Annotated in this window: 95 protein-coding genes and 2 pseudogenes (2 of these 97 running past the window's edge); 36 read left to right on the top strand and 61 right to left on the bottom strand. The window is 64.2% G+C overall.

From position 1 onward, the window contains the following. Positions 1 to 147, bottom strand: the beginning of a protein-coding gene (locus GWK50_RS02145; RefSeq protein ID WP_162015081.1) for a hypothetical protein. It extends 333 nt beyond the left edge of the window; 147 of the gene's 480 nt are visible here — the first part of the coding sequence; the start codon lies at positions 145 to 147; its stop codon lies off the left edge, out of view. A 214-nt stretch (positions 148 to 361) separates the two neighbouring features. Between GWK50_RS02145 and GWK50_RS02150 the strand changes: the two genes are divergently transcribed. Both GWK50_RS02150 and GWK50_RS02155 read left to right on the top strand, forming a co-directional pair. Further along, positions 362 to 1213 (top strand): hypothetical protein, encoded by an 852-nt coding sequence (locus GWK50_RS02150; RefSeq protein ID WP_162015082.1) that lies wholly within the window; start codon positions 362 to 364, stop codon positions 1211 to 1213. A 59-nt stretch (positions 1214 to 1272) separates the two neighbouring features. Beyond that, on the top strand, positions 1273 to 3204 hold the full coding sequence (locus GWK50_RS02155) for an MFS transporter (RefSeq protein WP_162015083.1): 1932 nt from the start codon (positions 1273 to 1275) through the stop codon (positions 3202 to 3204). A gap of 5 nt (positions 3205 to 3209) precedes the next feature. Here the strand turns inward: GWK50_RS02155 and GWK50_RS02160 are convergent, their stop codons facing one another. Beyond that, complete coding sequence (locus GWK50_RS02160) at positions 3210 to 4382, bottom strand: saccharopine dehydrogenase NADP-binding domain-containing protein (protein ID WP_162015084.1); 1173 nt, start codon at positions 4380 to 4382, stop codon at positions 3210 to 3212. A gap of 257 nt (positions 4383 to 4639) precedes the next feature. On the opposite strand from GWK50_RS02160, the gene GWK50_RS02165 reads away from it, so the two are divergent. The 5 genes from GWK50_RS02165 (at position 4640) to GWK50_RS02185 (ending at position 8036) form a co-directional block, all read left to right on the top strand. Further along, positions 4640 to 5116, top strand: coding sequence for a YiaA/YiaB family inner membrane protein (locus GWK50_RS02165; RefSeq protein WP_162015085.1), 477 nt, complete (start codon positions 4640 to 4642; stop codon positions 5114 to 5116). A 26-nt stretch (positions 5117 to 5142) separates the two neighbouring features. Further along, entirely contained in the window at positions 5143 to 5604 is a 462-nt protein-coding gene (locus GWK50_RS02170) for a hypothetical protein (protein WP_162015086.1), read from the top strand. An 11-nt stretch (positions 5605 to 5615) separates the two neighbouring features. After that, the gene (locus GWK50_RS02175) at positions 5616 to 6431 is read left to right on the top strand and encodes a DUF2145 domain-containing protein (protein WP_162015087.1); all 816 of its coding nucleotides are present in this window, start codon (positions 5616 to 5618) and stop codon (positions 6429 to 6431) included. A gap of 77 nt (positions 6432 to 6508) precedes the next feature. Continuing rightward, complete coding sequence (locus GWK50_RS02180; RefSeq protein ID WP_162015088.1) at positions 6509 to 7567, top strand: zinc ribbon domain-containing protein; 1059 nt, start codon at positions 6509 to 6511, stop codon at positions 7565 to 7567. A gap of 76 nt (positions 7568 to 7643) precedes the next feature. Beyond that, complete coding sequence (locus GWK50_RS02185; protein ID WP_162015089.1) at positions 7644 to 8036, top strand: DUF3597 domain-containing protein; 393 nt, start codon at positions 7644 to 7646, stop codon at positions 8034 to 8036. Positions 8037 to 8096: 60 nt separating this feature from the next. On the opposite strand, the gene GWK50_RS02190 is transcribed toward GWK50_RS02185, so the two are convergent. The 3 genes from GWK50_RS02190 to tgt are packed head-to-tail and all read right to left on the bottom strand — an operon-like array spanning position 8097 to position 11207. Further along, positions 8097 to 8786, bottom strand: coding sequence for a glutathione S-transferase (locus GWK50_RS02190; protein WP_162015090.1), 690 nt, complete (start codon positions 8784 to 8786; stop codon positions 8097 to 8099). A 19-nt stretch (positions 8787 to 8805) separates the two neighbouring features. Then, the gene (locus tag GWK50_RS02195; protein WP_162015091.1) at positions 8806 to 9978 is read right to left on the bottom strand and encodes an ATP-binding protein; all 1173 of its coding nucleotides are present in this window, start codon (positions 9976 to 9978) and stop codon (positions 8806 to 8808) included. Between the two features lie 56 nt (positions 9979 to 10034). Further along, positions 10035 to 11207 (bottom strand): tRNA guanosine(34) transglycosylase Tgt, encoded by a 1173-nt coding sequence (tgt, locus tag GWK50_RS02200; protein WP_162015092.1) that lies wholly within the window; start codon positions 11205 to 11207, stop codon positions 10035 to 10037. 89 nt (positions 11208 to 11296) lie between these two features. On the opposite strand from tgt, the gene GWK50_RS02205 reads away from it, so the two are divergent. Continuing rightward, positions 11297 to 11779, top strand: a complete 483-nt coding sequence (locus GWK50_RS02205; RefSeq protein WP_162015093.1) for a universal stress protein — start codon at positions 11297 to 11299, stop codon at positions 11777 to 11779. 25 nt (positions 11780 to 11804) lie between these two features. On the opposite strand, the gene GWK50_RS02210 is transcribed toward GWK50_RS02205, so the two are convergent. The 3 genes from GWK50_RS02210 to GWK50_RS02220 all read right to left on the bottom strand — a co-directional run bounded on the left by GWK50_RS02210 (position 11805) and on the right by GWK50_RS02220 (position 15715). Beyond that, positions 11805 to 12191: a hypothetical protein gene (locus GWK50_RS02210; protein WP_162015094.1), complete on the bottom strand. Its 387-nt coding sequence runs from the start codon at positions 12189 to 12191 to the stop codon at positions 11805 to 11807. A gap of 200 nt (positions 12192 to 12391) precedes the next feature. Beyond that, positions 12392 to 13564, bottom strand: coding sequence for a phospholipase A (locus GWK50_RS02215; protein ID WP_162015095.1), 1173 nt, complete (start codon positions 13562 to 13564; stop codon positions 12392 to 12394). 78 nt (positions 13565 to 13642) lie between these two features. Next, a complete protein-coding gene (locus GWK50_RS02220; protein ID WP_162015096.1) occupies positions 13643 to 15715 on the bottom strand; it encodes a UvrD-helicase domain-containing protein in 2073 nt (690 codons plus the stop codon). A 91-nt stretch (positions 15716 to 15806) separates the two neighbouring features. Between GWK50_RS02220 and GWK50_RS02225 the strand changes: the two genes are divergently transcribed. From GWK50_RS02225 to GWK50_RS02245, 5 genes are all read left to right on the top strand, one after another. Beyond that, positions 15807 to 16769 carry an AEC family transporter gene (locus GWK50_RS02225; RefSeq protein WP_162015097.1) on the top strand — a complete coding sequence of 321 codons (963 nt, stop codon included), beginning with the start codon at positions 15807 to 15809 and terminating at the stop codon, positions 16767 to 16769. 110 nt (positions 16770 to 16879) lie between these two features. Next, the gene (gene katG, locus GWK50_RS02230; RefSeq protein WP_162015098.1) at positions 16880 to 19111 is read left to right on the top strand and encodes a catalase/peroxidase HPI; all 2232 of its coding nucleotides are present in this window, start codon (positions 16880 to 16882) and stop codon (positions 19109 to 19111) included. Between the two features lie 197 nt (positions 19112 to 19308). Beyond that, on the top strand, positions 19309 to 21342 hold the full coding sequence (locus GWK50_RS02235) for an ATP-binding protein (RefSeq protein ID WP_162015099.1): 2034 nt from the start codon (positions 19309 to 19311) through the stop codon (positions 21340 to 21342). Next, positions 21339 to 21713, top strand: coding sequence for a response regulator (locus GWK50_RS02240; RefSeq protein WP_162015100.1), 375 nt, complete (start codon positions 21339 to 21341; stop codon positions 21711 to 21713). The genes GWK50_RS02235 and GWK50_RS02240 overlap by 4 nt, the downstream gene beginning before the upstream one ends. Continuing rightward, a complete protein-coding gene (locus GWK50_RS02245; RefSeq protein ID WP_162015101.1) occupies positions 21710 to 22201 on the top strand; it encodes a chemotaxis protein CheX in 492 nt (163 codons plus the stop codon). The genes GWK50_RS02240 and GWK50_RS02245 overlap by 4 nt, the downstream gene beginning before the upstream one ends. A gap of 112 nt (positions 22202 to 22313) precedes the next feature. Here the strand turns inward: GWK50_RS02245 and priA are convergent, their stop codons facing one another. The 3 genes from priA to GWK50_RS02260 form a co-directional block, all read right to left on the bottom strand. Continuing rightward, a complete protein-coding gene (priA, locus tag GWK50_RS02250; protein WP_162017982.1) occupies positions 22314 to 24401 on the bottom strand; it encodes a primosomal protein N' in 2088 nt (695 codons plus the stop codon). Between the two features lie 645 nt (positions 24402 to 25046). After that, a complete protein-coding gene (gene hemE / locus GWK50_RS02255) occupies positions 25047 to 26165 on the bottom strand; it encodes a uroporphyrinogen decarboxylase (protein WP_162015102.1) in 1119 nt (372 codons plus the stop codon). Positions 26166 to 26214: 49 nt separating this feature from the next. Continuing rightward, positions 26215 to 27144, bottom strand: a complete 930-nt coding sequence (locus GWK50_RS02260) for a LysR family transcriptional regulator (protein WP_162017983.1) — start codon at positions 27142 to 27144, stop codon at positions 26215 to 26217. A gap of 155 nt (positions 27145 to 27299) precedes the next feature. On the opposite strand from GWK50_RS02260, the gene GWK50_RS02265 reads away from it, so the two are divergent. Next, positions 27300 to 28280 (top strand): TerC family protein, encoded by a 981-nt coding sequence (locus tag GWK50_RS02265; protein WP_162015103.1) that lies wholly within the window; start codon positions 27300 to 27302, stop codon positions 28278 to 28280. Positions 28281 to 28319: 39 nt separating this feature from the next. On the opposite strand, the gene abc-f is transcribed toward GWK50_RS02265, so the two are convergent. The 5 genes and pseudogenes from abc-f to GWK50_RS02290 form a co-directional block, all read right to left on the bottom strand. Continuing rightward, on the bottom strand, positions 28320 to 30230 hold the full coding sequence (gene abc-f, locus GWK50_RS02270) for a ribosomal protection-like ABC-F family protein (protein ID WP_162015104.1): 1911 nt from the start codon (positions 30228 to 30230) through the stop codon (positions 28320 to 28322). 76 nt (positions 30231 to 30306) lie between these two features. Next, positions 30307 to 30914, bottom strand: a pseudogene (locus GWK50_RS02275) (PLP-dependent transferase). A gap of 53 nt (positions 30915 to 30967) precedes the next feature. Next, positions 30968 to 31483: a CoA-binding protein gene (locus tag GWK50_RS02280; protein WP_162017984.1), complete on the bottom strand. Its 516-nt coding sequence runs from the start codon at positions 31481 to 31483 to the stop codon at positions 30968 to 30970. 357 nt (positions 31484 to 31840) lie between these two features. Beyond that, positions 31841 to 32833 (bottom strand): porin, encoded by a 993-nt coding sequence (locus GWK50_RS02285; RefSeq protein WP_162015105.1) that lies wholly within the window; start codon positions 32831 to 32833, stop codon positions 31841 to 31843. Positions 32834 to 32975: 142 nt separating this feature from the next. Then, on the bottom strand, positions 32976 to 35069 hold the full coding sequence (locus GWK50_RS02290) for a thioredoxin family protein (protein WP_242455264.1): 2094 nt from the start codon (positions 35067 to 35069) through the stop codon (positions 32976 to 32978). A 271-nt stretch (positions 35070 to 35340) separates the two neighbouring features. Here GWK50_RS02290 and GWK50_RS02295 point away from each other — a divergent pair, with 271 nt between their 5' ends. From GWK50_RS02295 to GWK50_RS02305, 3 genes are read left to right on the top strand one after another with little or no spacing between them, the layout of a single operon-like run. Continuing rightward, on the top strand, positions 35341 to 35853 hold the full coding sequence (locus GWK50_RS02295; protein ID WP_162015107.1) for a DUF1569 domain-containing protein: 513 nt from the start codon (positions 35341 to 35343) through the stop codon (positions 35851 to 35853). Beyond that, positions 35853 to 36194 carry a hypothetical protein gene (locus tag GWK50_RS02300; protein ID WP_162015108.1) on the top strand — a complete coding sequence of 114 codons (342 nt, stop codon included), beginning with the start codon at positions 35853 to 35855 and terminating at the stop codon, positions 36192 to 36194. Before GWK50_RS02295 ends, GWK50_RS02300 begins: the two co-directional genes overlap by 1 nt. A 15-nt stretch (positions 36195 to 36209) precedes the next feature. Next, the gene (locus GWK50_RS02305) at positions 36210 to 37052 is read left to right on the top strand and encodes a creatininase family protein (protein ID WP_162015109.1); all 843 of its coding nucleotides are present in this window, start codon (positions 36210 to 36212) and stop codon (positions 37050 to 37052) included. Between the two features lie 25 nt (positions 37053 to 37077). Here the strand turns inward: GWK50_RS02305 and GWK50_RS02310 are convergent, their stop codons facing one another. The 11 genes from GWK50_RS02310 to GWK50_RS02360 all read right to left on the bottom strand — a co-directional run bounded on the left by GWK50_RS02310 (position 37078) and on the right by GWK50_RS02360 (position 47687). Continuing rightward, positions 37078 to 37749 (bottom strand): response regulator, encoded by a 672-nt coding sequence (locus GWK50_RS02310; protein ID WP_162015110.1) that lies wholly within the window; start codon positions 37747 to 37749, stop codon positions 37078 to 37080. Further along, positions 37730 to 39220, bottom strand: coding sequence for a HAMP domain-containing sensor histidine kinase (locus GWK50_RS02315; protein ID WP_162015111.1), 1491 nt, complete (start codon positions 39218 to 39220; stop codon positions 37730 to 37732). The genes GWK50_RS02310 and GWK50_RS02315 overlap by 20 nt, the downstream gene beginning before the upstream one ends. A gap of 39 nt (positions 39221 to 39259) precedes the next feature. Next, positions 39260 to 40483, bottom strand: coding sequence for a serine hydrolase domain-containing protein (locus GWK50_RS02320; RefSeq protein ID WP_162015112.1), 1224 nt, complete (start codon positions 40481 to 40483; stop codon positions 39260 to 39262). A gap of 102 nt (positions 40484 to 40585) precedes the next feature. After that, positions 40586 to 41257: a histidine phosphatase family protein gene (locus tag GWK50_RS02325; RefSeq protein WP_162015113.1), complete on the bottom strand. Its 672-nt coding sequence runs from the start codon at positions 41255 to 41257 to the stop codon at positions 40586 to 40588. Positions 41258 to 41325: 68 nt separating this feature from the next. Further along, positions 41326 to 42291, bottom strand: coding sequence for a threonine dehydratase (locus GWK50_RS02330; protein ID WP_162015114.1), 966 nt, complete (start codon positions 42289 to 42291; stop codon positions 41326 to 41328). A gap of 8 nt (positions 42292 to 42299) precedes the next feature. After that, the gene (locus GWK50_RS02335; protein WP_242455265.1) at positions 42300 to 42992 is read right to left on the bottom strand and encodes a VOC family protein; all 693 of its coding nucleotides are present in this window, start codon (positions 42990 to 42992) and stop codon (positions 42300 to 42302) included. After that, positions 42989 to 43852 (bottom strand): PhzF family phenazine biosynthesis protein, encoded by an 864-nt coding sequence (locus GWK50_RS02340; protein WP_162015115.1) that lies wholly within the window; start codon positions 43850 to 43852, stop codon positions 42989 to 42991. Before GWK50_RS02340 ends, GWK50_RS02335 begins: the two co-directional genes overlap by 4 nt. 51 nt (positions 43853 to 43903) lie before the next feature. Then, positions 43904 to 44767 carry a PhzF family phenazine biosynthesis protein gene (locus tag GWK50_RS02345; protein ID WP_162015116.1) on the bottom strand — a complete coding sequence of 288 codons (864 nt, stop codon included), beginning with the start codon at positions 44765 to 44767 and terminating at the stop codon, positions 43904 to 43906. 40 nt (positions 44768 to 44807) lie between these two features. After that, the gene (locus GWK50_RS02350; RefSeq protein ID WP_162015117.1) at positions 44808 to 45992 is read right to left on the bottom strand and encodes a PLP-dependent aminotransferase family protein; all 1185 of its coding nucleotides are present in this window, start codon (positions 45990 to 45992) and stop codon (positions 44808 to 44810) included. Positions 45993 to 46098: 106 nt separating this feature from the next. Then, positions 46099 to 47055: a DMT family transporter gene (locus tag GWK50_RS02355; protein ID WP_162015118.1), complete on the bottom strand. Its 957-nt coding sequence runs from the start codon at positions 47053 to 47055 to the stop codon at positions 46099 to 46101. A 32-nt stretch (positions 47056 to 47087) separates the two neighbouring features. Next, entirely contained in the window at positions 47088 to 47687 is a 600-nt protein-coding gene (locus GWK50_RS02360; RefSeq protein ID WP_162015119.1) for a LysE family translocator, read from the bottom strand. Positions 47688 to 47802: 115 nt separating this feature from the next. Between GWK50_RS02360 and GWK50_RS02365 the strand changes: the two genes are divergently transcribed. Further along, positions 47803 to 49266: a PLP-dependent aminotransferase family protein gene (locus GWK50_RS02365; protein WP_162015120.1), complete on the top strand. Its 1464-nt coding sequence runs from the start codon at positions 47803 to 47805 to the stop codon at positions 49264 to 49266. Positions 49267 to 49307: 41 nt separating this feature from the next. Here the strand turns inward: GWK50_RS02365 and GWK50_RS02370 are convergent, their stop codons facing one another. The 12 genes from GWK50_RS02370 to flgB all read right to left on the bottom strand — a co-directional run bounded on the left by GWK50_RS02370 (position 49308) and on the right by flgB (position 61169). After that, positions 49308 to 50543 carry an HDOD domain-containing protein gene (locus GWK50_RS02370; protein ID WP_162017986.1) on the bottom strand — a complete coding sequence of 412 codons (1236 nt, stop codon included), beginning with the start codon at positions 50541 to 50543 and terminating at the stop codon, positions 49308 to 49310. Continuing rightward, positions 50543 to 51796, bottom strand: coding sequence for a flagellar hook-associated protein FlgL (gene flgL / locus GWK50_RS02375; RefSeq protein ID WP_162015121.1), 1254 nt, complete (start codon positions 51794 to 51796; stop codon positions 50543 to 50545). The genes GWK50_RS02370 and flgL overlap by 1 nt, the downstream gene beginning before the upstream one ends. A 20-nt stretch (positions 51797 to 51816) precedes the next feature. Continuing rightward, positions 51817 to 53769 (bottom strand): flagellar hook-associated protein FlgK, encoded by a 1953-nt coding sequence (gene flgK / locus GWK50_RS02380; RefSeq protein WP_162015122.1) that lies wholly within the window; start codon positions 53767 to 53769, stop codon positions 51817 to 51819. A 15-nt stretch (positions 53770 to 53784) separates the two neighbouring features. Next, positions 53785 to 54699, bottom strand: coding sequence for a flagellar assembly peptidoglycan hydrolase FlgJ (gene flgJ, locus GWK50_RS02385; protein ID WP_162015123.1), 915 nt, complete (start codon positions 54697 to 54699; stop codon positions 53785 to 53787). A 1-nt stretch (position 54700) separates the two neighbouring features. Beyond that, complete coding sequence (locus tag GWK50_RS02390) at positions 54701 to 55843, bottom strand: flagellar basal body P-ring protein FlgI (protein WP_162015124.1); 1143 nt, start codon at positions 55841 to 55843, stop codon at positions 54701 to 54703. A 186-nt stretch (positions 55844 to 56029) separates the two neighbouring features. Further along, on the bottom strand, positions 56030 to 56728 hold the full coding sequence (locus tag GWK50_RS02395; RefSeq protein ID WP_162015125.1) for a flagellar basal body L-ring protein FlgH: 699 nt from the start codon (positions 56726 to 56728) through the stop codon (positions 56030 to 56032). Between the two features lie 27 nt (positions 56729 to 56755). Further along, the gene (gene flgG / locus GWK50_RS02400) at positions 56756 to 57538 is read right to left on the bottom strand and encodes a flagellar basal-body rod protein FlgG (RefSeq protein ID WP_162015126.1); all 783 of its coding nucleotides are present in this window, start codon (positions 57536 to 57538) and stop codon (positions 56756 to 56758) included. A 25-nt stretch (positions 57539 to 57563) separates the two neighbouring features. Beyond that, positions 57564 to 58304: a flagellar basal-body rod protein FlgF gene (gene flgF / locus GWK50_RS02405; RefSeq protein WP_162015127.1), complete on the bottom strand. Its 741-nt coding sequence runs from the start codon at positions 58302 to 58304 to the stop codon at positions 57564 to 57566. A 31-nt stretch (positions 58305 to 58335) separates the two neighbouring features. Beyond that, a complete protein-coding gene (gene flgE / locus GWK50_RS02410; RefSeq protein ID WP_162015128.1) occupies positions 58336 to 59610 on the bottom strand; it encodes a flagellar hook protein FlgE in 1275 nt (424 codons plus the stop codon). A 22-nt stretch (positions 59611 to 59632) separates the two neighbouring features. Continuing rightward, positions 59633 to 60298, bottom strand: coding sequence for a flagellar hook capping FlgD N-terminal domain-containing protein (locus GWK50_RS02415; RefSeq protein WP_162015129.1), 666 nt, complete (start codon positions 60296 to 60298; stop codon positions 59633 to 59635). Between the two features lie 16 nt (positions 60299 to 60314). After that, complete coding sequence (gene flgC / locus GWK50_RS02420) at positions 60315 to 60719, bottom strand: flagellar basal body rod protein FlgC (protein ID WP_162015130.1); 405 nt, start codon at positions 60717 to 60719, stop codon at positions 60315 to 60317. Positions 60720 to 60743: 24 nt separating this feature from the next. After that, complete coding sequence (gene flgB / locus GWK50_RS02425) at positions 60744 to 61169, bottom strand: flagellar basal body rod protein FlgB (protein ID WP_162015131.1); 426 nt, start codon at positions 61167 to 61169, stop codon at positions 60744 to 60746. A gap of 338 nt (positions 61170 to 61507) precedes the next feature. Here flgB and flgA point away from each other — a divergent pair, with 338 nt between their 5' ends. The 3 genes from flgA to GWK50_RS02440 all read left to right on the top strand — a co-directional run bounded on the left by flgA (position 61508) and on the right by GWK50_RS02440 (position 63055). Continuing rightward, entirely contained in the window at positions 61508 to 62179 is a 672-nt protein-coding gene (gene flgA / locus GWK50_RS02430) for a flagellar basal body P-ring formation chaperone FlgA (RefSeq protein WP_242455442.1), read from the top strand. A 92-nt stretch (positions 62180 to 62271) separates the two neighbouring features. Next, positions 62272 to 62610 carry a flagellar biosynthesis anti-sigma factor FlgM gene (flgM, locus tag GWK50_RS02435; protein ID WP_162015133.1) on the top strand — a complete coding sequence of 113 codons (339 nt, stop codon included), beginning with the start codon at positions 62272 to 62274 and terminating at the stop codon, positions 62608 to 62610. Positions 62611 to 62707: 97 nt separating this feature from the next. After that, complete coding sequence (locus GWK50_RS02440; protein WP_162015134.1) at positions 62708 to 63055, top strand: hypothetical protein; 348 nt, start codon at positions 62708 to 62710, stop codon at positions 63053 to 63055. 40 nt (positions 63056 to 63095) lie between these two features. Here the strand turns inward: GWK50_RS02440 and pgi are convergent, their stop codons facing one another. From pgi to tal, 3 genes are all read right to left on the bottom strand, one after another. Then, positions 63096 to 64673, bottom strand: coding sequence for a glucose-6-phosphate isomerase (pgi, locus tag GWK50_RS02445; RefSeq protein WP_162015135.1), 1578 nt, complete (start codon positions 64671 to 64673; stop codon positions 63096 to 63098). Positions 64674 to 64686: 13 nt separating this feature from the next. Further along, on the bottom strand, positions 64687 to 65805 hold the full coding sequence (locus tag GWK50_RS02450; RefSeq protein WP_162015136.1) for a beta-ketoacyl-ACP synthase III: 1119 nt from the start codon (positions 65803 to 65805) through the stop codon (positions 64687 to 64689). Between the two features lie 84 nt (positions 65806 to 65889). Beyond that, entirely contained in the window at positions 65890 to 66837 is a 948-nt protein-coding gene (gene tal / locus GWK50_RS02455; protein WP_162015137.1) for a transaldolase, read from the bottom strand. 131 nt (positions 66838 to 66968) lie between these two features. Here tal and GWK50_RS02460 point away from each other — a divergent pair, with 131 nt between their 5' ends. Next, positions 66969 to 67814 carry an SIS domain-containing protein gene (locus tag GWK50_RS02460; protein ID WP_162015138.1) on the top strand — a complete coding sequence of 282 codons (846 nt, stop codon included), beginning with the start codon at positions 66969 to 66971 and terminating at the stop codon, positions 67812 to 67814. Here the strand turns inward: GWK50_RS02460 and GWK50_RS02465 are convergent. Next, positions 67805 to 68791, bottom strand: coding sequence for a LysR substrate-binding domain-containing protein (locus tag GWK50_RS02465; protein ID WP_162015139.1), 987 nt, complete (start codon positions 68789 to 68791; stop codon positions 67805 to 67807). The two genes, GWK50_RS02460 and GWK50_RS02465, sit on opposite strands and share 10 nt — an antisense overlap. Positions 68792 to 68896: 105 nt before the next feature. Here GWK50_RS02465 and GWK50_RS02470 point away from each other — a divergent pair, with 105 nt between their 5' ends. The 3 genes from GWK50_RS02470 to GWK50_RS02480 all read left to right on the top strand — a co-directional run bounded on the left by GWK50_RS02470 (position 68897) and on the right by GWK50_RS02480 (position 71987). Continuing rightward, positions 68897 to 69400, top strand: coding sequence for a DUF2917 domain-containing protein (locus GWK50_RS02470; RefSeq protein ID WP_162015140.1), 504 nt, complete (start codon positions 68897 to 68899; stop codon positions 69398 to 69400). A 323-nt stretch (positions 69401 to 69723) separates the two neighbouring features. After that, positions 69724 to 71157 (top strand): bifunctional UDP-N-acetylglucosamine diphosphorylase/glucosamine-1-phosphate N-acetyltransferase GlmU, encoded by a 1434-nt coding sequence (gene glmU / locus GWK50_RS02475; protein WP_162015141.1) that lies wholly within the window; start codon positions 69724 to 69726, stop codon positions 71155 to 71157. Next, the gene (locus GWK50_RS02480; protein ID WP_162015142.1) at positions 71154 to 71987 is read left to right on the top strand and encodes an ATP-binding protein; all 834 of its coding nucleotides are present in this window, start codon (positions 71154 to 71156) and stop codon (positions 71985 to 71987) included. The genes glmU and GWK50_RS02480 overlap by 4 nt, the downstream gene beginning before the upstream one ends. 19 nt (positions 71988 to 72006) lie before the next feature. Here the strand turns inward: GWK50_RS02480 and GWK50_RS02485 are convergent, their stop codons facing one another. Next, positions 72007 to 72498, bottom strand: a complete 492-nt coding sequence (locus GWK50_RS02485; protein ID WP_162015143.1) for an Lrp/AsnC family transcriptional regulator — start codon at positions 72496 to 72498, stop codon at positions 72007 to 72009. A gap of 140 nt (positions 72499 to 72638) precedes the next feature. Between GWK50_RS02485 and glmS the strand changes: the two genes are divergently transcribed. Next, positions 72639 to 74561: a glutamine--fructose-6-phosphate transaminase (isomerizing) gene (glmS, locus tag GWK50_RS02490; protein WP_162015144.1), complete on the top strand. Its 1923-nt coding sequence runs from the start codon at positions 72639 to 72641 to the stop codon at positions 74559 to 74561. A gap of 465 nt (positions 74562 to 75026) precedes the next feature. On the opposite strand, the gene GWK50_RS02495 is transcribed toward glmS, so the two are convergent. After that, positions 75027 to 77924, bottom strand: a complete 2898-nt coding sequence (locus GWK50_RS02495) for a DNA methyltransferase (protein ID WP_162015145.1) — start codon at positions 77922 to 77924, stop codon at positions 75027 to 75029. An 841-nt stretch (positions 77925 to 78765) separates the two neighbouring features. Between GWK50_RS02495 and GWK50_RS02500 the strand changes: the two genes are divergently transcribed. Next, positions 78766 to 79770: a hypothetical protein gene (locus GWK50_RS02500; RefSeq protein WP_143225958.1), complete on the top strand. Its 1005-nt coding sequence runs from the start codon at positions 78766 to 78768 to the stop codon at positions 79768 to 79770. 366 nt (positions 79771 to 80136) lie between these two features. Here the strand turns inward: GWK50_RS02500 and GWK50_RS02505 are convergent, their stop codons facing one another. From GWK50_RS02505 to GWK50_RS02540, 8 genes are all read right to left on the bottom strand, one after another. Next, a complete protein-coding gene (locus tag GWK50_RS02505; protein WP_162015146.1) occupies positions 80137 to 83532 on the bottom strand; it encodes a helicase-related protein in 3396 nt (1131 codons plus the stop codon). Then, on the bottom strand, positions 83529 to 85592 hold the full coding sequence (locus GWK50_RS02510) for a hypothetical protein (RefSeq protein ID WP_162015147.1): 2064 nt from the start codon (positions 85590 to 85592) through the stop codon (positions 83529 to 83531). Before GWK50_RS02510 ends, GWK50_RS02505 begins: the two co-directional genes overlap by 4 nt. Next, positions 85592 to 86845 carry a hypothetical protein gene (locus GWK50_RS02515; RefSeq protein WP_162015148.1) on the bottom strand — a complete coding sequence of 418 codons (1254 nt, stop codon included), beginning with the start codon at positions 86843 to 86845 and terminating at the stop codon, positions 85592 to 85594. Before GWK50_RS02515 ends, GWK50_RS02510 begins: the two co-directional genes overlap by 1 nt. Further along, complete coding sequence (locus tag GWK50_RS02520) at positions 86842 to 87828, bottom strand: WYL domain-containing protein (protein WP_162015149.1); 987 nt, start codon at positions 87826 to 87828, stop codon at positions 86842 to 86844. The genes GWK50_RS02515 and GWK50_RS02520 overlap by 4 nt, the downstream gene beginning before the upstream one ends. 1 nt (position 87829) lies before the next feature. After that, positions 87830 to 89365: a DUF2779 domain-containing protein gene (locus GWK50_RS02525; protein ID WP_242455266.1), complete on the bottom strand. Its 1536-nt coding sequence runs from the start codon at positions 89363 to 89365 to the stop codon at positions 87830 to 87832. A 10-nt stretch (positions 89366 to 89375) separates the two neighbouring features. Beyond that, positions 89376 to 91514, bottom strand: a complete 2139-nt coding sequence (locus GWK50_RS02530) for an ATP-binding protein (RefSeq protein ID WP_162015150.1) — start codon at positions 91512 to 91514, stop codon at positions 89376 to 89378. 361 nt (positions 91515 to 91875) lie between these two features. Further along, on the bottom strand, positions 91876 to 94272 hold the full coding sequence (locus GWK50_RS02535) for a DNA polymerase II (protein ID WP_162017988.1): 2397 nt from the start codon (positions 94270 to 94272) through the stop codon (positions 91876 to 91878). A 680-nt stretch (positions 94273 to 94952) separates the two neighbouring features. Beyond that, a complete protein-coding gene (locus GWK50_RS02540; protein ID WP_008904224.1) occupies positions 94953 to 95612 on the bottom strand; it encodes an NUDIX domain-containing protein in 660 nt (219 codons plus the stop codon). A gap of 60 nt (positions 95613 to 95672) precedes the next feature. Between GWK50_RS02540 and GWK50_RS02545 the strand changes: the two genes are divergently transcribed. The 3 genes from GWK50_RS02545 to GWK50_RS02555 all read left to right on the top strand — a co-directional run bounded on the left by GWK50_RS02545 (position 95673) and on the right by GWK50_RS02555 (position 98530). Then, positions 95673 to 96617, top strand: coding sequence for a metallophosphoesterase (locus GWK50_RS02545; protein WP_008904223.1), 945 nt, complete (start codon positions 95673 to 95675; stop codon positions 96615 to 96617). Beyond that, complete coding sequence (locus tag GWK50_RS02550) at positions 96610 to 97173, top strand: hypothetical protein (RefSeq protein ID WP_008904222.1); 564 nt, start codon at positions 96610 to 96612, stop codon at positions 97171 to 97173. The genes GWK50_RS02545 and GWK50_RS02550 overlap by 8 nt, the downstream gene beginning before the upstream one ends. A gap of 373 nt (positions 97174 to 97546) precedes the next feature. Then, entirely contained in the window at positions 97547 to 98530 is a 984-nt protein-coding gene (locus tag GWK50_RS02555) for an ADP-ribosylglycohydrolase family protein (RefSeq protein WP_085942525.1), read from the top strand. Positions 98531 to 99929: 1399 nt separating this feature from the next. Here the strand turns inward: GWK50_RS02555 and GWK50_RS02565 are convergent. The 4 genes from GWK50_RS02565 to umuD form a co-directional block, all read right to left on the bottom strand. Continuing rightward, complete coding sequence (locus tag GWK50_RS02565; protein ID WP_162015151.1) at positions 99930 to 100718, bottom strand: DUF2971 domain-containing protein; 789 nt, start codon at positions 100716 to 100718, stop codon at positions 99930 to 99932. Positions 100719 to 101031: 313 nt separating this feature from the next. Next, positions 101032 to 102396: a Y-family DNA polymerase gene (locus tag GWK50_RS02570; RefSeq protein WP_162015152.1), complete on the bottom strand. Its 1365-nt coding sequence runs from the start codon at positions 102394 to 102396 to the stop codon at positions 101032 to 101034. A 20-nt stretch (positions 102397 to 102416) separates the two neighbouring features. Continuing rightward, on the bottom strand, positions 102417 to 103310 hold the full coding sequence (gene cho / locus GWK50_RS02575) for an excinuclease Cho (protein WP_162015153.1): 894 nt from the start codon (positions 103308 to 103310) through the stop codon (positions 102417 to 102419). A 14-nt stretch (positions 103311 to 103324) separates the two neighbouring features. Beyond that, positions 103325 to 103768 (bottom strand): translesion error-prone DNA polymerase V autoproteolytic subunit, encoded by a 444-nt coding sequence (umuD, locus tag GWK50_RS02580; protein ID WP_162015154.1) that lies wholly within the window; start codon positions 103766 to 103768, stop codon positions 103325 to 103327. A gap of 237 nt (positions 103769 to 104005) precedes the next feature. On the opposite strand from umuD, the gene GWK50_RS02585 reads away from it, so the two are divergent. Continuing rightward, positions 104006 to 104647 (top strand): SOS response-associated peptidase, encoded by a 642-nt coding sequence (locus tag GWK50_RS02585; protein ID WP_162015155.1) that lies wholly within the window; start codon positions 104006 to 104008, stop codon positions 104645 to 104647. 59 nt (positions 104648 to 104706) lie between these two features. Continuing rightward, positions 104707 to 105519, top strand: coding sequence for a DNA/RNA non-specific endonuclease (locus tag GWK50_RS02590; RefSeq protein WP_162015156.1), 813 nt, complete (start codon positions 104707 to 104709; stop codon positions 105517 to 105519). A 77-nt stretch (positions 105520 to 105596) separates the two neighbouring features. On the opposite strand, the pseudogene GWK50_RS02595 reads toward GWK50_RS02590, so the two are convergent. Further along, positions 105597 to 105809, bottom strand: a pseudogene (locus tag GWK50_RS02595) (MFS transporter); the annotation flags it as partial. A gap of 9 nt (positions 105810 to 105818) precedes the next feature. Then, positions 105819 to 106379: a hypothetical protein gene (locus tag GWK50_RS19615; RefSeq protein WP_197905080.1), complete on the bottom strand. Its 561-nt coding sequence runs from the start codon at positions 106377 to 106379 to the stop codon at positions 105819 to 105821. Between the two features lie 810 nt (positions 106380 to 107189). Here GWK50_RS19615 and GWK50_RS02600 point away from each other — a divergent pair. The 4 genes from GWK50_RS02600 to GWK50_RS02615 all read left to right on the top strand — a co-directional run bounded on the left by GWK50_RS02600 (position 107190) and on the right by GWK50_RS02615 (position 112365). Then, entirely contained in the window at positions 107190 to 107624 is a 435-nt protein-coding gene (locus tag GWK50_RS02600; RefSeq protein WP_162015157.1) for a helix-turn-helix transcriptional regulator, read from the top strand. Between the two features lie 310 nt (positions 107625 to 107934). Next, positions 107935 to 108837 carry a TnsA endonuclease N-terminal domain-containing protein gene (locus GWK50_RS02605; protein ID WP_162015158.1) on the top strand — a complete coding sequence of 301 codons (903 nt, stop codon included), beginning with the start codon at positions 107935 to 107937 and terminating at the stop codon, positions 108835 to 108837. Then, positions 108837 to 111086, top strand: a complete 2250-nt coding sequence (locus GWK50_RS02610) for a transposase family protein (protein ID WP_242455267.1) — start codon at positions 108837 to 108839, stop codon at positions 111084 to 111086. Before GWK50_RS02605 ends, GWK50_RS02610 begins: the two co-directional genes overlap by 1 nt. Then, positions 111079 to 112365: an AAA family ATPase gene (locus GWK50_RS02615; protein WP_242455268.1), complete on the top strand. Its 1287-nt coding sequence runs from the start codon at positions 111079 to 111081 to the stop codon at positions 112363 to 112365. The genes GWK50_RS02610 and GWK50_RS02615 overlap by 8 nt, the downstream gene beginning before the upstream one ends. On the opposite strand, the gene GWK50_RS02620 is transcribed toward GWK50_RS02615, so the two are convergent. Next, complete coding sequence (locus GWK50_RS02620) at positions 112335 to 113723, bottom strand: TniQ family protein (protein ID WP_162015160.1); 1389 nt, start codon at positions 113721 to 113723, stop codon at positions 112335 to 112337. The genes GWK50_RS02615 and GWK50_RS02620 overlap by 31 nt on opposite strands. A 19-nt stretch (positions 113724 to 113742) precedes the next feature. Beyond that, positions 113743 to 113976: the 3' portion of a hypothetical protein gene (locus GWK50_RS02625; RefSeq protein WP_162015161.1), read on the bottom strand. 96 nt of this gene lie beyond the right edge of the window; 234 of the gene's 330 nt are visible here — the last part of the coding sequence; its start codon lies off the right edge, out of view — the gene reads right to left on this strand; its stop codon occupies positions 113743 to 113745.

Raw genomic sequence — 113976 nt, forward strand, 5'->3', positions numbered from 1 at the left:
GGCGAGCAACTGTCCCTCGGTTGGGCAGGCGTTGACCTGGCGCATTTGTTCCTGTGTCGGGCAGGAGAGGGTTTGCGCTTGGGAGGCGAAGGCGGCCAGCAGCAAAGCCAGCGGGCCGAGGCGGCGGAGATTTCGGAAGGTGTGCATGGGGCGACTGTACGGATTTCCGGGGCCGCGCTGCCTTGACCCATATCAAGCGACGCCCAGCGGTGCGCGGGTTCGGGTGGTGGACGCCGCAGCATCGGTATCAAAAATGGATACCGATGGTGGGTCTGGTGGCGTCTGTGGCAACTTTTGGGCCGTGCGGCTGGCTTCGACCAGGAGACTGCGCCCATCGCAACCACTTGACCAGGAGGGCCCCATGCGCACCCCCACCATTCTTCCCGCCGCACACCGGCGCCGTATGTCCCCCGCCGAAGTCGGCCTGCTGTGCGCCGGGCTGGTGCTTCTGGCTCTGGCCCTGTGGGGGCCGGTGCTGCATGCCAGCCCGCACCAGCATGCCTTTGCCGATCAGCGCACGCTGTGGGGCATCCCTTGCGCGCTGGATGTGCTGAGCAACCTGCCGTTTGCCTTGGCGGGTGCCTGGGGGCTGGTGCTCCTGGGCCGTGTGCGGTCGGGGGTGCTGGATGGCGCCACGCGTGCCACGGCCCGCTTGTTCTGCATGGGTCTGGTGCTGACGGCGGCAGGTTCGTCGTGGTACCACTGGCAGCCCGACGATGCCGGGCTGTTGTGGGACCGCCTGGGCATGACGGTGGCGTTTGCCGGCATGCTGGGGCTGGCTGCAGCCCAGCGGGTGAGCTCCCGTGCTGGGGGCACCACCGCGATGGTGGTGCTGGCCGCCGGGCCGCTGGCCGTGCTGTGGTGGGCCCATACCGGCAACCTGCTGCCCTGGGCCGTGGTGCAACTGGGCGGCATGTTGCTGGTGCTGGCCTTGGCCTGCCTGCCGCAGCGTGCCGGCGCATGGGTGGTGCCCCTGGGGGCAGTGATCGCCTGGTACGGCGCGGCCAAGCTGCTGGAGCTGTCCGACCACGCCGTGTACGAAGCCACAGGCCAGTGGTTGGCAGGCCACAGCCTCAAGCACCTGGCGGCTGCCGGGGCGGCCTGGCCGGTGCTGCGCGCGTTGCATTCGGTTACGGCCAGGGGGCATGCTCCGGCCATGGTCGGCGGGCACAATGGCGCCCCATGCCCGCGTGTCGCCTGCAGCCCGCACTGACAGCGCCCCGCCCGCCACAACAAGAAGCCAAGAAGAAGCCCAGAAGCACGGAGAGACGCATGAGCACACCCGCACCCCAAGCCCATGGCAGCGGCCATGAGGATCCGAACCAGTTCGCCCTGCTGCGCCAGCGGCGCTTCGCGCCCTTCTTCTGGACGCAGTTCTCCGGCGCCGCGAACGACAACCTGTTCAAGTTCGCCTTCACGGTGATGGTGACCTACCAGATCAACGTGGCCTGGCTGCAGCCGGCCATGGCGGGCCTGGTGATCGGCGCGCTGTTCATCCTGCCCTTCCTGCTGTTTTCGGCCACCAGCGGGCAACTGGCCGACAAGTACGACAAGAAGGTGCTGATCCGCTTCGTCAAGCGCCTGGAGATGGCCATCATGGCGCTGGCCGCCTGGGGCTTTTTCTCGCACAACGTGCCGGTGCTGCTGGGCTGCACCTTCCTCATGGGGCTGCACTCCACGCTGTTCGGGCCGGTCAAGTTCGCCTACCTGCCGCAGGTGCTCAACGAGCGCGAGCTGACCGGCGGCAACGGCATGGTGGAGATGGGCACCTTCGTGGCCATCCTGCTGGGCAACGTGGCGGGCGGGCTGATCATCGCCGTGCCCGAGATCGGCGCGCACCATGTGGGCTTTGCCTGCGTGGGCGCAGCCATCGTGGGGCGGGTGCTGGCCGAGTTCATTCCCTCGCTGCCCGCCACCGATCCGGGGCTCAAGGTCAACTGGAACCCGGTGAGCGAGACCTGGCGCAACCTCAAGCTGGCGCACCAGAACATCGTGGTGTTCCGCTCGCTGCTGGGCATCAGCTGGATGTGGTTCTTCGGCGCCGTGTTCCTGAGCCAGTTCCCCAGCCTCGCCAAGGAGGTGCTGCACGGCAACGAGCAGGTGGCTTCGCTGCTGCTGGTGGTGTTCTCGGTGGGCATCGGCATCGGCTCGCTCTTGTGCGAGGTGCTCTCGCGCCGCCATGTGGAGATCGGCCTGGTGCCGCTGGGCGCCATCGGCATGAGCGTGTTCTCCATCGACCTGTACTTTGCCTCGCGCAGTCTGCCCCCCGCCGAGATCATGGGTCTGGGCGCCTTCCTGGAGCAGGGCGCGCACTGGCGCGTGATGCTGGACCTGGCGCTGCTGTCGCTGTTTGCGGGCCTGTACAGCGTGCCCATGTACGCACTGATCCAGATGCGCGCCCAGCCCACGCACCGCGCGCGCATCATCGCGGCCAACAACATCCTCAACGCGCTGTTCATGATCGCCAGCTCGCTGATCGCCGGCGCGCTGCTGGGCGCGGGCTTCACCGTGCCGCAGATCTTCCTTTTCACCGGCCTGGCCAACGCCGTGGTGGCGTTCTACATCTTCCTGCTCGTGCCCGAATACCTGCTGCGCTTCGTGGCCTGGGTGCTCTCGCGCTTTGTGTACCGTTTCAAGGTGCAGGGCGATGAGTACCTGCCCGCGCAAGGCTCCGCCGTGCTGGCCTGCAACCATGTGAGCTTTGTCGATGCCGTGCTGCTCATGGCCGCCAGCCCGCGCCCCATCTACTTTGTGATGGACCACCGCATCTTCCGCATCCCGGTGCTGGGCTGGCTGTTCAAGCTGGCCAAGGCCATCCCGGTGGCGCCCTACAAGGAAGACCCGCAAACCTACGAGGCCGCCTTCGAGCGTGCCGCCCAGGTGCTGCGCGAGGGCGACCTGCTGGCCATCTTCCCCGAGGGCGGCATCACCCGCGACGGGCAGTTGCAGCCCTTCAAGGGCGGCATCGTCAAGATCCTGGACCGTGCCCGTGCCGACGGCCTGGACGTGCCCGTGATCCCCATGGCGCTGACCAACCTGTGGGGCTCGTACTTCAGCCGCATCGAGCAGGGCGGCGCCATGGTGCGCCCGTTCCGGCGCGGCCTGTTCAACCGCGTGGGGCTGAACGTGGGCGCGCCCGTGCCGCCCGCACAGGCGCAGCCCGAGGCCCTGCAGGCGCGCGTGGCCGGTCTGCTGCAGGCGTGAGGCGTCTATTCGACGCTGAACGTCAGCCCAGCATTCGCCTGCAGCCGATCGATCAGCGCCTGGCCCAGCGCCGGGGCGGTGGTCCAGATGCCGCCGGGCGTGCCGCGGTTCTCCAGCAGGCACACGGCGGCCTCGGCGATCATCTTGGAGGTCGAGCCGTAGCCGGGGTCGCGGTCGCCCGTCACCGCCACGCTCAGGCGGTGGCCCTGGGCATCTTCGCCGAGGAACAGCACGTCGTAGTGCCCGGCTTCGCGTTCTTCACGCGAGGGTCCTTCGCCAGGTTTGGGGCCGCTGTCCGAACCCAGCGATTTGTCGGCCGCCACGGCGTTGGCAAAAGCCTCGCCCTTGGCGCCTGGGCCGGTGACCAGCATCTCGTCGTACACAAAGTCCGCGCCATAGGCATGGCCCAGCAGGAAGTTGGAGCGGTGCACGTTGCGCGTGTTGATGGCCGCCATGACGAACGGTGCCACCCAGACACCTTCGCCCAGGGCCTCGTCCACCATGGGCTTGGCGCCCGAGGGCTGGCGCGGGCCGGTGAAGCCGGGTGTGAGCGCGAACGGGTCGCGCAGCAGGTCGAGCACGCCGGGCTCGCTGGCGGCAGCGGCCAGCGTGGCCTTGAGGCTCGCGGCCGTGCCGCCCGAGAAGGTGCCCTTCATCTTGCGCACGCGGCCGCGCACGCGGTGGGCGGGCTGGCCGAAACGCGCCTTCATTTCGGTTTGCAGCAGGAACACGCCCAGGTCGAACGGGATCGAGTCGAAGCCGCACGAGAACACGATGCGCGCGCCGCTGGCCTTCGCCTGGGCCTCGTGCGCGTCGATCATGCGGCGCATCCAGGCAGGTTCGCCGCACAGGTCCACGTAGTCCACGCCGGCCTTGGCGCAGGCGGCCACGAGTTCGTTGCCGTAGAGCTGGTAGGGGCCCACGGTGGTCAGCACCAGGCGGGTGCTGTCCAGCAGCGCCTGCAGGCTGGCGGCATCGGTGGTGTCGGTCACGACGAGCGGGGTGTCGGCCGGAGCGCCGAGTTCGTCGCGCACGGCGGCGAGCTTCTCGGCGCTGCGTCCGCCCATGGCCCAGCGCATGCCGCTGCCCGCGGGGTAGCGCTGCAGCAGGTATTCGACGACGAGGCGGCCGGTGAAGCCGGTGGCGCCGTGGACGACGAGGTCAAAGGGTTTGGTCATGGCATGTCTCTTTCTCGGTTGTTTGCGCGGCAGGGGCGCGAACGGCGATTGTGAAAGAGGCGTGTCGTGCACGGGTGTCGCGTACGCGCCGGCCGCTGCCGACACAGGGTTTTTGTGCGGCATACGGGCTCAAAGTATCGAAAAGCGATACTTCGAGGGTTGAGTGGGAGCGCTTTGTCATCCAGGCACGGACAGCGCAGCGCCGCACCGGCACCATGCGGCCCATGTTCAACCACGGCCCCAGTGCCCAGACCGCCATGTCCTCTGCTCCCATCGTCGTCCAGCGTGATACCCGTGCCTGGCAGCTCCAGGTCTGGGTTTCCTTCGGCATTGCCGTGTTCCTCTGCGCCGTCGGTCTGGCCTGGCTGCCGGGCGAGCCACTGGAGCAGGTGTTCATGGTGATGGGCTATGTCTTCTGCCTGTCCACCGTGTTCGCGCTGGCCAAGTTCGTGCGCGACAACGCTGGCAGTCGGCGCGATGCGGGAGATACCCCGCTGTGGAAGCTGGTCGTCTGGGGTGGCTTTGCCGTCGCCATGGGCCTGACCGGCTGGGGACTGCTGGGCATGGACATCAACGTGACCTACAAAGCCTTTCTCGGCGTGAGCTGGCTGTACCTGGTGACCACCGCGTTCACGCTGGCCAAGATGCTGCGCGACCGCCACGAGGCCGACCTGCTCGAAGCGCGTCTGCAGGGCCGCCGCGAGGCCACCCGCGCCGCCGCCAGTGCCGAATGATGTGTACGAACCCAAAGGAGTGAACCATGACTGCATTGCTGAACAAAACCCTGGCCCGCCTGTGGCTGGCGGCATGCCTGGCCGGTGCCCTGGTGTCGGCCCCGGCGCGTGCCCAGAGCGAGGCCTCGGCCGCACTCTCGTTGCTGCCCGTGGCCTCGGTGGTGGGCACGGCCTCGGTGGGCGCTGCGGCGTCCGGCGCGGTGGTCGCCTTGCCTGCCGCGCTGTCGGTGGCCGGGGCGGTGCTCACCGTGAAATCCATCGAGGCCTCGGCCGTGGGCACGGTATATGTGCTGGAGCGGGCCTCCGACGGTGCGCGCGTCAGCGTCGAGCTGGCGGGGCGCGGCGTGGCGGCCTCCGCTTACGGTGTGGGCACGGTAGTGACTTGCAGCGTGATCGGCACCGGCGTGGTGCTGTCGGTGGCGGGCGAGGTGCTGGCCTTCGTGCCCAACGCCCTGGGCCGCGCCCTGCTGCACAACGAACGCCTGTGAGGAACAGCGCCATGGCACGTTGCACCGTTCCCCTCACCGCGCTGACCCTGGCGGCGCTGTTGCTGGCCGCCGCGCCGGCCCATGCGGGCCGCTCCTGCGAGGCGCGCAAGCCCACGCCCCAGCTCATCGAACGCGGCATGCAACTGGCGCAGCAGACGGCAGCCGCGCTCGACGCCGAGCATGCGCGCAGCGGCGCCCGCGTGGTGGTGCTGGGCCGCGCCGGGCAGGACCTGGGCAAGTATGGCCTGCGCTACTCCCACCTGGGCTGGGCCTACAAGACGCCCGAGGGGCCCTGGCGCGTGGTGCACAAGCTCAACGAATGCGGCAGCGCCGTGGGCCACCTGTACCGCCAGGGGCTGGGCGAGTTCTTCCTTGACGACCTGTGGCGCTACGAGGCCGTCTGGGCCGTGCCCACGCCGGAGGTGCAGCAGCGCCTGCTGCCGGTGCTGGAAGACAGCGCCCGCGCCCGCGCGCTGCAGCACGCGCCCTACAGCATGGTCAGCTACGCCTGGGGGCGCAAGTACCAGCAGTCCAACCAGTGGGCGCTGGAGACCCTGGCCCTGGCCATGGAGCCCGACAGCGTGCGCACGCGCGACCAGGCCCAGGCCTGGCTGCAGTTCAAGGGCTACCAACCCAGCGTGCTGAAGATCGGCGCGCTCACGCGCCTGGGCGGGCGCATGGGCTCGGCCAACATCGCGTTCGACGACCACCCGAGCGAGCAGCGCTTCGCCGACCGCATCGAAACCGTCACCGTCGATTCGGTGCTGGCCTGGCTGCCGCGGGCGCAACTGGCATCCAAGCCCGTGGTGTTTTCCGTGAAATATTGAATCAAATCGGGCGCTAACGCTTGACGGTAAAGCGCTATCAGCTATCAAATTGGTAGTGCATCAACGAGAGGGGAATCATGAGCAAAGCATTGCGACTGTCTGAAAAATGGTTCCGTCGCGGCCTGTGGCTGGTGGCGGTGGTGTTTGCGGGTTTCCTGATCGGCCTGGGCGGCACCATCGTGGGCGACCTGCCCAAGGTAGAGACGCCGCTGCAGGTGGATGACTTTCTGGACCGTGCCGAGGCCGAGAAGCTGCGCGCGCAAATCCGGGACCAGCGCCAGGCCGAGCAGGATGCGCAGACCGCGCTGGAGCAAGCGCAACTGCAGCGCAGCAAGGCGCGCAGCGAAAGCCAGGCGGCGCGCGAGACCTTCAACAACTGGCTGGCCGCGCGCAGCGTGACGCAGCGGGTGGAGCACGACCCGGAGGTAATGGCGCGCACCAAGGTGCTGGATGGGCTGAAGCAGACCGAACAGCGCACGCAGCAGGCGGTCGAGGCGCAGCAGCAGGCCTTGCTCGATGCCCGCCAGGCCGCCACGGCCGCGCAGCGGCAGCTCAGCCGCATGGAATCCAGCGCTTATGAGAAGCTGGGTGTGGAGCGCCGCAAGGTGGAGCTGCGCGTCTTTCTGTACCGCCTGGCGCTCACACTCCCGCTGCTGGTGGTGGCAGGCTGGCTGTTCGTGAAGAAGCGCAAGGGTACCTACTGGCCCTTTGTCTGGGGCTTCATCTTTTTCGCGCTGTTCGCCTTCTTCGTCGAACTGGTGCCCTACCTGCCCAGCTATGGCGGCTATGTGCGCTATGTGGTGGGCATAGCCATCACGGTGCTGGTGGGGCGCTACGCCATCCTGGCGCTCAACCGCTACCTGGAGCGCCAGAAGCAGGCCGAATCCATGCCCGACCAGGAGCGCCGCAAGGAGCTGGGCTACGACGTGGCCCTGGCGCGCCTGGCCAAGAATGTGTGCCCAGGTTGCGAGCGGCTGGTGGACCTGAAAAACGAGAAGATCGACTTCTGCCCGCACTGCGGCATCGGTCTGTTCGATCGCTGTGGCCATTGCAGCACGCGCAAGAGTGCCTTTGCCCGTTTCTGCCATGCCTGCGGCACGGGGGCCCAGTCGGGCAGGCCTGCCACAGAGGTGTGATAGAACCCCACCGGACACCCTGCAGGCCTGCAGCGTGTCCGGTTCTGTTCCACCCTGCTACAGGAGGTAATACCCCATGGGTTTTTTCGCCAAGATTTTTTCCAAGATTTTCCCCTCGGCCAAGGCCGAAGAAATAGTGGCGGCGCCGCCTGCTGCAGCGTCTGGTGCTGCCCCTGCGGCATCCCCCGTGCCCGCAGGCCCGGCTTCCATCCCGCTGGGGGAAGTGGCCCCCATTCTGGACGCCATGCCCGGAGCCAAGGGGCTGAACTGGCGTACCTCCATCGTGGACCTGCTCAAGTTGCTGGGGCTGGACAGCAGCCTGTCGGCCCGCAAGGAACTGGCGGCCGAACTGGGCTACTCTGGCAACGATGAGCCTGGTTCTGCTGCCTGGAACATCTGGCTGCACAAGCAGGTGATGAGCCGCATTGCCGCCCACGGCGGCACGCTGCCCCCCGAGCTGCTGGACTGACAACCCGCTCCGCACGGCGGCCCCGGCTCCGGCGCAGGGGCTGTCTTCCCGCTGGGCTGTTCAGCCCCCCATCACCACCGGCCCACCCTTGGCCAGCGCGCGCTGGTAGGCCGGGCGCTGCTGCATGCGCTCGCGGTAGGCCAGCAGGTGGGGGTGGTGCGATGCAGCGTCGGTGCGCGCGAGGGCGGCCTCCACGGCAAAGCTCATCTGGAAGTCCGCCATGCTCAGGTGCTCGCCCGCAAACCAGGCGTGCTGCGCGAGGTGGCCCTCCATGAAGTCCAGTGCGGTGCTCAGGTTGGGGTCGATGAGTTTTTTCTGCACCTGATCGCACAGCGTGCGCGCAATGGGGCGCACAAAAAAGGGCATGGGTTGCGTGGGGATGGTGAGGAACACCAGCTTCATCACCAGCCAGTTCATCAGAGATCCTTCGGCGTAGTGCATCCAGAAGCGGCACTGGCGGTGCTCGGGCGTGCCGGGCTGGGGCACCAGGTGCGCCAGATCGGCCGGAGCGCCGCAGGCAAAGCGTTCCGCCAGGTATTCGATGATGGCGCCCGATTCTGCGATCACGTCGTCTCCGTCGGTGATGACCGGCGACTTGCCCAGAGGGTGTACGGCCTTGAGTGAGGCGGGCGCCAGCTTGGTGCGCGGGTCGCGCCGGTACAGCCGCAGGTCATAGGGCACGCCCAGTTCTTCCAGCAGCCACAGGACGCGCTGCGAGCGCGAGGTTTCGAGGTGGTGTACGGTCAGCATGCGTGCCATGGTAGCGGGATTATGGATAGGCCCTCATGGCAAGTTCGTGGCACAACGTGGCCAGCGGCATAGCCTGCACGCCATGGCCCAGGGGGAAGGGTTCGTCGCCGGGGTAGATGACCAGTTTGCGCGTGGGTTGCAGGTCTTCGCAGGCGCTGTGGAAACCGCGTTCGACCTTGGGCGCGAGGCTGCGCTTGACTTCGATGGCCCAGCATTCGCCGCTGGGCCAGTTCAAGAGCAAATCGACCTCAGCGCCGCCGCTGGTGCGGTAGAAGTGGGCGCTGGCGCTGGTTCCTGCGGCGGTGATGAGATTCTCCAGCACAAAGCTCTCCCAGCTCGCGCCCACGACGGGGTGGCCCAGCAGCGCCTCTTCGTCGGGCAGGCCCAGCAGTGCGTGCAGCAAGCCGCTGTCACGCACATAGAGTTTGGGCGATTTGGTCAGGCGTTTGCCCAGGTTGGCGTGCCAGGGTTCCAGTCGCCGCACCAAAAACATCTCGACCAGCAGATCCAGGTAGCGGTTGACGGTGCGCATGTCCAGGGCGAGGCTGCGTGCCAGCACCGAGGCGTTGACCAATGCCCCTTGCTGATGGGCCAACATGCCCCACAGGCGGCGCAATGCCTCGGAGCCTACGCGCCCGCCAAACAGTGGGATGTCGCGCTCCACATAGGTGCGAATGAAATCTTGCCGCCAGCGCAGGCTGGCGGCAGGGGTGCGGGCGAGATAGCTTTCAGGGAATCCGCCCCGTACCCACAGGCGCGTGTGCTCGGCCTCTGGCAGTTCCTGGACGTTGAAAGGAGTCAGCTCGCGGTAGGCGATACGCCCCGCCAGGCTCTCGCCGGCTTGCTGCAGCAGATCGAGTGAGGCGGAACCCAGCAGCAGGTACAGGCCACTGCGTCGGCCGCTGCGCCGTGCCCGGTCAATCAGTCCGCGTAGCACTGGGAACAGGCCAGGAACGCGGTGCACTTCATCCAATACGACCAGCCTGTCCAGACGCTCTGCCAAGTAGAGCTCCGGCGATGCGAGTTTGGCGCGATCCAGCTCTGATTCCAGATCAAGATACACGTTGTCGGACTGCTGGGCCAGTTCGTGCGCAACGGTGGTTTTGCCCGCCTGGCGGGGCCCCAGAAGGGCTACAGCAGGGGTGCTGGCCAGGTCTTCGCGCAGACTGGCCATGATTTTTCGCTCAAACATTCTTGCATTTTATGCATGTACATGTCGAAAATGCAAGGATAAGCGTAACCGCAAAATTAAACTCCCCGCGCCCGATCTGCCTTGAACTGCGCCCGAAATTCGCCAAAGCGCCCGGCGTCCAGCGCCTCGCGCACTTCGCGCATCAGGTTCAGGTAGTAGTGCAGGTTGTGCACGGTGGTGAGCATGGGGCCCAGCATCTCGCCGCAGCGGTCCAGGTGGTGCAGGTAGGCGCGCGAAAAGCCGCCGCGCCCGCCAGCGTCCCAGGCTACGGCGTCCTTGCCCGCGCAGGCGTGGCAGGTGCAGCTGGTATCGAGCGGCTGGTGGTCGGCCTTGTGGCGCGCGTTGCGGATCTTCAGGTCGCCGTAGCGCGTGAAGATGGTGCCGTTGCGTGCGTTGCGCGTGGGCATCACGCAATCGAACATGTCCACGCCTTGGGCCACGCCTTCCACCAGGTCTTCGGGCGTGCCCACGCCCATCAGGTAGCGTGGCTTGTGGGCGGGCAGGCGGTGCGGCGTGTGCGCCATGATGTCCAGCATCTCGTCCTTGGGCTCGCCCACGCTGACACCGCCCACGGCGTAGCCGGGGAAGTCCATGGCCACCAGGGCTTCGAGCGATTCCTGGCGCAGGTTCTTGTACATACCGCCCTGAACGATGCCGAACAGTGCGTTTGGATTGCCCAGGCGCTGGAACTCGTCCTTGGAGCGCTGGGCCCAGCGCAGGCTCATTTCCATGGACTTGCGCGCTTCGTGCTCGGTGGTCTTGTGGCCGTTGGTTTCGTAGGGCGTGCACTCGTCGAGCTGCATCACGATGTCGGAGTTGAGCACCGTCTGGATCTGCATGCTCACCTCGGGCGACATGAAGAGCTTGTCGCCGTTGACGGGCGAGGAAAAGTGCACGCCCTCTTCGGTGATCTTGCGCATGGGCCCCAGGCTCCAGACCTGGAAACCGCCCGAGTCGGTGAGGATGGGCTTGTGCCATTGCTCGAAGGCGTGCAGGCCGCCAAAGCTCTGCATCACGTCCAGCCCAGGGCGCATCCACAGGTGGAAGGTGTTGCCCAGAATGATTTGCGCGCCCATGTCGTGCAGGCTCTGGGGCATGACACCCTTGACCGTGCCGTAGGTGCCCACGGGCATGAAGATGGGCGTTTGCACCACGCCATGGTTGAGCGTGAGGCGGCCGCGACGGGCGTGGCTGCCCGTGTCGGTGGTGAGGAGTTCAAACTGCAGCATGGGCGCGATTGTCCCAGATGGACGCGGTCGTGCGGTGCACACGTCCGGGCCCGCTACACTGGATCAAGCACATCACAAAAGGAATTGCCATGCCCCGAATCCTTATCGCCGTTGACGGCTCGGAACTCGCGCTCGATGCCGTGCACCACGCGGTGCAGTTGACCCGTGACGGCCTGCAGGCCGACTTCGTGCTGGCCAATGTGCAGGAGCCGGCCTCGCTGTACGAGCTGGTGGTTTCGCGCGACCCCGACCTGATCGCCGCCGCCAGCATCGAGGCCGGCGAGCACCTGATGGCCTCGGCCCGCGCCCTGCTCGACGAGGCCGGCCTGGACTACGTGACCGAAGTGGGCGTGGGCGACCCGGCGCACACGCTGGTGGACATCGCCGAGAGCACGGGCTGCGACATGGTGGTGATCGGTGCGCGCGGTCAGGGGGCGCTGAGCAGCGCGCTGCTGGGTTCGGTGTCGCAGGAACTGGTGCATGCCAGCCCGGTGCCAGTGACCGTCGTCAAGCACGCTGAGGTGCTGGAGGAAGGCGAAGAGGGCGAAGAAGACGCTGAGCCATCCACCTGATGGGTGAGAGGCGCTGGCCGTGGTTTCAAGCGGCTTTGCGGAACGGCTCGCGCGGCGCCTGCAGCTTGCCGTGGGGCAGGGTGGACAGGCGCGAAAACATGCGGCGCACATAGCCACGCACCCACAGGCACTTGTTCAGCTCATCCACGGGCAGCGGGCCGGAGACGACCACGATGTCGTTGGCCACTTCCTGCGCGCCCGCAGCGCGCAGGCGGCGGCGCATGTTGCTGGCCCAGGACTGGATGCGCGTGGGGCTGCCGTGCTGGTGCACCTGGCCCGTGTGCATGTCGAACGCGATGGCCACGGTGTCGGTCTTGAGCTTGAAGCGCCGCTCGCCGGTGATGGCGCTGGGGGCCTCACGCATGTCATACAGGTAGTAGCTGCCTGCCTTGAGCTGGTATTGCAAGTCCATGGGTCGTCATCTCCGATGGCTGAATTGTCCGGTCTGTGGCCACCCGCAATGCGTTGGAATAAAGGCGGTAATGTGCCGCTTATCGCCGACACGCCGTCACGGGCCGCCGGGCGCGCTGCGGATTGTCGCGTGGGGACATGTCCGTCACAAGAAAACCGGCATGCGATTGCGTAACGGCTTGTGTCAGATCAGCTGATCCCTCAAAAGTCCACCAGGCTCAGGCCCAGGGTGAACACGGTGCGCTTGCGGTTGTAGTCCACCAGGCTGTCGCCGTAGCCGCTGAAGAGCTGGGTGTGCAGGCGCAGGTTGCTCTTGCCGCCGCCCAGCCCTGCGCCCAGGCTTTGCATCCATTCCAGCCGCACCGAGCCGCGCGAGGTGGACGAGAGCGAATGGCGCAGCGTCACGCCCAGGGTGTGGTCGCGGTTCAGGTTCCAGAAGGCGGACAGTTCGCCCCGGCCCACGTAGTCGCTGATACCGGGGTTGTCGTCGCTCTCGGCCTTTTCGGGGATGCGCTTCCAGATACGCGCATTCACGCTCCATTGGTTGCCCAGCTCCATGCCAGTCATCAGGTAGGTGCGGTTCCAGCTGCGCGACAGCGGCAGGCTCTGGCCGTTGGACTGGTGCACCACGCCGATGCCGCTGTAGCGCCAGCGCCAGCCCCAGGGGAGCTGCGCGTCGGTGGGATACACGTACATCACCTCGGGCGCGTGGTCGGTGGTGCGGAACGGGCGCGAGATGTGCGGGCTGAACAACTGCCAGTACGACTGCTGGGTGTAGCCAAACCACAGCGAATCCTTGTGCGTGGGGTGGTCCTGCGTGAGCAGGCTTTGCGCAATCTTGGTGCGCACCGAAAGCTGCAGGCGCGCTTCGGTGCTGCGGTAGGCCACGCTGGAGAGGGCGGTGTGCTCGGGCGCGGGGGAGCTGGGCTGGCGGTTCACGCTGTCGGAGGCCACCACCGAGGCGCTCAGCGGCCGGTAGCCCCGAAAGCGGAAGGTGCCGCAACTGCTGCCCATCTCCAGCTCCCAGAAGCGCGACAGCTCGGAATACTGCGTGTCGCGGCAGCCCTCGACCTGGGCCACCTCGATCATGCGCGTGGCAGGCAGGGTGGTGTCCACCGGGTCGGGCAGTCCGCTGGGGGGCTCCTGGGCAGCCGCTTGCGCACTGCTGGCGGCGGGGGCCTGCCAGGCCTGCTGGCCGGCCCAGGCATCAAAACAGGCCAGGCGCTGGGCGCTGTCGGCCAGCGCGGTGCAGCGCTGCCAGGCGGGGTGGGTGGGGTCTGCGGCGCTGCTGGCCTGGGCCAGTGGCGCGGCCAGCGCACCAGCCAGCACCACACCTGCGGCCTTCAAGGACGGAGAACGAGGGGATGGGAGCATGGCGGAAATTGAAGTAAAAATGGGCTGCAGCGCTTATTCTACAAGCGCAATCAGCTATAAAAACAGTAGCAAAATGCGTCAAACCACCGGGGGCTCGGCGCGTTCCTGGGCCTTGCGTGCGAACTCGGCGCGCAGGGCCTTGAGCTTTTCGCGCGGGTCTTCGCGCGCGGTGGTGGCCGACAGCGCCATCTCGGCGATGAAGCGGCTGGGCTGGGCCGCCACCATCTCGCGGCCCTTCTTGCGTTTTTTCGTCCAGCTCACGGCCAGCGTGCGCTGCGCGCGCGTGATGCCCACGTACATCAGGCGGCGCTCTTCCTGCAGGCGGGCGATGGTGTCGTCGCTCAGCTTTTGCTGGCGCCCGTCGTCGTCATCCAACTTGAAGGGCAGCATGCCCTCGGTCACGCCCGCCAGGATCACATGCGGCCACTCCAGGCCCTTGGAGGCGTGCAGTGTGGAGAGCGTCACCACGTCCTGGTCCTTCTCGCGCTCGGACAGGGTGGACAGCAGCGCGATGTTCTGCGCCACCTCCAGCAGGCTTTTGGTTTCCATCTGCGTGGTGGCGCCCGCCGTGTCGTCGATCTGGCCGCCCGCGCGCTGCGCCATCCAGTCGCAGAACTCCAGCACGTTGCTCCAGCGCGCGGCCGCCAACTTCTCGCTGTCCTCGCCGTCGTAGAGGTGCTTTTCGTAGCCGATCTCCTGCAGCCATTCGGTCAGAAAGGCGCGCGCCGCCTCGGCCCCCCGGGTCTGGCGCGCGCGGTACTCCAGGTCGTTGATGTAGCGGCCAAACTCGTGCAGGCCGTCCAGCGCACGCCGGGGCAGGGTGGCGGGCAGCATGGGGGAAAACAGCGCGGCAAACAGGCTGGTGTGGTGGGCCGTGGCAAAGGCGCCGAGCTGCCCCAGCGTGGTGTGGCCGATGCCGCGCTTGGGCGCGGTGATGGCACGCAGAAACGCCGGGTCGTCGTCGCTGTTGATCCAAAGCCGGAACCAGGCGCACAGGTCGCGGATTTCAGCACGGTCAAAAAAGCTCGTTCCGCCCGACACCTTGTACGGGATGTTGGCCTTGCGCAGCGCCTTCTCGAACGGCTTGGCCTGGTGGTTGGCGCGGTACAGGATGGCGAAGCTCTTCCAGTCCGGCGGCGGGTTGGCGGCGGCGCGCAGGCCCTGCAGGCGCGCCACGGCGCGCTCGGCCTCGTGCTCCTCGCTGTCGGCGTCCACCACGCGCACTGGCTCGCCCTCGCCCAGCTCGCTGAACAGCGTCTTGGGGAACAGCTTGGGGTTGGGCCCGATCACGTTGTTGGCCGCACGCAGGATGGCGCTGGTGGAGCGGTAGTTCTGCTCCAGCTTGATGACCTTGAGCTGCGGGTAGTCCACCGGCAGTTTTTTCAGGTTGTCCAGCGTGGCGCCGCGCCAGCCGTAGATGGACTGGTCATCGTCGCCCACGGCGGTAAAGCGCCCGCGCTGCCCCACCAGCAGCTTGAGCAGTTCGTACTGCGTGGCGTTGGTGTCCTGGTATTCGTCCACCAGCACATGGCCGAGCTGCTGCTGCCACTTGGCGCGCACCTCGGGGTGGTCGCGCAGGAGTTTCAGCGGCAGGCTGATGAGGTCGTCGAAGTCCACGCTCTGGTAGGCCGTCAGCCGCTCCTCGTAGCGCTGCATGATGAGGGCAATGCTGCGCTCGTGGTCGTCCTTGGCCTGGGCCAGGGCCTGCGTGGCGTTCAGGCCCATGTTCTTCCACAGGCTGATGGTCCACTGCCACTGGCGCGCCGTGGCGGCGTCGGTGGTGCCGCCCGCAGCGTCCTTCAGGATGCTGGTCACGTCGTCCTGGTCCAGGATGCTGAACTGGGGCTTGAGGCCCAGCACCTTGCCGTCCTCGCGCACCATGCGCACGCCCAGTGCGTGGAAGGTGCACACCACCACGTCCTTGGCCGCCTTGCCGATCAGCCCCTTGGCGCGCTCGCGCATCTCGGCCGCCGCCTTGTTGGTGAAGGTGATGGCCGCAATGCGCTTGGGCTCCATCCCCTGCTCGATCAGGTGCGCAATCTTGTGCGTGATCACCCGCGTCTTGCCCGACCCGGCGCCGGCCAGCACCAGGCAGGGCCCGCTGGTGAAACGGACGGCCTGGAGCTGGGCGAGGTTGAGACCGACAGACATGGGGTGGCGCAAGGGGCAAAGCGCTGGATCATACCGGCGCAAGCCAGGGGTCAGGCATGCCCTGGGCACTGCTGAGACAATCCCAGGCACCGTGCTCTCCATCCTGCTCGTCACCTTCCCCTTTTTCGCGCTTGTGCTCGCCGGCTACCTGGCGGCGCAGCGGCGCATGTTGCCGCTGGAGGCCATTCCGGGGCTCAACGGCTTTGTGCTGTTCTTCGCGCTGCCGTGCATGCTGTACCGCTTTGGCTCGACCACGCCGATCGCGCAGTTGCTCGACCTGTCGGTGGCGGCGGTGTACCTGCTGTGCGGCCTGGTGCTGGTGGCGTTTGCCATTGCGGTGACGCGCAACGAGCGCATCCGCTGGAACGATGCGGCCTTTGGCGCGCTGGTGGCGGCGTTTCCCAATTCAGGCTTCATGGGCGTGCCGCTGCTGGTGGCGCTGCTGGGTGCGCAGGCGGCCGGGCCGGTGATTGTGATGATCGTGGTGGACATGGTGGTCACCAGCTCGCTGTGCGTGGCGCTCTCGCGCCTGGACGATGGCCAGGGCCATGGCCGCGCCGCCATGCTGGACGCTGCGCGCAAGGCGCTGCGCGGTGTGGCCGCCAACCCCATGCCCTGGGCGATTCTGGGCGGCGCGCTGGCCTCGTACCTGGAGTGGCGCCTGCCCGCGCCGGTGGAAAAGACCGCCTGGCTGCTGGCCGATGCGGCCTCGCCGGTGGCGCTGTTCACCATTGGCGCGGTGCTGGCGCGGTCCCAAATCCAGGCCAGCCACCCCATGCCGGTGTCGGACTACCTGCCCGTGGCGCTGATGAAGCTGCTGCTGCACCCGCTGCTGGTGCTGGCGGTGGGGGCTACGGCCATGCAGTGGGGCGCGGGGCTGAGCCCCTTTGCGCTCACGGTCATGGTGCTGACCGCCGCGCTGCCCAGCGCCAGCAACGTGTCGCTGCTGGCCGAGCGCATGGGTGCGGACAACGGGCGCATCGCGCGCATCATCCTGGTGACGACGGCGGCCTCCTTTCTCAGCTTTTCGGCGGCGGTATCTCTGGTGCAGTGACTGCCCGGCACGGGTTTTTGCTATCTGTTTGATTGGTTCAATTGCTTTTACACGGCGATTGATCGTGCCTAAAGTAAGGGTTCTTCCATTGCACCCCCAGGAGAACCACCATGAGCGACCACGCCACCCCATCCGCCGCCCAATGCCCTTTCCACGCCGTGGCCCGCGCCAGCGCCCGCGCGACGCAGGGCGCACGCTCGCACCGCGACTGGTGGCCCGAGCAGTTGAACCTGGGCATCCTGCACCAGCATGCACCCGCATCCAACCCGTTGGGCGCGGACTTTGACTATGCCCAGGCCTTTGCCGGGCTGGACTATGCGGCGCTCAAGGCCGACCTGACGGCGCTGATGACCGACTCGCAGGACTGGTGGCCCGCCGACTGGGGCCACTACGGCGGCCTGTTCATCCGCATGGCCTGGCACAGCGCGGGCACCTACCGCACGGGCGACGGCCGGGGCGGTGCCAGCACCGGCAACCAGCGCTTTGCGCCCGTCAACAGCTGGCCCGACAACGGCAACCTCGACAAGGCGCGCCGCCTGCTCTGGCCCATCAAGCAGAAGTACGGCAACGCCATTTCCTGGGCCGACCTGATGATCCTGGCGGGCAACGTGGCGCTCGAATCCATGGGCTTCAAGACCTTTGGTTTTGGCGCGGGCCGCGTGGACATCTACCAGCCCGAAGAAGACATCTACTGGGGTGCCGAGACCGAATGGCTGGCCACCAGCGACAAGCCCGGCAGCCGCTACAGCGGCCAGCGCGACCTGGAGAACCCGCTGGCCGCCGTGCAGATGGGCCTGATCTACGTGAACCCCGAGGGCCCGGACGGCAACCCCGACCCCGTCGCCTCGGGCCGTGACGTGCGCGAAACCTTTGCCCGCATGGGCATGAACGACGAGGAAACCGTGGCCCTGGTGGCGGGCGGCCACACCTTTGGCAAGGCCCACGGCGCGGGCGACCCGGCCCTGGTGGGCCCCGAGCCCGAGGCCGCACCGCTGCAGGCGCAGGGCCTGGGCTGGATCAACCGCTTTGGCAGCGGCAAGGGCGCAGACACCACCACCAGCGGCATCGAAGGCGCCTGGAAGCCCCACCCCACCACCTGGGACAACGGCTACTTCGACATGCTGTTTGGCTATGAGTGGGCGCTCACCCGCAGCCCGGCAGGCGCCAAGCAGTGGGTAGCGCAAAACGTGCGGCCCGAGCATCTGATCCCGGATGCGCACGACCCGTCCAAAAAGCACCCGCCCATGATGACCACGGCCGACCTGTCGCTGCGCATGGACCCGGTGTACGAGCCCATTGCGCGGCGCTTCCACCAGAACCCACAGGCCTTTGCCGACGCCTTTGCGCGCGCCTGGTTCAAGCTCACGCACCGCGACATGGGCCCCAAGGCGCGCTACCTGGGCCCCGAGGTTCCTGCCGAGGAGCTGGTCTGGCAAGACCCCATCCCCGCCTGCGACCACGCGCTGGTCGATGCGCAGGACGTTGCTGCGCTCAAGGCCCAGGTGCTGGCCAGCGGCCTGCCGGTGGCGGCGCTGGTGTCCACCGCCTGGGCCTCGGCTTCCACCTTCCGTGGCTCGGACAAGCGCGGCGGCGCCAATGGTGCACGCATCCGCCTGGCACCGCAAAAGGACTGGGAAGTGAACCAGCCCGCCCAATTGGCGCAGGTGCTGGCGGTGCTCGAAGGCATCCAGCAGCGCTTCAACGCCGCGCAGACCGGCGGCAAGAAGCTCTCGCTCGCCGACCTGATCGTGCTCGCCGGTGGCGCCGCCATTGAGGCCGCTGCCCAGGCCGCAGGCCACGCGGTGACGGTGCCCTTCACCCCCGGCCGCATGGACGCCGCGCAGGCGCAGACCGATGTGGAATCCTTCGCCGTGCTGGAGCCCCAGGCCGACGGTTTCCGCAACTACCAGAAGGCCAGCTACCGCGTGCCGGCCGAGCAGTTGCTCATCGACAAGGCGCAGCTGCTCACCCTCAGCGCGCCCGAGATGACGGCGTTGGTCGGCGGCCTGCGTGTGCTCGGCGCCAACGTGGGGCAGGCAGCGCATGGCGTGTTCACGCAGCGCGTGGGGCAGCTCAGCAACGACTTCTTCGTGCACCTGCTGGACATGGGCACCGTGTGGCAGCCCACGTCCGAGGCGCAGGAGCTGTTCGAGGGCCGCGACCGTGCCAGTGGCGCGCTGCGCTGGACGGCCACGCGTGTGGACCTGGCTTTTGGCTCCCATTCGCAACTGCGCGCGCTGGCCGAGGTCTATGCCCAGGCCGACGGGCAGGCGCGCCTGGTGCGCGACTTCGTGGCCGCCTGGGTCAAGGTCATGGAGCTGGACCGCTTCGACCGCCGCTGAGCGCGGCGGCGCACCCTTCGCACTGTGACGCACACAGGGCGAAGGGTGCTATAAAAACAGTAGCTACTGGCGCTTATGAATAAAGCGCTGGAGGTCAAAATGATGCATAAGTAAAAACCCTGGTGCGGGGCGGGTAGCGTCACGCAAGTGCAACACAGCGAAGGCACCATCGCGGGGTTGTTACTTCGGCTTACACCATGAAAACTTCGCTGGGCTTGGGAAAGTACCGCGACCTGCTGCTCGCCATCCTCTTGTTCATCGTGCTGGACCTGGGGATTCTGTTTTTCAACTTCTTTGCGTCCATCCAGCTGGAGCGCGACGCCAGCCGCATCAACACCGCGGGCGAGCTGCGCATGCTGACGCAGCAGATCACCAAGTCCCTGCTCACGCTGCAGACCGAGCAGCGCGAGGGCCTGCCCATCCAGACCAGCATGGCCCAGCTCAGCCAGGGCACAGCAGGCTTCAACGACGGGTTGGCGGCGCTCAAGGCATCGATGGCCGCCGACGCTGAATTCCGCCTGTTCGGCATCGACCCGCAGGCGCTGCGCGAGCTGTGGCACAAGCTCGACCGCGAGTGGCAGCCGCTGCACGCGGCCATTGCTCCCGTCATAGCGGCCCAGGAGCCCAATGCCGACGACACCGCCATGGCTGCCACCAAGGCCGTGGCGCGCAACGTCCGCCTCATGGGGCAAAGCGACGATCTGGCCCGCGCCGTGGAAGAGGCCGCAGGCACCAAGACGCGCATGATGCGCACCATCCAGGTGGTGGCCATCGTGCTGGCGCTGCTCAACTTCGTGTTCATCGTGTTCAAGTTCGTGCGCAAGCTGCGCGCGTCGGACCGCGTGGCCGAGGCCGCGCGCCAGGAGACCGACGACATCCTGCGCACCGTGTCCGAAGGCCTGCTGCTGGTGGGGCCGGACGGGCGCATCGGCGGCCAGATGTCGGCCGCCACGCACCAGATGTTCATGCGCACGGTCAAGCCTGGCGAGGACTTCCGCGCCCTGCTGGCCCGCATGCTCGAGCCCGAGCGCGCCGACGAGGCCGCCACCTACCTGACCCTGCTGCTGGACCCCAAGGTCAAGCCCGCGCTGCTGGCGCAGCTCAACCCGCTGCAGGAAGTGCCCGTGCGGCCGCCCGAAGACCCGCAGGGCAAGCTGCGCTACCTCACGTTCCAGATCAGCCAGGTGCGCGAGGGCGGGCGCATCAAGGAGCTGCTGGTCACCGTGTTCGACATGACCGAAAAAGTGCAGCTCGAACGCGAGCTGGCGGCCACCCAGCAGGCCGCCAAGAACGATGTGGAGGACCTGCTCGTCGTGCTGGAGCAGGAACCGGCGCTGCTGCAGGACTTTCTGCTGGGCGCACGCGTGCGCCTGGGCGACCTCAACCAGACCCTGCGCGATGCGGGTCGCAACCCTGGCGACTACCTGGCGCTGGTGGAAGACGCCGCTCGCCTGGTGCACGGCATCAAGGGCGAAGCGGGCGCGCTGGGTTCGGCCAGCATTGCACGCGCAGCGCACGAGATGGAAGACGCCCTCGCTCCGCTGCTGCGCCGACCGCGCCTGCAGGGCGAAGACCTGATTCCCGTGGTGGTGGCGCTGTCGCGCCTGCAGGACCAGGTCGAGCGCCTGCAACGCTTCTTCTTGCGCCTGGGCCCGACCGCGCCGCGCCGTGCACCTTCGGCCGCGCTGCAGGCCCTGGTGGACAACCTGCGCGGCCTGGCCGAACGCGTGGCGCAGTCCATGGGCAAGCAGGTGCAGTTTGCTGCGCGCCTGCCCGAGGACGAACTGCCGCCCCAGGTGCAGGGCATCTTGCGTGAGGTGCTGCCCCAGCTGGTGCGCAACGCCGTGGTGCACGGCATCGAACAGCCCGGCGTGCGCGCCCAGTTCCGCAAGCCCGAAGCGGGCGCGCTGCGCCTGGACATTGCCCACGACCAGGACGGCACCGTGGAGGTGCGCCTGAGCGACGACGGCCGCGGCATCGTGCTGCCCGAGCTGCGCGAACGCATCGCGCGCCAGCGCAGCGATGTGGCGCAACTGTCCGACCACGAGGTGCTGGGCCACATCTTCGACCCCGCCTTCAGCACCGCCACCGAGGTGACCGAGCACGCCGGCCGGGGCATGGGCCTGTCGCTGGTACGCAAGGCGGTGGAAGACGCTGGCGCCAAGCTGCGCGTGCTCACGCAGCCGCATGTGTCCACCACCTTCATCCTGCGCTTTGGGAGCGCTGTATGAGGCCGCACAAGCTCATGGTGGTGGACGACTCCATGGTGTTCCGCAACCGCATCGCCCGCCTGGCCGCCGACCCGCGCCTGCCGCGCGTACAACTGGTGGCCATGGCCGAGAACGGCGAAGAGGCCATTGCCCAGGCGCGCCACCACCGGCCCGACCTGGTCACCATGGACCTGACCATGCCACGCATGGACGGACCGGCCTGCCTGGAAGTGCTGCGCGAGCAACTGCCCGAGGCGCGCATTCTGGTGGTGTCGGCACTGAGCGACCGCGCCACCGCCCTCAAGGCGCTGGCCAAGGGCGCGCATGGCTTTTTGCTCAAACCGTTTTCCGACGACCAGATGGTCCAATCCCTGCAGGAGCTGATGGCATGACCCGCCCCCGCCTTCGGGCCGAAGATGTCAAGATCTTCACGGATGCCGCTCTGGGCTTCTTTGCCCAGACCACCGGCCACCGCGCCAACGTGCGTACCGCCTACCTGATGGACCACGACGCCCCCGCCGTGTGGAGCGACTTCCATGGCCGCATCGACCTGGGCGGGCGCTACCGTGGCAACGTCACCTTTGCCGCGCCGCGCGCACTGCTCACCCATGTGTTGCTGTCCATTGGCGAGAGCGACTACACCGACGCCAGCCACCGCGACATCGTGGGCGAGATCGCCAACCAGATGTCGGGCCAGGCCCGCCGCCACTTTGGCGAGGCCATGGACATCTCACCCCCGCGCGTGATCGACCGCGACCAGGCCCGCCACGAGGCAAACCAACACCAGGCACAGGGCATGGCGCCCTTCGTCATCCCGGTGCAGTGGGACCGCTACGAGGCGCATCTGGTGGTGCAGATGGAGCAAGGGACATCCCCCTGAGCGGCTGCGCCGCTTCCCCCCGCTCTCCAATCGCTGCGCGATTGGGGCAGGGGGACGCCCCCGGCGCGGCGGGGCGGCCCTTGCGCGGGAGCCCTGGCAGGGGCGTGCGGTGTCAGATTCCCAGCGGATCCACATCCACCAGCCAGCGCACCAGGCCTTTGTGCTCCGGCTGCTGGCGGGTGCTGTGCAGCAGGGGTTGCCAGGCGGCCAGGAAGCGTTGCAGCGCGGTGCGGTGCGGGCTTTCCAGCAGCATCTGGGCGCGTTCCACGTTGGCCACGCGCTGCACGGCCAGGGGGATGGGGGGGTAGAGCGTGACATGCTCCAGGCCGGGGAGTTGGGCGTCCTGGGCGGCCTGGCTGACGGCGTGCAGGAAGGCCTGGGCGACTTCCTGCGTGCGTGCGTCCGCGCGCACCAGGGCCTGGTAGCTGAAGGGGGGCATGCCTGCCTCCTGGCGTTCACGCAATTGCTGTGCGGCAAAGGCGGGGTAGTCGTGGGCGCGCAGGGCTTCGTACACGGCGTGCTGGGGGTGCAGGGTCTGCACCCACATCTCGCACTGCGTGCCCTGTGCGGCCAGGTAGGCGGCGTCGCGCCCGGCGCGGCCGGCGGCCTGCTCCAGCAGGGCGAACAGGCGCTCGGGCGCGCGAAAGTCGCTGGAGAACAGCGCGCCGTCGGGCTGCACGGCGGCCACCAGGGTGACGCGGCGGAAGTCGTGCCCCTTGGCAATCATCTGCGTGCCCACCAGCACGTCCACCTCGCCCGCATGCACCTGGGCCAACTGGCTTTGCAGCGCGCCCTTGGCGCGGGTGGAGTCGGCGTCGATGCGGGCAATGCGCACCGCGCTGCCGTCGGGGCGCTGCACATGGGACAGCAGGGTGGCGAGCTGCTCTTCGAGCTGCTCGGTACCCCGGCCCAGGGTGGCGATATCGGGGCTGCCGCACCCAGGGCAGGCACGCGGCACATGCTGTGCGGCGCCGCAGTGGTGGCAGCGCAGGCTGCGGTCGGCCTTGTGGAAGACCTGGTGGGCGCTGCAGTGGGGGCAGTCGCTTTTCCAGCCGCAGTCCAGGCAGTGCAGCACGGGCGCGTAGCCGCGCCGGTTGAGCAGCACCAGGCTTTGCTCGCCGCGCGCCACGCGCTCTTGCAGCGCCGTCAGCAGCGGGGCCGAGAACACGGTGCGCCGGGGCTGGTGGTTCATGTCCACGCGGCGCACCCGCGCCAGGGCGCCTGCGCCAATGCGGCTGGGCATGCACAGGCGCTGGTAGCGCCCTCCGGCCGGGTCTTCGGGGCTGGGTGGGCGGCTGGCGTGCCAGCTCTCCAGCGACGGCGTGGCCGAACCGAGGACGACCTTGGCGCCCTGGTCGTGGCCGCGCCACACGGCCAGGTCGCGGGCGGAGTAACGGGCGCCTTCCTGTTGCTTGTAACTGGGGTCGTGTTCTTCATCCACGATGACCAGGGCCAGCCCCGGCAGCGAGGCAAACACCGCCATGCGCGTGCCCAGCACGATGCGCGCCTGCCCTGTGTGCGCTGCCAGCCAGGCCTTCAGGCGCTGCGGGTTCGTCATGCCGCTGTGCAGCGAGACCACGGCGCCCGCGCCAAACCGGGCAGTGAAGCGTTCTTCCAGCTGGGGCGTGAGGTTGATCTCGGGCACCATGACCAGCGCCTGGGCGTGGGCGTCCTGCTCCAGCACGGCCTGCACGCAGCGCAGGTACACCTCGGTCTTGCCGCTGCCGGTGCTGCCGAACAGCAGAAAGGGGCCAGGTTTGGAAAGAATTTCGGCCTTGGCGCTTTCCTGTTCTGCGCTGAGTGCTATTAAATCAGTAGCATTCGAGGGCGCGGTCGCCTCCGATGGACGTTGGAGGCGCCGCGCCACCTGCGCGGGGCCCAGTGTGCGCAGTTGCGGTGGCAGGGCCGACAGGGCCACCTCGCCCAGGCTGCGCTGGTAGTAGCGCGCGGCAAAGGCCACCAGGCGGCGCCAGGGGGCGCCGAGCGGCGCAATGCCGTCGAGCACGGCGGCCACCGGGCGCAGGCTGCGCTCGGGCGGTGCAGGCGTGCCGTCGCCGTCCCACACCAGGCCCAGCACCTCGCGCTGGCCCAGGGGCACGCGCACCAGGGTGCCTGGGGGCAGGGGCCGGTCGCACTGGTAGTCCAGCGGCTCGCCCACGCCGCTGTGCGCTGGGGTTTGCACCGCCACGCGCACGGTCACGGCAGTTGCGCCCGGCTTGCAAGGTGATGGATCAGCAGAAGCGTTCAAGTGTTTGATTTTTCAGGAGACCCATCGTTGGGCCAACATGTGGATAACTTTGTTGACATCCCACATGCTGGAGGCTGTGCGGCGGGCAGGTGACCCAGATCAACATTCAGGTAAATGTAACGAGTCTCTGGAAAAGTATTTATGAATCAACGGTTTGCATGGTAACCATGCGCTCTGGCGGGGCGACATTGGGACGGCGCTGACAGAGTGCATGGCTCCCTTGGATGTGTGCATAACTGTGCAGGGCCGCGCTTGTCAAGACCCAGGGCCGTTCTTGAAACAGCGTTACGGGCCGACCTGCTTCATGCTATTTATCGCCTGATGGCCGCAAGTGCTTGATGGGCTTGGGGTTTTGCAACATATCCCCGAATTCTGTGGATAACTTTGTTGATAGCTGTCGGAGATGCTGCCGCAAGCCGCGCCAATGCGTGCGCTGCACAGTTTGCGCGCTCGATGGGCAATGCAGCGACCCATTCAAAATCAAGCACTTACGTGTGTGCGGCCGCTGCGTGATGCCGTTACATGGACCCAGGGAAAGCCCGGATGACGCAGAACGCGCTGCACGGAAGGTGTGCATAAGTCCAGGCCCTGGTGCGCTCAGCGCTGGCGCTGCGCGCGCGAGTGGCTGTGCACGGCTTCGACCAGCGCGGCCACATGCTCGGGCGGCGTGAACTGGCTGATGCCGTGGCCCAGGTTGAAGATGTGCGTGGGGCCGGTGGTGGACTTGTCGGTGTGCGGCTTGCCGAAGCTGTCGAGCACGGCGTGCACCTGGGTGACGATTTGCGCCGGCGGGGCGAACAGCACGTTGGGGTCGATGTTGCCCTGCAGCGCCTTGCCGGCGCCGCCGACCTGGCCGCCGACGATGGCGCGCGCCTTGCCGAGGTTGGCCGTCCAGTCCAGGCCCAGCACCTCGCAGTCGATGTCCTTCATGTCTTCGAGCCAGATACCGCCGCCCTTGGTGAAGACGATGCGCGGCACGTCCTGGCCGTCCACGCCGGTGCGCTTGAGCTGCGCGAGCACGCGCTTGGTGTATTCGAGGCTGAAGTCCTGAAAAGCACCATCGGCCAGCACGCCGCCCCAGCTGTCGAAAATCATCACGGCCTGGGCACCCGCGTCGATCTGGGCGTTGAGGTACTGCGCCACGGCGTCGGCGTTCACGGCCAGGATGCGGTGCATCAGGTCGGGGCGGCTGTACATCAGTGTCTTGACGAGGCGGTAGTCGTCGCTGCCCTTGCCCTCGACCATGTAGCAGGCCAGCGTCCAGGGGCTGCCCGAGAAGCCGATCAGCGGCACGCGGCCGTTCAGGGCCTTGCGGATGCTGGTGACGGCATCGAACACGTAGCGCAGCTTGTCCAGGTCGGGTGCGGCGAGCTGGGCCACATCGGCTTCGGTGCGCACCGATTGGGCGAAGCGCGGGCCCTCGCCCTCGGCGAACGACAGGCCCAGGCCCATGGCGTCGGGCACGGTGAGGATGTCGCTGAACAGGATGGCGGCGTCGAGCGGGAAGCGCTCGAGCGGCTGCAGCGTGACCTCGGTGGCGTAGTCCACGTTCATGGCCAGGCCCATGAAGCTGCCCGCCTGGGCGCGCGTGGCCTTGTATTCGGGCAGGTAACGGCCCGCCTGGCGCATCAGCCACAGGGGGGTGTAGTCGGTGGCCTGGCGGCGGCAGGCGCGCAGGAAGGTGTCGTTGGTGAGGGGGGCGAAGGAGGTGCTCATGCCCGCCATTCTCTCATTCCAGGCTTGGCTGTCCCTGCCACGCCTGCGGTCATGGGGGTGCTTGCAACGCTGCCTGCGGGTTCAGGAGTCGTTCCTGCGGGCCGGTCTCCAACAAGCGGGTCACCAAGGGGTGTATGACCTTGCGGGCGCTGTAGATCAGGTGGAATTCTTCGCTCACTTCGGGTGTGGCGCCGATCTGGACCAGGCCGAAGGTCTGCTGCAGGTGGTTGCCCAGCGAGATCGGTGCGGGCATCACGCCCATGCCGCTGGTGGCGAAGGTGCTCAGCAAGGCGCTGTCCTCGAACTCCCCGGCAATGCGTGGGCGGATGCGTTCCTGTTCCAGCCAGTGGTCCATGCGTGCGCGCACCGCAGCATGGTGCGTGGGCAGCAGCACGGGGACCACCGCCAGGCTGTGCGGAAACTGGTGTGCCGCTGCTTCTGCCCACAACGGGGGCGCATACCAGGCGATGGCGCTGCTCCCGAGCAGCTGGCTGCTGGCGCGCAGGTGGGGGTTGGTGGGCGCTGCGCGGTCTGCGAGCACGGCATCGAGCTTGTGCAGCGCCAGTTCGCCCAGCAGCGGCTGAAACTCCCCCTCGTGGCACAGCAGCCGCAGGTGGGGCTCTTCCAGCACAGTGCGCAAGAGCCTGTGCACGGCCAGCTTGGCAATGCCGTCGGAGATGCCCAGGTTCAGCCGCAGGGTCTGGCCGACGGCGGCCTCGCGCACACGGATGGGCAGCAGTTCGCCCAGGGCAAAGATGTGGTCGGCTTCGTGCAGTGCCGCCATGCCAGCGTCCGTCAGTACCAGGTTCCGCCCTTCGTTGCGCAGCAGGCTTACGCCGAGGGACTTCTCCAGTTCCCTCACCTGGGCGCTGATGGTCTGCACCGCCATGTCCAGCCGCTGCGCTGCACGGGCAATGCCACCTTCCTTGGCCACCACCCAGAAGTAGTAGAGATGGCGGTAGTTGAAGCTCTGCGGCATGGGGGTGGCCTCGGGGTTGGGTTGCGACATGGTTCGTAAAAACCGAACCAAATGCCAGTTGAAGGTAGGTTTTAAACGAAATCGGTCCGTTTTACATTCACGGGCTTCCCTTGCCCGCACCTTCGGCAAGGCATTCAAGTTCAAAGAAGCGATACATGGAAACGATCGGTACCTGGTGGATGTGGGCGGGCTTCGCCCTTTTTGTGGTGGTGGCGATCGCCATCGATCTGTGGGTCATGGAGCGCCAGGGCGCCCACACGGTGACGATGCAGGAGGCCGTGCGCTGGAGCCTGTTGTGGTTCTCGCTGGCGTTTGTGTTTGTGGGCCTTTTGTGGTGGTATCTGGACACCCACCAGGGCCGGGAGGTAGCCAACACGGTGTCCATGCAGTTCATCACGGGCTACCTGGTGGAAAAGAGCCTGTCGGTGGACAACATCTTCGTGTTTCTGGTGCTGTTCAACTACTTCGCCATCCCGCAGCAATACCAGAAACGGGCGCTCATCATCGGCATCATCGGTGCCATCGTGCTGCGTACAGCGCTGATCCTGGTGGGCGCATGGCTGCTGGCCACGTTCCATTGGCTGCTCTACGTGTTTGGTGCCTTCCTGGTCTTCACGGGCGTGAAGATGTGGTTTGCCGCCTCGCAGGAGTCGGACATTGCGTCCAACCCGGTTCTGGGGTTCCTGCGCAGGCACATGAACATCACCGACCAGTTTGATGGCGAAAAGCTCAGCACCATGATCAATGGTGTGAAGCACTACACCCCGCTGTTCGTGGTGCTGGTGCTCATCGGCACCACCGACATCATCTTTGCCGTGGACAGCATTCCGGCCATCTTCGCCATCACCAGCGACCCGTTCATCGTGCTCACGGCCAACATCTTCGCCATCCTGGGCCTGCGCGCGCTGTATTTCCTGCTGGCCGATCTGGCCAACCGCTTCCACCTGCTGGCTTATGGCCTGGCCCTGGTGCTGGTCTTCATCGGCAGCAAAATGCTGCTGATCGACGTTTACAAGATCCCGATCGGCTATGCCCTGCTGGTCACGGCCGTGCTGATTGCGGGCTCCATCATCCTGTCGCTGCGCACGACCAGCGGGGCCGCTCGCTCGTCGCAGCAGGCACCGACAGAGCGTTGAGGCAGAGGTGGGGCGGACCCTCAGGAGGAATGCTCCGCCTCACGGCGCCAGTGCCGTCCACCGCTCCAGCGCCAGCAGCAGTTCTTCCTCGATCTCCCCCTCGCGGGTGTGCAGGGCGGTGGCACGTTGGGGGTCGCGGGTGTAGAGGCTGCCGTCGGCCAGTTCCTGCTGGATGGCTTGCTGTTCGGTCTCCAGCGCTGCGATGCGATCGGGCAGTTGCTCCAGCTCCCGTTGCTCCTTGTAGCTGAGCTTCTTTTTTTGTAGCGTGCTGCGTCCATCCTGTGGCGGCTGCGGGCTGCTTTCCTCCTTGTCCTTGTGCTCGCTGGCAGGCTTGGCGCCCGGGGACGTGGCAGCGGCGGCACGCAGGGCCTGGCTGCGCAGGGATTGCTGTAACCAGTCTTCCACGCCGCCTTCAAACTCGCGCCACACGCCGTCGCCCTCGTAGGCGATGGTGCTGGTGACCACGTTGTCCAAAAACGTCCGGTCGTGGCTGACCAGGAATACGGTACCGGGGTAGTCCTGCAGCAATTCTTCGAGCAGGTCGATGGTTTCGATGTCCAGGTCGTTGGTGGGCTCATCCAGCACCAGCACCGTGGCGGGGCGGGCGAACAGGCGGGCCAGCAGCAGGCGGTTGCGCTCGCCGCCCGAGAGCGACCGCACCGGCGAATGCGCCCGCGCTGGCGAGAACAGGAAGTCGCCGAGGTAGCTGCGCACATGCTTGCGCTGGCCGTTGATCTCGATCCACTCGCTGCCGGGGCTGATGAAGTCTTCCAGCGTGGCGTCCAGGTCGATGGCGTCGCGCAGCTGGTCGAAGTAGGCCACCTGCAGGTTGGCGCCGCGGCGGACGGTACCGCTGTCGGGCTCCAGTTCACCCAGGATCATTTTCAGCAGCGTGGTCTTGCCGGCGCCGTTGGGGCCCAGCAGGCCGATCTTGTCGCCGCGCAGCAAGGTGGCGCTGAAGTCCTTGGCAATCACCTTGTCGCCAAAGGCTTTGCTGACATGCTGCAGCTCCGCGACGATCTTGCCCTGGTAGTTGCTGTCGCTGCCGGTGCCCACTTCCATCTTCACCTTGCCGACCACCTCGCGGCGCGCGGCGCGGGTTTCACGCAGCTTTTCCAGGCGGCCGATGCGGCTCTGGCTGCGGGTGCGGCGCGCTTCCACGCCCTTGCGGATCCAGATTTCCTCCTGGGCCAGCAGTTTGTCGGCCTTGGCGTTGATGACGGCTTCCTGGGCCAGTTGCTCCTCCTTTTGCTGGACGTAGGCGGCGAAGTTGCCCGGGTAGGAGCGCAGGATGCCCCGGTCCAGTTCGACGATGCGGGTGGCGATACGGTCCAGAAACGCACGGTCGTGGGTGATGGTGACCACGCTGCCCTTGAAATCCAGGAGCAGGTCTTCCAGCCAGCGGATGGAGTCCAGGTCGAGGTGGTTGGTGGGCTCGTCCAGAAGCAGCACGTCGGGCCGGGCGACCAGCGCCTGGGCCAGCGCCACGCGTTTCTTGGTGCCGCCCGAGAGGTCACCCACCCGCGCGTCGGGATTCAGGTGCAGGCGCTGCAGGGTTTCCTGCACGCGCTGTTCCCAGTTCCAGGCGTCGGCGGCCTCGATCTGGCTTTGCAGCGCGTCCAGGTCCACGCCCTCGGCATGGGCCAGGTACTGCTCGCGCAGCGCTATCACCCCGGCCAGCCCGGCAGAGGCGGCCTGGAAGATGGTGGCGTCCGGGTCCAGCGCGGGTTCCTGTTCGACGAAGGCGATGCGCGTGCCCTGCTGCACCTGCAGCGTGCCGTCGTCGGCCTTGGCAAGTCCGCCCAGGATCCTGAGCAGTGAGGACTTGCCCGCGCCGTTGCGCCCGATCAGGCCGACGCGTTCATTGGTTTCGAGGGAAAAGCCGGTGTGGTCCAGCAATGCGACATGCCCGAACGCGAGCTGCGCATTGAGAAGAGTGATAAGTGCCATGGGGCAGGATTATCCGGGTGGCTGGCGACAGGGGCCGCCAGCGCCGCTGGGTACCGCCGGGCCGCCGGCAGGCGGCTCACGCCCGGGTGGAGCGCTCCAGCGCCTGGTCAATGTCCCAGAGGATGTCGTCCACGTCCTCGATGCCCACGCTCAGGCGCACCATGTCGGCGCTCACGCCGGCCCGGGCGAGTTCGTCCTCGTTGAGCTGGCGGTGCGTGGTCGAGGCGGGGTGGATCACCAGCGTCTTGGCGTCGCCGATGTTGGCCAGGTGGCTGAGGAATTCGCAGGCGTCGATGAACTTCTCGCCCGCGGTCGCACCGTGCCGCCATACAGCGTGCTGGCCGCCACGATGTGGTCGCCGGCCTTCAGGATGGCCAGCAGCGCCGCCATCTGCGCGGCCATGCCGCTGGCGCAGGCCAGCGCGGCGCGGCCGCCCTCCAGGTTGGCGACGCGCTCTTCCAGCACGGCGACCGTGGGGTTGCTGATGCGGCTGTACACGTTGCCGAAGGTCTGCAGGTTGAACAGGCTGCTGGCGTGCTCGGCATCGTCGAACACGAAGCTGGTCGTCTGGTGGATGGGCGTGGCGCGCGCGCCGGTCACCGGGTCGGGCTGGGCGCCGGCGTGGATGGCACGGGTGCCGAAGCCGTAGGCGTGGTCGCTGCCGGAAGAAGGGGGGTGGGCCATGGTTTATGAATCAAAAGTGCCTCCAGCGCTTATCTGGCAAGCGCTGGCAGCTATCAATAGGGGAGCTGCCGCAGCCGCTTGGCGGTGATCACGCCGGTGTTCACGCCCATCCAGCCCAGGCCGCCGAACAGGCGTGCATGCTCGATCTTCACGCAGCGGTTCTGGATGACCTGCAGACCCGCGTCCTCGGCGCGCTGGGCGGCTTCTTCATGCCGCACACCGAGCTGCAGCCACAGGCAGCTCGCGCCGATGGCCACGGCCTCCTCGGCCAGCGGCGGGATGTCCTCGCTCTTGCGGAAGCAGTCCACCATGTCGATGCGGCCGCCCTGGCGGGCGATGGCCTGCTCGGCCTCGTACAGGCTGGCGTGGCAGGGCTCGCCCAGGATGCTGCCGCCGTCGCGGGCGACGACCGGGTTCACGGGCACGATGCGGTAACCGTGCGCCTGCATGTATTTGGCGGCGAAGAAGCTGGGGCGGTGCCACTGCGGCGACAGGCCCACCACCGCGATGGTGCGGCAGCGGCCCAGCACGTCGCGCAGGGTGCTGATGGTGTCGGGGGTGCGGCTCATGCGTTCCAGTGTACGCATGCGCAAGGCGGCTGTGCTGGTCATGCCCATGTCATACGCTGGGCACACAATGGCTTTTGCAGGCATGCCACGCGCACCCGCCATACCCTTGGTGGAGGGGACGGTGCTGCGCAGTCTGTACCAGGGGTTTCTGAGCGAGTGACCAGAGAAAGAGCGGCTTGACAGGCCGCTCTTTTTTTGGCCGTACGGCCGCTTGCCGGTCCCGGGCATCCCTCGGGGTGCTATCGGGATGCAGAAGGGGCGCCAGAAACGGCAACGCCGCGCAGGGCGCGGCGTTGGATGGGGCCGTCGGCCCGGTAGGCGACGGCAGTCTGGGCAGGCGGCGTGTGCCGCCGGCGTTCAGAAGCGGTGCAACAGGCCCACGCCGAAGGTATTGGAGCCGGTCGTTCCCTTGACCGCCTTGCCGGCGCTGTTGAGGTTGCCGTAGCCTGCATACATCATGGTGCGCTTGGACAGGTGGTAGTTGGCGAACAGCTCATAAGCCATGGCGCCGTCGCGTGCGGGGTTGGGGTTGTCGGTGATGCGGGCCACCTGTGCGCCCAGCACCCAGGCGCCCAGCGGTACGGCCACACCCAGGCCAAAGCCCTTGCCGGTGGTCTTGGATTCGTCTTGCGTGTACAGCGCACTCACCCGCACCGAGGGGAAGTCGTAACGCGCGCCCAGGGCATAGCCGGTGCGGTTGTTGGCGCCTTCGGCCATCTTGCTCTGCACCACGGCGCCCAGGCTCAGGGGGCCGTTCTGGTAGCTGGCGGCGAGCTGGTACGAGCCCTTGCGCGTGTCTGCGGCGCCTGCGGCGGGGGCCGCCTTGTCCTGCTTCATGACGACTGCGGCGCGCGCCTGAAAGCCGTTCAGCTTGGGCGAGGTGTAAAGAAATTGGCTGTTGGCGCGGTTGCCGCCCAAGGAGCCGTCGGCGTCCAGGCCGAGGTTCTTCAGTGCCGAAGTGTTGTTGGCCGTGCCGTTGAGGTCGAACGTGCCCATGGTGCGGTTCTGCGCCGTGGTCATGCGTCCCATCGCGAACTCGCCGAAGCCGCCGCCAAGGGCCAGCCAGGCGGCGCGGTTCCAGGCGCCGGTAGCGCCACCCGTCAGGGCGCCGTCTTCGATGTTGATACCTTGTTCAAAGTTGAACGACGCCTTCATGCCGTCGCCCAGGTCTTCCTGGCCACGCACGCCCCACATGGAGGTTTCCTTGTAGTTGCCGATCATCTGCGACTGGCCGCCGAAGGCCTTGCCCAGGCCAGCGTCGAGGCGTCCGTACAGGGTCACGTTGGACTGGGCCGAGGCGATGCACGCAACGGAGCTGAGAACAGCCAGGGCGATCAGGGATTTATTCATGGAGTCATTCCGGTAGTTGTTGAAAAGGCAAGCGCGTCGGCGCCTCGCAAGGAGGACCCGACGGCTTGCCGCTATTGCAACAACCCGATGTGACAGCCTAACTACAAGACCCTGCAGAACGCGGGGCGCTTGTCGGAAGAAATCAGAGCGCCGCCAGCGCCGCCCGCAGCTCCGACACGCTCAGGATCTCGCTCATCACCACCGGTGTGCGGCCAGGCGCCACGAGCACGTACACCGGCACGCCGTTGCGGCCCAGGTCGGCCAGGGCGGCGGTAATGGCCGGGTCGCGCCGCGTCCAGTCGGCGCGCAACAGGGTCACGCCCTTGGCCGCAAAGTCGGCCAGTACCTGCGCATCGGCCAGTGCATTGCGCTTGTTGTACTGGCAGGTGATGCACCAGGCGGCAGTGAAGTCGATGAACACCGGCTTGCCCGCCGCCGTCAGGTCCTGTACCTGCTGGGCCGACCAGGGCTGCCAGCCGGCGCCGGCAGCGGCCTGCCCCGTGGCCGGTACCGCTGCCAGGGCAGGGCGGGTGATGTGCGGCCCGATACTGCCCGCCAGCCAGGCGGTCAAGGCCAGCAGCACCGTGGCCAGCACCGTCCGGCTGCGCCCGCGCAGCGTCAGCGCCCACACCAGGCTGCTGCCTGCCACCAGCAGCGCCAGCAGCGCGCCTGCGCCGTCGATGCCGCTTTGCTGGCCCAGCACCCACACCAGCCACACCACCGTGGCAAACATGGGGAAGGCCATGGCGCGACGGAACGTGTCCATCCAGGCGCCGGGGCGCGGCAGCCAGCCCGCCACCGCAGGCACCCAGGCTGCCAGCAGGTAAGGCAGGGCCATGCCCACGCCCAATGCGCCAAACACAGCCAGCGCCTGCAGTGCGGGCAGGCCCACGGCAAACCCCAGCGCCGCTCCCATGAAGGGCGCGGTGCAGGGCGAGGCAATCGCCACAGCCAGCACGCCGGTGAGGAATGCGTCGGCCGCCGGGTGATGCGCCTGCAGCGTGGCCACGCGGCTGGGCAGGAACTGGCCGAACTCGAACAGGCCTGCCAGGTTCAGCCCGATGAGGGTGAACAGGCCTGCCAGCAGCGCCACCACGGCAGGCGACTGGAGCTGAAAGCCCCAGCCCAGTTGCTCACCCGCCGCGCGCAGCGCCAGCAGCAGTCCGCCCAGCGCCAGGAAAGACAGCACCACGCCAGCGGTGTAGGCCAGGCCACCCACGCGCTGGGCGGGCAGGTGGTTGCCGTGGCGGGCAAAGCCCATGACCTTGATGGCCAGGACCGGGAACACGCAGGGCATGAGGTTGAGCAGCATGCCGCCCAGCAAGCCCCCCAACAGGGCGAACCAGAAACTGCCACCCGCGGGCGCTGGAGCGCCGCCGGGAGGCTGCGCCGCCGCTTGGTTGGCTTGCAGCGCCGCCGCCAGTGCGGGCGAGACCTCGGCGGTGGTGGCGCTCGCCCAGGTGCCCTCGATGGCTGCGACGGTGTGCCAGCCCTGCGGACTGCCAGAATCCTGGGCGGCCGATGGCTGCGCAGGGGCCAGCACCAGGGGCAGTTGGGTGGGCGCCTTGCCGCGCTCGGGCGACAGCGGCAGGCTGGCCGTCCAGGTGTTGCCTTCCCAGGCCTGGGTCCAGTCCTTGCCCTCGACGGCCGCCGGGATCAGAACGGCAGGCGTTTCCGGGAACACCTCCAGCTTCTGTCCGCGCAGTGCCTCGGGCAGGCCTTGCACGCTGAGTTTGAGGCGTTCGCCCTCCACGCGCACTTGGCTGCTGCCCTGCAGCGGCACGGGCTGCGCGGCCTGGGCCTGCGCAAACGCGGCGGCATGCATGGCGGTGGTGCCCTGGATGGGGAGGTCCAGCACCAACCGACCTTCTTCGGGGATGCACTCGACGCGGCAGGCCAGCCAGGTGGCGTGCAGCCCGATGCGCACCGTGCCCATACCGCCAGGGGCGGGCGGCAGTTCCTGGGGCATCTTCAGCGGAGCCACCAGCAGCACTTCACCGTCATAGCCGTAATTGGCCAGTCGGCCGATGCGGAACAGGCGCGGAACGGGCCAGGCGACCTCGCCCGCGTCCATGCCGGGGGGCAGCTCCCAGCGCAGTTCGGTGGGCAGGCCGGAGTCGCCGGGGTTCTTCCAGTAGGTGTGCCAGTCCTTCTGGTGCGCAATGCGCAGGCCCAGCCACGCCAGTTTGCCCGGCCCCAGGCCCTCGGGCGCGTGGGCAATGAGTTCGGCCCGCACCTGCGGGCTGCTGACCACGCTGCCCGTGGCGGCGGCAGGTTTATTGCTGAATTGGGCGTTTGCGCTTGTCCATCCTGCGGCAGCAGCTATGAAAACAAGAGCAGTGAGACAACGGTGAAGGCTGAAGCGGGACATGGTCGTCCTGTGGGAGCGCAGCGGCGCGCTTTGGTTCCGGGGCTGAACGCGGGGGTAGGCGCCCGCCGCGCAGGCCGTATTGTCGGTCAGCGGCCGCCGCGAGCGAGAACAAGTGCGAAGCCTTACCATGCGCGGCATGAAACGACGCACCCTTTTGCAGGCGCCGCTGGCGCTGACGCCCCTGGCGGCATGGGCCGACTTGCCCAAAGTGGACAACCTGGCAGATGCCCTGCGTTGGCTTGACCGCGTGGCGGCCGCCAAGGGCGCACGCACCACCGGCGCCTGGCCCCTGCCGGCCGTGCTGGAGCACCTGGCGCAGAGCATCGAGATGAGCCTGGACGGCTATCCCCAGCCGCGCAGTGCGCTGTTCCAGAACACCCTGGGCGCGGCGGCCTTCGCCGTCTTCCATTGGCGCGGCCGCATGAGCCACGGGCTGGACGAACCCATCCCCGGTGCGCCCCCACTGGCGCTGCCCGGTGACCTGACCGCCTCAGTGGCACGGCTGCGCTCGGCCATTGCGCGCTTCGATGGGCACAGCGGAGCGCTGGCGCCGCACTTTGCCTACGGCCGGTTGGACAAGGCGCAGTACGCCCGGGCGCACGCCTTCCACATCGCCAACCACCAGGACGAGATCGTTCTGCCCGCCTGATGGCGACCGACCCTGCCGTTGCAAACACCCCCCCGTCCCACGTGCAGCGCGCCTGGGCCGGACTGCTGCGCCACGCCGGGGCCGGGCTGCTGGTGCTCACCGTGGGCCTGGCCGTGCTGACCTGGAGCACCTGGCAACTGCGCTGCGAGAGCTTTGGCTGCACCTTCGTGGGCGTGATCTGGGTGGTGCTGGCCGGGCTGTGGGCCGTGGTGCTGGTGATGGCGTTCGCATTCGGCGCGGCCCAGCGGCGCCGGGGGTTGGGCACCCGCTCCACTGCCTGGGCGCTGGGCCTGCTGCTGGCGCTGGGCGCGGGGCACTTGCTCTACTGGTTGTTGCACTGAACTACCATGGCGGGCATGACCGCAGCCGCCTTCTCCCTGCCCTCGCGCTTCTGGGCCGAGCTCACCACGCGCGATTTCGCACAACTGCAGGCCAGCCCCCTGGCCGCGCAGACCGTGGCCGTGCTGCCCGTGGCCGCCATCGAGCAGCACGGGCCGCATTTGCCGCTGAGTGTCGATGCCACGCTGCTCCAAGGCGTGATCGATGCGGCCCTGCCCCTGTTGCCCGAGCCCTTGCCGGCGTTGTTCCTGCCGCCGCAGGTGGTGGGCCTGAGCACGGAGCACCTGGCCTACCCCGGCACGCTGTCGCTGCCTCCCGCCACGGTGATCGCGCTATGGACCGAGATCGGCGCCTGCGTGGCGCGCGCTGGGGTGAAGCGGCTGTTGCTGCTCAACGGCCACGGAGGCAACGTGGCGGTGATGGACATCGTGGCGCGTGAGCTACGCCAGCACCACGGCCTGCTGGTGTACAGCAGCAGTTGGTTCAGCCTGCCCCAGCCGCCCGAGGTGCAGGCCTTGTTCAGCGCCGAGGAGCAGCGTTTTGGCATCCACGGCGGGGCGGTGGAAACCTCGATGATGCTGCACTTGGCACCCGCCACGGTGCGCATGGAGTACGCAGCACAGTGGCGCTCCAGCTCGCAGGACCGGGCTGCGCAGCATGCAATGTTGGGCGACGGCAAGAGCGCCAAGATGGGCTGGGCCATGCAGGACTACCACCCCGCAGGAGCCGTGGGCGATGCCCGTGCAGCCAGCGCCGACAAGGGCCGCGCCCTGGTCTTGGCGGCGGCGCAGGCGCTGGCCCAGTTGCTGCAAGAGCTGCACGCGCTGCCCGCGCAGACCCTGGCCCCCGCGCCTGGGTGATCTCATCGCCCTGCGGGCACGGCTGTCACTGGTGGGTGCCTTGGCTCACCAGCGCATACCCCACGCCGCGCAAGGTGCAGATGCGTTGGCTGCCCAGTTTTTGGCGCAGGCCGTGGATCTGGTACTCGATGGCGCCATCGCTGGGCGTCTCCCCCAGCCCCCACACTCTGTCCATCAGGGTCTCGCGGGACACCGCACGGCCCCGTGCCAGGGCCAGTTCCCGCAGGATGGCGGCTTCGCGCGGCGTCAGCGCAATGGTCTGGTCGGCAATGCTCACCTGCGCGGTGACTTCGTCCAGACACAGATCGCCCACCTGCCAGCGCTGCTGGGTGTGGCCGCCGCTGCGGCGAATGAGGGCCTGGACGCGTGCGATCAGCTCCTCGGTGGCAAAGGGCTTGATGACGTAGTCGTCGGCACCGCTGCGCAATGCTTTAAGGCGGTCGGCCAGCGCGTCCCGTGCCGTCATCACCAGCACCGGGGTTTGGATGCGCGCGCTGCGCCACTCGGTCAGCAGCAGTTGGCCGTCCCCGTCGGGCAGCGTCAGATCCAGCAAAATGCAATGTAGGTTGCCCTGCGCCGCGTGGCTGCGGGCCTGTTGCGCATGGCGCACCCAGACCGCGGGCCAATGGGTGGCCTGCAGGGATTGCTGCAGCGCGCGTCCCAGGTCCAGGTCGTCTTCAACGAGCAAGATGGCCATGGTTATTCAAGGGAATTCGGATGCAAAAGCGGGCACCGCCCAGCGCGGGGCTGGCGTCCAGGGCCACGCTGCCGTGGTGCGCTGCGGCCACGCGCTCCACAATGGCCAGCCCCAGACCGCAGCCGCTGATGCCGTCGCTGTGCGGGCCTCTTTCAAAGCGCTGGAACACCCGCACACGGTCCTGCGCGGCAATGCCAGGCCCGCTGTCTTCCACCGCAATCAGGGCCTGCGGTGGTTCTGCCGCCAGGCGCACGCGCACCTGCGATCCCGGTGGGGTGTAGCGCAGCGCGTTGTCCACCAGGTTGTCCAGTGCTGCGGCCAGGGCGGGCGCGTCTGCGGGTGCCCACAGCTCGGTGGGTGCGTCCAGATCCAGCGTGTGTTGCGAAAGGGCCGTGCGCGAGGCCTGCATGGCAAGGGTGTCGCGCAGCAAGGCGGCCAGGTCGGTCCGGTGCAGGGCGGTAGCCTGTGGGCCCAGGGTGACCGTGTGGTCCAGGCGTGCCAGGGTGAGCAGCTTGTCCAGCACATTGGCAGCGCGTTCGACGCCGCCTTGCAGGGCTTGCAGGGCGGCAGCGCGCTGCCCAGCGGACGATGCCATGGTCAAGGCATGCGCCTGTGCGTTGATGGCTGCCAGCGGGGTGCGCAGCTCGTGGGCTGCGTCGGCAAAGAAGCCATGCTCTGCGGCGCGCAGCGAGCGCACCCGGGCCAGCAGCGCATTGAGGGCGTGCACCATGGGCGCGAGTTCGACGTGGGGTGGGGCGTTTGCCAGCTCGGTGGTCTCTTGCGGGTCGCGCTGCGACAACTGGCGTGCCAGTTGCGCCAGCGGTTGGAGCCCCAGCCGCATGGCCAGCCACAGCGCCGCAAAAACGGTGGCAACGATCACCAGGGTCGTGGGCAGCATGCCCTTGAACGTCCGGTCCAGCAGCCGCGTGGTGACCTGGCTGGACTGGGCGAACACGGCATAGAGCTGCTGCGCAGGGTCCCAGGCGGCCAGCAGGATCCAGCCCGGGTGCTCTGACCGCTCGCTCGTGGACAGGCTGCCGGGTGGGAAGTCCGGCAGGCTGTCCCGGTTGGCGGAGCGTGCGAGCAAGCGGCCGTCTTTGTGCCACACCTGCCAACCCAGTTCGTCCGGCGAGATCGCAGTGTCCGCCGTTTCCAGGTGCAGGGCGGTGATGTGCTCTGCCGCCGCAGCGATGCCATCGGGCGTGGGGTTCAGGCTGCTGGTGCGCGCCAGGGCCTGGGCCAGCAGCTTGAGGTCGGTGTCCAACCCCCCATTGCCGCGCGCGAGCAGCAGCATGAGGGTCAGCGACAGCAGCACCGCCAGCAGCGCGCCAAACACCAGCAACTGCACGCCCAGCAGCCGCTTGAACAGGGACGGGCGCAGCAAGGCGCTGCCCTGCAGGCGCGCGCAGGCAGCCCATGCCTGGGTCCGCAGGGAACCATGGCGCGGTGGCTGGGGCGCAGGGGTGGTCATGCGGTGCATTGTGTCGCACGGTGTGCGCTGCGGCAGGGGTCAGCGGCGGTAGTGCCGGCGCATGCCTTCCATCAGCGCGATCAAAGCGGTGCTCACCCACGGGCTGCCGCCGCCTTCGGCGCAATTGGCCCAGAGGTGGCCGCCGCCCAGGCCATCCCAGTCCACCCACGCCAGCGACTGGAATCCCAAGGTGCTGCCGTCATGGACCAGCATGGGCGTGGCCACGCGTTTGCGGGCGATCCAGCCCATGAGGTACTCCTCGTCCTGGGCTGCGCGCAGGGCGCCCAGATAGCTGGCGGGCAAGGGGGTGGGCTGGCCCGCCATGGCGCGCATGTGCCATTGCAGCCACAGGCCATAGTCGGCTGCGCTGAGGTGCAGCGAGGTTCCCGCAGGCGCCATCAGACGCGTGAGGATGTCGGCCAGCGGGTCGGACGGCTGGTGGACGCTCAGTTTTCCGGGGCTGCCGAAATGGCCGGCCACCGGCAGGCTGTCGCCAGTGAAGGGGTCGCGCCAGGGGTGCTGCATGCCCAGGGGGCGTGCCAGCTGCGTGGTGAACAGGTCTTCGTAGCGCTGGCCCGTATGGGCCTCCACAATGGCGCCCACCACCGTGTATCCGGCGTTGGAATAGGCATAGTCAACGCCGGGCCGGATCCCGGCCAGGGGCGCCTGGGCCAGCACCCAGCGCGCGAACAACTGGCGCTGCGCAGCCACGTTGTCAGGGATGTCCTCCCCGAAACTGTTTTCCAGGGCCTCGACATCGGCGCCGCTCTGGAACGCCATCAAGCCGCTGCGGTGCGCCAGCAATTGGCGCAAGGTGACGCTGCGGTACACCGGCCGCATGTCTGCCGCCAGCGCAGGCAGCATCTGCTCCAGCGTGGACTCCCAGCGCAGGCGGCCGCTGTCCACCAGGCGCGCGGCCAGTGCGGCCGTCATGGCCTTGGTGGTGGAGCCAATGGCAAACGGATCGCTGGCCTGCACGCTGCTGGCCTGGCCCAGGCGCCGAACCCCCGCCGTGCCCAGCTGTGGGGGCTGCGAGGCTGTGCCTTCAAAGTACTGGCACAGCGCGCCGACGATGCCTTGGGCCACCGCCGCCTTGGCGGCCTCTTGGGCGCTGATGTCTGCGGGGCCAGAGGGCGGGTCGTCGTCACCGCCGCCACAGCCGGTCAGCAGGCCACCCAGGCACGCGGGTGCAACGCCCAGCGCCGCCAGAAACCTGCGCCGATGAAGGGACGTACGGGGAGAACGGGGAACAAGATCGAGCATGAAAAGCGCCTCCAAACGATGGTGGCGCCATGGTCGGCCCGCAAGCTTTGGATTGGCTTTGGACGCTGCCGCCCAGGTGGCGGACGGCTCGATGCTCCGGTTTCAGGCGTGGGTGACCAACGAGGCATGCTCCGCAGCATGCAGGTGCGGCAGGGTGTTGAAGGTTTGCAACATCAGCCGCTTGGGGCTCACGCTGAATTCGGTGACCGCGCTGTTGCGGATGCGCATGTTCAGTGCAATGGTCACCTCGGGCGCGGTGCCCAGCACTTCACCCACGGCAGTGGAGATGGGGCCGCCGCTGCTGACCAGCAGCACGTTCTGGTCAGCGTGGTCGCGGCGCACCTGGTCGAGCACGCGGCGCACACCGAGTGAGAAGTCCTCCCAGCTCGGCATGCCCTGGGGGCTGATGACGCCGGCCATCCACTGCGCAATGGCGTCGCACAGCAGGCGGAAGTGGTGGCGGTACAGCTCGGGCGTATTGGGCTTTTGCAGCGGCTCGGTGTGGATGGCGCGGATCAGCGCCAGGCTGTCGTATTCGTCCAGGCTGGGCAACACCTGTGGCGCAGGCAGGCCGGGCAGGCCCTGGGCGATGCCGTCCAGGGTCTGCGCGTGGCGGCGCAGCGTGCCCATGAGCACGGTGTCAAAGCGCTGGCCGTGCGCAAGCCAGTGGGCGCCCAGGCGCTGCGCTTGCTGCAGGCCCAGGGGACTGAGCTGGTCGTAGTCGTCTGCGCCAAACGAGGCCTGGCCGTGGCGCACGAGGTAGAGCGTTCCCATGGGGCGCGATTGTGGCGGCGCAGGCGGCTGCCGCCTTGTCACGCAAGCGACGGGGGCGCGGCATTGCCTTACCGCGACAACACTTCGCTGAACACGGGCGCATCCACATTGCCCCCCGTGAGTGCCAGGCCCACGCACAGCCCGCGCAGCGATTCGCGCTCTTGCAGCGCGGCGGCCAGGGCGGCGGCGCCTGCGCCTTCGGCGACGTTGTGCGTGTCGGTGAACAGGGCGCGCATGGCGGCGGCAACTTCGGCATCGCTGACCTGCACCACATGGTCCAGGTGCGGGATCAGGATGTCCAGCGCCGCCTGGTCGGCCACACGGCAGGCCATGCCATCGGCCAGTTGCGTGGTCACCGGTGCTTCGATCACCCGGCCTGCGGCGATGGAGTCGGCGTAGGTGGTGGCGTGGCGGCTCACCACGCCCACGATGCGCACGCCGTGGCCCAGCGCACGCTTGGCGGCAATGGCTGAGCAGGCGCCCGAGCCCTGGCCGATGGGCACATAGACCACATCGAGTTGCGGTACCGCGCGCAGGAATTCCCACCAGTAGGTGGCCACGCCGCGCAGCAGGTCGGGGTGGAAGCTGTGCACCATGTGCGCGCCGCGCTCCTGGGCCAGGTGCAGGGCGTGCTCGCGCGCTTCCTGGAAGTCATCGCCATGCTCGACGAGCGTGACGCCCAGTGCGCGCATGGCAGCGTTCTTCTCCAGCGAGTTGCCGCGCGGCACGACGATGGTGCAGGCCACGCCATGGCGGCGCGCGGCCCAGCCCATGCTCTGGCCGTGGTTGCCGCGTGTGGCGCTGATGACCTCGCGTGGCAGCGGGCCGCGGCGCGCGAGCTGGTCGAAATAGGTCAGGCCGCCTCGGATCTTGAAGGCACCCACGGGTGTGTGGTTCTCGTGCTTGAGCCAGCACTCGGTGCCCAGGCGTTCGCTCAGCAGGCCCCAGCGGTACTGGGGCGTGGGGGGGAAGTCGCGGTACACCACTGTGGCGGCGGCTTCGATGTCGGCAAGGGATGGGAGCAGGTGGGTCATGGGGGGCATCAAGAGGTCAGGGTCACCAGGCCATGCGGCGTGGCCAGCGTGGCGCGCAGACAGGGCTGCGCAGCGGCTTGCACGGCCGCCTGCCCGTCCAGGCCCATGGCCTGGCAGGCTGCAGTCAGGGTGGGGGCCTGGGGGTGACGTAGTTCCAGCGACTGCAGGCGTACGCTGCTTTCGGGCAGGGCATCGCAGGGGTGCTGTGCGCCCCATTCGATGAGTGTGGGCAGGCAACCGTCCAGCAGGCGTTGGCCGTCCGGGCGCACGGTGATGCGCCATTGCAGCAGGCCCTGGGGCGTGGCGCGGCTGGCGCTGAGGATCTCGCCGCGCTCCAGGCCTTGCGCGGCCAGTGCAGCGCAGGCGGCTGCCGCATCGGGCACGGCGGCCACCCAGTGGATCAGCCGGGGGCCGTGCTGTGCCACCTGGGCCTGCAGGGCCTTGCAATCCATATCAAACCAGCGCTTTGCGCCCGTGGATATTGCGGGAGTAGCTATTGGATTGATAGCAATGATCTCTAGGTAGGCGCGCGGGTGTGCCGGGCCGCTGAGCTGCAACAGCCGGTTGTGCGTGCCCATGAGCGGGTGCTCGCCCCCGGCGGCCGGGGCCACGCCCAGCGTGTGCTCGCACCAGGCGGTGCCACTGGCCAGGTCGGTGGCCAGCACCACCAGGTGGTCCACGCAGGGTGCGCGCGGGATCACAGGCGGACTTCGCCGCGCATGCAGGTGACGGCCTGCCCGCCAATCCAGGTCTGGGCGCCTTCCTGGTCCACATGCACGCGCCCGGCGCGGCCCAGGGCTGTGCCCTGGCTGACCACGTAGCTGCGGGGTGCCAGGTGGGCGGGGATGAGCCACTGCGCCAGCGCGGCGTTCAGGCTGCCGGTGACCGGGTCCTCGGCCAGGCCGTGGTTGCCGGGGAAGAAGGCGCGCACTTCAAAGGCGCAGCCGTCGGCGGCCTGGCGTGCGGCGCTGCGCGGGCCCACCACGCCGATGGACAGCCCGCCCAGCGTGGCGGGGTCGGGCCGCAAGCCCAGCACCTGCTCGGCAGAGCGCAGCAGCACGGCGCGCCAGTGCGGGCCGTTGTGGCACCAGGCGTGGTGCACGATGTCGCTGCGCGCCACCCCCAGGCCGCGTGCAATGCGTTCCACATCCACCTCGTCCAGCGGGCCGCTCTGGATCAGCGGTGGAGCGGCAAAGGCCAGGCGCTCGCCGTCCTGGCGCAGCGTGACCAGGCCCACGCCGCATTCCTGCACGACGCGACCAGGCGTGCGCGGTTGCCCGCCCGCCTGCAGCCAGGCATGGCAGGTGCCCAGCGTGGGGTGGCCCGCAAAGGGCAACTCGGCGCCGGGGCAGAAGATGCGCACGCGGTAGTCGGCCCCGGCGGCGCGGCCCTCGGGCGTGGGCGGCAGCACAAAGGTGGCTTCGGACAGGTTGGTCCAGTTGGTGAACTGCTGCATGGCCTCGGTGGCCAGGCCTTCGCCATCGAGCACCACGGCCAGGGGGTTGCCCAGGTACGGCGTGGCGGTAAAGACATCGACTTGCTGGAACGGGCGCTGGCGCATGGAGGCTCCTGTGGCAAAAGGGGGGCAGGACGTCAGATCGTGAACACGTTCTCAGAGCAGGGCCGTGCCCTGGATGCAGGTCACACTCTGGCCCCCCACCCACACCTGACCTAGCTCGTCCTGGCGGATGTGCACGCGCCCGGCGCGGCCAAGCCGTTCGCCCTGGGCCACCAGGTAGCGCTGCGGCGCCAGCCCCTCGGGGATGAGCCACTGCGCCAGGCTGCCGTTGAGGCTGCCGGTGACCGGGTCTTCGGGGTTGCCCATGGGCGCGGCAAAGGCGCGCACGGTCACACCGGGGCGGCTGGTGTCGCTGGCGGTGGGGGCCACGTGCACCACGCCCACGTCCTGGCCCAGGTCCTTGAGGCGGGCATGGTCGGGTTGCAGGCCCAGCACCAGTTCGGCGCTGGGCAGCAGCAGTGCCAGCCAGCGCGGTCCGTTGTCCAGCACCTGGGCTGCCAGCACCTGCTGGGGCCGCAGGCCCAGCGCGCCGGTCACCAGCGCCAGCAGCGCGGGGTTGGGGGTGCTGCGTTGCATGGGGGGCGCAGCAAAGGCCAGCAGCCCATCGCTTTGCTCGATGCGCACGAGGCCGCCCGCACATTCCTGCACGATGGAGCCCGGCACGCGCGGCGAGCCACCGGCTTTCAGCCAGGCATGGCAACTGCCCAGTGTCGGGTGGCCGGCAAAGGACAGCTCGCCGCCCGGGCTGAAGATGCGCACGCGGTAGTCGGCCCCAGCGGCCAGGCCCGCCTCGGTGGGCGGGAGCAGGTAGGTGGTTTCCGACAGGTTGGCCCAGGTGGCAAAACGCTGCATGTCGGCGTCGCTCAGACCCTGGGCGTCCAGCACCACGGCCAGCGGGTTGCCGTCGCCCGGGCGCTGGCTGAAAACGTCGATCTGCTGAAAGGCGCGTTCGGGCATGGGCGTGGCTCCTGGGCTGGCGGGGCGTGGCGTGGGTCGGTCAGGCCTGCTGGGCGGCGCGGATGGTGGCGGCCAGTGCGGCAATGCCGGTGTCGATCTGGGCGGCGCTGGCCGTCACGAAGGACAGGCGCAGCGTGCGCGCGTCCGCCTGGTCGGCATAGAAGGCGGCGCCGGGCACGAAGGCCACGTTGCGCTCCACGGCCTGGGGCAGCAGCGCGGTGGCGTCCAGGCCTTCGGGCAGGCGCAGCCACAGGAACATGCCGCCCTGCGGGCTGTTCCAGTGCACGCCCAGGCCGACCATTTCGCGCTGCAGCGCGGCCAGCATGGCGTCGCGCTGCTGCTTGTAAAGCGCGCGGATGGTGGGCACATGGCGGTCGAGGAAACCGCCCTTGAGCACCTCAGCCACCATGCGCTGGTTGAAGCCGGGGGTGTGCAGGTCGGCCGCCTGCTTGGCCTGCAGCAGTTTGGGGAACACCGCCTTGGGCGCGACCACGTAGCCCAGGCGCAGGCCCGGTGCCAGCACCTTGGAGAACGAGCCCAGGTAGATGCAGCCCTCGGGGTTGCGCGCCGTCAGCGGGCGCGGCGGCGGGTTGTCGAACCACAGGTCGCCGTAGGGGTTGTCCTCGATCAGCGGCAGGTCCAGGGCCGCGGCCTGCTCCACCAGCGCGGCGCGGCGCGCTTCGCTCATGGTGCGGCCTGTGGGGTTCTGGAAGTTGGGCAGCACGTACAGGAAGCGCGCCTTGTCGGCGCCGCTGCCCACCTTGGCGGGCAGCTCGTCCACGACCACGCCTTCATCGTCGCTGGCCACAGCGGCCACCTGAGGCTCCATGGGCGTGAAGGCCTGCAGCGCGCCCAGGTAGGTGGGTGTTTCCACCAGCACGCGGCTGCCGGTGTCGATCAGCACCTTGGCCACCAGGTCCAGGCCTTGTTGCGAGCCGGTGGTGATCAGCACCTGGGCAGGGTCCACGTCCCAGGGCAGTTGTTCGGCAATGGCCTCGCGCAGCGGGCCGTAGCCCTCGCTGGCGGCGTACTGCAGTGCGCTGGCACCGTCGTGGCCCAGCACCACTTCGCAGGCCTTGGCAAAGGCATCGACCGGGAAGGTCTTGGGCGAGGGCAGGCCGCCAGCCAGGCTGATGATGCCGGGCTTTTCAGTGACCTTGAGGATCTCGCGGATCACCGAGGGGTTCATCTTGGCGGCCCGAGCGGCCAGGGTCCAGTGGGTCATTGCAATCATCTCCAGTTGAGGGTGCGCTGAGGGTGGGCGCAGGTTCGGGTTTGCGGCCATTGTGTAGCCGACCTGCAAGCTTAACCTTGGCGCGGAAAAATAGGATTCAGGGTTTGCCACGCACGGGCATGCGCCTTCCGGCCAAAACGGTAGCCATCACTGCCAGGCCGAAGCCCAGGCTCACAGCGTCCAGGCGCTCACCCAGCAGCGGCACGGCAAACAGCATGCCCAGGAAGGGCTGCACCAGTTGCACCTGGCTCACGCGCACCGTGCCGCCCAGCGCCAGGCCCCGGTACCAGGCGAAAAAGCCCAGCCACATCGAGAATACCGCCACGTAGCCGAACGCGGCCCAGGCCGAGGCGGGCACGGGCGCTGCGGGCCAGGACAGCAGACCCAGCGGCAGCGTGGCGGGCAGCGAGATCACCAGCGCCCAGCAGATCACCGTGTCGGCGCGCAGGTGCTGCGACAGGCGTGCGCCGTAGCCATAGCCCACGGCGGCGCACAGCACGGCGCCCAGCAGCAGCAGGTCGGCCGGGTGCAGCGCCAGCCCTGCCGTGCCCGAACGCAGCAGTGCAAAACTCACCACCAGTGCCGCGCCCAGCAGCGCGCAGGCCCAGAAGCCCCCCGAGGGGCGCTGGCGGTGCAGCAGTGCGCCCACGGCGGCGGTGGCCAGCGGCAACGCGCCCACGATCACGCTGGCATGCACGGCGCCCACATGGCGCATGGCGATGGAGCTGAGCAACGGAAACCCGAACACCACACCCAGCGCTGTGAGGGCCAGCGGCCCCCAGTCGGCCCGGCGCGGCAAGGGGGCATGCTGCGCGATGAGCAGCAACGCGGACAGCACCCCGGCCACCGCCGCACGCCCCATGGCGATGAACAGGCCCGACATCAACGGCGCCTCGGGCGTGCCCACGGCCAGGCGCGTCATGGGCAGTGTGAGGGCGAAGATCGCCACGCCCAGCAGGCCCAGGGCCAGGCCCCGGGTTTCTTGTCGGTGCAGGCTGGAGGCCTGGGCAGGGCCAGGGCGCAGGGGGGCGCTGGCGGGGGGCGAGGTGCGCATGGCGGGCTCCGGGCGGTGGTGGGGTGGATGGGTCAGGCGGTCGTCATCCAGGCGGCGGTGGCGGTCAGCACGCCGGCCATGGCGCGGTTGAACCACAGCAGGCGCCGACCTTGGGCCAGCCACTGGCGCAGCAGCGCACCGGTGGCTGCATAGGCCAGGTTGCTGAAAAATGCGAACAGCAGCATCACCGGCAGCACCACGGCCAGGCGCTGCAGCGCGTCGGGGCGCCCGGCGATCCAGCCCGCCACGATGGTCAGCGCCAGCAGCCAGGCCTTGATGTTCACGAACTGCAGCAGCGTGCCCTGCCAGAAGCCCACGTCCAGGCGCGCGCTGTCGGCAGCGGCCAGACTTGCCGTCTGGCTCAGTTTCCAGGCCAGCCACAGCAGGTAGCCAATGCCCACGGCCTTGATCGCCAGGCGCAGCATGGGCGCTGCCAGCACCAGTGCACCCACCCCGCCTGCGCACAGCAGCAGCAACGCAGACCAGCCCACGGGCACGGCGCAGACAAAGCGCATGGCGTGCGGCAAGCCCCGGTTGGCCGCCAGTGCGGTGGACAACGTGGTGTTCGGGCCGGGCGAGAAGCTCATGGCCGTGGCGAGCAGCAGCAGGGCGGTGAATTCGGACAAGGGCATGGGTTGTGTCGAACAGTTGTATGCACTGTAGGGCCAATTTCCGCTACAGTTCCAACACAGTTTTTCTGACAAATCACCGAACTGTGCTGGTGCACAGGGCGGTACAGCTTGCGCCATGCTCATCAAAAGCCCCCACCGCACCCTCACCGACCAGCTCGCCGAGCGCTTTGCCGAACGCATCCGCTCGCGCCTGCTGCCTGCCGGTTCGCGCCTGCCCTCGGTGCGCGACTGCGCGCGCCAGCAGGGTGTGAGCCCCTACACCGTGGTGGCCGCCTACGACCAGTTGCTGGCCCAGGGACTGGTGGAGGCACGGCGCCAGCGTGGCTTCTATGTGCGGGATTTGACACAAAATCGGGCTGCAGGGCAATATGGACAAGCGCAAAATGCTATCAAATCAATAGCAAATGAGACGGAGCGGCCGGAGCCTTTTCCGCTGCCCTCGGGTTCGCAAATCCATGCCACGGCGCTGATCCGGGGCATGTTCCACCAGGGCTCGGGCAAGCCCCAGCCCGGTGCGGGCGTGCTGCCACCGCAGTGGCTGGAGGAGGCACGATTCATGCCGGCCGCGCTGCGCAAGATCACCGCCGGGCGAGCACTGGCCTCGGGTGCGCTGAACTATGGTGAACCCCAGGGCGATGCGGGCCTGCGCCAGGTGCTGGCACGCCGCCTGGCTGATCTCAACATCCCGGTGCACCCCGCGCAGATCATGACCACCGTGGGCGCCACGCAGGCGCTGGACATCGTGAGCCGCACGCTGCTCAAGGCGGGTGATCCGGTGATGGTCGAGGAGCCCGGCTGGTCGGTGGAGTTTGCCCGGCTCGATGCCCTGGGCATGCGCGTGCTGCCCGTGCCGCGCCGCGCCGAGGGCCCCGACCTGGAGGTGATGGCGCGCTACTGCGAGGCCCATGCGCCCAAGCTGTTTGTGAGTGTGAGCGTGCTGCACAACCCGACCAGCTACTGCCTCACGCCCGGCAGCGCGCACCAGGTGCTGCAACTGGCGCAGCGCCACGGCTTTCATATCGTCGAGGACGACACCTACAGCCACATCGCGCCGGAGCACGCCACGCGCCTGTGCGCGCTCGACGGCCTGCAACGCACCATCTACGTGAGCGGCTTTGCCAAGATCCTGGCGCCGAGCTGGCGTGTGGGCTACCTCGCCGCACCCGCAGAGCTGTGCGAGCGGCTGCTCGACACCAAGCTGCTGTCCACATTGACCACCCCCTCGGTGCTGGAGCAGGCCATGGCGCTGTGCATAGACCAGGGCCAGCTGCGCCGCCACGCCGAGCGCATCCGCCTGCGCCTGGCCCAGGCGCGTGAGCGCAGCGTGCGCCTGGCGCTGCAGGCAGGCTGTCGCTTCGTGGCGGAACCTGCGGGCCTGTTCGGCTGGGTGGACACCGGGGTGGACACCGATGCACTCGCTCAGCGCATGCTGGATGAGGGCTATCTGCTCGCCCCTGGGGCGTTGTTCCACGCCAGCCGCCAGCCCAGCACGCTCATGCGCATCAATTTCAGCACCACGCAGGATGCCGCGTTCTGGTCCGTGTTCGAACGCATCCGCGACCAGATGCCTGCGGCATGAAACCCGCGCGGGCAGCCGCGCAAGGGCCGCCTCGCCGCGCCTCAGGCGGGAGTGCCCCTTCGTGTACTTGCCAGGGTCCGCAGCAGGATGCGGTTGATGTCCTCCTGCTCCATCTCGTGGTCCGTGCAGAGCTGGTGGATGGCGCTGGCGTCATCGGTCTCCAGGGCGCGGGCCATTTGCAGGCAAGGGGCGTAGGGGCCGTGGTTCATGACGATGGCGTCAAACACCCGGTCGGACAGGGGAATGCGGTGCAGGATGGTGCCCACCGGTTCGCCCAGCAAATCGTCCAGTTGCGACAGCAGCCCGCACAGGTACACCTCGCTGCGCAGTTCGTGCTGCAGGCCGGGCTCGATGAGTTGCTCCATCAGGCGTGCGCGCAGCACCATGGACTCGCGCACCGGGCGCAGGTCGGCCTCGGTGCTGGCGTGCGGGAGCTGGTCGCCCAGCCACTTGCGGATGGAGCCATAGCCCATCATCACCAGGCCACGGCGCAGCGAGTCGATGCCCGTACGCAAGCCCAGCGAGGCCGAGTTGGTATAGACCATGAAACGGTAGGCCAGCAGCGGGTCTTCGCCCAGGATGCCCTCGAACACGTCGAGCGACTGCTCGGCGTCGATGGCCTTGAGCAGCTTGAGGATGGTCGCGTGCGCCGGCTGCATGGGCTGGTGGCGCAGGCTGTAGAGCACGTCCTCCTTGGGCCAGCCGGCCAGGGCCACGGCGCGGTGTTCATCCAGGCAGTGGGACATGAGCGCACGGCTGGCAATGTCTTCGTACATCTGCCCGTCGATCACCGGGCTGGTGCCCTGCCCGGGGGGGTGGTGGGTGCCGGGGCGGGCCGGGGGCGATGCCTGCAGCGCTGCCATGGCTTCTTCGGGCTGCAGGCTCAGCAGGCTGTTGTCGAAGCAGCGGGCCACCTCGGGCTCGGGCAAGCGACCCAGCGGCCCGCGCCACACCAGCCGCAGGCCGCGCTGGTGGGCGGCCTGCACCTGGGCAAACAGGGCCGAATCGCCCAGCCACTGGCCGGGCACCAGAATCCAGGGGCTGCCGCGCGGTGCGTGTTCCAGCAGGTCGCTCAGCAACTGGCGTGACAGCGGCGAGATGAGCAGTGGCGGTGAGCTGGCGGACCACATTTCCTGCACGGTGCGCAGCAGGTGGGGCGCATCCACGCCCACGGCGGCTGCCTCGCGCACGTACAACTGCACACCGGCCAGCGAACGCGCTGCACCCCACAAAGGGCGGTAGCCCAGAACCAGACTGCCAAGGACGGATTGCACTATCAGGAAATGAAGTTGAACAGCGACATCTTCTGAACCATGGAGTAGGACTTGAGCGCTGCCTCGTAACCCACCTGCTGGTTCTGGAAGTCCGAGATGCCCTTGATCATATCCAGATCCTCCGCCCTTGAGCGGTCGCCTTCGAGCTGCGTGGAGCGGGTTTCCTGGTTGCCCGTGATGCGGTCGGCCCGGTTGAGCAGTTCGCCCGCGTAGCCGCGCACTGCCTGCATGCGCTCCAGGCCGCGGTCGATGTTGGCCAGCGCCTGGCCCACGGCCTGCGCTGCGGCATTGCTGTGGGGGGAGCCGCCAATCTCACGCACGGCGGTGTCCATCACGCTGAACACGCTGGAGCTGGGCTCCAGGGTCACGGTGTCGCCGTTGGCGGGCGTGCCCTTGATCTCGAAGCTCAGGCCCGGGATGGTGGTGATGCCAATGGTCACCGGCTTGTCGGCCGGGAAGTCGGGCACGGTCACCGGCGGCAGGCTCACGGCCGTGGTGGTGTTGGTGATGGTGTAGGTGGCGGTGAGCGTGCCCGGTGTGGCCCCTGGTCCCACGCCGCTGAAGACGACCTGGTAGTTGTCGCCCGTCACCAGCGAGGGGTCGGTGGTGGTGATGGCGGTGGTGCCAAACTGCCGATCCGGCGGCGTGGTGCTGATGCTGGCGTGGTACACGCCATCGCGCTGGGGGCGGAACATGAAGGCCGCATCGCCATCGAGCGTGAGCGGGATGGACACGGTGTCTGCGGCCGATTGGCCGGGCAGGCCCTCGAAGCTGTAGCCCGGCGGCGGTGCCAATGGCCCCAGGAAGGGCTGCAGCGCGCTGCCCAGGCTGTTGAACAGGGGCAGTCCGTTGGTGTCCTTGCGGTTGGCCACGTCGATGAACTGGTCGCGCAGGCTTTGGATTTGCTGGGCAATGGTCTTGCGGTCGTTGGGGGTCAGCGTGCCGCTGCCCGCCTTGACCATGAGTTCGCGCATTTCCTGCACCAGGTTGACGGCATCGCCCAAAGAGCCTTCGGCCTGGGCGATGGCATTGCGCTGCACTTCCAGTGCGCGCTGCTCGGTCTGAATGCGGGTGATGCGGGTGAGCGCGCGCTCGGCCTGGGCGGCGGCCACCGGGTCGTCGCTGGGGCGCACCACGCGCTTGCCCGAGGTCAGGTTGTCCTGCAGGCCCACCAGGCTGGAATGGCGCTCACCCAGGTTGCGCAGGGCGTTGTCGTACATGTTCGCGGTACCGACGCGCATGAATGTGTTGCTCATGTCAGTGCTCCTTGCGCGGGTCAGCGGCCCATGCTGGAAATCAGGCTGTCAAAGACGTTCTGCGCAATCTGGATCATCTTGGCAGAAGCCTGGTAAGCCTGCTGGTATTGGATCAGACGCGCGGCCTCTTCGTCCAGATTGACGCCGGAGACGGCGGTGCGGTCGCCTTCGAGCTGGGAGGCGATCTTTTCCGACACCTGGGCGGCAAACTGCGCGCTCTGCGTGCGTGTGCCCACCTGCGCCATCAGGCCGGCGTAGCCGTCGGCCAGGGTCGCATCGTCAAACATCTTCACGTCGCGCAGGCCCAGCAGTGCACTGGCGTTGCCTGCATTGCGCTTGTACCAGTCGCCGTAGGCGGGGTCCAGCGCATTGCCGATGACCACGGTGTCCCCCGCCGCCGGGCTGCCGCTGAGCGTGATGGACCAGCCCGTGGGTGGCACGGCCGTGTCGTAGTTGATGGGTTGCCCCGACACGTAGTTGTGCACCACGGCGCCCGTGTCCGAGCGCGTGTAGGTGTTGGGGCCGGTGAAGGTCAGCGTCACGGGCACCGTCGCTCCGGGCGGGTTGGTGAGCGCCTTCAGGCTCGCCATCTTGAGCTGCCCGGTGTTGTTGGGGCCCAGCGTGGCGTTCACTGGGCTGGCCGCCGCCAGGTCGCGCGGCGAATACACCATGGAGTCGATGTTGTTGGCCGCGCCCTGCAGCGAGTTGATGAGGAAACGATCGCCCGCCACCGGTGCACCGGTGATGGTCAGCGCCAGCCCCTGGTCGGCAAACAGGGCGTTGAGGCTGGTGTAGCCTGGCGGCGGCAGCGCCGGGCCGAATTCAAAGAACTTGCCGTCCGACAGGCGCTGCACGCTGCCTGCGTTGGCCGCAGTGAAGCTGATCTCGTAGTTGGATGCAGCCAGCAGCGTGGGGTCGGACACGGCCAGTCCAATGGTGGCGCCGGAGACATTGGTGCTGGCGCCGCGGGCATCGGCCAGTGCGATGGGGGTGAACAGGTTGCCGCCGACCTGGCCATCCAGCGTCAGGCCCAGCCGGTGCTGGGTGTTCATCGATTCGCTGATCGCGACGGCCATGCGGCCCAGCAGGTTGCGACCCTCGGCCAGGTCGCTGTTGTTGAAGCGCAGCAGGCCCGCCACTTCGCCGCCGCCCAGCATGCCTTCGTTCAGCTCGATGGAGGCGCCCCCAGCGGTATGGAAAACGACCTTCAAATCCCCGCTGCCGGGGTACAGGCTGGCGTTGTCGATGCTGAGGGTGGCGGCCGTGGTGCCCAGCACCAGCGGCTGGCTGGAGGCCACAAACACGCTCATGGAGCCGTCGTCGGCTTCGACCTGCGTGGTCTGCAGGTAGCGGTTGAGGTTGCGGATCAGCGTGTCGCGCTGGTCCAGCAGGTCGTTGGGCGGCTGCCCGGAGCCCTTGGCGCGTGCAATCTGCTCGTTCACCGAAGCCAGGCTTTTGGCAATGGTGTTGATGTCGTTGATCGCGCCGTCCAGTTCGTAGCGCACCGTGCTCTGGATTTCGTCGAGGCGCTCGGCCGCGGTGCGCATCCGGCCCGCGGTCTCATCGATGCGCGTGAGCACCAGGTTGCGCGCCGACAGGTCCGTGGGCGCGGTGACCACGTCCGAGAAGGCGTTCATCATGTCGTTGATGGCTGCGCCCAGGCCCGCGGTACCACCGGCGAACACGTCCTGCAACTGGTTGAGGCGCGTGGAACGGATCGCATCACCCGCCGACACCGACGCCGCCGAGGCCGCCTGGCGCGTCAGCAGCTCGCTGTGGTTGCGGATGATGGTGTCAACGTTGACCCCCTTGCCGATGTACCCGCCCCCCGTGAACTGGCCCTGCACGGTGGACAGCACCACGCTCTGGCGTGAATAGCCCGGCGTGCTGACGTTGGCAATGTTGTGCCCCGCCGTCTGCAAGGCCACCTGGTTGGCCAGCAGGGCCCGGGCACCGACGTTGAGCAGGCTCATGTGCTTCTCCCCAGCTTAGGCCAATGCCCGCTGTGCCCGCAGTGCGCTGTTGATCGCGCCGCTGAGCTTTCTCGCGTACTCGGGATCGGTGGCGTAGCCCGCCTTCTGCAGCGCGGCTGCGTAGGCCACGGCAGAGCCTGTCTTGGCGACGGATTCGGCTTTCTCGTAGCGTGGGCTTTCCTTGATGAGGCGTGCGTAGTCGCGGAACGACTCTTCGTAGGAGTCGTAGGCGCGGAACTTGGCCGTCACCTTGCGTGGCTTGCCATCGATGTACTCGGTGGTGGTCACCTCGGCCACCTTGCCCGTCCAGCCCTTGGTGGCCTTGATGCCGAACAGGTTGAACGAGTCGCTGCCATCGGCCTTCTTGATGGCGCTCTTGCCCCAGCCGGTTTCGTGGCCTGCCTGGCCCAGCATGAAGGCGGCGGGGATGCCGCTCTCCTGCGCTACGCGCTCGGCGGTGCCGCTGAGGTGCTGGACGAAGGCGTCGCGCCCGGTGGGGGCGGGGGTGGTGGTGACTGGGCCGGATGTGGGCGCGCTGTTCTTGAGGGCTCCGCCCAGGCTCAGGGTGGAAGGGGTGGTGGCATGGCTGGCCGCCGCAGGTTCCACACCCATGGCCTGTGCCAACTGGCGGGCAATGATCTCGGACAGCCCGCCAGGTTGGCCCGACATCTGCACCGAGAGTTGCTGGTCCAGCATGTCCGTGCCCAGGTCGCCATGGGCGCCGTCGAGCAGGCCGGATTTCATGGTGGCCTCGCGCATGCTCTTGATCATCTCGCGCATGAACAGCGACTCGAACTGGCGCGCCGCCTCCTTGGTGGCGGCGGGGTCGTTCTGGGTGGCGTCGCGCTTGAGGTTTTGCAGCGACTGCACGTCCGCCGCCAGCCCTTGGCCAGCGTGCAGGGGGTGCGAGGAGGACAGGGAGAAGGCCATGCTAGATCACCTCCAACTCCGCGTTGAGCGCACCTGCGGCCTTGATGGCCTGCAGAATGGCCAGCAGGTCTTGCGGCGTGGCGCCCAGCCCGTTGAGCGCGCGCACCACGTCGGACAACTGCGCCGATGCTGGCATTTGGATGATGTTGCCCGGGTCCTGGTTGATCTGGATATCGCTTTGTTGTGTGACCACCGTCTGGCCTTGTGACAGCGGTGCGGGCTGGCTGATGACCGGGCGGCTGCTGATGACGATGGACAGGTTGCCGTGCGCAATGGCGCAGGGCCCCAGCGTGACGGCCTGGTTCAGCACCACCGAGCCGGTGCGCGCATTGATCACCACCTTGGCCGAGGGCACCATGGATTCGATGGGCAACTCCTCCAGCTCGGCGATGAAGTTCACGCGGGCGTTGGGGTCGTTGGGCGCGCGCACCTGCACCGTGCGTCCGTCCAGGGCCTGGGCACGGCCCTCGCCCATGCGGGCGTTGATGGCCTGCGCCACGCGGCGTGCGGTTTGAAAATCGGATGCGTTGAGCCCGAGCGTCACGCTGTCGCCCTCGTGCAGCGGCGTGGGCACCGAGCGCTCCACCTGCGCCCCTTGCGGAATGCGCCCGGCACTCAGGTGGTTGATCTGCACCTTGCTGCCACCCGAGGACGCGCCCGCGCCACCCACCACCAGGCTGCCTTGCGCCAGGGCGTAGATTTCGCCGTCGGCGCCGCGCAGCGGCGTGGCAATCAACATGCCGCCCTTGAGCGACTTGGCGTTGCCCATGGAGGACACGTTCACATCCACAAACTGGCCCGGCTGCGCAAAGGCGGGCAGTTGCGCCGTCACGATCACGGCCGCCACGTTCTTGAGCTGCAACTGGCCCGTCAAGTTGGGCGGCAGGCTCACGCCCATGTTCTGCAGGTAGTTCTGCAGCGACTGGGTGGTGTAGGGCATCTGCGTGGTCTGGTCGCCCGTGCCGTCCAGACCCACCACCAGGCCGTAGCCGGTGAGCTGGTTGCTGCGCACGCCCTGCACGGCCGCCACTTCCTTGATGCGCAGCGCCTGGGCGGGCCAGGCAGCGCACAGCGCCAGCACGGCCAGCAGCGGCCCGAGTAGGCGGCGGACGTTCCAGCGGAAGGAGTGGGGCGTGGCTTGCATGGCTTTGATTGTGGGAGCGATGCGGGATTTCTAAAACCCGAAAAGCGGCTCCTTCACCGGCCATTTGGTGCAGTGGCGGGGCTGTTGCCCGCACCCACCTGTTGCCTCAAAAAATACAAGCAAAAAATGCCCGCAGCGCTTATTTATCAGGCGCTGCAAGCTATGAAAATGATAGCAAATAAATGCTCAGAACGGCAGAATGGTCATGAAAAAGCGGCCCAGCCAGCCCATGATCTGGGCCTCACTCTGGGCCCCGCGGCCGCGCGACTCCACGCGCACATTGGCCACTTGGGTCGAGTTGACGATGCTGCCGGGCTGCAGCAAGCGCGGGTCCACCGTGCCGGAGAAACGCAGCACGTCCACGTTCTGGTTCACGCCGATCTGCTTTTCACCCGCCACCACCAGGTGGCCGTTGGGCAGCACGTCGATGACGGTCGTCGTGATCGAGCCCTCGAACTTGTTGGCACTCTCGGTGCCGCCTTTGCCGGCAAAGGCATTGCCCGACTTGGCGGCCAGCTTGGTCTTGTCGGTGAAGGTGGAGCCCACGAACGGCAGCGCCGTGATGCCGCCGGACACATCGGAACTGCGGTCCACAGTGGAAGAAGACTTCTGGCTGGCGGTGATGTTCTCGACGATCTGAATCGTCACCATATCGCCCACCATGCGCGCGCGCCGGTCTTCGAACATGGGGCGGTAGCTGGCCTGCTGGAACAGGCTGCCCGTGGCAGGCTGCGGAGCCATGCGCGGCTGGGTGGTCAGCGCTGGTGGCGTGGTGGGCAGCACGTCCACCGGCGGGGCGGGCGAGAGGCTGGCGCAACCGGCCAGCCAGGCGGCGCACAGCAGGGCGCCCAGGCGCAGGGCAGAGGGGGAGAGCAGGCGTTTCATGGTGTGGCTCCGTGGCGCAAGAGAGGTTCAGAGCTGGCTGAGCTTGGCCAGCATCTGGTCGCTGGTCTGGATGGCCTTGGAGTTCATCTCGTAGGCGCGCTGGGTCTGGATCATGTTGACCAGCTCTTCCACCACGTTGATGTTGGACGACTCCAGGAACCCCTGCTTGATGAAGCCCAGCCCGTTGGTGCCGGGCGTGCCCTGTTGCGGCTGGCCCGAGGCGGCCGATTCCTTGAACAGGTTCTGGCCCACGGGCTCCAGGCCCGCGGGGTTGATGAAACTGGACATGGCCAGGCTGCCCAACTGTTGCGGCTGGGTGTTGCCTGCCACGATGGCGGAGACCACGCCGTCCGCGCTGATGCTGATGCTGGTGGCCCCTTGCGGTACGGTGATGCCGTTGGCCACCGGCAGGCCGCTGGAGGTGACCACGCGGCCCTGGGCGTCCACCTGGAAGGAGCCATCGCGCGTGTAGCCGATGGTGCCGTCGGGCATGGTGACCTCGAAGAAGCCGTTGCCGTTGATGGCCACGTCCAGGCTGTTCTTGGTTTCCTGCAGCGAACCCTGGGTGAAGTTGCGGCTGGTGGCCACGGTGCGCACGCCCAGGCCCAGGTGCAGGCCGGTGGGCAACTGGTTTTGCTCGGTGGTGTTGGCACCCACCTGGCGCAGGTTCTGGTAGATCAGGTCTTCGAACACCGCGTTGTTGCGCTTGAAGCCCGTGGTCGAGACGTTGGCCAGGTTGTGTGAGATCACGTCCAGCTGTGTTTGCTGGGCAGTCATGCCGGTCTTGGCAATCCAGAGGGAATTCATCATGGCGGTATCTCCTGGCGGGTGGCGCTTAGCCGTTCATGCCCAGCAGTTGGCTGGCCGTTTTGTCGTTGGTTTCTGCGGTTTGCAGCAGTCGCATCTGTTGCTCGAACTGGCGCGAGGCGGCGATCATGCCCACCATGCATTCGACGGCGTTGACGTTCGAGCCTTCCAGCGTGCCGCTGGCCATGCGGGCGTTGGCATCGTTGGGAATGGGCTCGCCTGACGTGGCTCGGAACAGCCCGTCGTCGCCGCGCTTGAGCGGGTCTTCCGGCGTGGGGGTGGCCAGCTTGAGGCGCCCCACGGCCTGCGGCGCCTGCCCGCCGGTGCGTGCCGTCACGGTGCCGTCGCTGCCCAGCGAGACTTCGGCCCCTGGCGGAATGTCGATGGGCGCGCCGCCGTCGGACAGCACGGGCCGGCCGGTGGAGGTCAGCAACTGGCCGGTGGCCGACACTTCAAAGGAGCCTGCGCGCGTGTAGGCCTCGGTGCCATCCGCGCCCTGGACCGCAAACCAGGCGTTGCCCATGGCCATGGCGTCCAGGCTGCGGCCTGTGCGCTGGGCCGGGCCGGAAATGTCGCGGTGGCCCGAGGTGGCCTCCAGCGCAAACACCCGGGTACTGGCGCCGTCGCCCTGCAGCGGCACCGAACGGAAGGTGGACATCTCGGCGCGGAACCCCGGTGTGGACGCATTGGCCAGGTTGTGGGACAGCACGGCCTGCCGATGCGCGGCCGCGTTGGCGCCGGTCATGGTGGTGTAGATGATGCGGTCCATGGTGGGGGCTCCGGTTCAGGGGGCGACGTGCTCAGCGCAAATTCACCAGGGTGGACATCACCTGGTCCTGGGTCTTGATGGTTTGCGCATTGGCCTGGTAGGTGCGCTGCGCCGTCATCATGTTGACCAACTCGGCCGTGAGGTCCACGTTGGAGTCCTCCAGCGCACCCGAGCGCAGGGCGCCGAAGTTGCCATCGGTGGGGGTGCCCATGACGGGCTGGCCCGACTCGAAGGTCTCGACCCAGTTGTTGTTGCCCACGGCCATCAGGCCCTGCGGGTTGCGGAAGTTGGCCAGCGCCACCTGGCCTTCGGCACGCGTCATGCCGTTGGAGTAGCGCGCCATGATCATGCCGCTGGCTTCGATGTTGATGCCCGTGAGCTCGCCCGAGGCATAGCCGTCCTGGCTCAGGTCGGACACGGCAAACTTGCTGCCAAACTGGGTCACGTCGTCCAGCTGCACCAGCACGTTGAAGGCCGGCAGGTTGTTGGGGTTGGGCGGCGACGGGTCCACCGATAGCGTCAGCCCAAAGCCCGTGGCGGGCGCGGGGGCCACGGGGCCGGTGATGGCACCGTTGTTGTCAAAGGTGATGGTGCCCACTGGGGTTGCCGCGGTGTCGAGCGAGTCGTACACCTCCCACTCGTTGTCCGTGGCCGTCTTCTGGAAGTACAGGGTCACGGGGACGGCCACGCCCTGGCTGTCGAACACATTGATCGAGGTGCCATAGGTGGGACGGGGCGTGGGTGGAATGGCCGGTGTGGGTGGTGGGCCGGGGGTGGCGGCCACGCCGGCAGCGTCGTAGGCGCGCGCGTCCAGGTTGAAGGCGGCCGTGACGGTGGTGGTCTGCTTGGCCGCAATCGGCTGGGACGATGGGAAGTTCAGCGGGCCTGGGACGGTGGCCGTGCGCAGTCCGGTGGCCGGATCGATCGGATAGCCCAGCACCCGCGCGCCGCTGTTGGTTTTGAGGTCGCCGTCCTTGTCGAGCTTGAAGTTGCCCGCGCGGGTGTAGGCCGAGGAGCCATCGGGCTGCTGCAGCATGAAAAAGCCGCTGCCGTTGATGGCCACGTCCAGCGTGTTGCCGGTGACCGTGAGGTTGCCTTGCGAGAACTGCTGCGCCACGGCAGCCACCTGCACGCCAATGCCCACGTTGCTGCCGCCCGCGCCGCCGATGGCGGAGGCCACCATGTCGGCGAACTCGGCACGTGAGGCCTTGAAACCGGTGGTATTGGCGTTGGCGATGTTGTGGCCGATCACGTCCAGGTTCTTGCTGGCGGCGTTGAGGCCCGAGAGGCCGTGCTGGAATGCCATGGTGGAAGCTCCTTCGCAGTAATTACAGAATGGCCTTGATGCCGTTGTAGTTGGCGGTGCCGCCGCCTTCGAGTTGCAGGTACAGGGTGCCGTTGTCCATGCTGACGGCGCTGACCTTGTCGCGCATCAGTGCGGTGGAAGCCACCGCCGTCTCGCCATTGGCCGCCACCACCTTGAAGCGCAGCGGGGTGGCGCCTTCATAGTCCGAGGTGTCCCAGTCGAAGTTGTAGCGCCCGGCCTTGAGCGGGCCCATTTCCACGGTGCCCACCTGCTTGCCATTGGGGTCCAGCACCTGCACGGTGACCGAGGCGGCAGAGCCGGCCAGGTCGAAGACGCCGCCCGCCTTGTCGGTGGTGCTGTCGATGGCCAGGGTGTTCCCCTCCACCAGCACCTGGCGTCCCACCATGCTGCCGGCCTGCATCAATTGCTGGGCGGCAAACTGGTTCATCATGCCCTTGACGGTGTCGTTGAGCTGCTGGATGCCGGTGACCGTGTTGATCTGCGCGATCTGCGAGGTCATCTGCGCGTTGTCCAGCGGGTTCATCGGGTCCTGGTTGTTGAGCTGCGCAACCAGGAGCTTGAGAAAACGGTCCTGTGACTGGGCAGCGTCCGAGGCGTTGTTGGATTGGGCCGCCGTGGTGGTTCTGCCGGCATCCAGCGCGCTGGTGTCAATGGGGGTCATGAACATGGTGTGTCTCCCGAAATTACTGGCCGATCTGCAGTGTCTTGAGCAGCAGCGACTTGGCCGTGTTCATGACCTCGACGTTGTTCTGGTACGAGCGCGAGGCCGAGATCATGTTGACCATCTCGTCCACGGCATTGACGTTGGAGTGGGTCACGTAGCCTTCCTCGTCGGCAGCCGGGTGGCTGGGGTCGTGCACGCGGCGCCCAGGGGTTTCGCTTTCCTTGATGGCGGATACGCGCACCCCGGCGGCGTTGTCCGGTCCCATGGGCTGGGTTTGGAAAACCACCTGGCGCGCCTTGTAGGCCCTACCGTCGGGGCCGGCCACGGCATCGACGTTGGCCAGGTTGCTGGCGACCACGTTGAGGCGTTGGGACTGCGCGCTGACCGCGCTGCCCGAGACGTTGAAGATGGAGAACATCGACATGATGAATTTCGCTTTCTGCTGTCATCACTGGCCGGTGATGGCGCTGAGCATGGTCTTGGCCTGTCCGTTGAAGAAACGCAGCGTGGCCTCGTAGCGCACGGCGTTGTCCACAAAATTGGCGCGTTCTCGGTCCATGTCCACGGTGTTCTGGTCCAGCGAGGGCTGGGTTTGCACCGTGTAACCGAGCTTGCCGTTCTGGCTGCTGGGCAGGGTGGACGAGAGGGCAAAGTGCCGCGCGTCGGCAGCGGCGGGCGTTCCACCTGTGGTTGCCATGGTCTTGGGTTCGGTTCCTGTGGCTGCGCGCAACGCCTCGCTGAATTTCATGTCCCGGCCCACGTAGCCTGGGGTATCGGCGTTGGCGATGTTGCTGGCAATGACGCGCTGGCGCTCGGCACGCAGCACCAGGGCCTTGCCTTGGAAATCGAGCCGGTTCGTCATCTTGTCTAGCATGGGGACCTCGCACCACGGATTGCACGGCGCCGGAGTGTCCAGGCGGACTTCCGGCATGGGCTGATTATGGAAATGCCCCCACTTTTCTAAAGCCCGAAGAACGTGGTGATGGGTGCGCAATTTGCCGCTTCGTCGGCCCTCATCGGGCCTAAAGTGCTCATCAGTGTTCGAGGCACAGCGCAGCCGGTGACCGGGCTTCGACGATTCCCCACGTACGGCCGCACTGCGCGGGCCGCGCAAGCCACTGCGGGAGAGCCGCCATGCAACGTTCCATTGTTCCTTTCCAGACCCTCCCGCCGGTGGCGCTGTACCGCCTGGCGGCCCGCGTGCTGTGTCTCATGGCCTTGGCTTTGACGGGAGTGCAGGCCCACGCCCAGATGGATTGGAGCCAGGTCGCGCAACGCTGGGCCGACGAAGCCTTGCGCAGCAGCGGGCTGGCCGAAACATCCCCCCTGCGCTTGGAAGTCACCGTCGGTTCGCTGGATCCCCATTTGCGCCTGGCGCCCTGTGCGCGCGCAGAGCCCTATTTGCCCACCGGAGGCCGGCTGTGGGGCCGCACACGCCTGGGGTTGCGTTGTGCGGAGGGTGCCACCCGCTGGAATGTGTTCCTTCCCGTCACGGTCAAGGCCTACGGCCCGGCGTGGGTGCTGGCGGGCAATGTGGCTTCGGGGGCAGTGTTGACGGCTGCCGATGCCGTCCAGGCCGAAGTCGATTGGGCGGCTTCGCACTCCCCCGTGCTCGCCGACCCCGCGCTGTGGGTGGGGCAGGTGGCGGCACAGCCGCTGCAGGCAGGGCAGGCCTTGCGCCAATCCATGGTCAAGGCGCCGCAATTGTTCACCCATGGCGCCCAGGTACGGGTGCAAGCGCAGGGACCCGGCTTTGCCATCACGGCGGCGGGGCAGGCCATGTCTGCCGGGGCCGTGGGCCAAACTGTGCGCGTCAGAATGACGAATGGAAGAATAATTCAGGGAATTGTGCTCGATGATGGGACGATAAGCGCCCAACTCTAGGTGTTTTTTGGGAAATACCGCTAAAGTCTGCGTCCAGCGGGTCGAAAACATTGCTACCGGGCCCTGTGTTGCCAGAGCCCTAGGAGCAAGCGATGAAAATAGGACAAACACCGGAAATGCCGGGCGGTCTCTCGCCCGGTGCGGCGGCCAAAAGCCAAGCCAAGGCCGTGCCAGCTGCCAGCACAGGTGCGGCACCTGCAGGCAGCGCAGCGGCTGCTGCCGCAGTGGCGTCGGCCGGCGTGCCCGTCACGCTGTCCAAGGCGGCCCAGGGTTTGGACAATGCAGCCCGGGTGCAGGGCGATTTTGACGCCGGCAAGGTCAAGGCCGTGCGCGCTGCCATCGAAAACGGCACGTTCAAGGTCGATGCCGAGGTCGTGGCCGACAAAATGCTGGCGAACAGCCAGGAATTCCTCTCGCGCACCAAGATTTGAGCGTTTGGCGGCCCATGGAATGGGTCACGGCGGCAACGCCTTGCAGGGATGCAACCTTCTGTACCACGGAGGCCCTGCTGGCACTACACTCCAGCCCATGACGCCCGAAGCCGCGCTCCAAGCCGTTGAACAGCAACTCGCAAAGATGTCGGCCGCCCTTGTGGCGGCCGATGCTTTGGCGGCGGAGCAATCCAGCGCGCAGCTGCGCAGAGACCTGGACGCCTTGATCCAGGCAAGCCGTGGCTTGCAAGGCCAGCCCTGGCCCGAGGCCTTGCGGCCACGCATGCAGGCGGTGAGCAATCAGCTTGCCATGCAGCGTGAGCAGCTTGCTCGCCTGGGGGCGTTGGTGGATCGGCAGGCCGCTTCCATCCTGCCTCCTGCCGAACCGGCCCCTACCTATGGGCAGGCGGGCTCGGCGGCGCGTATCTACCGCTCCACGACCTGAACGCGGTTGGTGGGTTTCTCTGGTCCAGACACCGCGCGTGTCAGTGGGAGCCATCCTGCCGCAGGCGGCACAGCATGCCGGCGGTCGAGGCGTCCAGCCCCTCGACGTTGCCACTGGCCAAACGCTGTTGCAGGTCGTTGGCCAGCACCTTGCCCAGCTCCACGCCCCACTGGTCAAAACTGTTGATGCCCCACAGTGCGCCGCTCACAAACACCCGGTGCTCTTGCAGAGCGATCAGTGCTCCCAGCGATGTGGGTGTGAGCGCGTCGAGCAACAAAAAGGTGCTGGGGCGGTTGCCCGGGAAATGGCGGTGCCCGCAGTCGCTGGCGCGGCCCAGCATCAATGCCTGGGCTTGCGCCAGGGCGTTGGCTAGCAGCATCTCGTGGTGACCGGGCAGGCCGTGTGCCGATTGGCGCACCGCCACGATTTCCAGCGGCAGCACGTCGGTGCCCTGGTGCAACATCTGAAAAAAGGCATGCTGCCCGTTGCTCCCAGGCTCACCCCAGAGTACCGGTGAGGTCGCAAAGGGCAGGGTGCGCCCTGTTTGGTCCACACGCTTGCCGTTGCTTTCCATTTCCAGTTGTTGCCAATGCGCCGCCAGGCGGCGCAGGCCCGCGTGGTACGGGGCGATACAGCGGCTGGAAAAACCCAGGAAGTTGCGGTACCAGACATCCAGCAGTGCCAGGCGCACCGGTAGGTTGGTGGTCAGTGGCGCGGTGCGGAAATGCTCGTCCATGGCATGCGCACCCGCCAGCAGCATGCGAAAACCCTCGGCTCCGATCGCGATGGCGATGGGCATGCCGATGGCCGACCAGAGCGAATAGCGTCCGCCGACCCAGTCCCAGAACCCGAAGGTGGTGGTGATGCCCCATTGGCGCGCCGCCTCCACGTTGCAGGTCAGCGCCACAAAGTGCCGCGCCACATCCTGCCCTCCCTGGGCCACAAACCAGTCGAGCGCCGAGCGGGCATTGGTCATGGTCTCCGGCGTGGTGAAGGTTTTGGAGGCCACCAGGAAGACCGTGCTTTCGGGCCGTACCGCACGCAGCACGCGCTTGAGCTCGTGGCCATCGATGTTGGAGACGAAATGAAAGCGCTTGCCCGGAACGCGGAACTGCTCCAACGCCAGCACCGCCATTTGCGGCCCCAGGTCCGAGCCGCCGATGCCGATGTTCACCACATCGGTGATGGTGGGGTCGTTGCGCAGCGCCTCGGCGCAGTCGAGCATGGCCTGCAGCGTGGTGTGCACCTGCTGCAGTGCCTGGGGCAACCAGGGCTCGTCACCCGGCAGCTCTAGCCCGGCAGGGCGGCGCAACAGGGTGTGCAGTACGGGCCGGTTCTCGGTGGTGTTGATGCGCTGCCCCGCCAGCATGGCGTCGCGCCGCTGCGCCAGGCCGCAGGCGCTTGCCATGTCCAGCAGCAGGGCTTCAGTCTTTTGGTCCCACAGGTTTTTGGACAGGTCGGCAAATACCTGGGGTGCCTCTTGGCTGAAATGCGCAAAGCGCTGCGTGTCTTCGGCAAAGGCATGGCGCAAATCAAAGTGCGCCCCCTGCGCCGCATGGTGCGCACGCAGTTGCGCCCACTGCGGCGTTTCGTCGCACCGTGGAAAGGCGGCGGCCATGGAGTCTGTGGGGTTAGCGCTTGCGCAGCACGACGCTGCCCACCGAGTAACCAGCACCAAAGGAGCAGATCACGCCCACATCGCCTGCTGCCAGGTCGGCGCGGTGCTTGTGGAAGGCGATGATGGAACCCGCCGAGGCGGTGTTGGCGAACTCATCCAGAATCAGTGGCGCCAGATCGGCGCTGGCGTCGCCCGCCAGCTTCTTTATGACGAGCTGGTTCATGCCTTGGTTGGCTTGGTGCAGCCAGTAGCGGCGCACGGCGCTGGGTGCGTGGCCCAGGTCGCTCAGGTGGCCTTCGATGTGGGCGGCGGCGATGGGCACCACCTCCTTGAACACCTTGCGGCCTTCCTGGCGGAAGGTCTTGTCGCGTGCGTTCGGGTCACTGTCCTCGCTGCGATTGAGAAAGCCGAAGTTGTTGCGGATGTTGTTGGAGAACTGGGTTGCCAGGCGCGTGCCCAGCACCTCCCAGGCGTCGGCGGTGGTGGCCGTGTCGGCGCGTTCGACGATCACTGCCGTGCAGACGTCGCCAAAGATGAAGTGGCAGTCGCGGTCGTTCCAGGCCTGGTGGCCCGAGGTGATCTCGGGGTTGACCACCAGAACGCACTTCGCACTGCCCGTGCGTACGGCGTTGACGGCCTGCTCAATGGCAAAAGTGGCCGACGAGCAGGCGACGTTCATGTCGAAGCCATAGCCGCCTGCACCCAGGGCCTGCTGGATTTCCACGGCCATGGCGGGGTAGGCGCGCTGCATGTTGGAGGCCGCACACAGCACGGCGTCGATGTCGGCGCCGGTCTTGCCCGCCTGCTGCAGCGCCTGCTGGGACGCGGCAACGGCGAGCTCGCCCATCAGCGAGAGTTGGTCGTCAGGCCGCTCCTGCAAGCGCGGGTACATGCGTGTCGGGTCGAGGATGCCGGATTTTTCGAGCACATAACGCTGTTTGATGCCCGATGCCTTCTCGATGAACTCCACGCTGGAGTGCTGCAGCGGCTCGCGCGTGCCTGCGGCAATCTCGGTGGCATGCTGGGCGTTCTGCAGGTCCACGTAGCGGTTGAAGGATTCCACCAGCTCGGCGTTGGTGATGGTGTGGGGCGGCTGGTAAAGACCCGTGCCGCTGATGACGACTGAATGCATGAATCGGTATCCTGTGGCCCGCCGCGCGGGCGCGATGCTCAAGTGTAACTAGGGCGCGTGCGCCCCGCCGGGGTGTCTGTGGCTTCAGGCCGCCAGGATGATCTGTTCGAGCTTGACTGTGTCCACCGCAAACGCGCGGATGCCCTCGGCCAGTTTCTCCGTGGCCATGGCGTCTTCGTTGAGTCCATAGCGAAAGCCCGCTTCGTCGTACTGCACCGCGGGCAGGTCCATGGAGCGTGCGGCCTCTGCGTCCAGAGCGCGGGCCACCGGTGCGTCGGACTGTGCCAGTTGCGCCAGCAGCTCGGGCGCAATGGTCAGCAGATCGCAGCCCGCCAGCGCGATGATCTGGCCCACGTTGCGGAAGCTCGCACCCATGACCTCGGTCGCCACGCCAAAGCGCTTGTAGTGGTTGAAGATGCGACGCACCGACTGCACGCCGGGGTCGTTGGCACCGGCCATGGCGGCCTCATCCCAGCTTGCGCCCGCCTGTTTTTTGTACCAGTCGTAGATGCGGCCGACAAAGGGCGAGATGAGCTGTACCTTGGCCTGGCCACAGGCTACTGCCTGCACAAAAGAGAACAGCAGTGTGAGGTTGGTGTGGATGCCCTTGCTCTCGAGCTTGCGTGCGGCCTCGATGCCTTCCCAGGTGGCGGCGATCTTGATGAGCACGCGGTCGATGTGGATGCCCTCGGCCTGGTACAGCTCGATGATGCGCTCGGCCCGCGACACGGTGGCGCTGGTGTCGAAGCTCAGCCGCGCATCGACCTCGGTGGACACACGGCCCGGAATGGTGGAGAGGATCTCGCCGCCGAAGCGCACCAGCAGGCGGTCGATGACTTCGTCCATGGGGCGGCCCTTCCAGCGCTGCACGGTGGACTGCAGCAGCGGCGCGTATTCGGGCTTTTGCACGGCCTTGAGGATCAGCGAAGGGTTGGTGGTGGCGTCGCGCGGCTGGAACTGGGCCAGTTGGCGGAAGTCGCCGGTGTCGGCCACCACGGTGGTGAACTGTTTGAGTGCTTCGAGCTGGTTCATGCAAATCCTCGAGGGTTTGTGTGGCGCCGCTGCGGGCGCTGCGCAACCCTCAAGTGTATGCCTCCCTCTGGCGCAGGGTTGCCATGAAACGGCGTTACATTCACAAGTGCCCGCACACCCCTACCAACACCATGCTGGATCGAATCACCGCCTCCCTGCCCTCTCTGGCCCCGGCCGAGCAGCGTGTGGGGAAACTGGTACTGCAAGACCCACGCGCCTTTGCCCGTCTGCCCGTGCGCGAACTGGCCGAGCGCGCCCATGTCAGCAAACCCACCGTGGTGCGCTTTTGCCGCAGCATGGGCTACGACGGGCTGGCCGACTTCAAGCTCAAGCTCGCGGGCAGCGTGAGCGAGGGCGTGCCCTTCATCCACCGCAGTGTGGACGCCGACGACAAGACCGGCGACGTGCTGGTGAAGGTGGTGGACAACGCCGTGGCAGCCTTCCTGCAGTACCGCAACGCCGCCAGCACCGTGGCCATAGAGTGCGCGGCCAGCGCCATTGCCGACACCTGGAAGATGGGCAAGCGCATCGAGTTCTACGGTGCGGGCAACTCGGGTATCGTGGCCCAGGACGCGCAGCACAAGTTCTTCCGCCTGGGCGTGACCTGCAACGCCACCAGTGACGGCCACATGCAGGTGATGAGTGCCACGCTGCTGGGGCCGGGCGACTGCCTGGTGATCATCTCCAACTCGGGCCGCACGCGCGACCTGATGGACGCGGCCGACATTGCGCGCAAGAACGGCGCCACCACCATCGCCATCACAGCCAGTGGCTCGCCCCTGGCCAGCGCGTGCCTCATCCACCTCTCGGCCGATCATCCCGAGGGCTACGACCGCTACAGCCCCATGGTTTCGCGCCTTCTGCACCTGCTCATCATCGATGTGCTGGTGACCTGCGTGGCCTTGCGCATCGGCAGTTCGCTGCAGCCCATCCTGCAGCAGATGAAAGAGAACCTGCGCAACAAGCGTTACGCCTGATCGGCGTCTTCAGAGCCCTCGCCCAGAAAACGGCGCGTGGCGCCAGCCTCCTGGCGCAGCCAGGCCGTAAAAGCCTGAGCCTCCGGGCGCTGGCGGCTGCGCGGGCCCAGCAGCAGCCAATAGGCCAGTGGCGAGTCCAGCCGCGTGCCCGGCAGCACCTCCACCAGGTCACCACTGGCCAGCGCATCGGCCACCAGTGGCAGGCGCGCCAGGGCCAGGCCCTGGCCGGCCAGGGCGGCCTGCACGATCTGGTGCGCGTAGTTGAAATAGAGCCAGCGCTGGGGCTGCAGCAGCGGGCATCCCTGCGCGTCGAACCAGCGCCGCCATGACAGCCATTGCAGGTGCGTGCTGCGGTGCGCGTCCCCGGCCTCGATCAGGGTGAACTGCTCCAGATCGCTGCTCTGGCGCACCGGCGCTGCGCTTTTCAGCAGCCACGGGCTGGCCACCACGGCCAATTGCTCGCCAAACAAGCGCTGGCCGCCGTGCACGCGCGGGCCGGGCGCGCTGTAGCGCAGCGCCAGGTCCAGGTCGGCGGTGTCCAGGTCGGTGTGGCTGTCGCTGGCGTCGATGCGGATGTCGATGTCCGGGTGCGCCTGCTGGAAGGCCTCCATGCGCGGGATCAGCCACATCGACGCAAAGCTCGACCAGGTGGTGATCGCCACGCTCTTGCGCCCCGCCGTTTGGCGCACCTGGCGCACGGCCGCGTCCATGCGTTCGACCGCCGGGCCCACGGTGCGCAGCAACTGCGCACCGGCGCTGGTCAGTTCCACCGCGCGCGTGTGGCGCAGGAAGAGGGCGATGCCCACCTCGTCCTCCAGCGCCTGGATCTGGCGGCTCACCGCCGACTGGGTGAGTGCCAGTTCCTCGGCCGCAGCCCGAAAGTTCAGGTGCCGCGCCACGCAGAGGAAGGCGCGCCAGTGGCCCACCCCCACGGGGCGGGTGCGCAGTACCGGGCTGGCCGATGCAAGGGTGCTCATGGTGCCATTGATGCGATTAGGGAATCAATAGCCTAGCGTCAATTCATTGGACTGCCAAGCGCTGGCGGCGGATCATGTGGCTTCATTGATGCAAAAGGAGCTGTCATGTGCGACACGATCCCTTCCCTCGGTTCCCAGAGCCTGCTGCCCCCGGCGGGGAGCTGGGGCTTGCTGCCCGGCCGGGCGCTGTCCTTGCACCCGCGCGGCAGTGGCCGTTTGACCCTGGTCCAGGGGCGGGCCTGGCTGACGGTGTCAGCGGCCGGACAGCCCTCCACCGACATGGTGCTGCACGCAGGGGAGTGCGTTGTGCTGCCTGCCCACAGCCACGCCGTGCTTGAAGCCTGGCCACAGCACGATGGTGGGCCGGCGCTGGCTTGGCGGTGGGCGGCGCTGCCCGCAGCGGCTGTGGCACCGCTCGATTGGCGGCAGACCGTGGCTGCACCGGCGCGCGACCTGGGCCAGGCGGGCCTGGTCTTGCTGGACGCCGCAGGACGACTGGCCAAAGGCCTGCTGGGGCTGGCGGTATGGGCGTTGGCACGCCCCTGGGTGGCTTCGCTGCTCGCCCGGGGTGCGGTGCGGCGCATTCCCTGGGGACTGCACAGCGGATAATCCGGGCCACCGCGGTCGCGCGTCGGTGTGCGCCGCACCTAGTGCAGTGTTTCACTCTGATTGGCACTTTCAGAGCCCCGAAAAAGCTGCCCGGCTAGGCGCAGCGCGCAGGCAATGGTGGTGCCCTTGCCAAGGGCTGCAACGACGCTGGGCAGCTTTTTCGGGGCTCCCTTGGGGCCAGTGGCCAAGGGGCCATCTGCGTTGTTGCAGTGGCTTGACGTTACCCGTAATGCCTGCGCCCCTGCGCCTAGCAGCTGACCCCTTGGCCACTGGCTGAAAGTACCAATCAGAGTGCAACACTACACTAGCATCCACACCATCCCATGACACCCATAGACATCCTCATCATGGCGGCCGGCAAGGGCACGCGCATGAAAAGCCGCACGCCCAAGGTGCTGCAGCGCCTGGCGGGCCGCCCGTTGTTGCACCACGTGCTCGACCAGGCTGCGCATTTGCAGGCGCGCAGCGCCATCGTCATCACCGGTCATGGTGCTACAGAAGTTGAAGCGGCTACCGCAGGACTGGCGAGCGTTGCAGGCCAATATGACCTGAAGTTTGTGCGCCAGGAGCCGCAGCTGGGCACCGGCCACGCCGTGCAGCAGGCCGTACCCTGCCTGGCGGATGACGGCACAGTAGTGGTGCTCTCGGGCGACGTTCCGCTGACCCAAGCCGACACACTGCGCGCGCTGGTGGCCGCGTCGCAGGCGGGGGGGCAGCTGGCGCTGCTGACCGTGCGCCTGCCCGACCCCACGGGCTATGGCCGCATCCTGCGCGATGGCGCAGGGCAGGTGGCGGGCATCGTCGAGCACAAGGACGCGAGCGAAGCCCAGCGTGCCATCGATGAGATCTACAGCGGCATCATGGCCGTGCCTGCGCGCCTGCTCAAACCCTGGCTTGCGCGCCTGACCAACCACAACGCCCAGGGCGAGTACTACCTGACCGACATCGTCGCCATGGCCGTGGCCGACGGGCTTCCGGTGGCGGCCCACCGCATCGACGATGCGCTGCAGGTGGCCGGCGTGAACAGCCCCCTGCAACTGGCCGAGCTGGAGCGCGCCCACCAACTGCGCCAGGCCCGCGCCCTGATGGAGCAGGGCGTGCGCCTGATGGACCCCGCGCGCTTTGACCTGCGCGACGACGCGCGCACCGGCGTGCGCGGCCAGCTGCGCTGCGAGCAGGATGTCGAGATCGATGTGGGCTGCATCTTCACCGGCGCCGTGGAGCTGGGCGAAGGCGTGCAGGTGGGCGCGCACTGTTGCATTGCCAATGCGCGCATTGCGGCGGGCGCCGTCGTCCACCCCTACACCCACATCGACGGCGAGAAGCTCGGTGCCAGCGTGGGCGCGGGCGCGCTCGTCGGCCCGTTTGCACGCCTGCGCCCTGGCGCCGTGCTGGGGCGCGAGGTGCACATCGGTAACTTCGTGGAGGTGAAGAACTCCCAGCTCGCCGATGGTGCCAAGGCCAACCACCTGGCCTACCTGGGCGACGCCAGCGTGGGCGAGCGCGTGAACTACGGCGCGGGCAGCATCACCGCCAACTACGACGGCGCCAACAAGCACCGCACTGTGATCGAGGCCGATGTGCATGTGGGCAGCAATTGCGTGCTGGTGGCGCCTGTCACCCTGGGCGCCGGGGCCACGGTGGGTGGCGGCTCCACCATCACCAAGGACGTGCCTGCAGGCGCCCTGGCTGTGGCGCGCGGCAAGCAAGTGGCCATTGCGAACTGGCAGCGCCCCACCAAGCAGCCCAAGCCATGAGCGCAGTGCCATCGGCCCCGTCGGAGTCTTCCGGGTGCCCCGAGCCGGGAGCGGATCGGTACGACGCACTCGACGCCCCCGCACTGCGCACCTTGCTGGCGCAGCGCGATCAGCAACTGGCGGAGCAAGGCGCCGCGCTGCAGGCCTGGACGCACGCCGTCTCGCACGACCTGCGCGCACCGCTGCGCCACATCACCTCCTTCGGCCCGCTGGTGCATGAGCTGTTGCAGGAGGCGCCTGGCCTGGACGCAGCCACCCGCCAGGAGGCGCTGGAATTTCTGGCCACCATGGACCAGTCTGCCCGCCGCATGGGTCGCATGCTCGACGGCCTGCTGCAACTGGCGCGCATTGCGCGCGCACCGTTCACGCCGCAGACCGTGGACCTGGGGGCGCTGGTGCACGAAGTGCGCGAGGCCCTGGCGCCGCGCTGCGCAGACCGCACGGTGCAGTGGCAGGCAGACGGCCCCTGGCCTACCGTGCAGGGCGACCCTGCCTTGCTGCGTCAACTGTTGGCCGAGCTGATCGGCAATGCGCTCAAGTTCACGCAAGCGCGCAGCCCGGCCCAGATCCGCGTGACCGCCGAATGCGGCGCAGACGGGCACTGCACCTTGTGCGTACAGGACAACGGCGCGGGATTTGACCCCGCGCGCGCGCAGGCGCTGTTCGGCATCTTCCAGCGCCTGCACCGCGAAAGCGAGTTCGACGGCGTGGGTTGCGGCCTGGCGGCCGTGCGCGCCATCGCCCAGCGCCACGGCGGCACCGTGAGCGCGCAGGCGGCGCCTGGTGCGGGCTGCACGGTCAGTGTGTGCTGGTCTGTTGCAATGCTATAAATATAATAGCTGCTTGCGCTTATTTGACGGTCGTTACAGCCACTTTTGTCAAAAATTTTGCTCGTTTGGTAGCAAAAAAGGCCTTCACATTGCGCACATTGGCGTCGCCCGTGAACAGGCGCTGCGCCAGCGCCAGGTAGGCGGGCATGTCGTGCGTGTGCAGCACGAGCACAAAGTCCGGTCCCGGTGACACGCGCCAGCATTGCTGCACGCCGGGTTCCTGCACAGCGCGGGCCTCGAAGGCGTCCAGCCACTCGGCGCCCTGGCGGTCGAGCGACACCTCCACGATGCACGCCAGCCCGTGCCCTTGCAGGGCAGCCAGCCGCTCGGGCTGGACAATGGCCACCTGCCGCTCGATCAGCCCGCATTCGTGCAGGCGCCGCACGCGCCGCAGGCAGGTGGGGGGTGACACATGCACCTGCTCGGCCAGCCATTGGTTGCTGCGCGTGGCATCGTCCTGCAGCAGGTCCAGCAGCTTCAGGTCCACGGCATCCAAGACCATTTCTTCCATATTGTTTAGTCTTTTGATGAAAAATTACATGCGGTTGATTGATTGAAATTTAATTTCAAAAACAAAAGAAAATCAATCTGAAATTTTGCATTTCTCTGCCTACCATCGCGCCATTGCATTCCACCAGGCAGGAGAAAACCATGTGCGGCATCGTCGGCGCGGTATCACGGCGCAACATCGTTCCCATTCTTGTGCAAGGCCTGCAGCGGCTGGAATACCGCGGCTACGACTCCTGCGGCCTGGCGGTGCATGCCGCCAGCCCCGATGTCGCGCGGCCTGCAGGCTTGCAGCGCGCACGCAGCACGGCCCGCGTGGCCGAGTTGCTGGCGCAGGTGCAGACTGAGCACATCGAAGGCGCCACCGGCATTGCCCACACGCGCTGGGCCACGCATGGTGCACCGGCGGTGCACAACGCGCACCCGCATTTCAGCGTTGGACCCGGCGCCGAGGCAGCCGCGGATGGCGCGCAGCGCCCCGGCCGTGTAGCCCTGGTGCACAACGGCATCATCGAAAACCACGAGGAGCTGCGCACGCAACTGCAGGCGCGTGGCTATGTCTTTGCCAGCCAGACAGACACCGAGGTCATCGCCCACCTGGTGGACAGCCACTACGACGGTGATTTGTTCCAAGCGGTACAGGCGGCCATTGCCGAGCTGCGCGGCGCCTACGCCATAGCCGTGTTGCACAAGGACGAGCCGCACCGCGTGGTGGGTGCACGCGCCGGTTCGCCGCTCATCCTGGGCGTGGGGCAGGATGGTGCCGAGCATTTCCTGGCCAGCGATGCCATGGCCCTGGCGGGTGTCACCGACCAGATCGTGTACCTGGAAGAAGGCGACCTGGTGGACCTGCAACTGGGCCGCTACTGGATCGTGGGCAAAGACCGCGCGCCGCTCACGCCTGCGCAGCGCCCTGTGCGCACCGTGCAGGCCTTCAGCGGCGCGGCCGAACTGGGGCCGTATCGGCACTACATGCAGAAAGAAATCTTTGAGCAGCCGCGCGCCATTGCCGACACGCTCGAAGGTGTGCAGGGCATCGTGCCCGAGCTGTTCGATGGCCTGGCCCAGGACGGCAAGCCGAGCACCGCCGCCTGGCGCGTATTCAAGGAAATCGACCGCGTGCTCATCCTGGCCTGCGGCACCAGCTACTACAGCGGCTGCACGGCCAAGTACTGGCTGGAGGACATCGCCGGCATCCCGACCCAGGTGGAGGTGGCCAGTGAATACCGCTACCGTACCAGCGTGCCGGACCCGCGCACCCTGGTCGTGGTCATCAGCCAGAGCGGCGAAACCGCCGACACCCTGGCCGCGCTGCGCCACGCCCAAAGCCTGGGCATGCGCCATACGCTCACCATCTGCAACGTGGCCACCAGCGCCATGGTGCGCGAGTGCGAGCTGGCCTACATCACCCGCGCCGGGGTCGAAATCGGCGTGGCCAGCACCAAGGCCTTCACCACCCAACTGGCAGGCCTGTTCCTGCTGACGCTGGCCCTGGCGCAGTCACGTGGGCGCCTGAGTGAAACGCAAGAGGCTGAACACCTCCAGACCATGCGCCACCTGCCCGTGGCCCTGCAGGCCGTGCTGGCGCTGGAGCCGCAAGTCATGGGCTGGGCGGAAGACTTTGCCCGCATGGAAAACGCACTCTTCCTGGGCCGGGGCTTGCACTACCCCATTGCGCTGGAGGGCGCGCTCAAGCTCAAGGAGATCAGCTACATCCACGCCGAGGCCTACCCGGCTGGCGAACTCAAGCATGGCCCGCTGGCGCTGGTGACCAGCAGCATGCCCGTGGTCACCGTGGCACCGAACGATGCGCTGCTGGAGAAGCTCAAGAGCAACATGCAGGAAGTGCGCGCCCGCGGCGGCGTGCTCTATGTGCTGGCCGATGCCGACACGCACATCGAAAGCAGTGAGGGCATCCACGTCATTCGCATGCCCGAGCATTACGGCGCCCTGTCACCCATCCTGCACGTGCTGCCGCTGCAACTGCTGGCCTACCACACCGCCTGCGCGCGCGGGACGGATGTGGACAAGCCCCGAAACCTCGCCAAGAGCGTGACGGTCGAATGACCGGCTATTCTGGGTAATTAAAGTCGTAAACACGCAAATAAAGTCGTAAACAAGCCACCAGCATTCATGCGGGTTTGCGGGGTGGTTATTTGTAACGGTAAAGTCGTAAACCCGAATTCAACGAGTAGAGAAGAGCTAGATTTGCGGAGCTGACCTCGGCCCGGTAAGAACTTGTTGCTATATAAAGAAGAGCGCTAGCTTTGAGCGCTCTTTTTTTGCGAGAACTTCTTGAGGTTCGAGCAGGCCCTACATGCCGCAATGACTGCAAGAGGCTGGTTGCGGAAGTTCGACGCCCGCGAGCAAGATGTCCGAGTCAATGCTGATAGCAGTCATCCACGACCGACTCAGCTCAGACAAGTGAACGTTCTAACGTTTAGACGTTATCCCTTCAAACCTCTACATCCACTAGGCAATGGCCTGCCTGATCGCACACCTCCCCGTGTTTCCGCTCGGGAATGCACGCGATCAAGGCTTTGCGCTGCGCTGCTTGTTCAACGCGAGCAAGCGGCCGAGGATTTCTTCATCAGTCCATTGCGGGGTGAAGTCGGTCCATCCGTATGCATCCGCCACAGCCTTGTCCAAGGCTTCGTGCGCCAAGTTCAACCACGCAGGGCTGACGTTGTAGAGGTTCGTAAGTGTCCGCTGTTTTAGGTCGTCTTCGTGTCCCGGCTTGGCTACGGGTCGCGCCGGGAATCCTGCGGCCTGTTCTTCTGGCGTGAGAGTCCAATCGGTCCATTCGGGCGGATTGAGGTAGTGGTCGCGCAGCTTGAATAGTTCTTTGGCGGCTGTTGCGATTGCCTGTGCCCTTTTATCGCTGGCGTATGCGGCGGCGGGAATGTTTGGCGTTAAGCCCTCCGGAAATGGGAACGTTTCGAAGCACGTGGTGTGCGTGTAACGCGGCCGGTCTTCAAGCGCCGAGCCACTACGCAACGCCCAAACTTCGTGGATACGGGATTGGAGAATACCGATGCTGGTGTCGTCATCGCGAGCGACAACGACAAGCGCATCTCCCGGCGTGACAGCAGAGTGCGTCCACGCGCAGAGGTAGTGTTTCGCGTGACGTGGAATTGAGATGAAGCGCGACAGCTTGTTGAGCGCTGCGAACATTTCTGGTCGAGGCCAAGCGAACTGCCACCACGGATACTTCTGGAAGTCGTTGAAGCGATCAGTATGCTGCCGATGCAAACGCACGTTCGAGATGGCCGCAAACGGCTTATCGAAATTGGCGGCGGACTTCTCATCGCGGCCCACGAAATTGACGGTGAATCTGTCAAGCGGGCGCGAAGTGATGTCGTCCGCACCCAAATAGGGACGAACAACGGCGGCCATGGACTCCCCGTTCACTGTGGGGGGCTCTCGCAGCATTTCTCTGGCTTCGTGCCCGTCCAAGCTAAAGCTGGCTTGCGGCAAGCCGAGCTTTTCTCGCAGCGTTCTTCTCACTGACGCTGACGGCGTCACGCCCTGAAATGACCTATTCAAGTTTTCAGGCAACTTAGGTGCCTTCGTCACATCGATGTCCGCTGTGAGGTCTGCGTGAATGGCTACGACTTCAATCCCATCAAGCTGTGGCTGCATCGCGCTTTGTCCAAACCCGGTCATGGAGACCCGCACAGCCGCGCCGTTGTCCCACCACTCTTCGTCGCTCCACGCTAGAAAGATGCGCGACTTCTCCAAGATGCGTTTGAGAACCTCGCGGTTCGCGCCGCCTCGAATGGAGTTCGTGGAAACCAGACCCGCCGCTTTTAGTTCGCCTGCTTCAATCTGCAAGCGTGCCTTCTCAAACCAGAAACAAACCAAGTCCACGCCGTTCAAGTTGTGGTCTCGATAGGCTTGACGCAATGCGTCCACGTAAGGCCCAGTCAGTTCGCCGCGCATCCTCTTATTGCCGATGAACGGAGGGTTGCCGACAATCACATCTGCCTTGGGCCACGCGGCTTTGCTGCCATCGGCGTTCAGCAGAGCGTCCCGGTGTTCGATGCCATCCAACGGCTTCAGAATTGGGTTCAGGCTGTGCTGCCAGCCGTTCTGCCGGCACCACTGGATGTCGCCAATCCATACCGTCACCCGCGCAAGTTCGGCGGCGAACTCGTTGATCTCCAGACCCAAAATGTTGTGCGGGCCGGTCTGCAAATTGACCTCGGCCTGAAGACCCAGTTCCTGCGCTTCCACCTGGGACCGCTTTTCAACATCGCGCAGGGCCTTTAGTGCCAGATAGAGAAAGTTGCCGCTACCACAGGCCGGGTCCAGAACCCGAAATTCGGCCAGACGAAGCAGAAAGCCTTGATAGAGCCCTTGGCCTTGCTTCAGAGCGTCATTTGCCCGAAATTTGTTGCCGCGCGCTTTCACCATGCCGAACCTGGGGGCGAGCTTTGCGATCTTTTCGTGCACTGCATGCCATTCATGCAGCAGCGGATCGCGCACGAGGGGTTCCACGAGCTTCGCGATGGTGCCTGTGTCGGTGTAGTGCGCGCCCAGAGCCGCGCGGCTGCTACCCAGGCCACGTTCGAAAAGCGTGCCGAAGATTGTGGGATCAATCGCGCGCCAGTCCATGTCGGCGGAGGCAGAGCGCAGTGTTTCTAGATCGCTAGCGGTGAGTGCTGGAACCGCTATGTGCTTGAACAAGCCGCCGTTGAACCATGCGATGTCGTCGTTGCCGTACTCACCTCCGGGCGCTTGCATCGCCTTGAACAGCTTAGTGATGCGGTCTGCGGCCTTGGCCGCGTCATTCTTGGCTGCGGCGAGCAAGGTCGTAAAGATCTTCGTCGGCAGCAGCCCTTCGTCTTCGGCGAACATGCAAAACAGACACTGCACCAAAAAGTGCGCAACCTGGTTGCTGTTGACCCCGCGTTGGCGCATGGTTTCGGCCAGCTCAGCATAACGATGAGCGGCTTCTTCAGTGACAGCAGCGGTGGACTTTTCGGGCCGCAACTTCAGCGGCTCGGTGAAAACCCATCTAAGGATTTGCCGCTGGCCGTCATCCACCAGATCTTCGATGCGGATTTCACGCGGCTCGTCTGGGTATCCGGTAAAGGCGGTGTGGATGATGATGCGCTCGCGGTCGCACACCACGAGCAACGGTGGGCTTTCGAGTTGCAGTGAATAGTCGGTGAGTTGCTTGAGGGCCTTGTCGAGGTCGCGGCCCGGCTTCTTGTTCTCCCACGCGAAATGGTTGCGCTTCCAAACATCGGCCCAACCATCCTTGCCACTGGACTTCTTGGCGCCGCGCTCAAAACAATAGTTGTCGGGGTCGCGCGGCTTGTCGACGCCGAGCAATTCGCACAGATCATCAAAATGGGCCTGCGCTCCAGCACGTTCGGTGAGTTTGTTGTGTTGCCAGCGGGCGATAAATTGGGAGGGAGTCATTCGAGTTGTTGCTGGTGCGTAGGACTGTGGCCCCAGCGAAGGGGGCGGCGGCGATCCGCTGATCATGCAACATTTCGTAGCCGTTCAGGTGAGACCCTCTGCTCGCAAGCACCCCCTTGCTGCACTTGAGCTATCAGACAATCTGCCTTGAAGCGGTGAGGTGTTGGCGCAGCGCGCCCTGCCGACATGCGCTTTTCCAAGCCACGCAGAATTCACGCGCAGCGGCCCTACCGCAGTTCAATCATGCGACCTGACCGCGACCGGTATATGTTGCCGAATGACCGAAAAGGCCGCAATCGGCGACATTCGAATATGCATGCCCAGACGACAGCTTTCGCTGCAGAGGCGACTCCAGACTTAAACCGGAGTCGCCTCGCGCGCATCCTCCACCCGTAGGTAGAGTCCTTCGCTTGAGCGGAGCCCGTACATCCCGATCAGACAGGAGAATGGAATCACATTTCCACTGCCGACGCGTCATTGGGAGTGGGCTTATTTGAATGTTCTAGCCTCGCTCAGAGGGCGTTGCCTTGCATCTGAATATCTCACCAGTTCACTACAGCTCATCTGGGCTGAGCCTCGTCTTCACGAGCCAATGCCACTTCGCTTGCTGCGAGCAAACTTGAGCTTGGGGCAGTCGATGACATCGCACGGATAGTCCAACCCCGCAATCGGGCGGTGCGCCTACAGCTACAGGTAGTGAAAATCAGTGGGCAGCTCTTCTTTTATTGCAATCTGGACACTTTTGCAATGGTGAAAGTCTGGAAAAAATTCTCGCAAAACAGCTAAACAAAACGCTCGCTCAAAAGAATAGAGATAGACGATTTTTAGAAAGGAAAACGTCATGTCACGACCATCCACCGCGCCAGCCAACGATCCGACTGAGACAGAATTTTTCGAAGCCCTTATGGCGCAACTTATGCAAGGCTCCATGATTCCGAAGGTCCAGGTGGAACGCTCCATCGGGCCAATACTTGGCTTCTTTCTAGCGGAAGCCTTGTCAGCCGCCTTAGACGAGGACCTTGTGTCACTATGCCCTGAGTTTCCCATTCGTAAGATGCGGCTTGACGAATCTGGGAACAACCAGTCGACCAACATCGACTGGCTGATGTTCAGTCGTTCGAAGAACGATCTTCTGCTAGTTGAGCTTAAAACCACAGATACCTCGTTCCGCGAAGAGCAATCTGATATCTACAGACGTTTGCAGGACACCATCGCCGAGAGGAACTCGGCGGCCTTTTTGATTGAAGAACTTCAGTCGATCGCTTCAGCTTCTCAGGAAACGGGCAAATACAAAACGGTAACAGCAATGCTCGAGCAGGCGTTGCGCGTTCCCGAAGGCGGTCTGCCACAGGCTCTCGGGGAAGTCAGGAATGCCCGGATCATCTACATCGCTCCTGAGGTCAGCAAACCTAGTGCGTGGCTTGATAAGGACCCGGCGATGTTGTGGTTTTCCTTCGGGGACTTGCCTGAATCTATTGAACACCGCTTCGCCAATCACTGGCCAGCAGTCCGGCAAAGCCTGGTCAGCCTGGATACCCTTTCGCGCCGAATTCGCAACGGCGCCGTGCAACGGGTAGACCAAGGTAAGAACTACCGTTTTCTGCTGTCGCTTGATGACCTGCTCGAGCAATGTCGCAAGGATAGTGGCGCGATAGTTGTCGGCCTCATGAACTGGCGCTTGGCTTTGCCCACTATGACAGCTGATCAGCTCCGCGCGAAGACTTACAAATGCGACTTCGCGCAGGGCGGAATCGGGAAAAAACTTGATAAGAACTGGATACCTGGAGATCAGTTCTTGGCGCAGGCTATCAAAATGTTGGACGTGAATCACGTCGACAGCCGGTAGGCTCTGTGATGGGAGTCGTGAAAGGCTGAGTCTCGGGACCTGCGAGCACCTATTGGAGCTATAGCCATCAATAATTCCCTGCCGCCTGCAAACGACTAGAACAAGTCGGAGCGTCGCGTCTCCTTCAGGCTGGTCTCGAACATTCACACTTGTGGTGCAGCCGGCGGCTGGGCGATTCAAAGCCACTCCTGGTTGCAGTTCTCACGCTGGAGCATCTTGGAGTAGCGCTCGCCACTTCTTGGTTGAACCGGGTACTGCAATCAGCATGGCCCTCACCACAGTGCTCGCCTTCAGCCAAAACCCCTAGGCTTCTAGCAGCGCCTTGACCGTGGCCAGGATCTGGTCGGCAATTTTGTAGAGTCCCGACTAAGGGACGCCCGGTATGGCGTTCGATTCAGCGGAAAGATCCATGCGGATCAGGTCAACCAATTCAGCGGGTAGGGACGCCAATGGAGCAGCCGAGATATTCGTTGCAACGTCCTCGTCCGCGTTAGTCGGGTCTGTGTTATCCGGATCGTCAAGCCGCTCATCAACGTCGGTCGGAAATTCAGGTTGTCCCAAAAGCACCTCGAACTTTTGTGCGCGTGAGTGGAGAGTCTTGAAGCGAAACTCGTCGTAGTCGAACGCTAGAAATGGCACGCCAATATCAAGGCGGTGCTGTTGCGGATCAACCTGATACAAGCGCTCACTTAGGGAGCCGACCCGATCGAGGCGACCGGTTCGCTGCTCAAAGCGCGCCGGATTCCATGGGAGGTCGTGATGGATGATCTCATCACAATTGAGGTGGAGGTCGATACCTTCGGAACCAATCGCGGTGCATACCAGGATGTCAGGTAATAGTGGCGAATTGAACGCCGCGCATCGGCTGATCCGGGTCTCCGGTTTAACCTCGCCGTGGAGTTCGGTCACGATTTCCTCGTCCCGCAGGTAGACGCCCTTCCACAAGCTCTGACGACGCGAACTGTGCTGTTGCGGCCGACGAATGCTGCCTTGGGCGTTGCAAAGCTGACCCAGGAAGCTCTCAAGCCGGTGCCAGGGTGAGCGCAGGGGATGATCGGTCGAATGAGCGATGAGCTCGACAGCTGCCACCCCAAGACGCTCTGCTCGTGCGCTTCCGATGCTAGCCAGGGCGTCGAGTCGCAGCAGGATCTTGCGCAATCCTTGACCGACATCCAGCAAGAGGTGGGCAAACGCAGACAGGTCGGCCGATCCCGCGCTGTTCTGAAACTGATCGCACTCGTCCTCAAGCAGATTCCAGAGGCGGGCATGCAAAGCGCCCGAGTCGGCCACCGGGTGCCAGATTGTCGGGCCATTGGTGATGTCTCCTAGTGCGTCCACCAGGGGATTGGCATCCGGTTCGTCCTCCGGGTCATCGTCGAAAGACTGTAGCTCCGGATTGGACTCAAGCCGCAGATAGACGCGGAGGGCTACTTCGGACTCCAGGATGCCTCGGAACATGTCCGTACACAAGTTGTGCGGGGAGTGGGCAGCGAGCAATAACAAATCGAGGATTTTGTCGCGCTGACGACTGTTAAGGCGGCCGAGTTGCTCCTCAAATCGTTCCAAGGCAGCTGAAATCTCTTCCTGACTGGCAATGTGTTTCTCAGAGTTTCTATGGGCGGCTTGCCACGAGCGGCTCCAGTACAGCTCCACTGCCTGGTGGTCCCTGAGGATGTCGCGGCGCATGCGTTTGGTGTCATCGATGCTGATCGACTTGAAGTCCTCCTTGGCAATTCGGTTGCGCAAGATCTGGACGATTTCGTCTTGGGTCGCCAAGCGTTCGCAGAAGATCAACGTTTTGCTGCCGGCCCGGAAATTGGCCAGCGCCCGATCGACGGTCGCCGAGACTTTTGGGTGTGTCGTCCGGCTCAACGCTGATTCGAAGAATTGGAGGTAGCGTTTGGTTGCGCTGGAAACGTTGGCGCCCGAAGTCAGGTCTTTATTGCTCTCCCGAAACGCGCTAAAGCTCGATGCAAAACCGCTCAAAAGGTGCGCGTTCGCCTCTTTACCACTTTGCAACGAATCCTGTCGGACGCGCTGTTCGACCCGCATGCCTAAGTAACTCAGTAGGGCGGCCGACGTGTCCCCTAGACCGACTGTCGTGTAGAGCGCGCTGCGCGGTTGGGCGTAGTTTGGGGAACCGCCTCGCACATAGTCGCTTCCGGCATGGACATGGCGCTTGTCGCGCGACTTCGTATGCCGGATGACGACTTTGGACAAGCCTTGCCGCAAACCCTGAATCGACTGGTGGTAGTCGACCAATGCAGAAACAAAGGCAGCAAACTCCCCAGAGCAGGGATTGTCTGCCACAAAAGAAGACAAGGCAGCGAGGCGACTCGCACCATCATGGTTCGGATGGGCGTCGACGAAGGACTGGAGCAGGCTGACGTCCTCATGGGCGAGCCGACCCCAGGCGCCCTGGAAGTGGGCGCTGGCGGCGAGGCAGCGTGATGCGTGTCCGTCCGGCGCGATCAATTGGCGAACGATCTCAAGCGACTGGTCGTGCTCTGCGGCCACAAATTCGAAGATTCTTCCCAACTCATCCTGGTGTAGCTGGAACGGCGTTGCCGACATCATCAGTTTGTAGGGGATTGCCTCACGGAACACCTGCGCGAAGTCCTGCGCTCCGTTACCGCGGTTCTTCCAGTTATGTATTTCGTCGATGACGCTCAGGGCGATATTCGCCTTCCGAAGCTTGGTTTCGACGATGCGATCAGAAAGTGCCTTGATGCATCGCTCAGGATGCTCACCCAACAGATCCGCGACGACTTGCTCGGATCCGACCTCGGCAATGGTTGCGTCGACCACTGCCTCGAACCCCCATAGCTTGGTCGAGTAGAGTTTGCCGAGCCAGTCCCCAAGGACCTCCAATTGTTTCTTCTTGCTCGCTGGCGCGTCCGGCAATTGGCAGACGAGGTTGGATTTTTCGACCGATCGAATCACGCCCTGTCGCGTCTGCTCGCGCCGGCGCTTGAGCGCACGCGACACGATGTACGACGCGAAAAGTTTTGACTGCGGGTTGTTCGACTTGGCCCGGCGCAACTTCGACATGGCGACCACGTAGACGTTGGGCTCCATGGCATCCTGCTGCGCGCCAAAGTCGCGAAGCAGCTCCTTCAGGAAGTCATACGACTGGTCTGCGGCAAGATCCCCGGCCATCTGGTCGAAGCGTTCTGGTTCCAGCGACTTCTGCTCGTCCAGATAGTTGTTCAGCGCCAGCTGCGACAGATGCGAACTGAGCGCCAGAACGTCCGGATGGAGGTCGTCGAGCCCATCGCAGATGGCCCATCGTTGCCGATGCTTGCCGCGCTTACGGCGCGCGTCAAACCACTTCAGCACGAGGTACGCGAAACTCCTAAGCATCGTTTCGGAGATTCGGGGGACGTCCACGTTTTCATAGTCGTGCAGGTTCTGCACCAGGTCCCAGTAGCCACCTACGACGAGTGGGCGCAGCTGTTTTCGCCCCTTGTGCTGAAGGTAGTCGCGATTGAACGTGCGGATTTCCTGTTCCCACTTCGCGCTCAGCAGATCGTTGGGAACTACCAGCAGAGCCTTGAGATTGTTGCGACGTGTTTCGAACAAGTGAGTGGCGATTGCAGCCAGCGCGGTATAGGTCTTGCCCATGCCGACCTCATCGGCTAGCAGCACGCAAGCGATTCCCTTTTTGTGACGCTCGCGAATGACCGTGGCGGTGTAACGCTGCCGATTCCAGTCTTCCTGGATGCGCGGGTCAGGAGCCTGTTCGTTGAGAAGTTGTTTCATGGTGCGGACCGCAATTGACCCACGACGAACGCGTGGTAATCGGCAGCCAGGGCGTCGGATCCCTTGGCAGCGTCAAGCGCTGACCTGATCCCTGCTACCAGTTTGGCGAATTCAGTGCGTTCGGTTGCCGAGGTCTGTCGCGCCAAAGACTCAACAAAGAGACCCAGCTCACCAAGCTTGAACAAGCGATCGGCCGGCTGCTGCACGGGTTCGCGCTGCAACAAGGTCGCCAGCCCCGAAAGGGGTTCGACGACTTGGCTACGAATGGCACGCTGGCGGGCTGATGGCTCGTCGACCTTGAGCGATTCGGCTAGGCGCCGTTCGAAGCACCCCTCAACACTGGAAAACAACGAGAGGTAGTGCTGCATGGCGATCACACAGTTCGCTTCGCGATCGACGTCAAGCATCGCGACCGGCAGGGCCGCACTGTTACGGCCGTCCAGCCATTGCGTGGATTCTGGGTCCTCCCCTTCGTCGGCACCGTTGGGATTAAGGTGGAAGGCCAGCCAATCCCAACTGGACGCATGTATCAGGGCTTGTCGGTCGGCGATGATTTCACCACCGTACTGGAACGGGAACCAGAAACTTCGATCGCCCTTTTGCCGATGCCGAAACTCGAGCGTGCGGCCGCCGAGCAGCGTGTTGCGGAACTGGCCGATGGGGATGTCCTGTGATACGCCATCAGCAAATGTGAGAAGCATGTCTGCCCAGTGGATATCGTATTCCGCCATCCGCTCCAGCTGCTTACCGTGCACCCTAAACCGGAAGCAATCGGCACCTGGTGACGGGGCGAGTACGACGAAATCGATGAAGCCCGGAAACAGCGCATCCTCGCCGATCTCCTCAGGATCAGACTTGGGTGGGGACTCAGGCGGTAGCGCCGGGAGTTCTTCGAAATGATTACTGGGTGCGACCGACAAGCCGCGCAAAACGATCTCGCGCAAAGCGTGGGCGTTGTTGATCCGTTCTATGAAACCCAGTTCGCGGTTGTCCCCGAGCCAAGCCTTACGCGAAAAATTCGCGCTGCCCAGGTAGGCGATGCCGGCGCCATCCCCCGTCGCTAGCAGCAGGACCTTCGCGTGCAGCACGCGATTGAGTGCCAGATCCTTGGTAGATTGGCTGCCCTGCCGTTCGATCCGTGCGCGTTCATCAGCGGAGATCGTTTCCGGAATCAGGCGAAGGGCCGATTGATCCGGAGCGAAATGCTTGCCGAAGTGGGCCTTGGAGAGGTTCGCTTGATTGGCTGCATCGGTGACAATTTCCAGGCGGGAGAGCGTCGGGAAGCGGCGGCTAATCTGCTCGGCTAGGCAATGAGGGGCGGGGTTTTCGTCGAAAAAGGGGGAGACGGCAAAGAGGCTCGACGGTACTTGCCCCGGGAACCAGGCATTCCACTGGTCAACCAGCGCGTCGAGGCCGGAGCGCTCCCCGTAGCCGGAAGTCAGTAGATGACCGGGCTTCTCGGGGGCCGGCGGTGGAAGCCTCCAGCTGCTTGTTCGCGCATCCAAGGTTGCCATCGCAGCGGCCAGCGCCGATTGCGATGACGCTTGCGCCTCGGTCATGTAGTGCTCCCGAAGAAACGTCATCCATTCGACGAGAATGTGCGTATCCGCCGACTTTGCGGACTGCCAAGTCCATTCCTGTAGGACCTCGCGATTGCGGAAGAGCCCGGTGTAGGTCAGGTTGAAGCTTCCAACGACCAACCGGATCGCCTTACGGGTGACGATGCAGTAAGCCTTGCTGTGGTGACAGGAAAACCCTGGGGTCTTGCAGGGGTGCAGTTCCAAGAATTGTGGCAGGCGACCGAATGGTTTGGTCTTGCGTGCATCGTAGAAGACCACGGGCCTGATGGTCGACAGCAGCTTTAATCCGGAACGGGCCAGGTCCTTTTGTTCCTCCAGTGCGCGGTGTTGCACCAGATTCAGGAGCTGCTGCTCATCGAACTCAAAGGTGAGAACCATGAGGTGCTCAATCGGATCGTCCTCTGCGAGCGCCACGGCTGCCGAGAAGATTTCGGAGAAATTGAGGAAGTCGCCGGACGGCATTGGAAGCTTTTTCGCCATCACTGGATTCCTGCGTACTGCTGCCACAGCTGGGCCCGCTCAAAATGCCAGTTGCGGCGATAGCGCCATTGGGTAGCCGACAGCAGCGTTTCGGGCGCATCGGCGACCGATTTGAAAAACTGCATGAATTTCTGACCATCGACGCGATCCTGGACAGCGATCGCATCTCCCGTGATGAAGGGGGACGTTCCCTTGCCGCGCTGGTGCGCCGAGTGGTGGGCAAGGACCGTCGCCACCATCGTCGGAAAATCCGCTATGTTCTCTAGAGTGCCCGGCAGTGCCCAAAACTCACGTGACCCCTGCACGGCGCGGAACGCGCGCGCGGCCTCACGAACGTCGTTCGTGACCTGGGTTGGCAGGGTATTGGCGGACAGACCGATCTTCTGGACGTAGTCCAGGCGCCTGACGTACTCCCATTCGAAAACAAACTGGACGAGACCCGATAGCCGTTCGAAACAGTTGCAAAGCTCGATTCGACGGCAAAGCTCCGGGTGGGCCTTGTAATGCGCCAGCAAGCCCTGGAAGAAGCTAGTGTAGGTATCGACCTGGCGGCCGAGGGCAAGGACGTCTTCGGGAACCGGCTCGTCCCATAGCGGAGCAATAAGGGGTTCACGGCTACAAAGGTCATGAATTAGGGCTTGCCAGGTTTTTCGCTCTGCAGACTCGGGTTCGGCATCCAGGCGATAAACCCGCGCCCACTCGTCGAGTGCAGCATCGGCAAACAAATCGACGCCCGACATCCATCGGGTCGCAAGGTTTGCGAAATCAAATCCGTTCCGGTGCTGCCAGGCTTCGGCAAGTGCTGCGCCGCTGGCGGACAACCCAGCGCCATTGGGCTGGAGAATTCGCCACGTCGTGCTGGGGCCCCCGTAGTGGCCCAGTGCACCGTAGTTGAGGCGCGCATACAAAGCCGGTCGTTTTTTCGCATCGTCCAAGCACAAGTAATCCTGGCCGGTGAGAGGCTCGTACTTAGTCACATTGATGACCGAGTCGCCACCACGAACGCTCAACACACCCCAGAGAATCTCAAGGTCGCGCACCCGCCGAAGGAAGTTCTTTTGGCCAGGCTTCAGCGAATTCCGCTCCAGGAAGCTGAACGCAAACGCCAAAAAACCTTGGTAAGCGGGATGGTTCGTCAGAACTGTGAAAGGGCGGAAGAGTCCGGAGGAGATTTCCCCCGCAGGTTTCAGGTAGCCCAGCGGGTCAACGGAGTTGCCAGCGGATTCGGTGATAACGAAATCGGTAAATTTCATGGCGTGAATGTGGACTTTGCTGAATTTTTTCTCGTGCGGCGCACACGGGAAACGGCGTCCCCAAACCCACGCAACCACCACTCCAGCATCGCGCTGTCAACCACTGTTGCCGTGATTTCCAATTCCCCGTCCTCTAGTTCAACCACTTGTTGGTCGCTGGACAATGGTGACTCCATGAGGTGCAACCCCGCACTGCGTTCAATGCGGAAGACCAGTCGGACCTTCTCTCCCTCACCAAACCCAAAACGCCCGTCATCGTCATAGCGCTTGAGGTCAAATGTCTTGGGCCGCTCGAAGGTGAGCGTTGAAACTTCGGCTGCAGCGATCCGATGCAACGCCAGGTTGCGTTCGTTGTCAAAGCCCTGGTAACGGCAAACGAGATACAGCCGCGATCCCTGTTGCACCAGGCCCAGCGGCATCACGTCTGCGCTGGTGCGTTTGCCGCCTGCATTCTTGTATTCGATGTGCAGCCAGTGATTGCTGTACAGCGCTTCGCTCACTGCCTCAAACACACCGGAAACAATCTTGGGCGGTAGCAACGGCTGGCTGGTCGCCACCACTCGTACCTTCCCAGGCCATTCGCGTTCCAGGCGGGCGCTGCTCTCCAGACCCAGATTGCGTCTCGCTTGACTGAAAAACGCATCCATGGACTTCATTAGCCGGGGCGGCAACAAGTTCTTGAGGTGCTCCTGCGCCAATTGCAGCAGCAGAGACTCTTGGGGCGTGAGGTTGGGCACAGCGAGTGCTTTAGACTGCTCCAGCCATCGATAGCCATAGGGCTTGCTGCTGTCGTCGCGCTCGATTTCGAAGTGCTCGCTGAGCATTTCCAGCTGACGCTGGATGGTGCGCAGTTCTCGCTCCATCCCTGCATGCTTGAGTTGCTGGTGCAGTTCACTGGCAGTGACCTTGCGGCCACGGGGAATACGGCGCAGCAGTTCGACAGCGAGCTTGACCGTTTCGAGGGTGTCGGATCGTTTCGCCATATCAGATCTTCAAAGACGAGTTGGAGAACGCGGCCCAAAGACGGACCATGGCGTAAGTGTCGAGCGCGCAATACGCCAGAAGTTGTTGCTCAATCTCAGCCTTGCGTGCCGCCGAGGTTTGCGGCGAAATCGCTTCCAGAAATGCTTCCATGGCCATGCCACCATCCTGGACGCCATCAAGGTCTCCGTATTTCAAGTCTGGGCACAGCGCTGGGAGTACCGCCTTGATGCTCCAGCTCCCTTGCTGGCTTGGGTGGTAGTAGTGCTCACGCGCCACAAGCAGCAGATCCACAACACGCTCGTTCAGCGCCAGGAGGGCTTCGGACAGTCGTGGAAAACGCTGCGCCAGATCGCGGATCCGGGCCATTTCAAAACCAGCGTTGTAGACAAAGATGGGGCCACGCTCGCCGCATGCACTGAGCAATGCTTCAGCAAAGGCTTTTGAGGGGTCACCGCCCGAGAGATCAAGAAAAGCCAGCTGTTCGAGCTTCCCGGTACGCGCGAGGCGATGCACGCTGAACTGAAACGGGATCTGCTGGTAGGGGCGCGTGCCTTTCCAGATGGGTACGGCGAACTGGATGGTCTCAAAGTCCATGAAAAACGCGGGCAGTTTGTGCTGGGCCAGTTCTCGCAGCGCACTATCTTTGTCAAAGTACGTCTTTCCCGTGAGCGTGACCGCCTTCACGCGCCTCTGCTTCTCGCTGAGCAACGCATCCGGTACATCGCGCAGTTCGCACACTCCATGGGCCTCGACATGTGCTTTCAGCCCTTTGCTCTGTGCCCCCGGTAGCCAATGCAGAGGCTGCTCTGCTTGGGGCTCCTGGCCTTGGCAATAAGAGAAGAAACCGCATTCATAGGGCGCGCTGCACTGCTCGCCCGTTGAAACACGGGGTTCCTTCTTCTTGGCAACGATTCCGTGGGACTCGTCGATCCAGCTGCGAACCTCTGTCTCGCGTGAAAACGCCTCGTTGGTCAGATCGTTCTCGACCAAAAGCCCGCTGTAGTCACCACCGCCTGGATAGACCCATGAACTGTCGATATGAGCCAGCGCAATCCCAGCCAGGGGCACACCAGAGGAGCGAGCCAGAAAGGCTTGCACGGCAGCATCGTCCCGGTGGTAATCCTTGACAGAGGTGGACGACTTCACTTCCACCATGCGCCAGGCCCTTTTGCCGCCTCGCTTGACAGGCAGCATCACGTCGGCAAAGGCCAGTGCCCCTTCGGCACGGAATCCAGCCTCGAAGATCGGCTGATTCACTTGCAGGAGCGCCTGTGTCCGCGCAAAGGCTGCCTCGAAGCCCCCTACTTTGAAATCGATCAGCGCGCCTTTGCCCTTGGGGTCATAGACCTGCCTGGCGATGTCGCCAACTTGGTGACCCACCGTGAAGCTGGCCTGGGTGGCCGAGGAGTCTTCTCGCAGGTCCGGGCGATGTACCTCCAGCCACAGTCGCTTGGGGCACTGCCGAAACGCCAGCAGCTTCGATTTGGAAAGCACACGCAAGGCCGACTCCCTCTTGTTTGAAAGAAATTCTCCCATGGGTTTGTGCTCACAAAAACCCAATGGCGCGATTCGTGCCATGTTTCACTGCGCATTCGGCTTCGAGGGCCGATACAAGGGCGGTAGCAGACGTGATGGGCCGGAATCGGTGCTGACGCACCACGGCTGCAAAGTCTCCCGGCGTCAGCGAAACCAGTCGTGAAATCCTGGCTTGCTCCTCCGGCAGCGGTTGCTGCAATCCGAGTCCTTCGCAGTGACGCGAAAGCAGCCCCCACGCTTGGTCGGCACGCAGAAAGTCGAACATCACTTTGAGGTCAAACCGGCGCAGGGCCGCCTGGTCCAGCCCTTCCATCAGGTTGGTCGAGGCTACAAACACGCCAGAGAACGATTCCATCTGGGTCAGCATTTCATTGACCTCGCTCATTTCCCAGTTGTGCTGGGCACCCCGCCTGTCCTGCAGAAAGCTGTCCACCTCATCGATCAAGAGGAGCGCGCCTTCGTTTTGCGCCTCGCGGAAAGCCTTGGCGATGTTCTTTTCGCTCTCGCCCAACCACTTGGATTTCAGATCGGAAGCGCGTTTAACGAGCAGTGGGACGCCGAGCTGCTCAGCGAGCCAGCGTCCGTAGGCCGTCTTGCCGGTGCCAGGTGGTCCGTACAGACAGAGCCTGCCAGAGCGCGCAGCGACAAGGCCTGCGGCTACGGCCGCCAGATCCACATCGGCATGGATGAAGCCAGGGTCGTAAATCTCCGGCAGACCGCTTGGATCGTGCTGTACTAACGGGCGATGTCCTTGCGCTTCAAGCGTGTTGGAGATCAAGCGCTCAAAGGCAGCAGCCGCATTCTTGTGGCCGATTGCATCCCGAATCGAACGCACAACAGAACCAGCCTTGACGATCACAGCCGGTGCTAGGAATTCAACATCAGCGATCCGCGAGATACTTCTTGCATCCAGCAAGTCTCCGCAATTGGCTTGCAGAATGCGCTCACGTTGTCGCTTGGGCGGCACAGGTAGCTCAAACACCATGTCAAAGCGTCGAACGAATGCAGGATCAAGACCTTCAAGGGAATTGGACAGCCACAGGGTGGGCACCGGATTTTCTTCGAGCATCCGGTTGATCCAAGCCTTTCGTAGCTGAGCCGTGCTCTTGCGGCCAAAAATCCCATTGCCGTCGTTGAATACGTCTTCGACTTCATCGAAAACGACCAACGCCTTGCGTTGCGCAAAGAAGCTTTGCGCTGCGCGAAATGCACGTAGCCGACGTTCTCCATTGACTGGGTCACCATCAGCATCTTCACTGGCAACTTCAAAAAGCTCGCAAGCCAGTTCACTTGCCAACGCTCGGACTAGCTGACTCTTTCCGGTTCCTGGTGCACCGTGAAGAAAAATGTTGACACCACGTCTACCCGTCAAGACGGTATGCCGAAGATATGGATGCAAAACATCAAGCATTGGCTGGATGTGATCGTAGTCTGCCAAGCTAAGCTGGCCAGGATCGACCTCCGAAACGGTGCCCCGCAGCAAGCTAGCGGGAGCTACCTCGGATGAAATCATTAAATCTGCGAAGGCATCAGAGAGCAGGTTCAACTTACCTCGGAGTTGGTTGTCTCCGCTGCGCTCCACCGAGATCAAACCAGAGCGTGACAGGATGCCTTCCGCGCCCAGTGAAGACCGAATTTCCGTTTCAGGGATATTCAGAATCACAGATAGGACATGAAAAAGCTTGACCGACGAAAGTCGACCTAAGCAATCTGCAGTTTCGTCAAGCCTGCGCTCAGCATTGATCAGTACGGCAAATTCGAGAAGCCTGCAATCTGTCGGCGTCAGCCCTACCAGATCTGCCAATTGCCCAATGTTGAGTTTCAGGCACGGAGGAATTGTTAGGCTCGCCGCTTGCTTTTCAGCGTGCCGGTGAAGCAGCCTCAGTTGAGCCAATACCTGTTTCGCATCGAAATCCCTTTCGGCAACAGGTGTGTCGCGCTTTCGCAGAAACTCAGGAATCGAATGCTGCGACGCATCAATCCAGAAACCCAACCCAAGCGCCTCTGCGACGGGGTCATTGCTAAAGCCTCGAGAAGTGACAAATTCGCGGTGCCCTCCCAACGTCATCAAAATACGCAAGATCCAGAGTTGGACGGCAGGGCAGATATCCAGTGCATTCCCTGCACCACTGGTTCGAAGTATTGTCATGATGATTTTTCCCGTTAGTGGGATCAATCATCATTAAAGGTGCGACATCATGTGTCGCATGGATAGCTGGGTCACTCATCAACAGTCGCTTCACAAGAGTCACGGCAGTCGCATCACAGGTTCACATCCTCCGGGCGACATTGGCTGTGCCGTGGGCGCTCAGTTTGGGCGACGGCTTTCTGTCAATCCTCGTGAAAGCGAGCTTCCGAGCAAAGGCCAGAACCTCCTCTAACCTACTGCCTTGCGCGCGTTGAGTTGAGAATCAAAGTGCAGTTGCATCTCCAAAAGTACACTTCATCCTGTACCGTCCGTCCAGTTTCGTAATTGGGTATCACCCCAGGTTTTCCTCCTGAATGATTCCCTAGAACAACACCTTCTGCGCACTCGTCAATGCCACAAAGCTATCTCCCAGCGGCTGAAGAATCGCATCGGCAATAGGCTGCAGTTGCTTGACGAGGTAGTGCTCATAGTCAATCCGCGAATGTCGGACCTCTAGAGGTTCGGGGCCGCTCTGCGTCATCACGTACTCGATCCAGCCTCCACGCTGGTACTGCTGCGGACGGTTCAACTTTGCGTTGTGTGCATCAGCGATGCGCGCCGCGCGCACCTGAGGCGGCACATTGACCTCGTAGGCATCGAGTCGGTGGCGCAGGCGCTTGCGGTAGACGAGCAACGCATCCATCTGGCCTTCCAACATCGACCGCGCATAGTAGGCCACGAAGTCCCGATAGGGCTCGCCGTGGAAAATGCGTGATAGCAAGCCTTCCTGGAACTGGCGTGCCAACAAGGTCCAGTCGCTGCGGGCCATCTCCAGCCCGCGATAGACCATCTCCTCCCTTCCCTCTTCATCGATGCTCAAGCCGGCGTAGCGCTTTTTGCTGCCGACATCCGATCCACGGATGGTGGGCATGAAGAACTTGGCGTAGTGGGTATCGAACTCGATTTCAAGGAAGTTCTCCAACTGCTGCTCCTCGCGCAGCTTGCGGGTCCACCAGGCGTTGATCTCCTGCACCAGGCCGGCCGCAATGGCGTGCGCCTGCGCGTTGGGATAGGTGCGTTTAAGCCAGATGAAGATGGAGTCGGTGTCTCCGTAGATGACTTGGTATCCGCGCTCCTCCACGAACACCCGGGTGAGCTTCATTACCTCATGGCCGCGCAGGGTCACGGAGGACACCAGCTTCGGGTTGAAGAAGCGGCACTCGGATGCACCCAGAACGCCGGCGAAGGAGTTCATGAGCAGCTTCAGGGCCTGCGACAGCGGCTGGTTCCGAACGCGCTTGGCCTCGTCCCGGGCATTCGAGAGTGTGGTCACGATGTCCGGCAAGCAGTGCTTCTCGCGCGAGAACAACGTGCCTTGCGGCCCCCGCACCAACCCGGTCTGTGTGTCGGCGCTCTCTCCCTCTGCCAGGCCCACGGGATCCACCAGAAAGGTCCGGATGATGGAGGGGTACAGGCTTTTGTAGTCCAGGACCACCACGGAGTCGTAGAAGCCCGGGGTGGAGTCCATCACATAGCCGCCAGGAAACGCCTTGGCCGCGATGTCACCCACGTTGGGTGCCACGTAGCCCAGGCGGTGCATGCGCGGCAGGTAGTGGTGGCTGAATGCGGCAATAGACCCTCCAAAATGATCCACCTGCAAGCCCGTCGTCTGCGCTCGCTCCAGCACAAACGGCAGCAACTCCAGTTTGTCGAAGATACGCAGGACAAGTGTGCAGTCGCGGATGTTGTAGCTGGCCAGCGCCGGCTGGTCTTCCTGGAAGCGCCGCTCGATCTCGGCCATCTTGTCGTAGGCATCGCCGATCTCCTTGCCCTCTCCGAGCAGTTCCTGTGAGACCGCTTCGAGGCTGAACGACGGGAAGCTCCACATGCCCGCTCTCAGCGCTTCGATCCCATCGACGACTACACGTCCGGGCATGGGAGCGAACAGGTAGCCCTGCCGACCCGGGTGGGTCCGCCACGCGATGGGGCGGCGCTCTCGTCCGAGCAGCAGTTGCACGGAGTTCGCGTCGGCGGTCTTTTGTAACACCCGCAGATCGAACTGGATCACACTCCAACCGACGATGACATCCGGATCGTGACCCGCAAACCAGGCATTGAGTTGCTCGATCATCTCCCGGCGGGTTGGGCAGTAAACAAGCCTGAACTCCATTGGTGGCGCAGCTGGGACCGACACCGAAGCTGGAGCATCCCCAAGCATGAACACCACCCGGTCGCCCGCACCATCCAAGGCGATCGAGTACAGGTCCTCGGTCGCGCTCGTCTCAATATCCAGCGACACCACCTTCAACACGGGGCGCCAACCAGACGCGGGCTTTAACCTGCCGTCGAGGATGGTTGAGCCTTGGCGCTGGCCTCCCTCGACCACAACACCGGCCGTGATGAACCGCTCCATCAGGTAGCGGTCGTGTGGGCGGACATCCGCTTCGTAGAGCGGGATCCCCAGAGGTTGGAGTGCGCGTGTCAGCTTGCCGAGATCTCGGAACCTGCGGGCATAGACGCCGAGGACGGGCTTCTGGTCGAACGTCTTCAGACCGAGCTCCTTTACCTCCAAGCCTTGCAGGTTTGCCAGTTGGGCTTGTGCCGCAGACCGGTGGCGGGCCGGCAGGAAGGCGACCGAGCTCTGCCGGGTCAGAAGCACCTTCTTCGGCCCCTCGTCGGTGGCCAGCCAGTATTCAATCTCGGTGCCCTCTGGGAGATCGCGCCAGTTGCGGGTGAGGAGGAAGCCCCGGAGTTCGGTGGGTGCGAGGGCTGAGCACATCAGGTAGAGCAGAGGACGCTGACGCGGCAATTCTGATGCCTGGGGCGAGATGATGGACGGGTGCGGCAACACTTGCGCATGATACTGATTTTTTATACAGTATCGCGAACCGACACCGAGAAAGTCATGTACAAACCATCCCGTTATGTATTCCGTCCTGCCCGGCCGGCTCCGGCATTTCTGCGGCGCATTTGGGCGTGGTTTTAAGACATCCCCTCAGGCTGTTCACTGCCGTCCACTGTATTGCCTCCGCTGCATACCGTAATCTCGCCAAATCAGGCCTAGCTCGCAAAAAAGATGACGGCTCAGACCATCTACTATCTATGTCGACCGACGTGAGCGCGAGTGCAAAGCTAATCAGCAGTACCAGTCGAAAATTGACCAGGGTCTGGTGCTGGTTCCATCAGAAGCCCGCTAGGCTGGTGTGAGACCTGGCGAATGTGGCGTTGGCCGCCGCTGTGGAAGGGGACTGGGCTGTGGCCTGGTCCCCTTTTTGTTGGGGGTTCTTTTTTTTTGGTTAGAAGCGGATGAAAAGGCGGATCGAACGCACAACCGGAGCTTTTTGCATGTCATAACGGAAAGGTGGGCTTGCATGGTCTTTGCCGCTGAGACCAACGCAGATGTCGATGGCACACCTTCTAGGATTTATACATAGGATTCCGAGTAGCCCTCTCCCCTTCCTAGAACGTGAAGTCCTGCCTGGCCCTAAAAACTTGCGCCGGACGTTGTGCCCCTCGCACAAACTCATCGGTCTCAATAATGTCGTCCGATGTCTTCAGGCGTCGTCGGAAAGAACTCTTGTCGAGTGGATGACCCAAGATGATCTCGACCACCTTTTGCAACTGCGACAACGTGAAGTGTTCGGGCAGCAGGTGTAGGGGAAGTACATCTGCTGTCACTTTGGCCCGCAGTTTCTGGACCGCTACCTCCAGTTGTTCCGAATGGTCAAAAGCCAGGCGGCGTTTTGGAGAGACAACGTCCACCCATTCCACTGCCTCTACTTTGTTACGGACAACGGCATCGGTCTTGTCCAGAGGTAGTAAGGCATAAAACAAGACGGCGATAGACCACCCTCGGGGGTCGCGGTCTGGCCCGCTGTATGTGCGCACTTCTTGCAGATGTGGCAATTCAATGGCCACCTTGTCGGCTAGTACTCGGCGCGCCGTCGCTTCAAGAGAGTTGTCCAGATGGGGTTTGAGCACGCCACCAGGCAATGCCCATTGCCCGACTTCGGGTTCTTGCGCCCTCTTCACCAGCAGCACTTTAAGGCACTCATCGACCACGCTGAACAACGCGATATCGACACTGACGAGTGGGAAGAGTTCACGATTCTTAATCATAGTTGCAAATTGCCACTAACACATGCACAATAGTGGCATTATGCAACTAAGGGGGATCTCATGGGCTACGACATCGTCGGAGACGTACATGGTCAGGCGAGCAAGTTAGAGGCTCTCTTGGAGGGGATGGGGTATCGGCTGAAAGCCGGGGCATTTCAGCACCCGCATCGCAGAGCCATCTTTGTGGGCGACTACATCGACAGGGGGCCTCGGCAGGTGGACACCTACAGGATCGTGCGCGCCATGGTGGAGTCTGGCAGCGCCCTGGCAATACTCGGGAATCACGAATTCAATGCAATTGCATGGCACACCGCAGACCCTGCCACTGCGGAAGGGTTCTTTCTGCGTCCGCGCCACGGTGCAACCGGCGCTAAGAACCGTCAACAGCACCAGCATTTCCTGGCGGAGGTTGAGGGGACGCGACTGCACGATGAAATCATCGAATGGTTTCTCACCTTGCCGCTCTGGCTGGACCTGCCCGAATTGCGAGTGATTCACGCTTGTTGGCATGACGGCTACATCTCGGAACTCAAACCTTTGCTGGGGCCCTCGCAAACACTGACCACGGAATTGATGGTCCGGGCGAGCCGTCAGGGCGACGCGGTATTTGAAGCAGTTGAGGGTTTGACCAAGGGTTTGGAAGTCGCGCTCCCTGACGGGCACGCGTTTCTTGACAAGGACGGGCACGAACGGCGCAATGTGCGCATTCGCTGGTGGGACGAAACCAGTCATAGCTATCGAGATTTGGCGCTCATGCCGGATGAGGCGCGTATGGCGCTTCCCGCAGCAACCGTACCTGCTCAGAGTAGGCCTATCTACGACCAGCGCAAACCGGTTTTCATGGGCCACTACTGGATGCAAGGCGAGCCTGTACTCCAGAGCAGCAAGATTGCGTGTGTGGATTACAGCGCCGGGAAAGGTGGTCCGCTGGTCGCTTACCGATGGGACGGTGAATCTGAACTGAGTACCAAGAATTTCTTTGCTGAAGGAGGCTCAGATGCGTAAAAGGATCGAGACTCCACCAGAGGTTGCCCTGCACGCGGACTCGCAACAAAAGAACCCGTCGATTGATGGAGTTGATTCGGTCACAAAATGGCAAAAGGCTGCAACAGGTGCCATCGACACTGCAAAGAAAGCTACCGCCTTGGCCAAGGCCCATTTGATCCGTGAATCACGCAAGCATGGCGGGAGGTGGCAATGGGTCGACTTTCCGGGGCCTAAGGGTCGAGAGTCTGCAGGCATCGTTGACATCCTGGCCATCCGAAAGCGTTGGGAACTATCAGACTCCCCCGAGGACGCCGACCTCAAGCACCTAGACCTCTTCGACATCATGCTCATCCAGGTCAAGGGCGGCGGTGCAAAGACACCCACGCGCGAAGAAATTGCCCGTATGGAACGAGTGGCTGATCTTTACCAAGTGTGCAAGGTTTTGCTGTACCAGTGGAATACCAAGAAAAAGGCGGAGACGGGCTACCGTCTTCTCAATCGTGAGACTCATGAATTTGGTCCATTGGTGACAGACGGCAAGGAGCTCTTTGGCAAGAAATGGGCTACGTCTTGAATTCGACCAGCGCGCTCATAGTGACAAGCCTGCCTGCGTTTTCCGCCAAGGGTCTCAGGCGCTGCCTGGTACCCGGAGTGGGCTGTACGGTTCTGGGAGGCGTTTCTGGGTCCGGTTCTTCCGTCGCAGACTTTTGGCGTGGGAAGGATGGTGACGTGTGGCTGCGAGTCACTTGGATGGGCCAGGTGTGGAGTTTTCATGCTCGGGGGCCGGCGGGAGAATCAATCCCTGACGATCAAGACTCCATGGCTGTGTTTGCGGACTTCGTGTCGCGAGAACTATGCCGGTGGATGACTGAAGACGCACCCGACACGCCTCCATTTGATGCCTGTACTGCCGCAGAGCAGGAGAATTTTTCCTCGGGAAGAAAAGCATGAATTCCATCCAGAACTTGGCTCAAGGATGTTTGCTAGGCGCATTGGTCGGCGACGCAGCAGGATCTCGACTGGAGTTCCTCGGAAGAATACCGACGCAGGCCGATGTGGGCGAAGCGTTAGTAATGAAGGGTGGAGGAGTCTTTGGACTAGCTCCAGGCCAAATCACAGACGATGGAGAGATGACGCTCTCACTCGCCCGTGCCCTCGTAGGTTCTACAGTATTTCCGCGAGAGAAGGTCGCGACCAACTACCGCGCATGGGTTGCCAGCAATCCATTCGATATGGGGCAAGCTACCTCTGCAGCACTCGGGGGACCGATCGAAGACGGAGATTTCATAGCCGATTCTGTTTCGAGAAGAGCGGCGATGTACAACATGGGCTCCAAGGCGAATGGAGCCCTCATGAGATCCAGTGCGCTGGGCATCTGGTCTACAGGAGTGTCACAGGAAGATGCGGTGAAAGCCGCCTGCGACGATGCACGCCTCACTCATCCAAATCCTAGCTGTTTGTGGGCCTGCGCTGCCTACGTAGTTGCCATTCGGCATTTGCTACTCCATCTCAACGACACTGAGGGTGCGTTTGAGCAGGCGCGATGGGCGCTTGCACTTGCCCCAAGAGACGACTCGGAGGAAGTGCATGGATGGCTCGAAGATGCGGCCATTGGCACATTGCCAGACGGACAACACAGCATGGGGTTTGTGCGTATCGCCTTTATCCACGCTTTTCATCACATGCGACTCGGCACTCCGTACATCGACGCACTGCAAAGTGTCCTCGGGTATGGAGGGGACACAGATACGAATGCTTGCATAGTCGGAGGACTTGTAGGTGCGCGGATCGGGATCACAGGTATTCCCCCAAACATGATCGATGCAGTGCTCAGGTGCGACACGAAAAAAGGTCGTCCGCGCCCAGCATGGCTGAGCACCCAGGACGCCTTGGAACTTACCCAGGGACTTCTGAATGAAGAAGTACATTGACCACGAGTTGGTTCAAATCGGCTGACTTGCTGGCGGCTGCCCAAAAGCTGATGTGAGACATGCACGGAAGATGACTGGACAGCGGTGAGCGCCAACAGCGGTCATTCAGAGCCCTTGACCTCGAACAAGTGCTGCGCCGCCGACGGCAGTCCTTCGACCGCACTCCAACCAGCAAGTCCGCTTCAACGTCGACACCTGCGCAGAGTGACTGGCTCAATACGTCCCATCGCAGCGCTTACACCGTCTTGTTGACGGACTTCTTTGGACAGGTTGCTACTGCTAGAGGCACGTAACAATGCAATCAACTGTTGACGACAAGTCGGAGGGCAACCCCGTTGTGATCCGAGAGTCTGCCAGGCTCATTGCGGTCGCACCAGATATGAAGAGGTTCGCATGAGATCAGATCAGAGCTGCTCCAAATGTGATCCACGATTGCCCTATCAGCTGCCCTTGTCGCGCGAATGTCTTCCAGCGTGTGACACGTAAGGCCAATGCTGGTTAGTCCATCAACTAGCCTTATGCGTGCTCCATGATGACCATACCAATTGCTGCCATCAAGGCTGGTATTGAAGTCACCAGCCAAGACGATCCTGGCTTCTCGCAATGCGGGGTCTGATCGCAAGTGGCAAAGATCAGCAACAACATCATCCACAGCTTTCTGGTGTCGCTCCCATGCCGAAGCGACTCGCTGGCGCACGCCGTCCATTGCGTACGGAATGATGATGCCGTAGACAATGATGCACCCCAACGGAGGTGGTGCCGCCAGAGCGACGCATACAGAGAGGCGACTATCCCTAACAGGCAGTGCCCTTCCTTCCCACGACGATGCAATACCGACTGCCCGATCCCGTGGTGTGTAAGGTGGCTCCCCTGGATCAGACCACCAAAACTGCTTTCCGGGCAGTAGCGTTGTATCCCGGACCTCGGTCAAGACCACGATGTCAGCAAGCAGTTCTTGAAGAACTTCAAGTTGCCGTGGCAGAAGGGATTTTGCATTTGAGCGGTAGCCGTCAAGATTCCAGGTGGCTATGCGAAATGTGTTCATGAGATCGAAGGCTACTGCAGCCAGAGCCCAATGACATCCCTCGGCCGAGTGAGCCTGTTTACAGACATCCGATAGTGGAATGACCGGGGCTGAAGCTCAAGCCAAGCGACTGCTGCTAAGTTGATCGCCCAATTGACCCTGCCGGCCAGGAGCAGTCGGTGAGAATAATTGCCCGAGAGGCAGTTTCAGGCTGATCTGAGTCGTTCACTTCTCAGTGCTCGAACGACAGCAACCGCCAGCAGCAGTCGTTAAGGAGTTGCCAGGGCTCCATGAACACATCAACCATTGTTTTCACGGAGTGGTTTGAGAAAAACGCGAAGGCGGAGGCGTGAATGCTGGACTGTGAGACCTCATCTAGGCTAATGGGAGCAAGTCCAAAGCATATTTCCGCGTGTTCAACGCCGCCTTCCGCAGTGTCAGCGGTTCCATCCTTGCGGCCGCCCATTTCTTGACGAGCTCAACAGTTTCCGGATCGGCCATTGCGCCGATGATGATCCCTGTCAATTCGAAGGGAGGAAAGGTGGCAGTCCCCGGCCCTCCCTCGTATTCGGGACGGATGATTCTCCATTCATCCTCATACTCCCAGTTAGACGACTTCGTGCATAGCGCCAACTCCAGAGCGTTGGACTGCTTGCGGTACATCTCTATGGGGGTTCGAGTCTCAGAGTACTGAACTTTCATTGGTGTGCCGACTGTGAGAGCAATCGAGCCACGGAACTCAAGACAGATCCCTTTGTGGTTGTCTGCATAGTGTGCCCACATCAGCAGATTGTCCGGCTTAGTGGTGACGCAGTACACCCCAGTAACATCGGCCACTAAAGCGCGGTGCGCCGCGCTCATCGCAGCTTCGGTCTGCTTAATTGCTTCTGGGCTGAGGCGCGCCTCAACATCTCTTTTCGCTAATTCACGCAAGTCGCCGGAATACTGGAAACTGAACTTCTCGTGAAGCCTGATGTAGTCCTTGATCTGCTCCTCCACCGTGCCTTCAAACGAGAAGACCGGCAGCAGATCAAACGGGTCATTGAACGTGCGGGAGGGAGCCATGTAAATCTCGTTGTACAGAACGGTGCGTTCAACGTACTTTTCGGCGCCGCCATTCATACCTCTGTACTTGTACAACTTCGCAGGAAGGTTCATCGACATGGCCTCTTTTTGTTCACAATGCAACATCGTTACATAGGCTGCAATACCATTTCAATCGTCAATCCATCCGAAGCTCTGGTGCAAAAGCTTCTTGCAGTGATCTATGGTAGACGGCGGCGCCGGAACAAATGACGGAACGTATCAACGAAATTGTCCTCCCGCACCTGCTCCCAGAAAGCAGCTGTCTGGCGCTGGATCTGCCGTAGGGCCAACGGTTGCTTCTGGCCCCACAGCTGCCGGAGACTCCTCGGCCTCAGTCGGCCGCAATCGCTGCAAAAGCGCCTCTCGCAACCAAAACTCCACCCTCACGCAATCACCCTGTCTGCCCCCGTTCAGCAGTAGAAGGCATCGGAGGCGAAGTGACAGACACATCCCCCACCTCCAGCATGTCGTCCCAACGTGTCGTGTAGGCCGGTGACCTGCGCTCCTGCCGCATCGCCCAATTGGCACGCTCTGCCGTCGCCTGTATCCCGGCGCTGGCCAACTTCACCATCCCACGCCCATAGCGCTGATTAAGCTCATCCAGCACCCCCATCAGCCGCTCCCGGGTGCTGTCTTCTGCTTCCAGCGGGTCCAGATCGAGTTCCCCTTGTCGCAGCTTTGCGCTGTGCAAGTCCAGTAGCATGACTCCTGCCTTGATGAAGGCGTAGCCAGGTCGGTAGATCTGGCGCAGCCCGGTCAATGTCGCATGGACGATGGGAACCGTGTCACTGGTGGCCCTCAGCAACGGCACGGTGATGGATCTGGCGTACTGCGGCCCTTTGCGGTACGGACTGGTATGAATGAACACCAATACATGGGCGGTGTGGCTGGCCTGCCTGCGCAGCTTTTGCGCGGCCATGCTGGCAAACGTGCTCACGGCCTGCTCCAGGTCCGGAAGCTCGCTGACGGGTTGTCCGAACGACCGGGTGCAGGCAATCTCCTTCTTGGGTGGCGGTTGATCGTCCAGTCCGATACAGGGCATGCCCTGCAGCTCTCGCACCGTGCGCTCCAGCACCACGGACCAGCGCCTGCGCACAGTGGCAGGGTCAAGGCGTGCCAGGTCCAGCACGGTCTCGATGCCTGCCTCCTTGAGCTGGGCTGCGATCTTGCGCCCCACGCCCCACACTTCTCCCACTTCTGTCGCTTCCAGCACCACATCCAGTTCTTCACGGGGCAATTGCGCGAGGTTGCAGACCTGGGCCAGTTCTGCAGGGTAGGAGCCTGGTTTGCGTTCAGCCGTCTTGGCCACATGGTTGGCCAGCTTGGCCAGGGTCTTGGTCGGTGCAATACCGATCCCGCAGGGTATGCCGACCCACTGCAGCACCCGGGCACGGATGGCATGGGCTCGCTCTGTCAGGTCGCCCCGGATGCCACTGAGGTCCACAAAGCTCTCATCGATGGAGTACACCTCCTGCCGGTGGCCCAGCCCTGCCACCAGGCTGGCCATGCGGTCGCTCATGTCCCCGTACAGGGCAAAGTTGGCCGATAGGGCCACCAGGCCCGCCTCATGCTCCAGGTGCCGGATCTCATGCCAGGGGTGTCCCATGCGCACTCCCAGGGCCTTGGCTTCGTTGGAGCGCGCAATGGCGCAGCCGTCGTTGTTGCTCAGAACGATGACGGGCCGATGCTGCAGATCAGGCCGGAACACCCGTTCACAGCTAACGTAGAAGTTGTTGCCATCGACCAGCGCGTACATGGGAGCGTCCTGCCCTGGGGTCACAGCAGAATGATCTCGGAACGCCCGCTGAGCAGCGGCTTGCACAGGATCTTGTATCCGTCGGCGTCGAATCCCACTTCGGCACGGTCCAGTGCCGATGCCTGCTCGGGCTGGCTGATGCTGCCCAGGTAGCACCAGTGGCGCAACACATGGATCTGGACGTCGTTGGGATGCTGCGGCCGTGGCGATTCGTTGCGCTCCGGCGTGAAGCGTTCGACCAGACCGACCGTGCCCGGATACGGCCAGGTGGCGATCTGCAGGTCTTGCAGCGCGGTCAACAGGCGCTGGCGATGCGCATCCTGCGATTCGTCGCCCCGGCAGACCCCGGCGCACTGGCGCAGCATGGCCCTGAAACACGGTCTGCCTGGGGCAAGCTTCTCCAGACCCAGAGCGCCGTAGCACAGCTTGTGCTGGTCTGCGAGCTTGCGCAGTCCTTCCTGGGCCGCCCGGTGGCTGTTGAACAGGCCGTACAGGCCGGATTCGGTGGCGAACTGGATGTCCTTGGCATACACCACCTCGGGCCGGTTGCCGTTCATGCGCAGCGCACACAGCTGGCGGCTGCGGCGCAGCTTCTGGTTGAACAGCGGGTGCAGTTCCTTGATCAGTTTCGCTTCCAGCAGCAGGGCCCCAATCTCTCCCGCCGTGCGGATATGGCTGATGCGCCGGGTCTGGCGCAGCATGCGCGCTTCGTCGGGTGTGCGCAGATGGGCCAGCAAACGGTTGCGCAGGTTGATGCTCTTGCCGATGTACAGCGGCAGATCACCTTCCTCGCCGTGGAAGGTGTACACCCCAGGCGCTGCAGGCATGTCGGCAAGGGCTGCGCGCAGGTGCTCGGGGTATTCGTAATAGCGGGCTTCATCGAACTCTGGGCGGCGGCGTGCTGGGATGTGCATGGCAAAGCTCCGCTTCAGGTCTTGAACTGCTTGACGCTGGCCAGCACCACACCCCAGACCTCGATGGTCTGGCCTTCCTGGGGAATGATGTCCTCGAAGGCCGGATTGGCCGCCTGTAGCTTGAGCCTGCCGCCGCGCAGCCACAGCTTCTTGCAGGTATAGGCCCCATCGACCACGGCCACGACGATCAGTCCATGGCGCGGCTTGATGGCCCGGTCCACCAGGATCACATCACCATGAAAAATCCCCTCGTCGCGCATCGAGTCGCCCCGCACCCGCAGTGTGTAGGTCGCCTGGGGATGGCGCACGATGTGCTTGAGCACGTCGATGCGCTCCCCCTGAAAATCCTCGGCCGGAGACGGAAACCCTGCATGCACGCTGGTGTCGATCTCCAGCGCGGAGAGACCGGGGACATAGGGCTCAGGGGCTGGGCAGGGAGAATCGAGAACCGGAAGCATGGGGTGGCGTGCCGGAAACGGCGGATAAACATGAATACTGTGATTAAATACAGTATATTCCCGCCTGCCGCACACTGGCAATTCCCGGGCTTGCCACTCTGGCTATGCTCTGCCTATTGCTTGAGCGCCGTGCTGCAGGCCAGCATTGGCGTGGCCTGCAGGGCTTATCCAGACGACTATCCACAGGTTTGACCCCAAGGATTGGGGACAAGGACACACCCCACAAAGCGAAAGAGCATGTGCAGCCACTACCAGGGTCTTCAGCGTCCTGAAGCCTACCGCGCGGTCTTCAAGGCCGAGCCTCCTGCCGTACTGGGTAAAGAGGATATGTGGCCTTGCTACCAGGGCAGCTTCATCCGTCGGCACCCGCATGCCGATGTGGGCGATGAGGCGGTACCGCCCCATGAGGCCCTGATCGGGCAGTACGGCCTGGTGCCGCACTGGGCCAGCGATCTCAAGCTGGGTCGCCACACCTACAACGCCCGCTCAGAGACCGTGGCCACCAAGCCCAGCTTCCGGGATGCCTGGCGCCAGGCACGTCACTGCATCATCCCGGCCATGGCCATCTACGAGCCGGACTGGCGCACCGGCAAGGCCGTCCCCACCCGCATCAGCCGCGCCGATGGCCAGCCCATGGGCATCGCGGGGCTCTGGGATCGGTGGAAGTCCCCCCGAGGTGAGGTCGTGCATAGCTTCACCATGCTGACCATCAATGCCGACCAGCATCCGCTGATGAATCTGTTCCACAAGCCCACCGACGAGAAGCGCATGGTGGTGGTCCTGGAGCCCGAGCAGTTCGACGACTGGCTGCAGGCTCCCGCGAGCCGCAGCATGGAGTTCCTTCGGCCTTTCCCGGCCGATGGCTTGCGGGTGGGGTAGAGACCCATCTGGCGAATCTGTTCTGTACGGCGTACTCCCGCCGTGCATTCCCAACAGCAATGAACCAAGCGTTTGAAGTGAAACTGTCTTCCACCTGGTCGCGCCTGCTGCGCGTGACCGCGATCCTTGCACTCGCAACAGCCAATGCCGCCCAGGCCCGTGTCTCGGTGCTGGAAGCCATCGATAGCACCTCGGGACACCCAACGAGCTTTGCGCAGTGCCCTCAGTTCTTTGCCAACGGCCAACCGCCTGTAGTGGCGCCACTACCCAAGCAGCGGCAGCTGTGGTACGAAGCGTTTGCCATCCTGCACAGCGGCGAAACCAAGACGCCCGTCTATGTGGCACAGCGCTTGAACCGGCGCAGCATTGAGGACGCTGATGAAAGGCGTGCAACCAGGTTCTTTGCCGATGCCCGGCTGCCCAGGGGCGAGCGCGCAGAACTGGAGGACTACAAGCGCTCGGGGTACTCCCGAGGCCATATGGCACCAGCGGGGGACATGCCGACGCCGACAGCCATGGCCCAGAGCTTCAGCCTAGCCAACATGGTGCCGCAGGACATCCAGCACAACGGTGGCGCCTGGGCCAGGATAGAGCAGGACACACGGCACTTCGTGCGAAGAGCCAAAGGGGATGTGTTCGTCATCACCGGGCCGGTGTTCACGACAGAAAGTCCTCGCATCGGGGACAACGGGGTCAGGGTTCCGACCTACCTGTTCAAGCTGGTGTACGACCAGTACGACAACCGGGCGTGGGCGCATTGGCAGGAGAACAGGGAGGGGGAGCGGGTCGGGAGGCCGATCAGCTATCAGGAACTGGTGAAGCGGACTGGGGTGGAGTTCTTGCCGGGACTTGCGGTTTCACAACGGAATTGATGGGCGTTTTGCACATCTGGAGAGGAGCGCCCACAATTGGGCAACTGACCTGCTCCAACTAGAGCAGTTCCGAAAGAGGCAATCGTCAGAATGCCATTGCCAACTCCGTGAAACACCGCAAACGCTGCAGCCATCGAAGCATCCGCGATGGCGAGCAGCCCGGCCCCCATGGGATACATCAGGGTAGCCAGGCGAACTGAGAGCAGTGGATTCACATGCCGCAGAAGCCCAAACTCCAGCAATCGGCCTGCCACCTGCGCAGTGCCTAACAAGGCACCTACAGCCAAGGCAGTGGCCCATCAAGCCTTCCGCATGGTCGCCGGGTGGGTTTGATCAAAAAATTCAGCAATCTGCCAGAGAGTCACTGGATGCAGCCCCAGTTGGGCAAGCAAGGCGTGATACTGATCGCGCGCCGCCAGCAATGCGTCGTATGTATCTGGCAACCACTGAAACTGGCCCATCTCGTTCGCGCGCCCCAGAGCCTCAGACAATGCATCCTCATCATCTGGCCTGAAAAATAGCGCTTGCATCGCATCCAGATACCAAACCTCAGGCATCACGATAGCGCGCCCCGAAGCCAGCATGTCTAGCTGAAACCGCCAATTCATTGACTGCAGCGCCAGCGCAGCCGTAGCTGCATCAAGACACCAAGCAGTCAATCGATCTCCTTTCAAGAAGGAAGCGTCCGCAGCGATGCCAAGCAGAGTTTTGTGAACCTGGCTTGCGGAGAAATCAAGCTGGTTCAAGCGCGCCTCGTACGTCGGTTGTGGCGCCATTCTCATGAGATTCTGGAACGCCAGGGGACCAAAAGCGAACTCGTTTTCAACGGACTGTCGATCAGCGTCGGACAACTCAAGCATGGCTAGTTCCATGTCGGATGACAGGGATTCGTACACCGTGCCGCACCGGTGATTCCACCTGTCGTGCAAACACTCCATGACCCGGTTCGATAGCATCGCTTTCGCGTCCCAAAGACTTAACCCCTTGTGGACTTGATCGTTTCCAAGCGCTGCTACGTCCAGAGCGTCCAAATGAAGATGTAGTGGACTTCGCGGTACGTACTGGCTTATCCGCTGCCCCACCGGTGATCGATGCAGCTTACCCGTGTCCGGTTCCAAAGCTTGCACGGCCAAGCCTCCAAGCACCAACTCTTCATAGAACCCGCTTTCCTCGCGCCTTTCCCTCGACCTACCCGCCTTGGCATCAAAGAACTGGTCCAGCCTCCTGATTGCTGCACGTTGAACACGAGGCGGCGCATCACCAAACCAACTGTCCCAGGTTCTTGGGTCGAATGGCGTTCTAGACAGCACCTCAGTCATGCCTGTGAGGACCGACTTTCCCTGAGGAATTCCAGGCTCATGCGTCGCCTCCAGCATCCGATGCTTGAAGTGGTTGACAGCGCATTTGAGCCTCAACCTGAACATCGGGGACGTGTTGGTTCCAGTCATAAAAAATGCATCTCAGGCTCCCCTTTGGCAAATTTGCATTTGAAGTGCTGAACAGTTGTTTGGATTGTTCATGGATATCTGCGTGAGCTCCAAATGGGGACGCGGATGCGGCGGCGCAAAAACCACACGCCAATCTCTTTGGTTTTTGTATCGACAGTTTTCCGGGCGAGGTCTACCCTCGACCCAATTTCGCCTTCTGTATCCGTCACACCATTCAAAGACATGGCTTTGGGCTATCGCGATCCCATCGGACTTCGTGATCACGAAGAGGAAAACCTCGACCCCCAAAACCCCGCCTGTAGTTTCGGCGAACTCTTGTTCCTGCTGCGAAGCAAACAACGATTGAGCCTCCGCGCCCTAGGGGAGAGAGCCGGCGTGACTGCGTCACTCATCAGTGAATTTGAGAACGCGCGTCGCCCACCGCCTGCAAAGCCAGCGGTGACCCAGCTGGCTCAGGCACTGGAACTGTCACCGCATGACACCCAGCGGCTCACCGAACTTGCCTTGCAAGAGCGCAGCGGCATGGGGCTGAGAGTGGCCCGATCCACTCCACGCCACGTGGCGGACCTGCTACGAGACATCGCCTGCATAGGCCAGCAGTTGTCGCCCGCCCATGTTCGATCCATCCGTCAAAGCTTGGAGGTGGCGATGAAATAAAAAAACGGCAGGACCCCTTTTTCAGAAGCCCCGCCGTCCGGGTGCTCAGACCGAAGTCTTCGCGAGTAGCAACGCTAGATTATCAGATCTGACGCACGGGTGGTGGATTTGTTCGCGCCTATCAGGCGAACACGAAAGTCAGATCTATGCAATCCATCACTCTTCGCAGTGAGGCCTTGACGCGTCAGCGCCAGGCATCTCACGCCACACCAATCCCTGTTTTCGTGCAAGAAAGGTACCTGGCCAAGCCTCTGCACACTGCACTGGCGTTCCAACCCTGTATCAACCTCCAAGTACCGGAGGTGAAGCCATGAGGACCGAAAAGCGCTTCACTCCGAAGGTCCTCGAACGCTTCCTGAGGGAGGGAAGAGGCACCGGCAGCTATGCCGACTACACCCCCTGGCACAGGGTATCGCGAGGCGATCCATCCAGCAAAGGACGCTCCCATCTGATCGTATGGCGCGATCGTCAGCGCGAACTTCTTTCAGACCAAGAATGGGGTGGCTTGAATTTCGCAGCCCTAATTCCAAACCTGGTCGACCTTGCTGAGCAGTTTCCGCTGAACCAGGAAAGTGCCCCACATGACCTCTCTCGTTGGCATGTGGGTGAGGGGCTAAAGCTATTCCCTGGGACACGAGAGATTGCCGAAATGCTTGGCATCAAACACCCGACGCTGACCGACGGCGACGAAACCCACATCTGGACCAGTACCACCGACTTGCTGTTGATCGTACGAAATCAACGCGAAAGGCTGGAACTTCTCGCAGTTTCCTGCAAACCATCGAGCGTCCTCACTGAACGCGCCAAAGAGCTACTGCTCCTGGAAAAAACCTACTGGGCGCAGCGGGGCGTGGATTGGCTACTCATCACCCCAGAGCAATACGAAAAAAGCGTTGCCCTCACCCTTCGCCGAACCTCGCCATGGGGATTCGACGATCTAGCGTCCGAGAGGGAAATAAGGATCGCGTGCCAGACGGCTCACTCCATGCCCAGGCACCCGTACTCGGATGTGATTCATCACCTAACTGATAGCTTCGGCGGCGAGGCACAACGACACGCAGCACAGCGAGCGTTGTGGCAAGCAGTATGGCGTGGTCTGCTGCCTGTCGATCTCCGTCGGGGATGGAGGCCTTCCCAACCTTTGACCTTGCTCTCCATAGAAGCGTTTGCTTCTCTGAACCCCATCTTGGCGCGGAGGTCAGCATGCATCTAATGCCCAACCAGCTGTATAGGTTGACTACGGATGCTCACGGGCTCTCCGCAGGAACCTATCGGATCGTCGTGGATGACACTATCGCCGAGTCAATCTACTGCGTGTTGATCAAGCCAGACACACCGCCCGTCAAAGTCCGAGGTGGCCGCCCAAAACTTGAGGTACTCAAGCGAACAAAACGCTTTCCCAAACCACCTCTCGTGGGATCTTTGCACAAGGTGGGACGACAAGACTTGCTTGATCTGATTGAGAGCTATGAATTGATCTCTCTCAGCCTGGATCTCCCAGGGCTTTACTACACAAAGATTGATCAACCGAGCGCAGCCAACGCCTTCGATAGACGTTGCCGGATCATGGAGAGTTTCCTCGATAACGAAAAGCTCAAAGAGAGTGTTCTGATCCACGGCGGCCTTGCGGGCCTGGTGCAAGAGGCGGTTCAAAAGCACAAGGTGAGTAGATCCCATGTCTACCGGCTCTGGTCTGTGCTGTGTATATGTGGGCTTACACAAACCAGTCTTCGGGCGCGATGGGACAAGTGTGGCGCACGCGGCAAGCGACGAGATCTGTCGGCCACCAATACCAGGAAAAAGGCGGGAAGAAAGACATTCTCACAGCGGCTCTCCAAACTGATATTCGGATGCTGGGGAGAACCCGTTCAACCCGGTATGAGTACAGTGTGGCGCGCGAGTATCACCTATGCCGACAAGAGAATCGCCGTCCCCAAGCCTCCAATGCCAGAGCGTTACAAGCGCATCATTGCCAGTAACTTCACCACAGCGATGCGGATTGACGAAAACGACAACATCGTTCCGGCAGAACTGAAGAAAGGTCAGTACCCAAACTATCAGCAGGTCAAGCGGGTACTGACGGAGGATGTCGAGGAGATCGAACGCATACGGGAAAAGACCAGCAAAGGACACTTTGAACGCTCTCTTCGAGGTTTTGTCGGATGTAGTTGGGAAGGAGCCGAAGGTCCCGGGCTGATTTACGCCATCGACTCCACCATCGGTGACGTCTACTTGAGGTCATCGATTGATCCCACCTGGATCATTGGGCGACCAATCGTGTACGTCATCGTGGATGTTTTCTCGACAGCCGTTGTGGGTTTCTATGTTTGTCTCACGGGCCCTAGCTGGGATACAGCCCAAGTGAGTATCTTCAACACGGTTGCATCTTCGGAGCTCATGAGCGATCTCTGGGGATACGACATGCGGCAGTCCTTGTTTCCAGCGCCGACCCTTCCCGCAAGGCTGCTCTGCGATCGGGGGGAGTACCTTTCCAAGCGCGCGAAGGCCACGGGCATGGATCTGCGCACGACGCTCAGCTACACCGCGCCCTTCCGGCCCGATTTGAAGGGCGTGGTGGAAGTTATGCATCGCATCATGAAGAACGTGCAGTACCACTTCATCCCTGGTGCCATGGACGCCCGCCGCAAAGAGTACGACCTGCGTCGTTCAAACCCTGCGGCAGCAACCATGTCGGTACGACAGTACATGCAGTTTCTGCACGAGTGCTTCTACGTCTACAACCTGACGGCAGACCGAAGCAAGCGCCTGGACGCCCACATGATCGCGCAGGGGGTGTACCCCAGCCCTGCGGGGATCTGGCACTGGGGACATGCCATGGGAATTGGCTTCTCGCGTGCGCAGTCGCAGGCCGAGTTGATTACTCAGCTGCTACCAGAGGCCAACGCGCGCGTTACCCGACACGGCGTCATGTTCCGAACCAATCGCTATAGCGCACCGATCGTTGAAACCGAACGGTGGACGACCCGCGCCCGATCCGTCCGGAATAGCTGGGAAATCCCGGCGCAGTACTACCCCGGTTCGGTTTCACGAATCTGGACTCCCTACGAGCGCGGAAACGGATTGATCGATCTCACGCTCTCAGATCATTCCCGTGCTGATCCCTCGCTCACCCATGACGAGGTAGCTGACGCTTATGCGTTCCAGAAGCTCAAGGCAGCAGACATTGCCCATCAACGCGTGGAAGAAGCTGTGCTTGGCTACTACCGCATGGAACGCATCCGCGAGCAAGCCCTTGAAGAAACGCGCGCTGCACGCCAACGCGCCAAGGGACTCACGCCGACGATCCGAGAAGCTCGTGCATTGGAAAATGAGTTTTCCGGTCAGTTGATGGTGGGTGAAGTTCGGGGATCCGTCAAGACACGCTCTGAATCCACGTCCAACCATGACGCAATGATGAGTGACCTGTACGCAGCGATGGATGTGGAGGCCGCAAATGCCTAAGCAAGCTGTAGACGCCACGGTAGTGCATGACCCCTACGCTGGCAACACGCTCATCGCTCAACTCGGCCCGATACGGTCCCGGCCGGAGGTTGCCAAGGTATTGGTGGAGCTCCCGCCCCGCCCGCCGAAAGACATCGCATCCATTCCGCACCACACCCGCTTGCACATGTTGATGAGCGTCAGAGATCTTCATATGCCCAGTGTCGAGGAGATGCAGTTGTACGAGACGATGGACATGATGATCCGGCAGAACTACCACCACCTGCACCCATCATCCTCCAGCACATGGAGCCAGATCAGTGGCGAGGAGGCTCGCTACAGACCACGCGTGACCGCACCGACGTATGGGGCAGCAGTAGTTGGCGTTTCCGGATCCGGAAAAACGCAAGCGATTCGCAGGTGTCTCACCACGTTCCCCCAGATCGTCCAGCACACTTCGTTCTTCCGGATGGTCAATGGCCTGCAGCAGGTAGTGTGGCTCTCGTTGGATGTACCGGCGGGCGGGAAGGCTACCGATCTGGCTGCTGCGCTAATGACAGCGTGGAAAAAGGCGACAGGCAGTACTCGCTTTGACAAGACGCTAGCTGGCGAATGGCGCAACGGGCCGCAAATGCTGGACGAGTGGCGTCAGGTTGCTTCCAGTCACTTTCTCGGTCTTCTTCACCTGGACGAGATTCAGAACCTGTTCAAACTCCCCACACTCAAAACCCGAAGAAGGAGCAAACCGGGAGAGCCTCCGCCAGAACTGCGTGTCATCGATGATCAGTCCCTCAAGTGGATTCTCACCGCGTTGAACGAATGGCAGATTCCGTTGCTGGTGTCAGGCACACCGGATGGCTTCGGCGCCCTGACCAAACGCCTGAGCAATACCGAACGCATCGTCACATCGGGGTATCACTCGTTCAAGCACTTCTGGGGAGACCATGATGCCGCCTTCCGGCAGTATTTTCTTCCAAGGCTCGGGCACTACCAGTTCGTCGCTCGACCCATCTCTATCACGGGCGAGTTGGGTGATCTCATCCTCGAAAGGACCGCTGGCGTGCAGCGTCTGATCATTGCACTCTGGATTGCAGCGCACCGGGTGGCCTTCGAGCGCAGCGACGACGACCTTCGCCTCGATGATTTCAAGGTCGCCGCGGACACGTATCTCGCGCCCGTGGCCCAAGCGGTGGCCGCGCTGCACAGCAATGACCCGCGACGGCTCGCCATGTTCGAGGATCTTTCTCCCGAGGATCACAGCTTCTGGGCTCAGTTCTGGAGCAGTGTTTCACGCAGTTGATTGATGGAAGGCGCTGCCGCAGCCGCCAGGCGCTGGTGAGGCAGTAGCCCTTTCGCTTGCCGCGCCTTGGGGCGGCTTTTGCTCCTCCTCGGGTTCATGAGGTCCAGAGCCGTTGCCAACTTGGGGCCGCACTGACGCATTAGCGCGTCAAAACGGTTCTCCGGCATTCCGGACAGTTTCATACAGATGGAGTATGGGCGCTGTTCCAAATAGTAGGCCCTCAAGGCGACTACTGCGCCAGCCTGCAACGTCACATCAAAGGCTGGCAGGCTTGGCAGGCCCATTTCACCGAGCGCCTTTCGAACCGTATGTAGCGGCAGGTCCAGCATTCGAGCAACGTCTGCATGCACGCCCTTTGCTTGCACATATCGGTCCACGAGATCGTTCGAGTCGGGAACTTGACGTTGTGCCAATCGGGGGCGCAAGCTTGGCGTCACAGTTCCACCGCATGCATCTGCCATCGCATTGACGGCCTGATCGGTGCTCTCAAACAGTACGGACAACACGAGCAGGTACGCGATCACGGATGAAGCCGCCGTACGCAAATACAGAGTTCCATCGACCTGATGAAGATACTCTCCATGTGGCTTGGCGATGACTTCGTGGAATACAGCACTCAGCCAATCCTCGGGAAACATTTCTCTGACCCGATCGCTGATCAACGCGCCTTGCTTTGATGCAGCGTTCGCCTTGAAACCATGTGCTCGTCCCGTATCCCTGAGCAAGGGGGCAATGAGGGCAACACTCAAAGGGGTGGTTCGATCATAGAGTGCAGCCGCCAGGTCCAGAAAGCGTTGCACGTAGGCGTTGCCGATGGCAGGTTTCACCCACTCATCGGGCATTTGATGCGCACCCTCCATGAGCATGGCAGGAGATGCAATGAACGGATCGGCCGAAGACGCGAAGTGCAGCGGCATCATGTGCTTTGGGCACCACATTTGCCCCGGTGTCTGAAGGTCTCTGCGCCAGTAGCTCGTTCCATGAAAATGAATGTCTGCCTTGATGCATTCTTTGCAGAAGAAGGCTGCCGGATACTTGCGTAGGGTCCCGCTGATGCAGAGCAGACTCCGTCTCTCGGCACTCCCATGCACGAGCTCTGGAAAGTACGACGTTATGCCTCTGCGCAATGGCAGGGTCGTATGGCGCTGCGCGAATTGCTCGGTAGTCATTCCAGCCATCCGACTGAGAAGCTCGTGCGTTGTGACTTCACGCCGTGTCCGCCCTTCCTCACCAAAGTGCGCAGCCATCGCGTCGACCATGTCTTTCGGCGAACGGCACCCATTGATCCGCATGATCCGCCCCAGGTAGCCACGATCCATCTCTTCTGGCAAGGGTGCTGGCTGCACAAGCATGTTCATCGGCTGTCTCCGTCTCTGGTCAAGAAGGTTTGAGAATCGCCAACGACCGAATCACTGCAGCCAAAGCCTTGGCATGTGAAGCAGATCCATCCCACGTGGCCTGAAGGGCCTCGATCAACTCGCGATTGTTGCGCACGGCATCAGCACTGATGCCACCCTCGAAGCGCTCAACAAAAAGGCATACCTCTTCAAACAAACGGGAGGCCCTGATGCCCTCCCCTTTGAGGATGCGGCTGACCTGCGATTGGCTGGC

Source organism: Acidovorax sp. 210-6, from assembly GCF_010020825.1.
GTDB classification, from domain to species: Bacteria; Pseudomonadota; Gammaproteobacteria; order Burkholderiales; family Burkholderiaceae_C; genus Simplicispira; species Simplicispira sedimenti.

Coding starts and splice junctions, on each gene's coding strand:
- katG (WP_162015098.1), top strand. CDS start 16,880: ATGAGCGACCACGCCACCCCATCCGCCGCCCAATGCCCTTTCCACGCC.
- GWK50_RS02390 (WP_162015124.1), bottom strand. CDS start 55,843: ATGCAAGCCACGCCCCACTCCTTCCGCTGGAACGTCCGCCGCCTACTC.
- GWK50_RS02300 (WP_162015108.1), top strand. CDS start 35,853: ATGGCGACCGACCCTGCCGTTGCAAACACCCCCCCGTCCCACGTGCAG.
- GWK50_RS02215 (WP_162015095.1), bottom strand. CDS start 13,564: ATGCTCCCATCCCCTCGTTCTCCGTCCTTGAAGGCCGCAGGTGTGGTG.
- GWK50_RS02520 (WP_162015149.1), bottom strand. CDS start 87,828: ATGGCGAAACGATCCGACACCCTCGAAACGGTCAAGCTCGCTGTCGAA.
- flgB (WP_162015131.1), bottom strand. CDS start 61,169: ATGCTAGACAAGATGACGAACCGGCTCGATTTCCAAGGCAAGGCCCTG.
- flgE (WP_162015128.1), bottom strand. CDS start 59,610: ATGGCATTCCAGCACGGCCTCTCGGGCCTCAACGCCGCCAGCAAGAAC.
- GWK50_RS02210 (WP_162015094.1), bottom strand. CDS start 12,191: ATGGACTTGCAATACCAGCTCAAGGCAGGCAGCTACTACCTGTATGAC.
- glmU (WP_162015141.1), top strand. CDS start 69,724: ATGACACCCATAGACATCCTCATCATGGCGGCCGGCAAGGGCACGCGC.
- GWK50_RS02280 (WP_162017984.1), bottom strand. CDS start 31,483: ATGAGCCGCACCCCCGACACCATCAGCACCCTGCGCGACGTGCTGGGC.
- GWK50_RS02565 (WP_162015151.1), bottom strand. CDS start 100,718: ATGTCGATGAACCTTCCTGCGAAGTTGTACAAGTACAGAGGTATGAAT.
- GWK50_RS02285 (WP_162015105.1), bottom strand. CDS start 32,833: ATGAATAAATCCCTGATCGCCCTGGCTGTTCTCAGCTCCGTTGCGTGC.
- GWK50_RS02450 (WP_162015136.1), bottom strand. CDS start 65,805: ATGCATTCAGTCGTCATCAGCGGCACGGGTCTTTACCAGCCGCCCCAC.
- GWK50_RS02485 (WP_162015143.1), bottom strand. CDS start 72,498: ATGGAAGAAATGGTCTTGGATGCCGTGGACCTGAAGCTGCTGGACCTG.
- flgF (WP_162015127.1), bottom strand. CDS start 58,304: ATGGACCGCATCATCTACACCACCATGACCGGCGCCAACGCGGCCGCG.
- GWK50_RS02165 (WP_162015085.1), top strand. CDS start 4,640: ATGTCCTCTGCTCCCATCGTCGTCCAGCGTGATACCCGTGCCTGGCAG.
- GWK50_RS02515 (WP_162015148.1), bottom strand. CDS start 86,845: ATGAAATTTACCGATTTCGTTATCACCGAATCCGCTGGCAACTCCGTT.
- GWK50_RS02460 (WP_162015138.1), top strand. CDS start 66,969: ATGCTGGATCGAATCACCGCCTCCCTGCCCTCTCTGGCCCCGGCCGAG.
- GWK50_RS02440 (WP_162015134.1), top strand. CDS start 62,708: ATGACGCCCGAAGCCGCGCTCCAAGCCGTTGAACAGCAACTCGCAAAG.
- GWK50_RS02570 (WP_162015152.1), bottom strand. CDS start 102,396: ATGTACGCGCTGGTCGATGGCAACAACTTCTACGTTAGCTGTGAACGG.
- GWK50_RS02155 (WP_162015083.1), top strand. CDS start 1,273: ATGAGCACACCCGCACCCCAAGCCCATGGCAGCGGCCATGAGGATCCG.
- GWK50_RS02170 (WP_162015086.1), top strand. CDS start 5,143: ATGACTGCATTGCTGAACAAAACCCTGGCCCGCCTGTGGCTGGCGGCA.
- GWK50_RS02510 (WP_162015147.1), bottom strand. CDS start 85,592: ATGGCGAAAAAGCTTCCAATGCCGTCCGGCGACTTCCTCAATTTCTCC.
- flgG (WP_162015126.1), bottom strand. CDS start 57,538: ATGATGAATTCCCTCTGGATTGCCAAGACCGGCATGACTGCCCAGCAA.
- flgC (WP_162015130.1), bottom strand. CDS start 60,719: ATGTCGATGTTCTCCATCTTCAACGTCTCGGGCAGCGCGGTCAGCGCG.
- GWK50_RS02480 (WP_162015142.1), top strand. CDS start 71,154: ATGAGCGCAGTGCCATCGGCCCCGTCGGAGTCTTCCGGGTGCCCCGAG.
- GWK50_RS02175 (WP_162015087.1), top strand. CDS start 5,616: ATGGCACGTTGCACCGTTCCCCTCACCGCGCTGACCCTGGCGGCGCTG.
- GWK50_RS02245 (WP_162015101.1), top strand. CDS start 21,710: ATGACCCGCCCCCGCCTTCGGGCCGAAGATGTCAAGATCTTCACGGAT.
- GWK50_RS02365 (WP_162015120.1), top strand. CDS start 47,803: ATGCTCATCAAAAGCCCCCACCGCACCCTCACCGACCAGCTCGCCGAG.
- GWK50_RS02530 (WP_162015150.1), bottom strand. CDS start 91,514: ATGACAATACTTCGAACCAGTGGTGCAGGGAATGCACTGGATATCTGC.
- GWK50_RS02395 (WP_162015125.1), bottom strand. CDS start 56,728: ATGAAACGCCTGCTCTCCCCCTCTGCCCTGCGCCTGGGCGCCCTGCTG.
- GWK50_RS02350 (WP_162015117.1), bottom strand. CDS start 45,992: ATGACCCACTGGACCCTGGCCGCTCGGGCCGCCAAGATGAACCCCTCG.
- GWK50_RS02525 (WP_242455266.1), bottom strand. CDS start 89,365: ATGGGAGAATTTCTTTCAAACAAGAGGGAGTCGGCCTTGCGTGTGCTT.
- GWK50_RS02190 (WP_162015090.1), bottom strand. CDS start 8,786: ATGCTGACCGTACACCACCTCGAAACCTCGCGCTCGCAGCGCGTCCTG.
- GWK50_RS02205 (WP_162015093.1), top strand. CDS start 11,297: ATGCCCCGAATCCTTATCGCCGTTGACGGCTCGGAACTCGCGCTCGAT.
- abc-f (WP_162015104.1), bottom strand. CDS start 30,230: ATGGCACTTATCACTCTTCTCAATGCGCAGCTCGCGTTCGGGCATGTC.
- GWK50_RS02590 (WP_162015156.1), top strand. CDS start 104,707: ATGAACCAAGCGTTTGAAGTGAAACTGTCTTCCACCTGGTCGCGCCTG.
- tal (WP_162015137.1), bottom strand. CDS start 66,837: ATGAACCAGCTCGAAGCACTCAAACAGTTCACCACCGTGGTGGCCGAC.
- GWK50_RS02415 (WP_162015129.1), bottom strand. CDS start 60,298: ATGTTCATGACCCCCATTGACACCAGCGCGCTGGATGCCGGCAGAACC.
- GWK50_RS02585 (WP_162015155.1), top strand. CDS start 104,006: ATGTGCAGCCACTACCAGGGTCTTCAGCGTCCTGAAGCCTACCGCGCG.
- hemE (WP_162015102.1), bottom strand. CDS start 26,165: ATGAGCACCTCCTTCGCCCCCCTCACCAACGACACCTTCCTGCGCGCC.
- GWK50_RS02610 (WP_242455267.1), top strand. CDS start 108,837: ATGCCCAACCAGCTGTATAGGTTGACTACGGATGCTCACGGGCTCTCC.
- GWK50_RS02265 (WP_162015103.1), top strand. CDS start 27,300: ATGGAAACGATCGGTACCTGGTGGATGTGGGCGGGCTTCGCCCTTTTT.
- GWK50_RS02500 (WP_143225958.1), top strand. CDS start 78,766: ATGTCACGACCATCCACCGCGCCAGCCAACGATCCGACTGAGACAGAA.
- GWK50_RS02235 (WP_162015099.1), top strand. CDS start 19,309: ATGAAAACTTCGCTGGGCTTGGGAAAGTACCGCGACCTGCTGCTCGCC.
- GWK50_RS02465 (WP_162015139.1), bottom strand. CDS start 68,791: ATGAGCACCCTTGCATCGGCCAGCCCGGTACTGCGCACCCGCCCCGTG.
- GWK50_RS02195 (WP_162015091.1), bottom strand. CDS start 9,978: ATGTTTGAGCGAAAAATCATGGCCAGTCTGCGCGAAGACCTGGCCAGC.
- GWK50_RS02345 (WP_162015116.1), bottom strand. CDS start 44,767: ATGCCCGAACGCGCCTTTCAGCAGATCGACGTTTTCAGCCAGCGCCCG.
- glmS (WP_162015144.1), top strand. CDS start 72,639: ATGTGCGGCATCGTCGGCGCGGTATCACGGCGCAACATCGTTCCCATT.
- GWK50_RS02605 (WP_162015158.1), top strand. CDS start 107,935: ATGAGGACCGAAAAGCGCTTCACTCCGAAGGTCCTCGAACGCTTCCTG.
- GWK50_RS02550 (WP_008904222.1), top strand. CDS start 96,610: ATGCGTAAAAGGATCGAGACTCCACCAGAGGTTGCCCTGCACGCGGAC.
- GWK50_RS02615 (WP_242455268.1), top strand. CDS start 111,079: ATGCCTAAGCAAGCTGTAGACGCCACGGTAGTGCATGACCCCTACGCT.
- GWK50_RS02295 (WP_162015107.1), top strand. CDS start 35,341: ATGAAACGACGCACCCTTTTGCAGGCGCCGCTGGCGCTGACGCCCCTG.
- tgt (WP_162015092.1), bottom strand. CDS start 11,207: ATGCTGCAGTTTGAACTCCTCACCACCGACACGGGCAGCCACGCCCGT.
- GWK50_RS02535 (WP_162017988.1), bottom strand. CDS start 94,272: ATGTGCTCAGCCCTCGCACCCACCGAACTCCGGGGCTTCCTCCTCACC.
- GWK50_RS02505 (WP_162015146.1), bottom strand. CDS start 83,532: ATGAAACAACTTCTCAACGAACAGGCTCCTGACCCGCGCATCCAGGAA.
- GWK50_RS02355 (WP_162015118.1), bottom strand. CDS start 47,055: ATGCGCACCTCGCCCCCCGCCAGCGCCCCCCTGCGCCCTGGCCCTGCC.
- flgA (WP_242455442.1), top strand. CDS start 61,508: ATGGCCTTGGCTTTGACGGGAGTGCAGGCCCACGCCCAGATGGATTGG.
- GWK50_RS02160 (WP_162015084.1), bottom strand. CDS start 4,382: ATGACCAAACCCTTTGACCTCGTCGTCCACGGCGCCACCGGCTTCACC.
- GWK50_RS02185 (WP_162015089.1), top strand. CDS start 7,644: ATGGGTTTTTTCGCCAAGATTTTTTCCAAGATTTTCCCCTCGGCCAAG.
- GWK50_RS02150 (WP_162015082.1), top strand. CDS start 362: ATGCGCACCCCCACCATTCTTCCCGCCGCACACCGGCGCCGTATGTCC.
- GWK50_RS02545 (WP_008904223.1), top strand. CDS start 95,673: ATGGGCTACGACATCGTCGGAGACGTACATGGTCAGGCGAGCAAGTTA.
- pgi (WP_162015135.1), bottom strand. CDS start 64,673: ATGGCCGCCGCCTTTCCACGGTGCGACGAAACGCCGCAGTGGGCGCAA.
- cho (WP_162015153.1), bottom strand. CDS start 103,310: ATGCACATCCCAGCACGCCGCCGCCCAGAGTTCGATGAAGCCCGCTAT.
- GWK50_RS02620 (WP_162015160.1), bottom strand. CDS start 113,723: ATGAACATGCTTGTGCAGCCAGCACCCTTGCCAGAAGAGATGGATCGT.
- GWK50_RS02340 (WP_162015115.1), bottom strand. CDS start 43,852: ATGCGCCAGCGCCCGTTCCAGCAAGTCGATGTCTTTACCGCCACGCCG.
- GWK50_RS02305 (WP_162015109.1), top strand. CDS start 36,210: ATGACCGCAGCCGCCTTCTCCCTGCCCTCGCGCTTCTGGGCCGAGCTC.
- flgM (WP_162015133.1), top strand. CDS start 62,272: ATGAAAATAGGACAAACACCGGAAATGCCGGGCGGTCTCTCGCCCGGT.
- GWK50_RS02325 (WP_162015113.1), bottom strand. CDS start 41,257: ATGGGAACGCTCTACCTCGTGCGCCACGGCCAGGCCTCGTTTGGCGCA.
- GWK50_RS02360 (WP_162015119.1), bottom strand. CDS start 47,687: ATGCCCTTGTCCGAATTCACCGCCCTGCTGCTGCTCGCCACGGCCATG.
- GWK50_RS02495 (WP_162015145.1), bottom strand. CDS start 77,924: ATGACTCCCTCCCAATTTATCGCCCGCTGGCAACACAACAAACTCACC.
- GWK50_RS02315 (WP_162015111.1), bottom strand. CDS start 39,220: ATGACCACCCCTGCGCCCCAGCCACCGCGCCATGGTTCCCTGCGGACC.
- flgK (WP_162015122.1), bottom strand. CDS start 53,769: ATGAGCCTGCTCAACGTCGGTGCCCGGGCCCTGCTGGCCAACCAGGTG.
- flgJ (WP_162015123.1), bottom strand. CDS start 54,699: ATGGCCTTCTCCCTGTCCTCCTCGCACCCCCTGCACGCTGGCCAAGGG.
- GWK50_RS02330 (WP_162015114.1), bottom strand. CDS start 42,291: ATGACCCACCTGCTCCCATCCCTTGCCGACATCGAAGCCGCCGCCACA.
- GWK50_RS02180 (WP_162015088.1), top strand. CDS start 6,509: ATGAGCAAAGCATTGCGACTGTCTGAAAAATGGTTCCGTCGCGGCCTG.
- GWK50_RS19615 (WP_197905080.1), bottom strand. CDS start 106,379: ATGCTTGAGTTGTCCGACGCTGATCGACAGTCCGTTGAAAACGAGTTC.
- umuD (WP_162015154.1), bottom strand. CDS start 103,768: ATGCTTCCGGTTCTCGATTCTCCCTGCCCAGCCCCTGAGCCCTATGTC.
- GWK50_RS02600 (WP_162015157.1), top strand. CDS start 107,190: ATGGCTTTGGGCTATCGCGATCCCATCGGACTTCGTGATCACGAAGAG.
- flgL (WP_162015121.1), bottom strand. CDS start 51,796: ATGAGCAACACATTCATGCGCGTCGGTACCGCGAACATGTACGACAAC.
- GWK50_RS02470 (WP_162015140.1), top strand. CDS start 68,897: ATGTGCGACACGATCCCTTCCCTCGGTTCCCAGAGCCTGCTGCCCCCG.
- GWK50_RS02320 (WP_162015112.1), bottom strand. CDS start 40,483: ATGCTCGATCTTGTTCCCCGTTCTCCCCGTACGTCCCTTCATCGGCGC.
- GWK50_RS02240 (WP_162015100.1), top strand. CDS start 21,339: ATGAGGCCGCACAAGCTCATGGTGGTGGACGACTCCATGGTGTTCCGC.
- GWK50_RS02555 (WP_085942525.1), top strand. CDS start 97,547: ATGAATTCCATCCAGAACTTGGCTCAAGGATGTTTGCTAGGCGCATTG.
- GWK50_RS02540 (WP_008904224.1), bottom strand. CDS start 95,612: ATGATTAAGAATCGTGAACTCTTCCCACTCGTCAGTGTCGATATCGCG.
- GWK50_RS02310 (WP_162015110.1), bottom strand. CDS start 37,749: ATGGCCATCTTGCTCGTTGAAGACGACCTGGACCTGGGACGCGCGCTG.
- GWK50_RS02260 (WP_162017983.1), bottom strand. CDS start 27,144: ATGCCGCAGAGCTTCAACTACCGCCATCTCTACTACTTCTGGGTGGTG.
- GWK50_RS02220 (WP_162015096.1), bottom strand. CDS start 15,715: ATGTCTGTCGGTCTCAACCTCGCCCAGCTCCAGGCCGTCCGTTTCACC.